The sequence below is a fragment of the Streptomyces sp. NPDC037301 genome (assembly GCF_055602785.1).
Window position 1 is genome coordinate 116,582 of the sequence record NZ_JBVJWD010000005.1, and the last position, 81,085, is coordinate 197,666.

Here is an 81,085-nt window from a genome sequence, read left to right on the forward strand (position 1 = left end):
GCGGGTCCGACGGGTGCGACGGGTGCGTCCGGTACCAATGGTGCTGATGGTGCGACTGGTCCTGCGGGTCCGACGGGTGCGACGGGTGCGTCCGGTACCAATGGTGCTGATGGTGCGACTGGTCCTGCGGGTCCGACGGGTGCGACGGGTGCGTCCGGCACCAACGGCACCAACGGTGCCACCGGTGCTACTGGCCCGACGGGTGCCACCGGCCCGACGGGGCCTGTTGGCCCGTCCGTGCAGGCCAACAGCAACGCCACGTCTGTGCCCGCTGGGGGCAGCACTCAGGACATCGTGGCCGTGTGCCCTGCCGGAACCGTGCTGACCGGGGGAGGTGCCGTGAGCCAGCTGCAGAACCCGGACATCATCTGGACCGCGAGCTACCCGGACACCGCCACCAACACCTGGCACGTCTCCGCATACAACAACGGCGCCACCGCGCAGACCGTCCAGTCGTACGCGGTCTGCATTCCTGGCAACGTTGGTCCGTGAAGTAACTAGTTCCAAGGGCAATGGACGGGAACCCGCTCAGGGTTCGGGACAGTCCCTGTGATCGCTGCCGCAGCAGATGAAGGGTCTTCTGCTGCGGCAGCTCCATGTCGTTTCCGTCGAGTTCGACAGCCCCCGGGTTCCCATCCGGTGCGACCGCACCGGCGCACGCCGGCCTCACTTCTCCGAAGCGGTCGGCTCGGGTTCTCGGGGGCTTTCGGGTCTACTGGGGCAGCTGAACTTCCGGCACTCTTGAGTCCGTTCAACCCGGATTGCTGTGCCCCCGTACCCCGGTACTCCACTCGGATTCGACTCGGAGGATGACCGCGCATGCGCTCGATACGCATCGCCCTGCTGGGCCTGGTGGCCCTCGTCGCAGGACTGCTGACCGCGACCCCCGCCGCCGCGGCACCGAACTTCAAGGCGCCATTCCCCTGCGGCCAGACCTGGACCTACAGTCATCACTCGGCGGAAGTAAGACAGGCCCTCGACTTCGTCCGCACCGACGGCGGCACCACGGCCGGCACCCCCGTCCTCGCCTCGTCCGGCGGGACGGCCCACCGCTACTCCCAGCCCAGCGGCGCGGGCAACTACATCGCCATCGACCACGGCGGCGGCTGGCAGACCTACTACTTCCACCTCGCCTCGTACTCAGTCGCCGACGGCGCCTTTGTCTCCCAGGGCCAGCAGATCGGCGTCACCGGCTCCACCGGGAGCAGCAGCGGCGCCCACATCCACTACGAGCAGTTGTACAACGGCGTCGGTCAGACCATCGCGATCAACGGCCAGTCACTCGCCCCGTACCCCGGCTCGTACTACAGCAAGTACCTGACCAGCGACAACGGCTGCGGAGGTGGCGGTGGAGGCAAGTACTGGGTCGACACCTTCGCCGACGCCACGGGCTACGCGGCGGCCGGCACGGGCGACGCGCAGGGCGTCCTCAACGCGGGCACGAACTACGTCTACTGCAAGGTGTGGGGCGCCCAGGCCGGCTCCGGCTCCAGCTACAACCACTGGTGGCTGAAGACGGACCTGGACACGGTGTACGCGGGCAAGAACGGGCGCGGCGCGTACGTCTCGGCGTACTACCTGTCGCGCTGGGGCAACGACGAGGCGAGGGACAACAACGGGACGGTGATCCCGGACTGCTGACCGGCACGCCTGGCCGATGCCGCTCCCGTCCGCCGGTCGAGGGCGGACGGGAGCGGCATCCGGCGTCGCGGCCACATGTGAGGGAGACGGCTGCTTCCTTCACATGCGTGCCGCAGTCCGATGCCGCGAGTCCCCCGTCGGAAGCGGCAGTGTCCGCTACGCCTTGCTGTTGTAGTGCGTGATGTCCCAGTGGCTGCCTTCCCGTGCGTAGACGTTGCCGGCGGGGGACTTGTACAGAGCGGCCCCGTCGCTACGCTTCCCCGCCTTGGCGAACTTGCGCGTGATGTAGTTGTTGACGCACGAGATCTTGGTGGAGATGTCTGTCTTGTACCCGTTGCGATGGCTGTAGGTGCCGGAGCTGTGGCCCTTCTCGGTGCCGCCGGTGACGATCACCTTGCAGCCGCTGGCCGTCTTGAAGGCGATCGTGCCTGCGATGGTCGCCTTGTTGATCTGGGTGAACGACGTACATGACTTCTCGTTCCAGTCGGAGCAGTTGCCGCTGGATGTCCAGGTGATGCCCGCCTTCTTCAACTGGGCGGCGGCATCCGCGTGCCGCGCGTACTTCGCCGGTGCGGCCTGCGCGGTACCGGCCACCAGTAGGACCGAAGCGGTAGCGGCGATCACCGTGCGGGCGGACAGAAGTCCCATGCGCTTCAAGACGTGCTCCTTGTCTGTCTTGCGAGTTCGAACGCTGCTTGGCTGTGCTGCTTCCAAGCGCGGAAAGCCTGCCCAGCGGCGGACGACCTGCGTATCCACCCTTCAGGTGAAAGGGACGCGTCGAAGTGGACGCCGTCCCGCCTCGACCGGGTCGAGACCTCCTGGGGCCCCGCCGACCTGGACGTCGTTCACTGCTCGACCGCACTGGCGCTCCTGCACGGTGTCCCGGCCGGGATGAGCTCTGCCGAGGAGTGCACGGGCGCGGGCGGGCGGTTGGCCGCGAGCGGTACGGACCACCTGTACTGGCGGCTGCTGGACGCGCCGGCCTACGCGCCGGACGCGGAGAAGGTCGTGGTCCCGTGGCGGGAACCGGGGCGGACCGATCTGACGCCCGAGGTGCTCACGGCGCGCCTGGAGGGCTATGTGGAGTGCCTGCTCGACAGGTACGCCTGATCGGCTGTCATCGCCGCAACGCCCCAACATGACGTCGCTGGCAGGCAGTCGGCGGTCCTTCCGGCGATGCGTCGGCGATCCGAAGGAAAACGACCCTCCGGTTTCGTACGCTGGGTCAAACGCGGCGTGTCCCGGGGTAAAGGGACGGTCATGCCTGTATAGATATACGCGTCTTCGCGAAGAGGGCAGTACTTCGCGTCCTGTGTGGCATGAGTGCCGTCGTCCCTACCGCAAGCGAGCGCTGTGCGTGGTGTTTCCGCATTCTCCGCATCGGTGAATTGCTGAATCACCGATCCCCATGCCTCCGATTCGTCCACCGGTGTCTCGGTGGCTCCCGGTCCCGGTTGGGCTGGATTCCCAATCGCCTGAGAAGGCGTCGCTCGACACCTTTTTCTCGCAATGGAATCGCCGAACCGGAAATTCGGCACATCGGCGATGCGCCGGATACCGATTCGCGAATCAACGACTCATTGGCAAGGAGACGCTGTGCGTTACGGAAGTGCGTTGAGGGAAGAAGTCGGATCTCCGGGAACGACTCCTCTCATCGGTATTTACGACATGTATTCGGCGTCCGTCGCGGCCCGGCATTACGACGGATTCTTCGTGTCCGGATTCGGCTTTGCCGCCTCCCACTACGGGCTCCCCGACATCGGCTTCATCGCCTGGCCGGACATGGTCGCCTTCGTGGAGCGGCTGCGGCCGGCCTTCCCCTCCCACCACCTGCTGGTCGACATCGATGACGGCTACGTCGATCCCGAGGTCGCCTGCCATGTGGTGCAGCGCCTGGAGAGGGCCGGAGCCTCCGGCGTCATCCTGGAGGACCAGAAGCGCCCCCGCAGGTGCGGTCACGAGGACGGCAAGCAGGTGCTGCCGCTGGAGGAGTATCTGGAGAAGCTCAACCTCGTGCTGGAGAGCAGGCAGGATCTGGTGGTCGTCGCCCGCACGGACGCCACGGAGGAGGACGACATCCTGCGCCGGGCCGAGGCGCTGGCCGAGACGGAAGCCGACGTCGTCCTGGTCGACGGGGTGCGCAGCGTCGAATGGATCCGGCGCATCCGGAAGGTGGTCGGTGACAAGCCGCTGCTCTTCAATCAGATCGCAGGCGGAAAGTCACCCAGGCTCTCGCTCTCCGAACTGACCGAGCTGGAATGCCAGGTGGCCATCTACAGCACTCCCTGCCTCTTTGCCGCACATGCCGCCATCGATGCCGCACTGACGGACCTCAAGCAGTCCGACGGACGGCTCCCCGAGCTCGCGCCCTCCGGCGGAATCGGAGTGCGACGTTCGACAGAACTGCTGGAGAGGAACATCGGCAGGCACCACCCCGTCCGTGAGCCCGTGTCCGTCTGACGCGAACGATGCGCCGGGAGCGGGCCGCCAGGCCGCCCGGTTCGCGCCCGCCTCTTGTCTGATGTGACGTCAGGCACGACGATGGCCCCCGCGCCCGTCATGTGACGATGCGTCAGATTCCCTCGGGAAGGAGGCCGTCCGGTGCCGATACTGCCCACCGGGCCGCTGTCGTACGGGATGCAGCTGCCGATCCAGTCGCAGAGCACCATCTATGCGGAGGGGTGGGAGGCCGCGGCCACCCCCGCGGACCTCGCCGAGATCGCCCGCACCGCCGACCGTACCGGCTTCGCCTACCTCGCGAGCTGCGACCATGTCGCGGTCCCGCGGCGGCTCGCCGGGGTCATGAGCACCGTCTGGTACGACCCGGTCGCCACTCTCGCCTTTCTCGCCGGGATCACCGAGCGGGTCCTGCTGATGAGCCATGTCGCCGTCGTCGGCCTGCGGCACCCGCTGGCCACCGCCAAGCAGTACGCCACCCTCGACCACCTCTGCGGCGGCCGGCTGATCCTCGGGGTCGGGGCCGGGCACGTACCGGAGGAGTTCCAGGCGCTCGGGGCGGATTTCGAGGGGCGGGGCGGGGTCCTCGACGAGACCATCGACGCACTGAAGGCGGCGCTCGGTCCCGAGGAGTACCCGGAGTTCGCGGGGGAACGGTTCTCCTTCGCCGGGCTCGGGCAGCTGCCGCGCCCGGCCCAGGAACGGGTGCCGGTCTGGGTGGGCGGCTCCTCGCCCGCCGCCGTGCGCCGGGCCGCGGTACGGGGGGACGGCTGGCTGCCGCAGGGCGATCCTCGGGAGAAACTGCCCGCACAGATCGCCAGGCTGAAGGAGCTGCGCGAGGCGGCCGGGATCGAGGCCCCGATCGTCATCGGCGCGATCACCGAGCCGCTGTACGTCGGTGATCCGGAGTGGTCTGTCGGGCGGCGCACCCTCACCGGAAAGCCGGAGGTCCTCGCCGATTCGCTGCGCGAGTACGGAGCCATGGGCGTCCACCAGATCCAGGTGCGGTTCCGCAGCCGGAGCCGCAGCGAACTGACCGACCAGATGGCGGCGTTCGCCGCCGAGGTCGCACCCCATCTCGACAGGTAGGAGTCAGGCCATGGGCAAGCTGGACGGGCGGGTCGTGCTGATCAGCGGCGCGGCGCGCGGACAGGGCGAGCAGGGGGCGCGGCTCTTCGCCGCGGAGGGTGCGCGGGTGGTGATCGCCGATGTGCTCGACGAGCAGGGCGAGGCGCTGGCCAAGGAGCTGGGGGAGGACGTCGCCCGGTTCGTCCATCTCGATGTGAGCCGGGAGGACGAGTGGCAGGCCGCCGTCGCCGCCGCGAAGGATGCCTTCGGAAGGATCGACGGACTCGTCAACAACGCGGGGATTCTCCGCTTCAACGAGCTGGTGACCACACCGCTGGAGGAGTTCCAGCAGGTGGTGCAGGTCAACCAGGTGGGCGCGTTTCTCGGGATCAAGAACGTCGCGCCCGAGATCGAGGCCGCGGGCGGCGGGACCATCGTCAACACCGCCTCGTACACGGGGCTCACGGGCATGGCGTTCGTGGGCGCGTACGCCGCCACCAAGCATGCGGTGCTCGGGCTGACCAAGGTGGCGGCGGTGGAGCTGGCGGCGAAGGGGATACGGGTCAACGCCGTCTGCCCCGGGGCCGTGGACACCGCGATGACCAACCCGGCGGCGCTGGACCCGACCGCGGACCCGGAGGAGTCCAGGGCGGCGGTGGCCGAGCTGTACCGGAAGCTCGTACCGCTGGGGCGGATCGGGCAGCCGGAGGAGGTGGCGGCGCTGGCGCTCTTCCTGACCTCGGACGACTCCTCGTACATCACGGGGCAGCCGTTCGTCATCGACGGCGGCTGGCTGGCGGGTGTCAGCCTGTTCTGAGCAGTTCTGACGATGCGTCAGGTATTGACGGGTGCGGGTGCCGGTGGAACAGTCGGACGCATCGCAATCTGACGGTGTGTCAGAAATAAATGAGGACGGTGAACCCCCTTGGAATTCGGGCTCTTTGTACAGGGGTACGTGCCAGCCGCACGGGCCAAGGCCGACCCCGGGGCAGAGCACAAGGCGCTGATCGAGGAGACCGAGTACGTCATCCAGGCGGACAAGTCCGGCTTCAAGTACGCCTGGGCCTCCGAGCACCACTTCCTGGAGGAGTACTCGCATCTCTCGGCCAACGATGTGTACCTGGGCTACCTCGCGCACGCCACCGACCGCATCCACCTCGGATCCGGCATCTTCAACCCGCTCGCCCCCGTCAACCACCCGGTGAAGGTGGCCGAGAAGGTCGCCATGCTCGACCACCTCTCCGAGGGCCGATTCGAATTCGGCTCCGGGCGTGGGGCCGGCAGTCACGAGATCCTGGGCTTCATGCCGGGCATCACCGACATGAACCACACCAAGGAACTCTGGGAAGAGACCATCGCCGAGTTCCCCAAGATGTGGCTCCAGGACGAGTACGCCGGCTTCCAGGGCAAGCACTGGTCGCTGCCACCGCGCAAGATCCTGCCCAAGCCGTACGGGAAGTCGCACCCTGCGATGTGGTACGCGGCCGGATCGCCGTCCTCGTACGCGATGGCGGGCAAGAAGGGGCTCGGCGTGCTGGGCTTCAGCGTGCAGAAGGTCTCCGACATGGAGTGGGTCGTCGAGTCCTACAAGACGGCCGTCAAGGAGGCCGAACCCGTCGGCGACTTCGTCAACGACAACGTCATGGTCACCTCCACCGCCATCTGCGCCGAGACGCACGCGAAGGCCGTCGAGATCGCGGTGGGCGGCGGGCTGAACTATCTGCAGTCGCTGCTGTTCCGCTACCACGACACGTTCCCCCGGCCCGAGGGCATCCCGGAGTGGCCCGAGCTGCTGCCGGAGTACTCCGAGGAGATCATCGAGCTGCTGATCGCCGAGGAGCTGATGATCTGCGGTGATCCGGACGAGGTGCTGCGGCAGTGCAAGCGGTGGGAGCAGGCGGGGGCGGATCAGCTGAGCTTCGGGCTGCCGATCGGGATGAGCCGAGAGGACACGCTGAATTCGATCAGGCTGATCGGTGAGCACGTGATCCCGAAGATCGACACGGACCCGGTGCACCGGACCTCGCGGTTCCGGGGGGCGGCGGGGGCGTAAGGGTGGGGCGGGGTGCGGGTGCGGGCTCGGTGCGCCTGCGGCGTTGTCCCCTACCCGCCCCTTCCCGATACCGGGGCTCCGCCCCGGACCCCGCGCCTCAAACGCCGGCGGGGCTGGGTTTCACCCCGGCCCCCGGACCCCGCGCCTGAAGCGTCGGCGGGGCCGAGAACAGCGGCGTCTTCCCGGACCGCCGCTCCGTGGAGCCGGGGTGCGTACCGCGGCCGTGCGCACCCCGGCTGCACACCCATGTACCCGCGGCGGGAAACACAGAAGGGAACCCCGTCATGCTCGACCACCTCATCCGCGGAGCGACCGTCGTGGACGGCACCGGCGGACCCTCGTACCCCGCCGACATCGGCATCCGCGACGGCCGGATAGCCGTCATCGCCGAACCGGGCACGCTCGTCGAGGAAGCCGTCACCACCGAGGACGCCACCGGCCTCGTCCTCGCCCCCGGCTTCGTCGACCCCCACACCCACTACGACGCCCAGCTCTTCTGGGACCCGTACGCCACACCCTCCATGAACCACGGCGTCACCACCGTCGCCGGAGGCAACTGCGGATTCACCCTCGCCCCGCTCCACCCCGAACGCCCCGAGGACGCCGACTACACCCGCCGCATGATGTCGCGGGTGGAGGGTATGGCCCTCAAGGCACTGGAGGAGGGCGTCGACTGGAGCTGGTCCAGCTTCCGCGAATACCTCGACGCCCTCGAAGGACGGATCGCCGTCAACGCCGGGTTCATGGTCGGCCACTGCGCCCTGCGCAGACACGTCATGGGCGCCGACGCGATCGGCGGGCAGCCCACCCCCGAACAGCTCGACGCCATGCTCGCGCTGTTCCACGACGCGATGGACGCCGGAGCCTGGGGGCTGTCCACCACCCAGTCCTCCACCCACTCCGACGGCGACGGACAGCCCGTCGCCTCCCGGCACGCGCTCCCCGAGGAGCTCCTCGCCCTCTCCCGCGCCGTCGGTGAACACGAAGGCACCCAGCTCGAAGCGATCGTCGCGGGCTGTCTCGACCAGTTCTCCGACGAGGAGATCGAGCTTCTCGTCGACATGACCGCCACCGCGGGCCGTCCGCTGAACTGGAACGTCCTCACCATCGACGCCGCCGTCCCCGAACGCGTACCCCGCCAGCTCGTCCCCAGCGAACGGGCCCGCCGGGCCGGCGGCCGGATCGTCGCACTCACCATGCCGATCCTCACCCCCATGAACATGTCGCTCGGCACCTTCTGCGCCCTCAACCTCATCCCCGGCTGGGGCGACATCCTCGCCCTCCCAGTCCCCGAACGCATCGAACGGCTCCGCGACGCCGGCACCCGCGCCGAAATGCTCCGCCGCGCCGACAGCAAGGAGGCCGGCGTCTTCCGCCGCCTCGCCGACTTCGGCCGGTACGTCATCGGGGACACGTACAGCGCGGCCAACGAAGGACTGAGCGGCCGCGTCGTGGGCGACATAGCCGCCGAACGCGGGCAGGACCCCTTCCACTGCCTCGTCGAGATCTGCGCCGACGACGGGCTGCGCACGGTGCTGTGGCCCATGCCCACCGACAACGATCCCGACTCCTGGGCGCTGCGACGGCAGACCTGGGAGCACGAGGACGTCATGCTCGGCGGCTCCGACGCGGGCGCGCACCTGGACCGGATGTGCGGCGCCCCGTACACCACCCGCTTCCTGGGCGACTGCCTGCGCCGACGCAAACTCCTCCCCCTCGAACAGGCCGTCAAGATGCTCACCGACGACCCCGCCCGGCTTTTCGGGCTCCGCGACCGCGGCCGCATCGAGGAGGGCTTCCACGCCGACCTCGTCCTCTTCGACCCCGAACGCATCGACGCCGGGCCCGCCACCCTCGTACACGATCTGCCCGGCGACAGCCCCCGCCTCGACTCCAAGGCCATCGGCATCGTGTCCGTCCGCGTCAACGGCGTGGAGACCCTGCGCGACGACAAGGTGACCGGCGCAGTCCCCGGTACGGTGCTCCGCTCCGGCCGCGACACCCGGACGGTGAGCACCGTATGAGCGACAGAAACCGGCGCCTGTTCATCGGCGGCGAGTGGACCGAACCCGACCACGGCCACTACGAGGTGATCAACCCGGCCACCGAGGAGGTCGTCGGCCTCGCCCCCGAGGCGAGCCGCGAGCAGGTGTACGCGGCGGCGGCCGCGGCCGGCGAGGCCTTCGCCGCCTGGTCCCGCACCCGCCCCGAGGAACGCGCCGCGATCCTCGACCGCGCCGCCGACCTGATGCAGCGCGACCTCACCGGCAACGCCGCACTCGCCCAGGCGGAGAGCGGCGCCACCACGCCAACGGCCAAGGTCATGCAGGCCGCCGTCGGCGCCGCCCGTTTCCGCCGGTACGCCAGGGGCGCCCTGGAACCGGTCGAGGAGCCGATCGCACCGCAGATCAACGAGGCCGGGCCGATGGGGCGGGCCGGTGTGTTCGGGGCGCTCGCCGTACGCCAGCCGGTCGGCGTCGTCACCTGTATCACCTCGTACAACAACCCCTGGGCCAACCCGGCCGGCAAGGTCGCCCCCGCACTCGCCATGGGCAACACGGTCGTCGTGAAACCCGCGCCGCAGGACCCGCTCTCCGTCTACCGGATGGCCGAGGCGCTCGAAGAGGCGGGCGTTCCGGCGGGTGTCGTCAATGTCGTCACCGGATCGGGCCCCGGGGCGGGCGAGGCCGCCGTCGACTCACCGGACATCGACATGGTCAGCTTCACCGGCTCCACGGCCGTCGGACAGCGCATCGCCGAGGTGTGCGGGCGTTCCATGAAGCGGCAGTTGATGGAGCTGGGCGGGAAGGGGGCCGCCGTCGTCCTCGACGACGCGGACCTCGACTCCGCGGCGGCGGGCATCGGCACCACGTTCTCCTTCTACAGCGGCCAGATCTGTACGGCCCCGACCCGCGTCCTCGTACAGCGCGCAGCCCACGACGCCCTGATCGAGAAACTCACCGCGTACGCGGGTCACCTGAAGGTGGGTGACCCGACGGACCGGGGCACGGTCGTCGGCCCGGTCATCTCCGCCGCCCACCGAGACCGCATCGAGTCGTACATCGAACTCGGCCGGAAGGAGGGGGCGAGGATCGTCACGGGCGGGGAACGCCCGGCCGGACTCGACCGGGGCTTCTACGTCGCCCCCACCCTCCTCGCCGACTGCACCAACGACATGCGCGTCGTCCGCGAGGAGATCTTCGGCCCCGTAGTCGTGGTCGTCCCCTTCGACGACGAGGACGAGGGCATCGCACTCGCCAACGACAGCGACTACGGACTGATCGACTACGTCTGGTCCTCGGACGTGGCACGCGCCTTCCGGGTGGCCCGGCAACTGCGCGCCGGCGGGGTCGGTGTGAACACCATCGGGCGGAACATGGAGGCCCCGTTCGGCGGGTTCAAGAAGAGCGGTGTCGGGCGCGATGTCGGCTCGTACGCCCTGCACGCATACAGCGAACTCCAGGCGATCGTCTGGCCGGGCTGAATCGGCACACCCCGTGAGTGTCCGCTGAGCGGGCACTCACGGGAAAATTTTGAACCCCCACAAAACGGACAGTGCTGCGATTCTCGTACGTCGCTGCGATCGAGCACCGGCCTCTCATTAGCAGGTCGCGATCATTGATTGCCTTCAATTAGTTTCCATGTGCCCGTTCTGTCACCCAAAATTCAAGGATGAGGTTCCGGAGTCTCAGCCTCCGAATGTGGATATCGCAGCGCATAACGTCCTCTCCATGACACAGCTGGACGCGCGGCCGCAGGCCGGAGACCCGGTACGGGGCGCAGCCCCGGCCGACGGCGGTGTACGCGGCAAGGGTCTGGGCGGGAACTCCGTCGGCCTGATGGGCAGCGCCGTGATCGGCATCTCCACCGTCGCCCCCGTCTACTGCCTCACCTCCACCCTCGGCTCCACCGCGGGTGAGGTCGGCGTGCAGATGCCCGCCGTCTTCCTGGCCGGCTTCCTGCCGATGCTGCTCGTCGCATTCGCGTACCGCGAACTCAACAAGGCCATGCCGGACTGCGGTACCTCCTTCACCTGGACGGTGAAGGCATTCGGCCCGCGCCTCGGCTGGATGTGCGGCTGGGGCCTGGTCATTGCGACGATCATCGTCCTGTCGAACCTGGCGGGCGTCGCCACCTCGTACTTCTGGCTCCTCGCGGGCGAGGTCACGGGCAGTGGTTCGATCGCCGCCCTGGACGACAGCAAGCCGGTCCACATCCTCACCTGTCTGCTCCTGATCGCGATCGCCACGGCGATCAGCTACCGGGGGATGACGGCCACCAAAGGCATCCAGTACGCCTTGGTGGGCCTTCAGCTCGTCGTCCTCGCGCTGTTCGTGGCGATGGCCGTACAGAAGGCGAACAGTGGGGAGTTCGCCTCGTCGGTGGACTTCTCCTGGTCCTGGCTGAACCCGTTCGCGGTGCAGTCGTTCGCGGCGTTCACGGCGGGTCTGTCGCTGTCGATCTTCATGTTCTGGGGATGGGACGCCTGCCTGACCGCCAACGAGGAGACCGTCGGCAGCGAGAAGACCCCCGGGCGTGCCGCCCTCATCGCGATGGTCGTGCTCGTCGGCTCCTACCTGGCGACCGGTGTCGCCGCCCAAATGGCCGTCGGCTCCGGCGACTCCGGTCCCGGCCTTGCCAACCCGGACACCTCCGACAACGTCTTCGCCGCACTCGCCGGCCCGGTCATGGGCCCGGGCCTCGGCGTCCTGCTCTTCATCGCCGTGCTCGCCTCCGCCGCCGCGAGCCTGCAGACCACCTTCATCCCGGTGGCCCGCACGGTCCTGGCGATGTCCACGTACGAGGCCCTGCCCGCCTCGTACGCCCGCGTCCACCCGCGCTTCAGGACCCCGGGGAAGGCCACCGTCACGGCGGGCGTGGCGACCGGCGCCTTCTACACGGTCATGACCCTGGTCAGCGAGCACGTCCTGGTCGACACGATCTACGCGCTCGGCCTGATGATCTGCTTCTACTACGCGCTGACGGCGTTCGCCTGCGCCTGGTACTTCCGCGCCGACCTGACCCGCTCCACCCGCGACCTGGTCTTCAAGGGCCTCTTCCCGGTCGTCGGCGGCATCCTGCTCACCGCGGTCTTCGGTAAGACCCTCTACGACATGTGGGATCCGGCGTACGGTTCCGGCTCGTCGGTCTTCGGGGTCGGCTCGGTGTTCGTGATCGGCGTCGGGCTGCTGCTGCTCGGTGTGGTGCTGATGCTGGTGATGCAGCGCCGCAGCCCGGCGTTCTTCCGCGGCGAGGTGCTGACGAAGGAGACTCCGGCGCTGGTCGTGGAGGACTGACGGCCGGGGCTTTTGGCTGAGACCCGGACAGCTGCGGACCTTGCGTACGGCTACCCGCCCACGCGGGCTGCCAGCCGGCTCAGGACCCGGCGGCCTGCGCGGGACACGCCGAGTGGGATCAGGGCCGCGCGGCCCGGGAGGCGTACGCCGCCCGTGAAGGCGACCAGGGTGTGGCCGGGGGCGGTGGGGGACGGGGTGGCCGCCATGCCGATCAGGACGAAGCGGCTCTGGAGCCAGAGCCAGCCGGGGCGGCGCACGCCGTGGAAGCGGGCGTGCATGCCGTAGCGGCTGCGGGCCACGGCCTCGACGCGGTCGCCGTCCGCGCGGGTGAGCTTCAGGCGGCGCATGTCGGGGACCAGTCGGGACAGTTCGCCGTCGATGTCGGCCAGCAGCGGGTGGACGGTGGCGTAGGGGGCGGGGATCTCGCGGGTGGTGACGCGGGCGCCGCGGACGCCCGCCGCGAGGGCGTGCAGGCGGCGGACCGGGTCGAGTTCCGGGGTGGTGGGCCACTGGGGGAGGGAGGTTTCGGTCATGACGTCCATGCCTTCCGGAAGGAGTCCCGGGCCCGGTGCAGCCGTGACTTGACGGTGCCCACACGCAGGCCGAGGAGTGCGGCGGCGGATTGTTCGTCGAGGCCCTCGACGTCGCGCAGGACGAGGACGGCCCGGTGTTCGGGGGAGAGGCGGGCGAGGACGTCGCCGATGTCGGAGGCCAGCTGCGGGTCGCCGCGCTGGGGGACGGTGGTGAGGTCCGCGGGGACGGAGCGTGCGGTGCGGCGGGCGACGCGGACCGCCTCCCGGCAGGCGATGGCGCGCACCCATCCGTACAGCGCCGCCGGTTCCTTGAGGGAACGCAGGCTGCGGAAGACGGCGACAAGGGTCTCCTGGACGGCGTCCGGCCCGTCTGCCAGGGCGATGGGGGTGCAGATGCGGCCCGCGTACGGGGTGAGGACGTCGAGGAGCTCGTTCATGGCGATCGTGTCGCCGCGCTGGGCCGCGCGCACCAGCCGGACGGTGCGCTCGTGATCCAGACCGTGGTCATCGGACACGGGTCGGGGCTTCCTCCCCGGCCGCCACCCGGAGTGCGGCGGCCGCGAGTACCAGGCAGACAGGGGTGTAGAGCGCCAGGTTGAGCCAGTGGAACGTGTCGCCCGCCCCGTCGTCCAGTCCGGTGCGCAGCCCGCACGCCCAGGCGATCCCGGCGAGGCCGCGCAGCGCGGTGCCGCAGGCGACGGCCACGGTGCCGGCCTGGAGCAGCCGGCCCAGACGGTGGGTGCGGCCCAGGCGGGCGCGGGCGGTGACCAGGGCCGCGCCGGTGAACAGCAGGGTGGCGAGCGGGAGGACGACGGGCGGGGTGAAGGGTGCGTCGATGCCGAGTACGGCGTACGAGAGGGATGCGGCGTCGTGTGCGGGCCAGGTGGTGCCGGTGGACCAGAGGACGTGCAGCAGTCCGTCGGCGGTGAGGACGGTGGCGACGGCCGCGGCCGCGGTGGTGGCGGTGGGTGTGAGCCGGGTGGGATGCATGGGTGCTCCTCTGCGGGGCGGATGGTGGTGACGGGTTGCGTCACCCCACAGAGGAGCCGGGTCGCCGATTCGTTCCGACGGGTTCTGGTTCGAGTCGGGATGTGCCTGGTGATTCAGTCCGTCGTCGGTGTCGGCAGCGGGAGCCGCCGAACTCGCCGCGATGTTCCCCGGGTCGTCCGGCGGCACAGCCCACTCACGAAGAGCCGGGCGGGTGGCGGTTCGGGCAGGGTGAAGCCGGTGCCCTGAAGGGTCGCCTCGATCGTGTCACCCGGCTCGGCCCTGCGGGCCCAGTCGCCCGCGGCGCCATTGTGCAGGGCGAACTCCAGGCTGAACGTCCCGGCCGCCGGGTCGGGGTCGACCAGCGTGTAGGCGCGCTGGTGCGGTTTGCCGCCCTGCTCGAACCAGATCCTGACCCACATCGTCGGGTGTGCCCCGCCGGTCGCGGCGAGCAGCCCGCCGTCGGTGAGGTGCACCCGGTGGAAGTTCTCGGTGACCTGCTCGGCCCCGGTCACGGTGAACGTGAAGTCGCGTCCCCGCATGAGCTCGAGGACAACGCCCTCCCAGCCGTGGCCCACAGCTGTCCCTCCCCGTCCCGAAGAACTGATTTAGGTTAGGCTAACCTAAATTTCGGGGGCTTGGGGAGTCGAACGATCTGGCAAGGGGCGGGATGCGGCATGCATGGAGACGTCTACAGGGACGACTGGGGCATACCCCATGTACGAGCGGGCGGCGCACTCGAACTCGCCCACGCCCAGGGCCGTAACGCCGCCCTGGACCGCGCCTGGCAGATCGAGATCGAACGCCACCGGGTCCAGGGCACCACCGCCGCGTTCCTCGGTGCGGATGCCGTCGACTGGGACCGGTTCGCCCGGCAGGCCCGGCTCGCCGACACCGCACAACGCTGCTTCGAACGCCTGGAGCTCGTCGCGCCGCGGACGGCCGCATGGGTCGTCTCGTACGTCGAAGGCGTCAACGAGGGGCTGGCCGAAGGGGCGCGCCTCGCCCCGGAGTTCAGGGCTGCCGGGGTCGCCCCGGGACGGTGGGAGCCCTGGACCCCGCTGGGCGTCTGGCTCTCCACCCACATCCTGTTCGCGGGCTTCCCCACCAAACTCTGGCGCGAGGAGGTGGCCCGCCGGCTCGGCGACGAAGCGATCGAGCTCTTCGCCACCGACGGCCCCGGCACCTCCGGCTCCAACGGCTGGCTGCTGACCGGCGACCGCACCGCCACCGGGGCGGCGATCGTCGCGGGCGACCCGCACCGCTTCATCGAGGACCCGGGCGTCTACCAGCAGATCCGGCTCGCCTGCCCCGAGTTCGACGTGGTGGGCCTCGCCGTCCCCGGTGTACCCGGCATCGCGCACTTCGGGCACACGGGCGGCGTCGCATGGGCGATCACCAACGCGATGGCCGACTACCAGGACCTGTACCGGGAGCGGTTGCGGCGTACGGCAACGGGCGGGGTCGAGGCACTGGGCCCCGGGGGCTGGGAGGCGGCCGCCTCCCACACCGAGACGATCGAGGTGGCGGGCGCCGACCCGGTCACGGCCGAGATCATCGAGACCGGGCGCGGGCCGGTGATCAACGGTGGGCCGGGTGGTGACGACGGCGCCGGCGCGGAGGACGGCGCGCACGGCGGCCCGGCAAGCGGCATCAGCCTCCGTTACCCGCCCCGTGTCACCCACGAGCTGGGCTTCGAGGCGCTGCCCGCCCTGCTCCGGGCCCGTACCGTCGCCGATCTCGATGCCGCCCTGGACCGCTGGGCGGAGCCGGTCAACGTCGTCCTCGCCGCCGACACCACGGGCGCCACCCTGCACCGGGTCGCCGGGTACGTCCCGCTGCGCCCGCGCGAGAACCGGCTGCGCGTCGTACCGGCCCACGACCCGGCGTACGCCTGGCGGGGCCGTCATGCGCCGATGCCGCGCACCGAGGTCGACGGTGCGGCGGTGATGGCCAACGCACGCGGCCTCGCCACCCCGCTCGGCGTCGAGTTCGCGCCCCCGCACCGGGCGGAACGCATCCGGGAACTGCTCGGCCGGTCCGGCCACTGGACTGCCAAGGGCATGACGGACATCCACACCGACACCCGTCTCGCCTCCGCCCGCCCGCTGCTGGAGCTGCTGGCCGGGGCGACCGGTCTCAGCCCCGGGGCCGCCCGACTGCGTGAGCGACTGCTGTGCTGGGACCGGCACATGGAGGCCGACAGCACGGACGCCACGCTCTACGCGGCCGTGCGCGCCGATGTCGTGCACCGGCTGGCCGCCCACCCCGCCCTGGCCGCCCTCACCGGCTCCGCAGACCCGGCCCGCTCGCCCGCGTACCCGGCGTTGTTCCGCCCCTGGCTGGCCGCCGTGCCGAGAATCGCGTACGCCCTGGAGACCCTGCTGACACACGGACCGCTGCCGCACACCGACCGGCTGGCGGCCGTCACCGCGGCGGCCGAGGCGGTGGCGGCCCGGTACGCGGAGGACACCTCGCCGCGGCCCTGGGGCGAGGTGCACCGACCGGCCCCCTGGCAGGCGTTGCCCGGTGCGCACCCCGACGCGGACTGGCCGGGCCTCGCCGGTGACCACGACTGCGTGCTGTCCACCTCCAGCGTTCCCGGCGTCACCGACCGGTTCGCCCGTGGCCCCGCCGCCCGCTACGTCTGGGACCTGGCACGGCGTGAGGACAGCCTGTGGGTGGTCCCGTTCGGGGCGTCCGGGGTCCGCGGCGACGCCCACCACCGTGACCAACTGCCGCTGTGGGCAGGGGGCGGGCTCGCGCCCGTGGTCATGGACTGGAACGAGCTGCACCGAACAGAGGAGAGAGCCGAGATGACCGCCGACCCCGCCGCGAGCGCGGTGCGCACCCCCGTCCACGAGCAGGAGGCCCCCGGCTTCGGAACCGTCCGCCTCGTCCCCGTGGACCCCGCCGCGGACCTCGACCTGATCCACGGCTGGGTCACCGAGGAGCGCGCCCGTTTCTGGGGCATGGGCGACGCGAGCCGTGAAGAGGTCCTGGAGACCTACGAGTTCCTGGACTCGCTCACCACGCACCACGCCTATCTGGCCCTGCGCGACGGTGTTCCGGTCGCCCTCTTCCAGACGTACGAACCGGCTGCCGACCCGCTGGCCGACTGCTACGACGTCGAGCCCGGCGACTTCGGCATCCACCTTCTGATCGGTCCGGGCGACACCGCCGAACGCGGCTTCACAGGCGCCCTGCTCCCGGTGCTCATCGACTACGTCTTCAGCGACCCGGCGCACCTGCGGATCGTCGTCGAGCCGGACGCCCGCAACGAGAAGGCCGTCGCGCGGCTGGTCCGGGCGGGCTTCGAACTCGGCCCGGAGATCGACAAGCCGGAGAAGCGGGCCCGGCTGGCGTTCCTGAGCCGGACGGCCGCCGCGGGGGTGTAGGGCGCAGCGGGCCGACGGGCCGGGGCGGTGGGCCGCTCCCTCAGGCCCGCGCTGCGACGTCGTCCACGACGTGCTTGTCCAGCGCGGCGCGCACCAGGGCCGCCGCGAGCACGGCGGGCCCGCGGTCGTCGGCCTTCTCGGCCTTCTCGGCTTGCTCGGCCTGCTCCGCCAGCCGTGCGAGCTTCGCCGGCGAGGCGGGAAGCCCCAGCTTCTCGGCGCCCTGGAGAGCCTTTCCGTCCAGGAAGGGTGCCGTCTCCGGCCACACGGCCTGCACCTCGCGTACGAAGATGTCCGCACCGGCCGGGCCCATGCCCGGGGTTCTGCGCAGCCCGGACCGCAGGATGTCCAGGTCGCCGTCGGCCTCCTTGCGCAGCCGCCGCAGATCGCCCCCGTACTCGACCAGCAGGAGCTCTGCCCCGTCGCCGAGCTGGGTGGCGGTCCGTTCGTCGTAGCGCCGGTAGCCGCCCTCGCCCAGCGCGTCGACACGCTGCTGCCATGTCGACCCGATCATCCGGTCCGGGGACCGCATGCCGTGGGCGAACAGCGCGCGTGCCGCCGCCACCGCCACGGACGCCCGAATGCGGGCGCTCAACAGATCGCTGAGCACGAGGAGTTGGTACAGGGGTTGTGGTGTGTTCCGCAGCCGGATGCCGGCCTCGGCGGCATAGGTGGTGCCGTAGCGGCTGAGAAGAACCTCCACGGTTCTGCGGGCGGTCACGAGGGCCCGCCCCCTTCCTCGGCGGCGACCTGCTGCAGGGTTCGCCCCGTACGGGCCGAACGTGCCCGGTACGGGTCCGGTGTGTCCGGCCCGTCATGGGTGGCGCGCCCGTCCTTGGCCTTGATCAGCAGCCATATCTCCTCGCCCGGGGCGTCGTCCGCACCGCCTCCTTTGAAGCGGGTGAGGGCGAACTCGCCGTGCAGCTTGGTGCCGTCGAGCCAGAAGGTCGCGTGCCCGTCCTCCAGGGACTGCTCGAACGGCACGGGCGCGCCCCAGCGGTCGTGGCTGAGCGGCCGGTAGGTGCCCTGGTCCCAGACGATCACCGTGCCGCCGCCGGACTCGCCCTTCGCGATGACTCCTTCGAACGTGCGGTACTCCAGCGGATGGTCCTCCGTGGGGACGGCCAGCCGCCTCTCGCGCGGGTTCTCCGAAGGTCCGCGCGGCACCGCCCATGACTTCAGCACGCCGCCGACCTCCAGCCGGAAGTCGAAGTGCATGCGCCGCGCCTGGTGGATCTGTACGACGAAACAGGGCGCCGCACCCGTCCGTCCGCCATCGCCGCGTGGCTCCGCGGTCGCGTCGAAGTGCCGTTCGCTGCGGTAGTCCCGGAGCCGGTCGTCGCTTTCGCCGGTCACATCCATCCGGACACCTCCTCCGGCAGGCCCGCCCGGTGTCCCCCTTCCACTGTGACGCTCCCGGCCGTGAAGCGCACAGGGACGGGGTGCGTCGGCACGGACGGAAGGTATGTCGACATCAAGTATCTTGACGTCAAGGCGATACTCTCCCGCGCCGGTCTCCTAGTGGCTGCCCCTACCCCTCCAGGAACACCGGATTGGTGAGCGCCGCCAGTGCCCCCGGCAGCCCCGGCACCGTCGCCGGGTGCCGGACCTCGGCCCGTACATAGGCGGCGTACACCGGCGTCGTGCGCCACTGGACCGTCCCCGTGCCCGACTCCGGCAACGTGGCCGTGAACAGCGTGCCCTGGTCGGTGACGAAGTGCGCGGTGCAGCCGGGTGCCCCGGTCACCTCCAGCCGTACGGTGACCGGGGTGTCGTCCCCGTCCACCCGCAGCCGTTCACCGATCCCCGCGTGCAGGCCGCGCCCGCCCGAGGCCCCGAAGGACAGGGTGACGGCGGACGACTCGGCGATGTAGGAGTGCCCGGCCCGGATTCCGGCCGTGATCGCTTCGCGCGACAGCTCGTCGGCGAGGACGACGGTCTGCGGCAGCCCCACCTTGTCCGGCTCCCGGTGCGCGTCGCTGTTGCCCATCGCCGCAACCCACGGCTTCGACGTACGGACGGCCGCCACAAGGGAGTTGTCCCACTCGGCGAGGGCGATCTCGTCCTCCGGGGTGTACGCCCCGTTCCACACCTCCACCGCGTCCGCCTCGCCGAAGCCGAACTTCCAGTGGCAGCCGATGCAGGTGGCGTGCGGATGAGCGGGCACGACCAGACCACCGGCCCGGCGCACGGCCTTCGCGTAGTGCCCGAACCGGTTGTCGCGGGCCCGGTAGCGCCAGTCGACGAACGTTCCCGGGTCGGTGGCGAGCGCGATCACATGCCCGTTGCGGGTGGTGACCTCCTCGCCCGTGAGGACGAGCAGATCGTCACCCCACAGCCCGTCCCACGCGCTGTGCGCGGAGTACGTGTTGTGCTCGCTGCTGTTGATGAAGTCGAGCCCGGCCGCGCGTGCGGCGGCGGCGATCTCGGCCGGGGTGCGCTTGCCGTCCGAGTGGACGGAGTGGAGATGGCAGTCCCCGCGGTACCAGGCGCGCCCGCGCCCCTTCGCCCGCTCCGGCGGGTAGACGGGCTTCGGCGTGGACCCGGTGGGCCCGAAGCGCAGGGTGATCGTCACCTCGTACGGGAGCCCTTGCGGGGCGACGGTGTACGGCCCGAGGGCGATGTTCCAGGTCCCGGCCCGTACCGGCCCCGCGATGTAGCCGGGCGTCGCCTCGTCCGCCCGGATGAAGAAGCTGCTGCGCGCCCCGCCGGACCACCCCCGGAACCCGCGCCCGCCCAGCTCCGTGCCGCGCTCGTCGAAGATGCCGATGTCGAGGGCGTTGCCCTGGGTCCCGGCCGGGACGGGCGTCTTCTCGTACGTGTACGAGACGGCGATCTCCCGTACCCCGCGCGGTACTTCGACCGGCAGATACACATAGTCGGGCGACCCGGTCGGCAGAGTGCCGCACACGGTCCTGGTCCGGTCCGGGGCGTCGTCCCCGGTCGCGGCGTCGGCGAAGCTCACAGTGCCCAACGTTAGAGCGGTGGCGGCCGTACCGACGAGAAGGCCGCGCCTGGCCATCGGGCGGCCGTGGGCGGATTGCGATGCGGACATACGAGTGCTCCCCGGGTGTCGTGACTGGCGAGGGGTGACGTACCCGACCCTGGCCGGGAGCCATGAACTCCGGGGAAACGGCGGGAGGCACGACCGGGGCCCGGAGTCCCGGACACTCGGCTTTCCGCACCGCACGGCATACGTTGGGGCCCTCAGCGGATCACGACGGAGGTTTCCTCATATGCGGATCGCCACAACAATCTTCCTCACCGATGAGACGATCACGCCGCTGCGGCTCGCCCGTGAGCTCGAACAGCGCGGGTTCGCCGGGCTCTACCTGCCCGAGCACACCCACATCCCGGTGAGCCGGGACACCCCCTACCCGGCGGGCGGCGAACTCCCGCCCGAGTACGGCCGCACCCTCGACCCCTTCGTCGCCCTCGCCCAGGCCGCCGCCGTCACCGAACGCCTCACCCTCGGCACCGGCATCACGCTCGTCGCCCAGCACGACCCGATCGGCCTGGCGAAGCAGATCGCCACCCTCGACCACCTCTCCGGCGGCCGGTTCACGCTGGGCCTCGGCTACGGCTGGAACATCGAGGAAGCCGCGGACCACGGCGTGAACTGGTCGACGCGCCGGGACCTCGTCCGCGACCGCATGGCCCTGATGCGCGCCCTGTGGTCGGACGAACCAACCGCGTACGACGGCGAGTTCGGCTCGGTGCGGGCCAGCCACGCGTACCCGAAGCCGGTCCAGGCGCCCCGCGGCCCGGTGAACGGCCCCCGCACCCTGATCGGCGGCGCGGCAGGCCCGAAGCTGTTCGCCCACATCGCCCAGTACGCCGACGGCTGGCTCCCGATCGGCGGCCGCGGCCTGACGGAGTCCGTACCGAAGCTGCGCGAGGCGTGGGAGTCGGCCGGCCGCGACCCGAAGCAGCTCCAGGTGGTCCCCTACGCGGTGCTCCCGAGCCCGGGGAAGCTGGCGCACTACGCGGAACTGGGCATCGAGGAGGTCGTCCTGCAACTGCCCCCGGCGGGAGAGGCGGAGGTGCTGCGGGTGCTGGACGCGTATGCGGAGTATCTGTAGGCGCAGCCTATGGTTCCGAGATTTCCTGTCCCTCTTGGATGAATTGCCGGATTTCAAAATACCTGCCGTCTGCATGTTGTTTCATTGTGATTTCGGAGATTTGTAGGGGGGGCAGCTTCCTGCATATGTAAGTTCCTGTGGGTTGGCTGCGCCTCCTCACGTAAAGCTTTTCCCATAGTTTCCATGGGTGATCTTCACGGGATCGCCATTGATGTGGAGACAGCTGGGGGGCTGCTGCGGTGTGGGGGAAGAACTCTCGGGTCGGGAAATTCATGGGCCACCGGGTGATGCCGGCCGGCATCACCCCGCGGGCGCGATTGGCCGGTGGGGTCGAGACGGTGAAGCTCCATGGATTCGGCCGACGGACAACACATCGCGGGACGGTGATCGGCCTGCTGACAGCGGTACTCGCAGCAGGAACGTTCGTGCTGCCAGGAGGGCAGGAACAGGCCACCGCCGCGGTCCCGGACGCTCTGATCGAGTCGGCCACGAAATCCGGTGAGGCGGCCACGGAGCAGGTTGCCCGGGCAGCGGCAATGGCGGCCGGAGAACCGGTTGAGGTGACGGGGCTCCGTCAGGAGCGCCGCGAGGTGTTCGCCAATCCGACCGGCACCTTCACCGCGCACGAATACACCCAGCCGGTACGCACTCGGCGCAGCGGCACATGGGTCGCCGTGGACGACACTTTGGAACGACGGCAAGACGGGTCCTGGTCGCCCAGGGCGGTAACCGTCGACGTGCGTTTCTCGGACGGGGGCGACGGTCCGTTCGCGCGCATGGGACGGGCCGGCCGTGAGTACGCGTTGACCTGGCCGGGCGATCCGCTCCCCGAGCCGAAGGTCGACGGGAACTCCGCACGCTACGAAGAAGTGCTCCCCGGCGTCGATCTGGCGGTCCGCGCCGAGACAGAGGGATTTGCGCACTACCTCGTCGTGAAGACCGCTGAGGCGGCGGCCAACCCGCGACTGAACAGCATCGAACTTGCGCTCTCCACCAAGGGACTGGAGATCGAGCAGACCGAGAGCGGCGGTATGCGGGCGGTCGACGCGGCGGTCGGCGGAACGGTTTTCGAGGCCGCGAAGGCCGTCATGTGGGACTCGGCACCGAGCGCTGGGGCGCCGTCCGCGACCACCGTCCTCCCGTCGACGCCGCGGGCTCGGCTCGACGCGGCCGAGGCGGGTCGAAAGGCACCGGTCGGCATGTCGGTCACGAACGACCGGATCACGCTCACCCCGGATCTGGACCTGTTGCGCGGCAAGGACACGGTGTATCCGGTCGTCGTCGACCCGATCCCGAAGACGACGAACCGCACGGCCTGGTCGGGGGTCATGTCCGGGATGCCGACGGAACAGGACTGGGCGTATTCCGGCAGTGCGGGCATGGGCAAGTGCCCCATGGACTACAGCCCCGCGAGCTGCGCGGGTATCGGCGTGCGCCGATTGCTGTTCACGTTCCCTATGAGCGCGTACAAGGGGAAGCAGATTCTCGGCGCCCAGTTCTCCGCCCGCGTGGAGCACGTGTACTGGGCCGACGCGCGGGCCGAACCTGTGGACCTCTACCGCATCGGCGGCAAGGACCGCACGATTACCTCGGGAAGCAACTGGTCGAACACCAAGAACGACTGGAGTTCCCTCCTTCTCACGCTGGACAAGAAGATCTCCCCGACCGCCTGCTCCAGTGGAGCCAACCTGAACTTCAGCGGCGGCAAACTCCTGACCGAGGTGCAAACGGCCGCTTCCGGCTCCTGGAAGAGCATGTCGCTCGGGCTGCGAGCGAAGGACGAGTCCGGCTACGGGGGCTGGAAGAGGATCTGCGGCAACAGCTATCTGAAGATCGAATACAACACGCCGCCCAGCCAGGTCGACTACACGCTCATGTCGTCCAATCCGGGCGGCAAGTGCGCCTGGGGAACCGGACGCCGCTACACGAACGTACTGCCGCTGCTACGGGCCGAAGCACGGGATCCGGACCACACGACGACGCAGACGGACCAGGTGAAGATGCAGTTCGAGGTGCGCTGGAAGGAAGGCACCGAAGACAAGTTCTTCACCTACGACACCGGCTACAAGTCACCCAACAAGGGAACGCTGTTCAGCTACCAGGTGACGCAACGGCCGGCCGGCCAGCCACAGATTCCACGGGACAAGGTCATCTACTGGGCCGCCAGGGCCTATGACGGCGATGCCTGGGGACCCTGGAGCTCTTCCGGTGACCCGGCACAGCGCTGCGAATTCATCTGGGACAGCACCGCGCCGGCTCCTCCTGTTGTCACCTCCGACGACTACCCGGCGGACGATCAGTGGCACCACGGGGTGGACACGCCGGGCAAGTTCACGTTCAAGGCTGCGGACAAGGACGTGAAGGAGTATCGCTACGCCTTCGACGACGACGCCATCAAGACGGTCGGCACCACGTCGGGCGCCGCGGTCACGCTGGAATGGACGCCCACCTGGGCGGGCCAGCACTCGGTGACGGTCGAGGCGTTCGACGGGGCCAACAACTCCAACATGGTCCCCGCCAGCTACGTGTTCCTCGTGACGGACGGCAAGCAGGCGACCGGACAATGGAATCTGGCCGATGAGGCCGGCAGTACCCAGGCGCACGACGAGACAGGACGCCATCCGGCTGTGCCCGGGACCGGAGTGACGTTCGAGGTACCGGGGCCGGGCGGAGCGGTGGACAGCGCGGCCCGCTTCGACGGCACCGCGAATGCCTACCTCGACACCGGGGCCGCCATCGCCGACACCGGGCAGAACTTCACCGCGAGTGCCTGGGTCAGGCTAGCCGCGCTGGACCGGAACACGGCAGTGCTCAGCCAGGACGGCACCGGCGTACCAGGCTTCGTCCTCGGTTACGACGCGGCCGACAAGGCATGGGTGTTCTCCACCCCGGACATGGACGGGGCGTCCACGAGCCAGTGGCGTGCCGTGGCCCAGGGCGTAGAGGTGAAGAAGGACGAATGGGTGCTGCTCACGGGCGTCTTCGACGCCCAGGCATCCACCGGTCCTGAACTGCGTATCTACGTCAACAAGCAACTGGCCGGCACGGCTCACCGAAACACCACCTGGTCGTCGCGGGGCAGTCTCCAGATCGGTCGCGCTCTGGCCGGGAGCGGATACCGGGATCACTTCCAGGGCGACCTCGCGGAGGTCAGGATGTTCGATCGGGTGCTGCCCGCTGAGGAGATCGCCAAGATGATGACGGTCAAACCGCAGCGCAAGGCGTACTGGCCATTGGAGAGCGCGGCGAGTGGCAACTCGGCCAACGTGCAGGCGGATGGGCAACCGCTCACGCTGTACGGCAACGCGGCCATCTACAACCCCGAGTCGGCGGAGGACGACGCCGCTCTCACCGACAACGGAGATCTGACGCTCGACGGTACCGGCGACTGGGCGGCAACGGGCGGCCCCGTGGTGACGGCGGCGGACAGCTACACCGTGGCGGTGCGGGCCAGGCTCACCACGCTCGACGCACAGAAGACCCAGACCCTGCTGTCCCTTCCGGGACAGAACGCCGATCGACTGGCCGTGCGCTATCAAGCCGCCACGGGGCGGTGGGAGTTGGCCGTCACCGACACCGACACCAAGACCGCGAAGGTCACGACTGTCACTGATGAAGAGGTTCTGCCCAGCACCGAAGCCGGAGGCCAGCACCTGGCCGTGGTCTTCGACGCCTCCACCCACGAGGTACGCCTCTTCGTGGACGGCCGGATGACGTCGACGGCGAAGGGCTTCGACTACACGACGTGGCCGTCAAGCGCCGGGCTCCAAGTGGGGCGCTCGGCCCAGTCGGGCGGCAGGGACTACTTCGCGGGAGCGATCGACGAGGTTCGCGTCTACGCCGGGGCAGCAGATCCGATTTCCATCGGCCGGATGAGCGAGCCGACCGGCGACCCGGCCATGTAGCACCGAGGGTGCCGGCGCGGCCGGGTCAGGGACTGCTGATCCGGCCGCCGGTACCGCACCACGTCTCACCCGACCTCTGAACTAATCAAGTCTGCCCTTGCGGAGCTATGTGATGTCTATGCGCGGTCGTCTCCTCGCCCCCCGTATGCCCCGGCACACCCTGGGCGCGCTCATGCTCGGCCTGGCCCTCGCGCTGACCGCGGGCAGCGCCCAGGCTCTGCCGCCCAAATCGGAGAGCATCGGACTTCCAGGCCTTCCGGAGGACCCCGATCCGGCCAGGAGCAAGGACGCCAGGGCGGCATCGCGGCCCGCCGACCCGGCGAAGAAGGCTGCTGCCACACGACTGGACCCGGTTGTCTGGCCGAAGGCCGGAAGCGCGGAGGTCGTTGTATCCGCGACACCCTCACTCCTCACCGCCCGCGCGGGGGCCGCTCCTGCCGTCAGGACCCGGCCCGGCGGTATCCCGGTCACCGTCTCCCCGGTCAAGGGCAGGACCAGGGCCGCTACGGAAGCGGCACCGTCGAAGATCAAGGTCTCCTCCCTCGGTCACGAGACCGCGCAGAAGTGGGGAAGCGCCGCGCTGCTCACCGTGCAGCGCGCGGACGGCGGCACAAAGGCCGCCGACGTCGAACTCACGCTGAACTACGAGGCATTCGCCGACGGCGCCGGCGGCGCCTACGGGTCGCGGCTCCAGCTGGTGCAGCTGCCCGCGTGCGCGATGACCGCTTCCCCGTCCGACTCCTCCTGCACGGCTGAGCCCAAGCCGATCCGCTTCGAGAACGACTCCGCGAGACAGACCCTGACGGCACGAGTGGCCGCAAGCCCGCCCGTGGCCGGGAACACCGGGGCGGTATACGCGGTCGCCGCAGGTGATTCGTCCGCCAAGGGCGACTACAAGGCGACCAGCCTCGCCCCGTCCGCGAGCTGGTCCGTCTCCGCGTCCTCGGGAGGCTTCTCCTGGGACTATCCGATCCGCACGATTCCCACTCCGGGTGGTCTCACCCCCACGGTGGGGTTCGGCTATTCCTCCCAGTCGGCGGACGGCCGCACCGCGGCCACCAACAACCAGGGGTCGTGGATCGGTGAGGGCTTCAGTTACGAGCCCGGATACATCGAGCGCTCGTACAAGCCGTGCTCCGAGGACGGACAGAAGACCTCGGCGGAACAGTGCTGGGCCTTCGACAACGCCACGATCATGCTCAACGGCATGTCCGGTGAATTGGTCCAGGACGACACGTCGAAGGAATGGCACCTCTCCTCGGACAACGGCGCCAAGATCGAAAAGATCGACGCGACCACTGCCAAGTACCCCGTGGACAACGGTGACAACGACGGAGAGCACTGGAAGCTCACCACCACGGACGGCACCGAGTACTCCTTCGGGCGCAACAAACTGCCGGGCTGGGCCGCGGGCAAGGAAGAGACCTCCTCCACGTGGACGGTGCCCGTATTCGGCAACGACCCGAAGGACCCCTGCTACAACGCCACGTTCACCAAGGCGTTCTGCAAGCAGGCATGGCGGTGGAACCTCGACTACGTCAAGGACGTCCACGGCAACGTCATGTCGTACTACTACGGGGCGGAGAAGAACCGCTACGCCCTGAACGCCAAGACCGACGTCAACGGCACCGAGTACGACCGTGGCGGCTATCTCAAGCGCATCGACTACGGCCAGCGCGACGGTTCGGTCTACACGGCGAAGGCTCCCGCCCGCATCGTCTTCGACGTCAAGGAACGCTGCATAGAGGACGCGAACTTCGACTGTGCCGAGTCGAAATTCACCACCGCCAACGCCGCCCACTGGCCCGACACTCCCGTCGACCGGTACTGCAAGGCCGACACCAAATGCGCCATCGCGCAGTCCAGTCAGACGTTCTTCACGACCAAGCGACTGGTCGGCGTCACCACCCGGATGAGCACAGGCACGGGCGTGGCCGATTACGCGGACGTGGATGCCTGGACCTTCACGCACTTCTTCACCGACAACGGCGACCAGACCAAGACGCTCTGGCTGTCCAAGATCGACCACGAAGGCAGGGTCAACTACCTGGGACAGGGCGGCACTGCAGCCAAACTGCCGTCCGTCCTGCTCCAGGGCATCCATTTGAAGAACCGGGTCGACAGCACCACGGACAACACGGACGCCATCCACCGCTACCGCCTCGCCACAGTGATGAGCGAGACGGGCGCGCAACTGGACATCACGTACGCCGAACCCGACTGCACGCCCAGTGCCCTGCCCGCGCCGGGCAAGTCCGTCAAGCGTTGCTATCCGGTTGTGTGGGCGCCGCCCGGAACCATTGAGCCCCGAACGGACTGGTTCCACAAATACGTGGTCAAGGAGGTCGTGGAGACCGACCGCACCGGCGGCGCCGACGACCGGACCACCCGGTACACCTACCAGGACGATGCGGGCTGGCGTCACGCCGACCCGGACGGCATGACCGACGCCAAGTTCCTGACCTGGGGCCAGTGGCAGGGATACGGCAAGGTCTCCGTCACCAGTGGCAGCTCCCAGGCCATGAAGTCACGGATCGACTACACCTACTTGCAGGGTCTGGACGGTGACCAGGTCCCCGGTAGCGGTCCCCGGTCGGAGAAGGTCAAGGACTCGACCGGTGTCGAGTACACCGGCCACCAGGAGTTCACCGGCTTCGAGATCGAGGCGGCGACCTACGACAAGGGCAAAATCGTCTCCAAGGTCCTCAGCGAACCATGGAAGTACGACACGGCCACCCAGACGCGGACCTGGCTGACCAGTCACGCGACAGCCGTCAAGACGAAGTCCACCAGGGGCTACACGGCCATGCCGGGCGGCACCTGGCGCACCACCAGGTCGGTCTCGAACTACGACACGGGCAGCCCCAACGTCCGGCTGGACCGGACCGAGGACTTCGGCGACCTCGCCACCGACGAGGACGACACCTGTACGCGGCTCTGGTACGCGGACAACGAGAGCCTGAACCTGTACGAGCTGCCCTCACGCAGCGAGGCCGTCACCGTCGACTGCTCGGCGACCCCGAACCGCAAGACCGACGTCCTAGCCGACGAACGCACGCTCTACGACGACAAGGCATTCGGCGCGGCACCGGTCCGTGGCCTTCCCACGTCGACGGAGCGCCTCACATCCCACAACGGCACCACCGCCACCTATCAGGTGACCGGTAGCACGGCCTACGACGCGTTCGGACGCCCCACTTCTCAGCAGGATGCCAAGAAGTGGGGGACGACGACCAAGTACATAGATGTCAACGGCCTGATCTCGAAGACCACGGTCACCAATGTGGAAGAACAGGTCACCACCACGGACTTCGCGCCCGCGTGGGGAGCGTCGACCGGTCAGACCGACCCCAACGGCAAGCGGACCGACCTCGCCTATGACGCGCTGGGACGTCTCACTTCCGTATGGCTGGCGGATCGACCGAAGGCGAAGAGCCCGAGCATCAAGTACTCGTACTTCATCCGCCAGGACGACGCGGTCGCGGTCAAGACGGAGAAGATCGACAACAGCGGGGGCTACGGGGCCGAGTACCAGTTCTACGACTCCCTGCTGAGGCCGCGGCAGCTGCAGACCGAGGGGCACGACGGCACCCGAATGATCGGTGACGTCTTCTACGACGGATCCGGCAACGTCAAGAAGACGAACGCCACGTACAACGCGGCCGGTGTGCCGACCGACAAGTTGCAGACCGTCGCCGACGGAGAGGTAGGGGGCCAGTCGCTCTACGAGTACGACGGCCTGGGGCGCGCCACGGCCCAGATATTCCAGGTCGCCGGCTACGAGCAGTGGCGTACCACCACGGTGTACGAGGGTGACCGCACCCACGTCGACCCGCCTGTAGGCCAGACCCCGGCCACATCGATCACCGATGCGTCGGGCCGGGTCACCGAGCTGCGGAAGTACCACGGACCGTCGCCGGTGCCGTCCGGGCCGGGTGACCAGTACGACTCGACGAAGTACACGTACACCAAGGGCGGACTCCTGGAGACCGTCACCGACCCGAAGAGCAACACCTGGCGGTACGAGTACAACCAGCTCGGACTGCGGACGAAGAGCGTCGATCCGGACGCGGGCATCACGGAGACGGCATACGACGAGCTCGACCGCCCGATCACGACCACCGTCAACTCCGTCAACAAGACGTCCACGGTCTACGACAAGCTCAGCCGTCCCGTCACCACATGGACCGGAGAACCGGAGTCCGGCACCAAGCTGACCGAGACCAAGTACGACAAGCCCGGCTGGGTGGGGTACGCCTGGGCCTCGTACCGGTACGTCAACGGCAACGAGTCCTACGGCTCGGTCATCCAGGACATGGACTCGCTGTACCGCCCGGAGAAGACGGCCTACACCGTCCCGGCATCCGAAGGCGCGCTCGCCGGCATCTACACCTTCACCACCACGTACAACCCCGACGGCACGGTCAAGGGGCAGGGAATGCCGGCGGCGGGCGCACTCACGGGTGAGGCCATCGCCTACACATACGACAAGATGCAGCGCCCGGTCTCGATGACGGGCAAGACCTCCTACGTCACCAACACCCTGTACGGGCCGACCAGTCTGCTCAAGGCCCTCCACCTGTCCACCGGGCAGGGCAAGGCGATCCAGGAGTCGTTCGAGTACGAGCGCGGTACCGACCGCATGACCAACTCCACGCTGCGCGTCGTCGATTCGGCCGGCCCGGCCCAGTCGTCCAACTACAGCTATGACCAAGCCGGTAACGTCCTGGCGATCACCGACACGGCCGGTGCCGTGCCCGACGTCCAGTGCTTCGCCTATGACGGTGGACAACGGCTCACCGACGCCTGGACCCCGGCGGCGACCGCGGCCGAGGCGGCCGGTTCCGGTACGAAGGACAGCGACCTCACCAAGGGCACTCCGACCGCGTGCGCGGCCGACCCCGGCACGAAGAGCCTCGGTGGCCCGGCGCCGTACCGCAAGTCGTACGAGACCGACTCCATCGGCAACCGTACGAAGGACGTCACCTACGACGTGGGCGGTGATGCGTCGAAGAACGTCACACGCCACTTCACCTACGGAGAGAACGGCGCCGGTCCGCACGCGGTGACCACGGTCGTGGAGAACACCCCGACCGGCGACAAGAAATCCACCTACGGCTACGACGACGCCGGAAACACCACCACGCGCACCATCGGCGGCGACGCGCAGAGGCTGGACTGGGACGCGAGCGGCGACCTCACCAGGACGACGGAGGCCAACGGGGACGAGACCACCTACGTCTACGGTGCCGACGGCGGCCGGGTCCTGAGACGGGACGCCGAGGCGACCACGGTCTATCTCCCCGGCATGGAACTGCGCCTCGCAAAGGGCGCGACGGCGGTCGAGGCCACCCGCTACTACAGCTACGCGGGCCAGACCGTCGCGGTCCGGCAGAACGACAACAAGCTGACGTTCCTCGCCGCCGACCATCACGGAACCGCCGAACTGGCCATCGACGGGACCACGCAGGCGGTGACCCAGCGGCGCTTCGACCCTTACGGGGTGGCACGTGCCGAGCCGACCGGCCAGTGGCCCGGCGAGAAGGGCTTCGTCGGCGGCACGATCGACGAGCAGAGCGGGCTGACTCATCTGGGGGCGCGCGAATACGACCCCGGACTGGGCAAGTTCATCTCGGTCGATCCCGTCATCGATTACACCGACCCGCAGCAGATGAACGCATACGCCTATGCGAACAACAGCCCCGTCACCCTCTCCGACCCGAGCGGGCTGCTGCCCTGCGCGCCAGGGGTGTCCGAACACGGCAACAGCTGTGGCGGCGGTGGTTGCACCCTCTTCTGCTCCGGCGATGTGGCCGATACGGAAGCGCAGGTGACGAAGGCCACGGGTGACAGGAATGCCGCTCAGGCCCAGCAGGGTCAGGCGAAGCAGCGCATCAAACAGACCGCCAAGGCGCTCGTCAAGATCGTCAGGGACCTCATTGGAGTCGATGCCGCACTGGACTGCTTCTCCAGCGGCGACCTGGGGGCCTGCGGAGAGACGCTGCTGAACGTCGCGGGCAGCTTCGCGGGCGGCCTGGCTGGCAAGATCATGGCCAAGTACGGCCTCCCCTGGAAGTGGGCCAAGGGCGTCAAGCTCGCCAAGCGGGTGGTCGGCCTGGTCAGCGACCTCATCGGCGGGGTCAAGGACCTTGTGAAGTCGTCCAAGGCGTTGGGCAAGGCGCAGGATGCACTGGCTGTGGCCCGAGCCAAGGCCAAAGCGGCGCTGAGCAAGCTGAAAAAGAGCGACCCGACGAGTTGTCACAGTTTCTTGCCAGGAACAAAGGTGCTCCTGGCCGACGGCTCGACCAAACCGATTGAAAAGGTCAAGCTCGGCGACAAAGTCGTTGTCACGGACCCGGCGACGGGCAAGACGAAGATCCGTGAGGCCGTCGGAACCATCGTCACCGAGGACGACAAGCGCTTCGTCGACCTGAAGATCGCACCGAAGAAGGGTGCCCAGGCGGCGCTCGTCTCCACCACGACGCACCCGTTCTGGGTTGTGTCCGAGAACGCCTGGATCGAAGCCGGCGACCTGCAGCCAGGAATGGAACTCCGGACGGCGGAAGGTGACATTGCCACGGTCGAGGGCGTCCGGTACTTCGAGGAACGCCAGCGTACCCACGACCTCACTATCAGCGACGTCCACACGTACTATGTGCTGGCGGGCGCTACGCCGGTACTCGTTCACAACTGCGGTGGCGCGAATGGTGGGAAATACGGAGACCTGCAACCTGCGGGGGCGGGGAACGAGATCAATCACATTCCTGCCAATTCGTCCAGCCCTCTCAGTAAGTACAGCGGGCCGTCGATTCGGATGGATTATGCCGACCATCGTGCCGTTTACAGCACCGGATCCTCTCTTGAGTCGAAGGCGTGGCGCATGAGGCAGAAGGAGCTGATAGATGGCGGCGACTTCCGGGGCGCTATGCAGATGGACGTGGATGATATCCGCTCCCGGTTCGGCAATAAATACGACGAGGCGATCACGGAAATGTGGATGACCCTCAGTCAGAACAAGGCCCTTCGGAAGTGGGCGTCGGGGCAAAACCCCTAGCTAGGAATTCGCACGGAACGAAATGGGACTCGCGTGTCGTCAGACTGGAAAGTAGAGATTGTGGAGTGCGGTGACCTCGTGCAAGACGATGACGAGGTCACCCCGCCCGGCGAGGCTGAGCGCCGCTGGAATCGGTACGTCGAGTTGGCCGATTCCGTGACTGGAAGTGAAGGGCCCTCTGGTGTCGCTGCGATCGTTTCTTCCCTGAAGGCTGAGGAGGATTACGGGGCTTACCAGGCGGCGCATGCGGCTTTGGGTCGCTTCCCTCATTCGGACCTCGGTCAGGGAGTGGCCGATGCATCCAGGGAACTTCTTTCCATCCCCCAGGATCAGAGTGGGAACGTCCTGCTAATCCTGACCCATGCTGGTCCTGCGGCAGTGAATGCCTTCAATGAAGCTATTCAGGCTGCCGATCCGGACGTTCGGGTCTCGGTTCGTGAACTTGTGGAGTTCCACGAATCCGAGGAGTGGCTCTCAGAAGGCAGCGCCCAGAACGTTCTTCTGATTCCACGGGCATAGCATAGAAGTGTGAATTCAAAAGCCCCACCGGCAATGGCGCCAGTGGGGCTTTTGGGTGTCTTGACGGCAACGGTGACGGCAACGTCAGCGGACTACGACTGCGGCGGGTGGGTCGTCAGGGTCATCGTCCCCGGCGCCGAGAGCATCCCCCAGGGTGTCGATGGCTTGGCGCTGGAGACGGAGCCGGACGTGGGCGTAGACGCCTGCGGTGACGCCGATATGGGCGTGGCCGAGGAGTTCCTTGATGACGACGAGGTCTATGCCCTGCTCCAGAAGCAGAGTTGCGGTCGAGTGGCGTAGGTCGTGGAACCGGATGCGGCGGAGCCCGGCATGGCGGAGGAGTCGGCCGAAGCGGCGGGTGAGGTTGGCGGGGTCGAGAGGGCCGCCGGTCGGGGTGGTGAAGACGAGCCCGCTGTCCGACCAGCGCGTCCCTACGGCTCGACGTTCCTCCTGCTGGCGTTCCCAGTGATTCTTGAGGGAGTGGACGCATTCGGTGGGGAGGGCGATGCGGCGTTCGGATGCGCGGGTCTTGGTGTGCAGGGTGGTCAGGCCGCCGGTGCGGGTGCGCTGGAGGGAGCGGTGGATGCTGGCGGTACCGGCATCGAGGTCGAGGTCTTCCCAGTGGAGGCCGAGGAGTTCGCCTTTGCGGAGTCCGGTGCGCAGGGCGAGTTCGTACAGGGCGTGCAGCCGGTCGCCGCTGGCCGTCTGGAGGAGCTGCCTGGCCTCGGCCGCGGTGAGGGGTCGGAAGCGTCTGGGGCGAGGCGTCGCGGTCTTGACGTTCCGGGCGACGTTGCGCGGCAGTTCGTCCTCGCGCACGGCATGCTCCAGGGCGGACTTGAGGACTGAGTGAACGTACGTCACGGTCAGCGGTGACAGCGTCTTGCCGCAACACTGGCCGATGGCGCAGCATCGCCGCCGGCCAGTGTCCCGTTCCTGGGCACAGCACTGGCAGGTGGTACGGAGCCGGTCGAGGAAGGTACGCACGTCCCGGGCCGTGAGCCGGGCGATCTTCTTGGTACCCAGGCTGGGGATGAGGTGGAGGCGAATGCAGGCGGCGTAGCGGGTGTGGGTGTTCTCGCGGAGGTGATGGACGGCGACGGTGCCCAGCCAGTACGTCACGTAGTCGCCGACGGTGCTGTCGGCTGCGGCGGTGGGCAGGCCGCGGTTGCTGGTGGCGATCTTCTCGGTGAGCTTGGTCATCGCGTCTTTGCGGGTGGTGCCGTAGACGCGGATGCGCTTGCGGGTGTTGCCGGGGGCGAGGACGTATCCGGCGGCTTCCCAACGGCCGTCCTTGCGCTGGTAGACGGTTCCGTCGCCGTTCGCGCGAGCACGGGAGCGGCGGGACGATGCGGGGCGGGGTGTGGTCATCAGGCAGCTTCCTGTTCCAAGCGGGTGCGGATGAAGTCGGTGAGGGCGTGGGTGGGGATGCGGCGGGCGCGACCGAGGGTGATCGAGGCGAGCTGGCCGGTGCGGAGCAGGTCGTAGACGGCGGAGCGGCCGAGCTGGAGGCGGGCCATGACCTGGGGCACCGTGAGCAGCTCCAGCGCCGGGGCCACCTCTGTGCGAAGGACGGCGAGCGGGGGCGAGGTCATCAGCAACCCCCTTCGGCCGTGAACTGCCGTTCCAGTTCCCTGCGATGCCAGACGCCGACGGCGAGGAGTGCCGCGCCGGGGCTGTAGCCCGAGCCGAGGTAGTCCCAGTGGCCGACGACGAGCGTGGTCGTCGGGTCGGACTCGGGCAGGCCGACGTGGGCCTGTTCGGTGCGCCAGGTGCGGCGGGCGTCTCGCAGCGCGCCGAGGGTGGTGGAGTAGTGGCGGGACTTGGTGGAGAAGTGGCCTCGGAAGCCGAGCATGTGCGCCCACTTCCAGAGCTTGAGGCCGGTGAATTCCGGCAGCCTGCCCAGGTCCCAGCAGGTGCGGATCATCTGCCGGACGTGGCGGGCGACGGCGAGGCGGGGCAGCGGGCGGGCCTGTCCGGTGCCGTCGCAGGTGGTGCAGGGGAGCGGGGTTCCGTGGGGCAGGAGGGTGGCGCCGCGTCCCTGGCAGGGGCGGCAGAACAGGGCATGGTCGAGGGTGCCGGAGGCGTCGGCGGACTTGGTGGCGTACTTGGCCACGTAGGCGGCCACGGCCTGGTCGGTGAGTTCGGCGTCGGTGCCGAAGGCGGCGATCTCGCGCACGTCGAGCTGTTCGCCCCAGGTGAGTTCGCGCTCCCCGATCGCGTCCGACACGACGGCCACTCGGACCCGGAGGGCTGCGGCCCGGATGGCGTCGGTGAGCACGGTGACGGTGACAGACGGGGGCGGAGGCGTGGCGTTGCCGTCGGGCCCGTCGAGCCGGATGACGGCGTGGAAGTGGACCAGGCCGCGCTTCTGGTACTCGGCGACCTTGGCGAAGGAGATCCGCAGCACGGCGAGGGCGGCTTTCTGGGTGAGGCCGAGCCGGGCGGCGAGCTCGCGGCGCAGGTAGGTGGTGAAGCGGGCCCACAAGGCTCCGGCGTGGGCGTTGAAGAGGACCGCACCCGCGTAGTCGTACGTCGCCGGGTTCAGCGGCGTGCCCAGCAGGGCGTCCGTGGGTCCGTGGAGCTGACCGCAGCGGCAGGGCCTGATGTCGCCGCCGGGGGTGGTGGGGCGGTTGTGGACGGGGCCGAAGGAGGGTGCGGTGAGGGTGGCGAAGACGCGGGGGTGGGTGCGGACGGTGTCGGGGACGGTCTTGCCGCCGGAGAGGCCGGCGCGGATGAGGTGGTAGGTGTCGGCGGCATAGAGGCGGGAGCAGGCCGGGCAGCGGGAGGAGCGGCGGTTGCCGCACGTGGTGAGCAGGCTGCCCCTCGGTTCGGCGGAAGAGGTGTAGGAGCGCAGCACTTCGCCGGTCGTGGTGTCGACGGTGGTGCTGTGGCCGGTCAGGCGGACGGGTTCGGTGCAGCCGCCGAGGCGTTCGATCTGCTGCTGTGCGTGGTCGAAGTCGGGGTGATTGACGAGGTGGAGCAGGTCCCGTACGGCGGGGCTTGCCACGTGGCGCAGGTCCAGGGTGACCATTCGGGGCGTGTCCCATCTGTTCGGGTGGGTGGCCCCGAGCAGCAACCAGCCGAACTGGAAGGCGAGTTGGCGCTGCTCGGGGCATGACGAACCAGGCCCAGGAGCGGGCGTGGGTTTCAGTGAGGGGGATGCGGCCGGCGGGGGGCCGGGGCTCAGAGCTGGGCGAGTGCGGTGGTGGCCACTGGCAGGGCGATGCCCATGCGTGTGCCCAGGTGGGCGGCGGTGATCGGTGTTCCGTGCTCGGCGCGGTGGGTGTCCGCGATGCGCCGGGCCGCGTCCAGCAGGGCGGCCGGAAGGGCAGGGCCGGAAGCGGTTCGGCCCGTCGTGGTGACAGCGGCTGGCGGAGCAGCGGCCGGAGCGGGCTCCAGCTCCTCGACCAGGGAAGCGGCGATGTCCGGTGCGGGCGTCGGGGGTGCCGATTCGGGTGATGGTGCGACGTCGGGCATCGGCTCGGTGGCAAGGGTGGCGGCGGTGGCCTCCAGGCGCGGGGTGGGGCGGGTGAGGGCGTAGAACTGGGCGAGGAAGGCAGGGCCGACGTGGCCCCAGCCGAGCAGCAGGAGCGGAGCGACGGTGTCCAGGCAGGCGCGTCCGTAGCGTCCGGTCAGCAGCGGTTCGGCGGTGTTCAGCGCGAGCGTGAGCAGGCCGCACAGGTGCAGCAGCCGGGTGCCGGCCTTCAGCTCCGCCTTGGGGACGCCGCGCAGAGCGAGGAAGCGCAGCGCGACCAGGAGCCCGACGACGGACAGGTCCACCATGGGCGCGATCAGTGGCGCGATCGGATGCGGAACACCGAGTCGCAGGGCGAGGGCCCAGACGTTACCGAAGGAGAAGACGAAGGCCAGGGCCGCGATGACCGCCATGACCACGGTCACGGTGCGCCGGGTGAACCGTTCCTCCGCCATATCCTCAACCTCCTTTCCGGTGTGGGCTTTCGGGGCTACTTGGTGAGCGAGGGCAGGGGTGCCGTGGTCCGGCCGGTCGAGGCGAGAAGGGCGTCCAGGCAGAGGTCCGGATCGGCGGTCAGGTGCGAGGTGGCTTCGGCGACGCGGGCGGCGTCGGCGTCGGAGACGTAGGGGGTGCGGATGCGGGTGTAGCCAGGGCGGCCCTGCATCGCCATCACCGCGACGCCGACGTAGGCGGGGTCCTGCAAGGTGACCGGGCTGGCGTCGGGCCAGTTGCGGATGTCGTCACCGAGTGCGGCCACTGCGGCACTCCTGCTGCGCCAGGGCCGCCTGGACGAGGCCGAACAACTCGCCTCCGCCACGGCCGACGTGATCGAACCCCGACTCTCGCGCGCCACACCCGACGAGTGCGCGGCGTGGGGGTGGCTCGCCCTGCGCGCCGCCGCAGCCGCAGGCCGCAACAACCGTCCCCAGGAAGCCCGCCAGTACCACCGGGTGGCCACCACCGCCGCAGCCGCCGTGGGCCGGGAACACACCGGATCGTTCTTCCGCCACTGGACCACCTTCGGACCGCTCACCGTCGGCATGAAAGGCGTCGAGGACGCCATGGTCCTGGGCGACGCCCGCACCGTCGTCCGCAAGTCCAGCGAGGACGCCATGTCCCCCAAGGCGTGGAAACACACCGGCAGGCCGAGCGACGACAACTGGAACCGCCACCGCCTCGACGTGGCCCGCGCCCACGCCCGCACCGGCGACTTGACCGGCGCGATGGACGAGCTGGCAGGCGTCCGCCACGCCTCCCCGGAATGGCTGCGGCACCAGCGGATGGCCGCCGAGACCATGCAGGAGATCCTCAAGAAGCGCAAGCGCACCCTCACCGCCGACATGCGCGAGATGGCCGACCACCTGGGCGTCGTCGGCTAACTGCCACGCAGCGCAACACTTTCCGCACTATGCGTCACCAACTGCCTTGATGCATGCATGGAGTGACAGCGCATCAGTATCTACGGTCTTCGTGTCCTAACCAGCGACCAGGCCCGGGGGTACACGATGAGCCAGCCCAGGAGCGACGCGGACCGCATGCGTCGCAGGGATCTCCACGACGCGGCAGCAGGACTCACAGGGCCGCGCCTGCTGCCGTGGACCACGCCCGAGGGGAAGCCCTGCTACCTCAGCACCGACGGCCGCGGCTACCTTGCCAACCTCGCCGACAACATCGAGTCGGTGCAGATCGGCATGGGAAAGGAACTGCTGGAGTACGCCCGAGACTCCACGGCCCCCGGTGCGAAGACCTTGTCGGCCACCGAATACCGCTGGCTGGCCTGCCGGTTGACCGAAGCCCTGGCCGACGCACTCAGGGTCGCCGACTCGCGGGGACAACGCCTCCCGGATCCGGAGGGCGAAGCAGAGGAGGAGGGAGAGGTAGGAGGTGACGGCGATGCCTGACGCCACGAACGCAGACGCACCGGCGCGCGGCATTACCCGAGGCCGCTACCGATTCCGCGACTACCACGTGATCACCGTCCCCGACCCCCTGGCTCTGCCGGCCTTCGCGGCGCTCTGCGTCACCGGCGCCGAACACAACTGCGGTGCCACATCCGGCACCCTGCACACCCCGGACGAACTGACCCGCTGGATCGCAGGACACTGCGCCGCCAGCGGCCACCAGCACTACGAGCAGACCGTCCGCGCCGTACTCCGTGCCGAGCCCGGAGCCTGGCAGTAAAGTCCCCCTGCGTCGACACCGCGCCAGCGGCAGCACCACCGTGCGCCCTGCGCTCCTGACGGCAGTAGCGACGGCAACACCCACGGATTCCCCCGCACAACCACGGACACCAGCGGAACCCGAAACCGCCGCTGATCTGCGAATACGCAGATAGAGAGGGGCCGCGTAGCACACGTACTATGTGCTGGCGGGCGCCACCCCGGTCCTTGTTCACAACACAAGCTGTCCCCGAGTTTTCGCAGTTGATTCCGCAGGTGAAGTGACTTCTCTTCCTGTGCATGAGATCGACTCCGCAGCCCATTTCCCCCAGGCGGCAAACTTCGACAAAGCGATCGCTGGCGGAGCCCCTGGAATCCTTACGAGGAGGGCGGGTGGTGAGGCGGCTGCCAGGACCGCAAGGCGGCAAGCCCAAGCGCATGCACCGAGGCCACGTCGATTTGCGTCCAACGCAACGTGGGAGGAGTATCCTTTTGCCTCCAGTGTTGAAGGTGGTTCAGGGGCAACTCTCACCCTCTCGCCCGGCAGTATAAACTCTAGTCACGGCTGGGCCCTCAAGGAATTCTATAAGAACGCAGGAATAAATCCCGGCGATCAATATGCCGTAAGGGTGCGCTAGAAGGGGAGTATGCTGTGCTCGAGGAGCGAATTCGGGATCTTTGGATGGCTGCTGAGCATCTGGGGCGCCCAGTTGTCACACACCGCAACCCAGGTGTTCCCATTGAGCTCCTCGAGCGCGCGTTCACCTCACCCGTCCCCTCTGATGTTGCGGCGTGGTTTGCGTGGTCAAATGGGGTTGCCTATCACCCTGATCAAACACAGGATGACGCTGCACTGATTCCAGGGTATGAGCCGCTTTCAGTTGACGAGGCGATGGCTGTCAGGGCAGATTTTCCTGGTTGTGCGGTACTGGGGTCACATTGGATTCCCCTGCTTGCTAGTGGTGGTGGAGATTTCTACGCAGCCGTGTATATTCCCGGTGAAATATCTTCGCGGGTTGCAAGTGTGATGATTGGTGAAGATTCCAGGATGGCTTTCAAGAGTATTGACCAAATGGTATCTACTTTTGTTGCGTGCTATCGGGAAGGTATCTTCTTTGTGGATAATTTCGACATTCTCCAGGCGGATGATGCCCGGTGGATCGAGCTTGAAGAAGTCGCTATTCGTGATGCGTGAATCGAGGCTTTTCCAAACCTCACGTTGAGGTGTGGTGAAGGGCGACAACGGCCGCGATGGCTCCCGGGAGCGAGATGGTCGCTCTCTAGTGTCTCGTGATCCTGATCGTGTCAGTTTGAGTTGTTATTGACGAGTTTCTTCATGTTGGTCTGGACGAAGCGGACCTTCGCGAGGATCTCCTCGGCGGATGTGGTCCAGGTGAACGGACTCGCGTGCTCATTCCAGGAGTTGATGTAGTCACGGATCTGCTTGACCAGGACGTTGACGCTGGAGAACGTGCCGCGGCGAATGGACTGCCGAGTAAGGATCCCGAACCAGATTTCGATCTGGTTCAACCACGAGGAACCGATGGGAGTGAAATGGAAGTGGATGTGCGGGTTCTCCTCCAGCCACGCCTTCACCTCCGGCGTGGTGTGGGTGGACAGGTTGTCCAGGACAACGTGGATCTCTTTGCCGGCGTGCGGCTTGGTCGCCTTCTTCAAGAAGGCGAGGAAGTTCGCCCCGTTCCGACTCGGCTTGCACTCGCCGGTCACCTCACCGGTATGGACATTGAGGGCGGCGAACAGATTGGTGGTGCCGTGCCGCACGTAGTCGTGGGTGCGCTTCTCACTCGCGCCGAAGGCGACCGGCAGCACCGGCTGGGTCCGGTCCAGCGCCTGTATCTGCGTCTTCTCGTCGATGGACAGCACCACCGCGCCGCCGGGCGGGGCCAGGTAGAGGCCGACGACATCGGCGACCTTGTCCGCGAACTCGGGGTCCTTCGAAATCTTGAAGGTGCCGTTCCGGTGCGGCTTGAGATTCTCCTCCCGCCAGACACGGGCAACGTAGTGCCAGGACACCGAGATGCCCTCGCGTCGTTTCATGTGATCGGCCAGCGTCCGGGTGGACCAGTGCGACAGCCCCGAATCCGCCGGCGGGGTCATCTTCGTCAGCGCAATTACGCGGCCCCGCGTCTGCGGCGGCACTTGATCGCGCCCGCCCCCGCGGCGTCTCTCCTCCAAACCGGCCAACCCCTGGGCGGCATAACGGGCCTTGCACCGGTCCACCGTCACCGGCGACACCCCGGCCAACTCGGCAATTTCCTTACGCCGCCGTCCCTCGCCGGACCACAGCACGATCCGCGCACGCAGTGCCAGATCAGCCGTCACGTGACGAGAGTTCGCCAACTCCCGCAGATCAGCCATCTGTTCAGAGGAGAGATCCATACCGGGCTCAACGAGTAGAACGACCACAGGTTCCACCAACAGGATCACGAGACACTAGTACTACAGCCGGAGATCTTGAGGGTCGTTGATTGGTGGGATCGGCTGGTACTTGGCCCAGGCGCGTAGGTGGCGCGGGAGGGGATCGCCTCGGCGGCGGTAGTGGCTGACCAGGGCGCGGGTTTGGTGGAGTCGGCGCCAGAATTGGCAGGTCGGGGTGGTTTCGACGGGGTGGTGGGGGTTGAGGTGGCCGACGGTCTTGGTGACCCGGATGTCGCCCCGCCCCTCCGCGTGAGCGGCCGGAGCCACCGCGATCCCGGTGGCCACTACCGCCACCACGGAAGCCGCAGCCATTCTTCTGCGCATGTCCCACCCCTGTGTTCCCCGCCTCGTGGCAGGGGGAGAACAGGGTAGCGACCACCCCGACCCGCCTTACGCGTAACGGACCCGAGGCGGCCGGCCGTCAGATCTCCGACAAGAGCGTCGGCAGTTTGCGCATGTCGTCGAAGACCACCGTGTCCGGGCCCTCCAGCCAGTGCGCCGGGGTCAGCCCGCCCGCGTAGCCGAGGGACCGCATTCCGGCCGAACGGGCGGCCTGTACCCCGTACTTGCTGTCCTCGACGACAACACAGGCCGAGGGATCCACGCCCATCTGCCGGGCCGCGTGGAGGAAGAGATCGGGGGCCGGCTTGCCGTTCGCGACCTCGCTCGCACTGAAGATGCGGCCCTCGAAGTGGGAGTGAAGTCCGGTGTGGCCGAGGGTGTGGCGCATCTTCTCGTGGCTGCCGCTCGATGCCACACAGGTGGGGAACGCGAGGGCGGCCAGCGCCTCGTGGATGCCGTCGACCGCGACGAGTTCGGAGTCCACGGCGGCGCGGTGCAGGTCCTCGAAGCGCCGCTGCCAGAGGGCGGACTTGCCGGGCAGATGGGCCTCGACCAACGCACCGATGGACTTGTTCGACCGGCCCACGAACTTCTCGATGACCTCTTCCGCCGTCAGCGGCCACCCCAGTTCGGCGCCCACTTCGACCTGGATGCGCACGGCGATGCGTTCGCTGTCGACGAGTACACCGTCGCAGTCGAATATGACGAGTTCAGGAGGAGTGGTCATCCGGCCAGGATAAAGAAACCCGCACTTCAACGGAGGCGGGATGAGACCGGCGGCGCGGACCTGGTGATCAGCAGAACAGGCGGCGAGCCGGGCCGGCGCGGACCCTAGCGGGGGACGAAGCGGTCGACCAGGAGCGTCAGGCGGTCGGGGACCCGGTCGGCGGGCAGGCGTCCGGCGCGGGTGAGGGTGACCAGTCCGTGCAGCGCGGCCCAGAACGTCTCGACGAACAAGCCCGGTTCATCGGGGTGTGCGTGGTCGACGAGCGGGTCCAGCAGGGCCTGGAACGCCTCGCGCAGTGGAGCGGGCGTGGCGTCGTCGGCGAAGGGGAGGCCGTTGTCGAGGCTGAACATCGCGTCGTACAGGGCGGGATTGCGCGCGGCGAAGTCGGTGTAGGCGCGGGCCAGTGCGGCCACCGCCTCCCGGCTGGCGGGCCCCTCCGGCACCGCGGCGCGCAGCGCGGTCGTCAGCTCGGCGAACCCCTCCAGTGCGACCGCTGCCACGATCTCGTTCTTGCCCCGGAAGTGGCTGTAGAGCACGGGCTGGCTGTACTCGATCCGCTCGGCGAGCCGGCGCGTGGTGACGGCGTCCCAGCCGTGGGCCTCGGCGAGTTCGCGGGCCGTGGAGACGATCAGCCTGTGGCGGTTGGCCCGCTCACGTTCCTTGCGTTCGTGTACTGACATGACTCGATGCTAGCACCGCTAGACAATGGAGCGATGGCATGTCTAGCATTGCGTCAGAACCTAGCGCCGCTAGGTCAGCCTTTTGGAGGGGTCATGCAGGACGTACTGGCCGTCGTCACGGTCGTTGTGGTCGGGCTGATGGTGGGCGTGGAGTTCGCGGTGGCGGTGTTCGTGAACCCGATCCTCGACCGGCTTCCGAACGACGGCGGGGTCGAAGCCCGCAGCGACGGGGCGCGCGTCCTGGGCCGGGTGATGCCGTTCTGGTACATCGGCTCGGTCGTCCTCGGCGCGGTGTGGTCCACGCTGACGTGGGGCGACGCGGGCGCGTCGCTCGTCGCCGCGGGCGCAGCGCTGCTCGTGGTGAGCGTGGTGATGTCGATCCTGCTGCTCGTGCCGATCAACTCACGCGTCGCGACCTGGTCACAGGAAGGCGTACCCGCGGACTGGAAGCAGCAGGTGGGGCGTTGGGACCGGTTCCACTACGTCCGCGTGGGCGTCATCGTGCTCGCCTTCACGCTGTTCGCGGTGGCCCTCGTCTAGGGCCTGTCCGGCGGACCTTGCCGGACAGGCCCCTGGTCCCGAGGAGGGCTCAGCGCTTGAGCGTGAAGGTGAAGTCGCCGGAGAGCTTGCCGCTCAGCCGGACTGCCGAAACGAGCTTCCCTTCCGTGATCAGTCTCTCGACCTCGGCCCGCGAAAGACCGCAACCTTCAGCGATCAGCCGCACCGGCCGGACAGGGATCCGCGCCGCCAAGCGGACCGAGACGTCGATCACCTCGCGGTCCGGGTGATCCGATCCGCCGGTGTCGAGGCGCCAGGCGTTGTCCCAGTCGAGGGCGATGGATTGCGGCGCCGCACGACCGGATCCTGGAGCAGTTCAGCTGTCAGGCCAGGGTCGTTGTCATGCAGCCGGTCCAGCAGCTCAGGTCGTAGGGAGCGCACATTCATTCGCTCCAGGACCGTGAGCTTTGCAGTTTCCCCGCAAGCGGTACAGAGCGCGAGGAGCCAGGCGTCGATGAGCTTGTGGTTTGCGTTGACGCGAAATTTACCGCTTGCCCGGAAGTGCTCGGACGCGGGCGGAGAACGAGCGGCAGGCAGGCGGAGCGGTCCGCGCTACCGTCGCCGATGCCCGCGCTCGTCACATCTCCGAAGATGTAGGCCGGTGGCGGGGTGGTGCGGCGAGGTGTGTACGTGGCTGCCTGCTGGCGATCGAGCGTGGTTCAGGTGGTGGTGTCGGGGGTTGTTCCGGGTTTCGTGTGGAGGATGTCGCGGGCCTGTTCTGCGGCGCGGGCGATGCTTTCGGAGACGTAGTCGAGGAAGCGGGCGATGTTCTCGAGGCGGGCGCCGGCTGGGGTGTCGGGGCCGAGGACGCTGATGCCCTGCCGTGAGGTTTCGACGAGTTGGGCGGTGGAGCGGGCGCTGGCCATCATCGCCTCGTACCAGACGTCGTCGTCGACGATGTAGCGCTCGCGGCGGCGTTCGTGGCGTTCTCTGCGGACCATTCCCTGGCTCTCGAGGAACGTGATTGCTTTGGAGACGGACGCCGGGCTGACCTGGAGGCGCTGGGCAAGTTCGGCTGCGGTGAGGCTGCCGGTGTCGGTGAGGGTGAGGCAGGCCATCACCCGGGACATCATCAGGGGTGCGCCCGACGCCATGATGACGGTGGTGAACACTTCCTCGTACTCGCGCACGGCTTCGGCGTCGCGTCCGTAGGGCTGCGGCGGTGACTGCGCCTCGCGGGGTGCGGCCTTCCTGCGGCGGTGGGCGCGGTGTTCGGTGGCGCGGTGGGCCACTTCGGCGCGGTAGGCGGTGGGGCCGCCGTTGCGCATCACCTCACGCGTGATCGTCGAGGTGGGGCGGTTCAGACGTCGGGCGATCTCGGCGTAGGCGAGGCCGTCGGCCAGTCCCAGTGCGATCTGCTGGCGTTCTTGCTGGGTGAGCCTGCCTCCCGGCATCGCGGTCTCCTTCGTGGCCTGGGGTGGCCCTGTGGTGGCTGGTGTGCCGACTATAGCGTTCACTCTCAATTCATTGCAACGTACTGCACGTTGAGACGTTGCGTTATGCGCGAGGTCATTGCATCAACTTTTCCGCATCTACCTGCACTGATGGGAGTTTGACGCAACGAATCTGTTGTCAGATTCATGAATGCAACGTAGCTTTTCCTTCATCGGAAAGAGCGGGCCGAAGGGGCGCGCGATACCGGAGAAGGAGAGCATGATGCAGAAGTTCGACACCCCCGCCGCCGTCCAGGCCGTCCTCGACATCCCCGCGGGACGCATCCAGTTCATCGCCGCCGACCGCACCGACACCACCGTCGAGGTCCTGCCCGCCAACGCCGCCAAGAGCCGCGACGTCAAGGCCGCCGAACAGACCGAAGTCACCTACGCCGACGGCGTCCTGCGGATCCAGGCCCCGCAGGCGAAGAACCGGATCCTTGGCAACTCCGGATCCGTCGAGGTCACCGTCCAGCTGCCCGCCGGCTCCTGTGTCGAGGCGAAGGCGGCCGCCGCCGAGTTCCGCGGCGTGGGACGGCTCGGCGACGTCGCCTTCGACGGCGGCTACGGCTCGGTCAAGCTGGATGAGGCCGCCGGCGCCCGCCTCACCGGACTCGACGCCGACATCACGGTCGGCCGCCTGAGCGGTCCCGGCGAGATCAGCACCCAGCGGGGCAACGTGAACATCACCGAGGCCGTGCGCGGGCAGCTCACGCTGAGCACCCAGCAGGGCGACATCACCGTCGGCGCGGCTCGCGGCGTCTCCGCCTCCCTGGACGCCGGCACCGGCCACGGCCGGATCGACAACGCGCTGAAGAACAGCGACGGCACGCCCGGCCTGACCATCAAGGCGACCACCTCCCAGGGCGACATCACCGCCCGCAGCCTCTGAACCTCGCAGTCTTTGAAGGAGCTCTCCTCATGACCAACTTGGCTATCGCGGCGCACGGGTTGCGCAAGTCCTACGGTGACAAGACCGTCCTCGACGGGATCGACCTGACCGTCCCGGAAGGCACGGTCTTCTCTCTGCTCGGCCCGAACGGCGCCGGCAAGACCACCGCCGTGAAGATCCTGTCCACCCTCGTCTCCGCCGACGCCGGCGACCTGCACGTCGGCGGTCACGACTTGGCCGCCGAACCGCAGGCCGTACGTGCCGCGATCGGTGTCACGGGGCAGTTCTCCGCCGTCGACGGCCTGATCACCGGCGAGGAGAACATGCTCCTCATGGCCGACCTGCACCACCTCTCCCGCAGCGAGGGCCGCCGAGTGGCCGCCGAGTTGCTGGAGCGCTTCGACCTGGTCGAGGCGGCGAAGAAGCCGGCCTCCACCTACTCCGGCGGCATGAAACGCCGCCTCGACATCGCCATGACCCTCGTCGGCAACCCCCGGATCATCTTCCTGGACGAGCCGACCACCGGCCTCGACCCGCGCTCGCGGCACAACATGTGGGGCATCATCCGCGAACTGGTCACCGATGGCGTCACCGTCTTCCTCACCACCCAGTACCTGGAAGAGGCCGACGAACTCGCGGACCGGATCGCTGTGTTGAACGACGGGAAGATCGCCGCGGAGGGCACGGCCGAGGAGCTGAAGCGGCTCATCCCCGGCGGACACGTCCGCCTGCGCTTCACCGACCCCGCCGCCTACCAGAACGCAGCCGGCACCCTCGACGAGGCGACCCGCAACGACGAGGCGCTGTCGCTGCAGATCCCCGGCGACGGCAGCCAGCGCGAACTGCGCTCCATCCTCGACCGGCTGGACTCGGCCGGCATCGAGGCCGACGAGCTGACCGTGCACACCCCCGACCTCGACGACGTCTTCTTCGCCCTCACCGCCACCACCGTGCCCACCCAGCCCAAGGAGACTGTCCGATGAGCTCCCTCTCCCTCGCCGTGCGCGACTCGTCCACGATGCTGCGCCGCAACCTCCTGCACGCCCGCCGCTACCCCTCCCTCACCCTGAACCTGCTGCTGACCCCGGTCATGCTGCTCCTGCTGTTCGTCTACATCTTCGGCGACACCATGAGCGGGGGCACGGGCCGCTCCGCCTACATCGCCTACATCGTCCCGGGCATCCTTCTGATGACCATCGGCTCCACCACCATCGGCACCGCCGTGTCGGTCTCCACCGACATGAACGAAGGCATCATCGCCCGCTTCCGCACCATGGCCATCCACCGCAGCTCCATCCTCTTCGGCCACGTCGTCGGCAGCGTCCTGCAGACCATCATCAGCGTGATCCTCGTCGGCGCCATCGGTGTGGCCATGGGCTTCCGCTCCACCGATGCCACCGTCCTGGAATGGCTGGCAGCCTTCGGCCTGCTCGCCTTCTTCGCCCTGGCCTTCACCTGGATCGCGGTCGGCATGGGCTTGGGCAGCCCCAACGCGGAGGCGGCCAGCAACAACGCCATGCCGCTGATCCTGCTGCCCCTCATCTCCAGTGCCTTCGTCCCCCTGAACAGCATGCCGGGCTGGTTCCAGCCGATCGCCGAGTACCAGCCCTTCACCCCCGCCATCGAGACCCTGCGCGGACTTCTCCTCGGGACCGAGATCGGCAACAACTGGTGGATCGCCCTCGCCTGGTGCCTGGCCCTGACCATCCTCGGCTACCGCTGGTCCAAGGCACAGTTCAACCGCGACCCCAAGTAACCGCCATGACAGCGCGGGCCACCCCCGCCACCCGAACCGCTCCAGGGCGGCGTACACCGACACCGCGTCGGTCGTGCGCCGCCCCTTTCGCGTCCACGAACGACGTGGATGCGCCCCTGGCCATTGACGCCTACCTGCTCACTCGCCGAAGCGGCCCCGGGTCGGATCCTTTTTGATCTGGGCGTTCAGAACAGCTTTGCCTGTGAGCAGTCGCTCAGCTTGCCGCTGGACGACGGCCGACGAGTCCGAGCAGCCGCTCCAGGGCGGGAGAGCTCGCGGAGATCTCGACCGCCGGGGCGAACGCAGCCCTTGGCCGGTCGCCGGACGGTGCTCCGGTCGGGATCAGCGCCGCGACCTTGAGTGAGTAGCGGACGAGGTCGGCGCCCGGATCGAAGGCAACACCGATGGTCTGAGCGACGTCCCAGCCGTGGACTACGCAGTCGAGCACATGCATACCGAGCGCGACCCGGCCGGGAAAGAACCCGAACTCCCTGATCTGGAGCGAATGGTCCAGGACATCCTCGGCGAACGCCTTAGTCATGGTGTCTGCCGAGTCGAGGTAGGCCTGGTAAGGATCCCCACCCAGGTTGCCCTGGTCCCAGACCAGGATGTCACCGGTGACGCCTGCTGCGGCGGCTGCGAAGCCGAGGTTCTCGCTCACTTGGTGGCGGAGCAGGCCGTGCAGGGTCCAGTCGGCACACGGCGTTGGAAGACGAAGATGATCCGGGCCGATCTGCGCGATAACCGCTCCCAAGGTGGCGAGGGCGCGGCGGTCCAGTTCTCTGATATCCACGGCCGCGACGCTAGCCGTGCCTCCCTTTCTTTGCCACACATTTCTGAGGCGCCTCAGCCTCTCCCGATGCCTGTCGGGGGCGACCTTTGCCTGAAGCGCACCAGGTTTTGGCCAGTCGAGCACGAACCGCTCATGTATCCCGACCAGAGCGTCCGGCCAACGAGCCGTATCCGCTACGGGGCGCCGAGGGAGGCCACCGGCTGCCCCTCCAAGGGGCGCGGGTGCCACCGGGGCATCCCATCACCGCGTTCCAGGGAGTAGTCGTTCTCGCAGGTCAAACCCCGTATCGGTGTCCCGGCGTCCCCGATCCCCCGCTCCCGCTTGTCCCCGCGTCCCTGGAACGGATTGTCTGTTGCCGAGCCGGACGGAGAACGCCGACCGGCCGCGAATCGCCACCACGTACACCACGGGGGAACCCATGAAGCTCACTCACACCAGCTCGACGTTCCTCGCCGGCCTCACGCTCGTCAGCGCCCTCGCCCTGACCGCCTGCAACGGCGACGACGGCAGCACGGACGCGGCGCCTGCCGGCTCCTCCTCCAGCGCCTCGACGGGCGGGAACGGCGGCTCCGGCAGCGGCGACCCGGACCAGGGCTCCAGCAGCAGCAAGGGAAGCGGCACCGGAAACAGCAGCGACGGCAAGGCAAGCGGCAACGGAGGCGGCGAAGGCACGCTCGCCGGCACCGGTTCCAACGGGCAGTCGGTCGGCATCTGCCGCAGCGACGAGCTGGAGGTCAGCGCTGCCGACAACACGACCGACAAGGAGGAGGGCGTCGTCACCGTCCAGTTCAAGAACGAGGGCGGCCGCGACTGCACCATCAGCGGCTTCGCCGGCGTCGACCTGAAGACGGCATCGGGCGACACCATGTCCGTGAAGCGCAACGACGACAAGCCCCGCGCCGACGTCCTCAAGGACGGCGAGTCCGCCGCCTTCAACATCACGTTCCCGGTCAACAACACCGGCGGCTCCGGCGTGCGCGTGTCCAAGATCCTGGTGACTCCGCCGAACGAGACGAAGACCGTCACCATCGCCTGGCCCGCGGGCTCCCTCCCGGCCGAGAACCCCGACTCCCAGAGCGCCAACCGGCCGATCCGGATCAGCCCGCTCGGCAAGGTCAGCGACTCCCCCGCCGGCTGACACATGCGAGTGCCCCCTGCGGCCGGGGAAACGCCCTGGCCGGGGGCACCGGGAGCTCACCGCGCTGCGCAGAGTGCTGGACTGCCCGGCCATGGCAATACAGCAGGGGGGCCGGCGGTCATGCGATGGGGAGGTGCCGCGGTCCTCGGCTGCGGTCGGGCGTGCGCGGATGCGGCCGCCCGGACGGAGAAAACCTGCAATTCAGCGAAGGCGCGAGGAAGACAGGACCGAGGCCACCAGCAATGAACACCACAGGGTAGAGACCCCACTTGTTCAGGCCGACAGGAGGTGCGGTTCGTCGGCTGTGCAGTCGTGGCAGTTGCCTGGGGTGGGGGAGCGGAAGGCGCGGTCGCAGCGGTCGCAGTTCTGGAGCGGGGTGGGCTGGTCGACGGGGGTGGTCGGGGGTGGGAGGAGGGCGATGAGGCGGTGCCTCAAGAATTTGGCCGGGAATCTGAGGGGCTGGGGGAGGTCGCTGGTGAGGGCCTGGCGGATGGCGGTGGGCGTGGTGCCGCGTTCGAACCAGGTGGCGACGGCGGGGGCGAGGTGGTGGATGTCGCGTTCGGTGAGGGTGATTTGGGGTGTGCGGCGGTGGAGGTCGGTGAGGAGCGCGATGGCGGCGTGGAGGAGTTGGGGGAGGGGCTTGGTGGGTTGGGGGAGTGGCGGGGGCGGGGGCTTGGGCGCGGTGGGGGCGGGGACGTAGGGGGATGCGGGACGCGGTGGGGGTGTGGAGGGTACGGCTGTGGGGGTCGGTGGTGCGGGTGCCTCGGGTGACGGTGGTGTGGGAGTGGCGACCGGGGCCAGGGCAGCGACCGGGGCTGGGTGGCTGGGCTTGGGGCGTCGCCTGGGGGCCGGGGCGGGGTGGGCGTCGGTGGTGCCCGGTTGGTTGTACGAGCAGGTGCGGGTGACGACGCGGCCGTTGGGGAGGCGTTCGCGGGTGCGTTTCAGGTAGCCGTGGGCTTCCAGTTCGCGTAGTGCGGCGGCGATGCGGGCTTCGCTGTCCGGGAAGCGTTCGGTGAGGGGTTTGATCCCGATCTTCGTCCCGGCGGGGAGCGACTGGATGTGGGTGGCGAGGCCGATCGCGAGGAGGGAGAGCTCGCGGTGCTGGGCGAGGTGGTTGCCGACGACCGTGAAGTGGCTGGTGTGGCGGGAGTTGATGTGTACGACACCGGATGACGGCGTGGCGTCCCCGCGAACGGGAGACGGGGCGCGTGAGGGCGCGCTAACCTGCTGGGTATCCATCGGGAAGCGTTCTCTTCCTCGGTGGTCAGGCCCTCGATCGGGATTGCGAGTCCCGGCCGGGGGCCGACGCATGTTTGCGGTTGTCGCGGCGAGCATATGCCAGCCAACCGCTGTGAAATCCAGCTCAGTTGGCAAACCTCACCCGTGTGAGTGACGGGCCTCTGGTTGAGGCCGGGGGAGGGGTTTGGTTGGGAAGTTCCTTCTTCCCAAAGCCTTTAAAGCCTTTACGTCGGGGGCCGCCGCGTCGCGGTCGGCCGGGTCGCGGCGCACCGGGTCGCGGCTGTCGCGATCCGGTGCGGGACCAGGTGTGCCAGGCGGATCGGGCCGTGCTCAGCCCTGGCGCGCGTACGAGACGAAGGCGGACCAGGCGGCGGGGGCGACGTCGAGGTGGGGGCCCTGGACGTTCTTCGAGTCGCGGATGTGGATGGTGGTGGGGCAGGTGGCGATTTCGATGCAATTGCCGCCTTCGCCGGTGCTGTAACTGGACTTGTGCCAGTCGTAGGCGACCTCGATGCAGGCGCCGCCTTCGCCGTCGCTGTAGCTGCTCTTGAACCAGCGCAGTCGCTCGGTGTTCATCGCTCTCCCAGCATCTTCTCGATCAGCGTCAGGGACTCCCGATTGGTGAGAGCCTGCGATCGGATATTCCCATATCGCTCGCTGAAGACCCGGACTTCGTCGGGGTCCGTGATCAGGCGGGGATACCCGTACGTCTCCGTATACGCCACCTCTTGACGCCCCTTGGGGGTGAGCATGATGAAGGAGCTTCCCAGGCTGGGATGCTCCTCGGTGTCTGTCGGCATGATCTGGAGTGACACGGTGCGCATGCGCCCGACTTGCAACAGGCGCTCCAGCTGCCGTCTGTGTGCGGGTCGTCCGCCGAGGGGGCGCTGCAAAACGACCTCCTCCAGCACGTACGTCATCGTCGGAGCGGGCCAGCGCTCGAAAATCCTTTGGCGGTCCAGTCGGTCGGCCACCCGCTTCTCGATCGTCTCCTCGTCAAGCAGGGGACGACGTTGAGTGAAAAGTGCGCGCGCGTACTCCTCGGTCTGGAGCAGTCCCGGAACCGCTTGGTTGCTGTAGTCGTGCAGCGCAAGCGCATCCGCCTCCACCCGCGCATAGTCCCGGAACCAGTCCGGGTGCCGCGTCCGTGACCGCGACAACGCCTCCCGTACCTCGTCGACCGCCGTCCTCAGGACCCCGCCCGCGTCCAGCACCCGATCCGCGCGCCCCAGGAAGTCCGGCTGAGGTGTTCGTACACCGCGTTCCATCGCGGAGATCAGATCCTCGCCGCAGTGAGTTGCCGTGCCCAGGTCCTTCTGGCTCAGGCCGGCGCGCTCGCGCAGCACCTTGATCTGCTTGCCCAGCGCCCTGAACAGGTGCGCCGTCCCGTCCGACTCGGCCGGCCGCTCCGGTCGTTCTTCGCGTTCCGCGTTCGCCATCTGCCCCGCACCGCTCTCTGTCCGCCCGGTCACGGCCGACGCCCCGTACAGCCGACCGGGCGTGCCCGTACAGCTACTCGGCGTCGTGGTGTCACTCCTGGTCAGCGTACGAGGGACCGGACACGCTGAGTCACATGAACGCCGAAATCACCCATGTGAGCGCCGAGTTCGTCCAACGGTTCAGCGCCACCCGCCGCGGGGTACGGCTCGCCCGCCGGCTCGCTGTGCATCAACTCGACGAGTGGGGCGTGCCGTACGGGAGCGAGCTCTCCGACGATGCCGCCCTGGTCGTGGCCGAACTGGCGGCGAACGCGGTGCTGCACGGGCACGTGAAGGGGCGGGACTTCGAGCTGAGGCTTCTCGACCTGGCGGACACGCTCCGTATCGAGGTGTCGGACGCGCGGGGTGAGCAAGGGCCGGAGCAGCGCCGCCTCCGAGCCGGCGCGGAGTCCGGGTACGGCCTGCATCTGGTCGAGGCGCTGGCCACGTCCTGGGGAGTCACCGACCGGGACGTGGGCAAGACAGTCTGGGCCGAGTTGCTTGCCTGCCATCATTGAGACGGATACGCGGCAGCGCCGACGCCCACCACCCGGGGCCCTCCCGGTGGCAGGTCCGGCCGCTGCTGGTCAGCATGGACCCGTACCTGTCGACCAGGGAGACCTCATGTCCATCGCGGTACTCGGAGCGACCGGCGGCCAGGGCGGCGCGGTGGCCGCCGCCCTGCTGGAGGCGGGGCGTGCCGTGCGCGCCGTGGTGCGTGATCCCGGCAGCGGGCGGGCCAGGGCGCTGGCGGCGGCCGGAGCGGAGGTCGTCCCCGGCAATCTGTTCGACGCGGGCTCGCTCGCCGAGGCGTTCCTGGGCACGACGGCCGCGTTCGCCGTGACCACGCCGTTCCAGGACGGCCTGGACGCGGAGGTGGCCCAGGGCGCGGCGATCGTACGGGCCGCCGAGGACGTCGCACTGCCGCATCTGGTGCTGGCCTCCGTCGCCAGTGCGGACCGTGGCACCGGCATCCCGCACTTCGAGACCAAGGCCAGGACCGAGGAACTGCTCGCCGGCTCCGGACTTCCGGCAACGGTGGTGGCACCGACCTACTTCTACGACAACGCGCTGGGTGCGCTGGACGAGGTCGCCGCCGGCCTCCTCACCATGCCGCTTCCCGGTGACACCCCCCTTCAGCAGGTGGCACGGCAGGACCTGGGCCGTGTCGTGGCCGCGGTCGTGGCCGATCCGGACCGATGGATCGGGCAGCGGATCGAGGTGGCGGGCGACGATCCCACGCCGGTCCGGATGGCCGAGGAGATCGGACGGGCCGCGGGCGGCACGGTCGCGTTCCGGCAGACCCCGCTGGCGGACCTGCGTACCACCAACCCCGACATGTTCGCCATGTACAGCTTTCTGGCGGACACCGGTTACCAGGTGGACCTGGAGGCGTTGCGGACGCAGTTCCCCACCGTCCCCTGGACTCCGTACGGCGCATGGGCAGACGCCCAGAAGTGGCCGACGCCCCGCATCAGGACAGCGTGACACCTGGGCCTGTGATGGCACGTCGTACGTCGACCCCCGCCCGAACCGGGCTGTCCGCTTGAAACAGCCGGCCGCGGTCCGCGTGACATCCGTTGTCCAGTCGTCGTACGACGGGGTGCGCCGGGTCACTGATGTTCCGTAACCGGTTTGCCGATCGGACCGGGAGTGTGGCCGGTCGGCCGATGCGGTGTCGCGGGGGTGCGCCTAGCGTCGTGTTGACCAAGCCACCGCGCTTCGAGGGGAACGTCCGATGGACCAGCGAGGGACGACCGGAGTACACGCCGACGCCACGGCCGTGGTCGGAGCGACCACGGAGTTCGAGCCGGACGTCATGGACCTGCTCGTGGAGGCACTGCGCCGTGCGGTCAGGAGCGAGATGTCGGCCGTGGGGACGGACACCCTGCTGGGGGAGCTCGTGATGGGGGACACGGACGCCGGTGAGGCGATCGCTCCGGGGATGCGGAAGGCCGGTTCGCTCAGCGGCATGATCTCCGGTCGGGCGGGCCTCGGTTGGGTGAGCGACGACGAGGTGCACAGTGCGCCGGTCGGAGCCGGCGCCGATGAGGAAGCCCATCAGGAAGCCGATGAGGCAGAGGTCGATGCCGCCTGGCGTGAGGCACGGTGGCGCTTCGGCCTTGGTTCGCGCGGATCGGCCGCAAAGAGCGGCCGGGCGCTGCCCGGGATGACCGGGGCGGTGCGCGCGTGCCTGCTGCTCGCGCTCAGGTCGGCCCGCGCCGAGGGGACGATCTCGGTGCGCTGCCGGCACGTGGCCCGTGCCCTGTTGGACCTGCCGGACACCAGGGCACGGGAAGCCCTGCTGCTGCAGAGGCTGGATACGGCCGCCTCGGGAACCACGCTCGGCGGACTGGACGCGAGCGCCCCAGCGGAGACCGAGGGACCGGAATCCCGCGGCGTCACCCTTCTTCGTCGGGCCGGAACGCTGGGTAGGAGCGGTAACCGCCTGACACGCGCGCTGACTTCGTGGACCTCCGGGGCCTCCCAGAACGGCTCACCGGTTCTGTTCGCGGTGACCGTCGAGGCCGTGCGGCAAGCGGTACGGTGCGGGCGTGCCGCGGCGGAGCCGGTGGATCTCCTGCTGGGGATACTGGCCCTGGACCGGGCATTGTCCGTTGCCGGGCGCTCGCTTCCCGGGAGTCTGGCAGACGCCAACGCTGCTCCGGCCCTGATGCGCCGACACGGCGTACGGCAGATATCCCTGGTCTCTTCGGCTTCGGCAACCGAGTCCGTTCCGGTTCCCGACGGCTCCGAGGTGTGGCTGTCCGCCGCCGCCGACCGGACCATGGCGGTCGCGCGGCTGTCCGCCGCCGAGCACGGTTCGCCCACGGTCGGTACGGTCCACCTGCTGTCCGCGCTGCTCGACGAGTCGGCGACGGATACGGACGCCGGGGCCGGTGGCGCGGTCGTACGGCTGCTGGCTGCCGGCCGGGTGGACGTCGCCGCGTTGCGGGCAGAGCTGAGCCTCCGGCCGGGCGCATGACCCCCGGGGCCCGCCGTGCGGCGACCGCCACCGCCGCAGCTACCGTTCCTCCCGGGAGATCCACGGTGGCGGGGCAGGGGTGATCATGAGCCAGGTGCCCAAGGACACACGGCCGTTGCGCCTGTCCGTACGGCTGGGGCGCGCGCTGACCGGTGTGTCTCGGTGGGTGCGCCGCGAGGTGGCCGAGAGCTGGGCCGAGGCGCGTGCCGCCGTGCGCCGTACGGTCGGCGTCGAGGCGCTGGTCTGTGCCCTGGCGGCAGCCTTCTGCCTGATGCCGCTGCTGCTGGCGCCCCCGGAACGGCTGGCGGCGGCGGTGCTGGAGGGGGTGTGGGCGGTGCTGCTCGTCCCCGCTCGGCGCGGTCGGCCGGTCGCCGCCGTCCTGGGCGCCTCTTTGCTGCTCGTGGGCACCAACGTGTGGACGCTGGCGGTGGTGCCGCTGATCGTGCTGTCCGCTACCCGTCGTATCGCACCGCCGAGGCGTGCGTGGCAGGTAGCCGGGGTGGCCTGCGCCGCCGTCGGTGTCCTGACCGTCGCCTGTGCCCTCATCCGGTCCGATGACTTGCCGTCGGAACTGGCCGGCAACGCGGTCTCCGCGGTGCTGCTTCTGCTGCTTCCCACTCTGGCTGGGAGCCTGCTGGGGCGGCGGCGGCCCCTGGTCAGCCTGCTGCGGGAGCGCAACGCCTATCTGGAACAGGCCCGCACGCTGACCACTGCGGCGGCCCGGACGGAGGAACGGACCCGGATCGCGGGAGAGATGCACGATCTCCTGGGCCACCGGCTGAGCCTGATCTCCGTGTATGCCGGGGCGCTTGAACTCGCTGCCGCGCGGCAGGCACCTGCCCTCGTCGGACAGGCCGATCTGCTGCGCACGACGGCCGGTACGGCCATGGAGGAACTGCGCGAGATCCTCGGTGTCCTGCGGCACGTTGACATGACAGACCTGCCGGACCGGACCGGGGAGGAGAGGGGAACGCGTGAGGACATCACCGCTCTGGTGACGGAGTCCCGGCAGACAGGCAGCACCGTCGAGTTGGACTGGTCCGTTCCCGACACGGCCGAGGTGGGCCTTCGTGCGCGTCAGGCGATCCACCGGGTGGTTCGCGAAGGGCTGACGAACGTGCTGAAACACGCGTCCGGTGCGCCCACCAGGGTGGAGGTCAGGGGCACGGACAGGGGGATCGAGGTGTCCGTCACCAACGACGCACCGCGCGCGGCGGGTCACTCCCGCGGGGGAAGTCGCAGTGGGCTGGCCGGCTGTCAGGAGCGGATCTCGTTGCTCGGCGGCACGTTCGAGGCGGGCGCCTTGATGAACGGCGGTTTCCGCATGGCGGCTTGGCTGCCCACCCACGGGAACAGCCCCCTGGAATTCGCCGCGCTCCCAGGGGCTCTTGCCGAAATCCCTCCGGACACGGCCCGCCTTCCGTCCGGCAGCATCGGGCAGTCCGGCGGCATCGGACGGGCAGGAGCACGTGCCCCGCTGCCGGACGAGATCCTGACCTGGCCGCGAGTCCTGGGATCCGGCTGCGTGGCGCTGCTCGTGGTCCTGCCGACGGTGGGCTTCCTCGTCGTACTGCTGACGGCGGCAGCCCTAAGATGAGCTGATGATCCGAGTCCTGGTCGCCGACGACGAGGCGCTGATGCGTGCGGGAATCCGGCTGATCCTGGAGAACGCCGAGGACATCGAGGTGGTCGCCGAGGCGGGCGACGGTCGGGAAGCCGCCGCGGCATGCCGCGCCCAGGGCATCGATGTCGCCCTCCTCGACATTCAGATGCCGACCAGGGACGGAATCGCGGCCGCCGAGGACATTGCCCGTCTTTCGCCCCGCACCTGTGTCGTGATGCTGACGGCGTTCGGCGAGGAAGCGAGCGTGACGCGCGCCCTGCGGGCCGGCGCGAGCGGTTTCCTCCTCAAGGACACCGGTCCCGCCGAGCTGATCCGCGCCGTGCAACTCGCCGCGAGGGGGGAACCGGTACTGGCACCCCGGATCACCCGCCAGCTGCTGGAACGGCACGTACGGTCCGGCCGGGACACCGAGGTCGCTCTGCGCAGGACCGAAGAGCTGACCCCGGCCGAACGGGATGTCCTGCGGTTGCTCGGCACGGGCCTGTCCAACGCGGAGATCGCCGATCAGCTGTATCTGAGTGCCGGCACGGTCAAGGCGCACATCAGCCGGATCCTCACACGCACCGGTTGCGCCAACCGTGTACAGGCCGCCGTTCTCGCACACGACGCCGGGCTGCTCACCGATCGTTGAGCCGGCCGTCCGCAGTCCCGCAAAGCTCGTCGAGCAGGAGCAGCTCGGGCCGGGACGCCAACGTGGCGGTCGGCGCGAGACGTGAGCGTTCGCCGCCCGACAGCGTGCCGAGCGCCCTGCCGGCGCGCACGTCATCTGTCGGCCTCGCGCCATGCGGCCGGGCAGCCCCGCCTCCTTCCCGCGTCATGGTGACGCGTACGGGCCGGGCGCCCCCAGGGGCGCGCCTTCGGTCCCGCCGGTCCCACGGAGGCCCTGGTCCGGGGCGCGTGCCGCGCTCGTATGCTCGCTCCATGACCGATCCTCAGCGCGGACGTCCGACCACCAATTCCATGCGGCGTGCCCTCAAGCGGGCCCGCGACGGTGTCGCTCTCGATGTGACCGAGGCCGCCGTTCTGCTCCAGGCGCGAGGTGACGATCTGACGGATCTCGCAGCCTCGGCCGCCCGGGTGCGTGACGCCGGCCTCGAAGCCGCCGGCCGGCCCGGTGTCATCACGTACTCCCGCAAGGTCTTCATCCCGCTGACCCGGCTCTGCCGCGACAAGTGCCACTACTGCACCTTCGTCACCGTGCCCGGCAAGCTCCGGCGCGAGGGCCACGGGATGTTCCTGTCGCCCGACGAGGTGCTGGACATCGCCCGTAAGGGCGCGGCCATGGGCTGCAAGGAAGCGCTGTTCACGCTCGGCGACCGGCCCGAGGACCGCTGGCCCGAGGCGCGGGAGTGGCTGGAGGCCGAGGGGTACGACGACACCCTCGCGTACGTACGCGCCATGGCGATCCGCGTCCTGGAGGAGACCGGCCTCCTCCCGCACCTCAACCCGGGCGTGCTGACATGGACCGACCTCCAGCGGCTCAAGCCCGTCGCCCCCTCCATGGGCATGATGCTGGAGACGACGGCCACCCGCCTGTGGTCCGAACCGGGCGGCCCGCACCACGGCTCCCCGGACAAGGAACCGGCCGTACGCCTCCGCGTGCTCGAAGACGCGGGCCGCTCCAACGTCCCGTTCACGACCGGCATCCTGATCGGGATCGGCGAATCGTACGAGGAGCGCGCCGACTCCCTCTTCGAGCTGCGCAAGACCGCCCGCGCCTACCACGGCATCCAGGAAGTCATCGTCCAGAACTTCCGCGCCAAGCCGGACACCGCGATGCGCGGCATGCCGGACGCCGAGCTGGAGGAACTGGCCGCGGCCATCGCCGTCGCCCGGCACATCCTCGGCCCGTCCGCCCGCATCCAGGCCCCGCCGAACCTCGTCGACGCCGAGTACGCGCTGCTCATCGGCGCGGGCATCGACGACTGGGGCGGCGTCTCCCCGCTCACCCCCGACCATGTGAACCCCGAACGCCCCTGGCCCCACATCGACGAACTGGCTGCGAAGACCGCCGAGTCCGGCTTCGCGCTCCGCGAGCGACTCACCATCTACCCGGAGTTCATCCAGCGCGGCGAGCCCTGGCTCGACCCCCGCCTCCTCCCGCACGTCCGCGCCCTCGCCGACCCGGAGACGGGCCTCGCGAAGGAGGGTGCGATCCCCGTCGGCCTGCCCTGGCAGGAGCCCGACGAGGAGTTCGGCGCCACCGGCCGCACCGATCTGCACCGCACCATCGACACGGAGGGCCGCACCGGCGACCGTCGCGAGGACTTCGACGAGGTGTACGGGGACTGGGAGGCGCTGCGCGAGGCGGCGGCCCCCGGCATGATCCCGTCCCGCATCGACGCCGACGTACGCCAGGCGCTCGGCCAGGCCGCCGACGATCCGACGAAACTCACCGACGACCAGGCGCTCGCCCTGCTCCACGCGGACGGCCCGGCGCTCGACGAACTGTGCCGGATCGCGGACACCCTGCGCCGTGACGTGGTCGGTGACGACGTCACGTACATCGTCACCAGGAACATCAACTTCACCAACGTCTGCTACACCGGCTGCCGCTTCTGCGCCTTCGCCCAGCGGCGCACCGACGCCGACGCGTACACCCTCTCCCTGGACCAGGTCGCCGACCGGGCCGCGCAGGCGTGGGACGTCGGCGCGGTCGAGGTCTGCATGCAGGGCGGCATCCACCCGGACCTGCCGGGCACGGCGTACTTCGACATCGCGCGGGCGGTGAAGGAACGCGTACCCGGCATGCATGTGCACGCCTTCTCGCCCATGGAGGTCGTCAACGGGGCGACCCGTACCGGCATGTCCATCCGTGACTGGCTGATCGCCGCGAAGGAGTCCGGGCTCGGTTCGATCCCCGGTACGGCGGCCGAGATCCTGGACGACGAGGTCCGCTGGGTCCTCACCAAGGGCAAGCTGCCCACGGCGACCTGGCTGGAGGTCATCAGGACCGCCCACGAGGTGGGCCTGCGCTCGTCGTCGACGATGATGTACGGCCACGTCGACCAGCCCCGCCACTGGCTCGGCCACCTGAGGACCCTGGCAGACCTTCAGCAGGAGACCGGCGGCTTCACGGAGTTCGTCACCCTCCCCTTCATCCACACCAACGCCCCGGTCTACCTGGCAGGCATCGCCCGCCCCGGCCCGACCGACCGCGACAACCGGGCCGTCACCGCCATGGCCCGGCTCCTGCTCCACCCGCACATCACCAACATCCAGACCAGCTGGGTGAAGCTCGGCACACAGGGCGCGGCCGAGATGCTGCGCTCGGGCGCCAACGACCTGGGCGGCACGCTGATGGAGGAGACCATCTCCCGGATGGCGGGCTCCGGTTACGGCTCCTACCGGTCGATCCAGGACCTCGTCGCGATCGCGGAACTCGCGGGCCGCCCGGCGAAGCCGCGTACGACGCTGTACGGAGAGGTGCCGCAGGAGCGGGTCGCGACGGCCGCCGCGTCCGACGGACACCTTCCGGAGCTGCTTCCCGTGCTGCCTTAGCAGGGCGGGGGGCTCGTCAGCCGAACCGCTCGTGATCGGCCGGCACGGCGTCGATCACGAGCGGTTCGGGGGCGGCCCGCTTCCGGTCCGCGCCGACGCGGCCCTCCGGCGCGGACCGTCCGGCGCGGCCGTCCAGCGCCGGATTTCCTCGTCGTCATGGGCGGGCGACGCCCCCCGGCACCAGCTGTGCTCCCCGATGAGCGGACCCGCGGACCCGCGGACCCGCGGACCCACCGCACAGGTCAGGGATCAAGTCAGTCCAGGCGGCGCGGGGTTCCGAGGAGCCCGGCCTCGACGTCAGTCGGTTGCAGTTTGACCAACTTCCGGTGCTGAGTCGTACACCACAGCACCATGTCGTCGCCGAGTACGGGCAGCGCCTCCGCCTGTACCTGGGGCAGCCGCAGAATCCGGGCGAGGACCGCGGCCTCCTCCGGGGAGACCCGCTGGATCCCGACCAGTCCCGCGTTGCCGAGCAGCCTCGGCGCCGTCGGGCCCAGGAACGGCAGCAGCGTCAGCACGGACTGCCACGGTCCGGTCGCCAGCCGGCTGCGCGGCGGGCGCATACCGCAGTCCCTCACGACCAGGACGGGGCTGGTGACCGTCGCGCCCTGCGGTCCCACCTGCTTGACGTCGTGCACCGTCATGCATTGCTGCCCGCCGCCCGCGGCCTGCGCGAGTCCCGTCCACGCCTGCGGCCTGGCCGTCTCGACGGCGACGCGCGCACCGGTGCCGGCTGTGCGCAGCGCCAGTACCTGCGCCGTCCACAGACTGCCGATGACCACGACATCGAGCTGAGAGGGGCGGAAGAAGCCGAGTACCGCGGGCTTCCCCTTCGCGTCGACGCCCGCTACGACTCCGTCGTCACCGAGCGGCAGCGACAGCGCGGCGAGCTGTTCCACGGGCAGTACGTGCCGGCCGCGGCGTGGGCCGAGCAGTCCGAACCCGGCCCTGCCCCGTCCGGCCGCCGGTGGGGCGGGAGCAGCCGGACCGGTAGTGCCGGGGGGCGTCATACGGGGGGCGGTCAACGGGTACCTCCGAGGGGCAAGGTGGCCAGCACACCGGGCAGTTGTTCGCGGTCCAGCCGTACGAGGCCGACCTTCACTCCTCGTGCGGCGCGCTCCAACTGCCGTCGCACCGAGACCAGTTCATCACTCCCGCGGGCGGTGAGGCGGACGTATCCGCTGACGGCCGGTGTGTCACCGGTCCCGCGCGACACCGTCAGGCTGAATGTGCTGGCCAGCGCCGGCATCGACGTCAGGAGTGCCACCAGTTGTGCCGATGACGCAGCACCCGCGCCCAGGTGCGGCCAGCGGCCGACCCAGTAGGTCGTGTGCCAACGGTCGTCGCAGCGCCAGGCGCGGGTGGACTCCGTGGTGCGCCGCAGCGGCGCATCCGTCCGCACCGCCAGCGCGCTGGCCTGCGGATTCACCCCGGCCGAGGTCGCGAGGGCGGACGTCACCTGCGCCTCGGTCAGGACCGAAGCGTCGAACCCCGCCCCTGCCAGTCGGCTTGCCAGCTGATCCGTGGCCCGCAACAGCGCGCGCTGCGCTCCGTCGATGCCGCCGCCGCGCGCCCGCACCGCCTCCGGACACAGCTCCGGGTCGAGTTTCAGCGCGATCCATGTCAGCCGGATCGCGGGGGTACCGCCCTGGGCCTGGAGCGGCGCGTACGACCGTGCCGCCGCGGCCTGTTCAGGCAGGTGCGGTCCGGGCGCGGGCTGCGTGTGCTGCACGACCTGTACCGACTCCAGCCGGATGTCGTCCACCTCCAGGGCGTCGTGCAGCAACCCGAGTTCCAGCGGACGCGCGTCCCGGGCCATCCGCAGCGGTTCGTCCCGTGGCTGCACGAGCAGCAGGGCTGTCAGGAACGTTCCGTCACCCACCATCCCGATCGTGCGCTCGCGCTGCCGGTCGGTGTAGGTGTACGTCCGCAGCGCCGCCTCGCACTCGACGACCGGCGCCAGCGCGGGGTCCACCCCTTCCGCGGACCACGGCCGTCGCGCGGCCCTCAGCCGCCCGCGCAGGGCCATGACGGCGGTGAGCCACTCCATCACCGGCCGCCCCCGCCGCCGCAGAACCGCCAGCAGCACCAGCGCCGCCGCAACCAGGCCCATCGGCACCAACAGGATCCTGTTCGTCACCCACGCGATAAGCATCAGCGCGCCGGCGACCTCCATCAACACCACCTGGTGCAGCCGCACTCCACCGATCCGCCCCGGCTGCGGGTGCACACTCATCACTGCGGTCGTCGCGCTGCTCATCCCCCGGTATGTCCCTCCGTGTCACGGCACTAAGGCGTGTGCGAGTCGGACCGACGCGTTTCGCACACCGGCCCGCGACCGCCCACTGTCCCACGTCCGGCGATGAGGGGTTCGAAGGGGGGTTCTCGGCCCGCCCCGTCGGGCAGGGGCGTCGGCCGGCTCCTTGAAGCATGTACCCGCACGGCGGTGAACGAGCGGCGGCGGGCATAGTGGGGGCGGTTCGCGAGGCATCTACAACCACGGGGAGAAATAGGGCAGATGGCATCACGGCGGGACGAACTCAATGCCTACACCTTCGCGAAGAAGCGGCTGGTCGCCGCCTTTCTGCAACCGTCCGCAGCCGGTTCGGACGAGGGAGCGCCGCGCCCGCTGCGGGCCCTGCTGCCAGGAGTGGTGGTGGGCGCCCTGCTGGTGGCGGGCTTCGGGGCCTGGGGCATCTTCAAGCCCAAGGTTCCCGACGGCTGGGACGACCCCGGTGCCCACGTCATCGTCGGCAGTGAATCGACAACCCGATACGTCGTCCTGGAGACCAAAGGCGTCAAGCGCCTGCACCCGGTGCTGAACTTCTCCTCCGCGAAACTGCTCCTGGACCCGGACAAGTCCTCGGTGCTCCAGGTGGCGGAGTCCGAACTGGACAACGGAAAGCTGCAGCGCGGTCCGATGCTCGGCATACCGTACGCACCCGACCGGCTGCCCAGTGCGGACGAGGCGGGCCGGAACAAGCTCTGGGCGGTCTGCGAGCAGCCGGGCGCCGGCGCCGGTGACACCGTGCAGAAGGCGGTCTTCCTGCTCGCCGACCGAGAGGCGGACAAGGTGGGCGGCAAGCAGCAGCTCCACGGCGGCCAGGCCCTCTACGTCGAGGTGGACGGCGGGGGTGGCACGCGCTACCTGGTGGATGCGGACGGCACGCAGCACGTCATCGGGACCACCGGAGGCGACAAGCCCTCGGCCCGGGACGAGGTGCTGCGCCGCTCACTGTTCAGCGAGGGCGCACAGCCCCAGAAGGTCACCAAGGACTGGCTCGGCACCCTGCATGCCGGCAAGCCCATCGACTTCCCGCGGTTGCCCGGCAAGGTCGGTGACCCGGCCGGCGTCAGCGGCCTGGACCCCCGCCTGGACAAGGTGGGCACGGTGCTCAAAGCCGTGGCCGGTACCGGCATGCAGCAGTACGTCGTCCTGCCGGGGGCGGTTGCGCCCGTGTCCGACCTCGTCGCCAGGCTGCTCCTGACGAGCCCGGAGGCGGAGGTGCTGGGCCAGAAGGCGCAGGCCACCGAAGTCGGACCGCAGTCCTTCACCTCTTCCCCGGACGAGTTCTACGCGAAGTACGGCTGGCCGAAAAACGTCCCGACACAGGCCAACGACACGTCGGCCCGGACCGGAACCGTCTGCAACGTGCTGCACGGCGTCACCTCGGCGGGCGTGCCGAAGCTGACCACCTGGGCCGGCCCCGGGTATCCGGTCCGCTTCCAGGACGGGGCCACCAGCGCGTACGTCACGCCGGGCAGCGGTGTGCTGTACCGGCAGTTCAACGGAGCTTCCCCCACCACCGGTTCGCTCTTTCTGGTGACGGATACCGGGCTGCGCTACGCCGTGCAGACGAACAACGACAGCAGCGCGGATCCCTCCAAGATCGGGGCCGACGCGAAGCCCCCGACGGCGGAGGAGCAGGCTGCCGAGGTCAACCAGGCCCAGATCAAGCTCGGCTACAAGGATGTACGGCCGGTGCCGGTGCCGGACAACTGGTCGGCCCTCCTGCCCAAGGGGCCCCGGCTCGACGCCAACAGTGCCAAACAGCCACAGAGTTCCTGAGGACGGAGAGGAGGAAGCGCGTGATGATCACACGCAACGGATTCCGTTCTTCGGCCGTCGTGCTGCTCCTGATGTGCGCGGCGGGCGCCGGCCTGCCGGGGTTCGCGCAGGCTCCCGCGGCAGCACTGGACTCCGACCCGCAGACGGGTTCCGAGGGCAGCGGTGAGTGCACCTTTCCGATGGCGAAGCAGATTCAGGGCCGTCCCTGGGCACTCCAGCGGCTGGTCTTCGACCAGCTCTGGCAGGACACCAAGGGAAAGGGGGTCCGGGTCGCGGTGATCGACACCGGCGTCGACGACACCAATCTGCAGCTGAAGTCCGCTGTCGACCGGGCATCCGGGACCGATCTGCTTCCGCCGTCGAAGGACGGGGCTCAGGACCCGGCGGCATCCGGCGGTGAGGACGGCACAACCGATCTCGTCGGCCACGGCACCAAGGTCGCCGGCATCATCGCGGCCCGCCCGCGTCCGGGCACGGGGTTCGTCGGTCTCGCCCCGGAAGCGACGATCATCCCCATCCGGCAGAACGACGACAAGGGCACCGGCACTGCCGCGACGATGGCCGCGGCCATCCGCCACGCCATCGCGAAGGACGCCCGCGTCATCAACATCTCCCAGGACACCGTCAAGCCCCTGCGAGCCGACTCCGACCTGGCGCTTGCTGTGCGCGAGGCTCTGAGCAGGGACATCGTCGTGGTCGCGTCCGCGGGTAACGACGGTCTCGCCGGCAAGGTCAAGGCGACGTACCCGGCGGCCTATCCGGGCGTCCTGGCGGTGGCCGCGTCGGACCGCAACGACGAGCGGGCGCCGTTCTCCCAGACCGGAGCCTTCGTAGGGGTTGCGGCGCCGGGCGTCGACATGGTGTCCACCGTTCCGAAGGGCGGCCAGTGTGTCGACAACGGCACAAGCTTCTCGGCCCCCTACGTCGCCGGAGTCGCTGCCCTCCTGCGGGCGAAACACCCGCGCTGGACGCAGTCCCAGGTGGTCGCCCAGATCGAGCAGACCGCCGAACGCGCGGTCAAGGGACGGGATGACTTCATCGGGTGGGGAGTGGTCGATCCGGTGCGCGCTCTCAACGACGACGAACACCCGCCGAGCGCACCTACCCCGGATCGTGCGGTGTCGGACGGTCCCGTCGGACCGGAACCGATCGCCCTCCAGTTGGGGGAGACCCGGCAGGAGCGGATCACCCGGATCTCGATCTATGTGCTGGCCGCCACGGGCCTTCTCATCGCAGTGATCGCGGGCACCGCGATCGTGCTGCGGGACCGTCGTCGCCGGTAATTAGGTGAATGTCCAACAACTCAACTCAGGGCTAAGGCTGTTGGAATGAGTGACGGCCGCAGCTAAACTGATTTTTGATAACTTTGGTCCGATGTACGCGTGGTACCCGACAATCGGGCAGCCGCGACATCCGATTCATGGGGGAAGGTGCGTTATGGGAGACAAGCTCAAGCTTTCAGCCGATCAGATCGACAAGCTCATCGGCGAACTCGGCAATATGCATGACACGCTCGAAGGCAGGATCACCCACCTCAACGGGGTCATCGACGCCGTGGAAGGCCACTGGAAGGGTGTTGCGGCCAACGCGTACAACGGCCTCCAGACGCAGGTCAACCTCGACGTGCGCAACCTGAAGGAGCTCCTGGCCTTCACCAAGGACGCCGTTCAGATGAGCCGTGACGGCTTCGACGCGGAGGAAGTGGAGCAGCTCAACAGCTTCAAGGGCGTCGACGGCGTCGACGGCGGCAACCTGGGCAGCAACGGCGTCCTGGACCGGTTCCAGGTCTCTTCGTAACCCGTCCTCATCCCGCCTCGCATCAGGAGACCGCTCAATGGAGATTACGTACTCCGGCGTCGTCGAAGCCTCGAATCAGGTCAAGTCGACCGCCGACACCATCAAGACCCAGCTCGACGAGCTGAACACCAAGGTCAAGGCTGTCGTCGCCACGTGGGACGGTGAGACGCAGCAGGCGTTCTACGACCGGCACAGTGGCTGGGACCTCAAGGTGAACCACATGCACGAGACCTTGACGACCATTTCGAGGAAGCTCATGGAAGCCACCGAGGGCTACCGGGCGAACGACCTCGCCCAGGCCCGGCGCTTCTCGGGCTGACCCAGGCACAGATGAATCACGACGGAACCGGCACGCTGTGGGTGTGGGATGCGGTCAGCGCATCCCACACCCGTGCCTGCGGTTCCGTGGCACTTTAGGGGAGGTGCTTCCATGAGACCTGAACTTCCGGGCGATGGGTCGCGCACGCCGGATCTGGCGACGCCCAGCGAGTCTCTGCAGAACTTCAAGATCCGCGTGGACAATCTGCTCACGAAGCTCGACGCGTCACCGGCCGCGCACGGCCGCATCACTGAACAGAAGGTCACCACCGCCGCGTACGGCACCGGCTTCCCGGAGGCCATAGGGCTGTCCAGCGCCTACGACATGGTGCATGCGCGCTTGGCGCTGCTCTCCAAGACGCTCGGTGATCAGCTGGAAGCGATGGGCATCACCGTCGATCTGGCCGACCGCGGCTACGAGAACGTCGACCAGGAACACTCCGAGCGTCTGCACGCTATCCAGCAGCGCACCGAGATCTACTACAAGAAGCCGGGATCCGACAAGGACCCGGGAGCGCCTGCAGAGGGCAAGGACAAGACCGGCGGGGGTTCGTCCAGCGGATCAGACGGCTTGTAACACGTGAAGTGAACGGGGGACAGGAATAACCATGGCCGAGAAGCTGCCACCACTCAACGCCTGCTACAACACCAGCAATTTCGAGCACGCGTCGTACCAGGACATGCTCAACATGGTCAGTGGCGTCAACGCCACGGAGATCATGAGCCGCGGCACCGCTCTCGTCGACGCGCAGACCGAGATCGAGAAGATCGGCACCGAGCTCAAGGAGCACGTCGGCCGTACCACCGGCTGGAAGGGCGCGGGCGGTGATGCCTTCCGCGAGTGGGGCAACGACTTCGCCAAGGAGACCCTGAAGCTGGCCGACTACGCCGGCACCGCGGGCACCTCGCTGCAGACGGCCGGCCAGGCCCTCAGCGAGGTGGCCAAGGTGATTCAGGGCCACCCTGACGCCGTGCAGATGTGCTTCGCGGACGAGAAGAAGGAAAAGGCCCGGATCGCGGCCGTCGAGACGGCGCGGAACGAAGCCATTCCGCAGATGAACAAGCTCGCCTCGTACTACCTGATGGCCCAGCAGTCGATCTCCTCGCAGGAGGAGCCGAACTTCAGGCCGCTGCCGAGCGCGGCACTGCCGGAGAGTTCGTACGATAGCTGGAAGACGGGCTACGGCTCTCCTGGAAGTAACCCCGGCAGCACGGACTCGGTGACAGGTCCGCAGAGCAGTAACGTGTCGACGGGCGGCCACCACTACACCACCGTGAACCCCGGTGACGTCAGCCCGTCCTCCCCGGACGGCACACCTGTCGTCCACACGCCGCAGCACGTCACCGCGGTGCCCGGGGCCCCGGACAACACGGGGACGAACATCGACACGGTGACGATGCCGCAGACCCCGACGCCCACCACGGTCCCGCCCATCGGTGGGCTCCCGCCGCAGGGCCCGAGTGGCGGCGGGCACCAGACGCCTCTTCCGCCCGTGGTGATGCCCCCGCGTACGGGTCCATTCGGTCCCGGAGGCGGCCCAGGGCGTACTTCTCCCACCGGGCCGGGTGGCAAGAGTGACATCGGACGCGTCAGGCCTCCGACGATCAACCCCGACAGGGGCGGCGTGGAAAGCGTCCGGCCTCCGACGGGCACCCCCGGCAGGGGTGGCGTCGACCCTGTCCGGCCCCCCATGGGCACTCCCGGCCGGGGTGGCGTCGAAGGTGTCCGGCCTCCCATGACCACCCGGACCGACACCGGCATCCATGGCGGTACGCCGGCTCAGGGCGGCCGGGGCGGGGTCGGCCCGGCCCGGGGCACCTCGCGCGGGACGGTCATCGGTGGCGAGAAGCCGTCGACCGGCCGCGGAATGATGCAGGGCCACGCCGGTGGCGCCCCCGGGATCGCCGGGGGGCGGGCCGGGGCCACAGGCCCCGGTGGCAGCTCGCAGCGCCTGGTCAACGAGCCGGGTGGCACCGTGCGGGCGCCACGCGGAACGCAGTCGGGGGCGGGACGGGAATTCACCCCGGGCGGCACCGGGCTCGTCCGCGAATCGCCGCGATCAGGCGGAGCGATGGGCCCGATGGGTGGTGCAATGGGCGGGTCCCAGGGCACACGGCGACGTTCACAGCGACGTGACGGCGAGAGCCCGGATTATCTTGCCGAGGACGAAGAGACCTGGGGCACGGGGGACGACGGCGTGGTTCCCCCCGTGATCGACTAGAGCCGGTTCCGGAACAGCGACGCCGGACGGCGGACAGAGAACGAGTGGGTGGCATGAGGTCAACGGTCAGGCGTCACCGCAGGCGAGCGTCGGCGGTGGTGTCAGCGCTGGGTTCCCTGGTCCTCCTCGGTGGTGCCATCGCCCCGGCCGCGTCCGCGGACACCATGCGCGACCGCGAGTGGTACCTGGACCGGATGCAGGCCGCTGAGATGTGGAAAGTCAGCACCGGTAAAGGGATCACTGTCGCTGTTCTCGATACCGGTGTGATCCCCTCTGTCCCTGAACTGACGGGGAAAGTGCTCACCGGAAAGAACTTCGTCGAGCCGAAGCGGGGTGCGCACAAGGACAAGGGCGGGCATGGCACCGCCATGGCAATGCTCATCGCGGGGAACGGGGTGAACGGTTCGGGCGTGAAGGGTCTTGCGCCGAACGCGCACATCCTCCCGTTGACCGTTTTCGGCTCCTCCAAGGAATCGGGCACCAATAGCGTCCCGGCTCTGATCGCCGCCATCCGATATGCCGCCGACAGCGAAGCCAAAATCATCAACATGTCCTTGGGCTTCGAGGACTTCATGCTCGCCGGGGGTGAGAAGGCTCAGATCCAAGAGGCCGTGGATTACGCCGTGGGGCGTGGGAAGCTGCTTCTGGCGGCGACCGGCAACAGGGGCGACAAGGACAACAACGTCTCGTACCCGGCGGGAAGCCTTGGCGTCGCGGGCATCGGGGCCGTCGACAAGACGTCCTCAGTCACGAAGTACTCGGTGTCAGGACCTCAAGTGGCGCTCGCCGCACCGGGTGAGGAAATCCCGATCCTCTGTGGCGGCGGTCAGGCAGGCTACTGCAACAGCGGCGGCACCAGCCAGGCGACCGCCATCGCCTCCGCCTCCGCCGCCCTCATCTGGTCCAAGCATCCGTCCTGGACCGGCAACCAGGTCCTCCGTGTCCTGATGAACACCGCGGGCAAACCGACCAAGGGCGCGATCCCCAGCCGCTACATCGGCTACGGCACGGTCCGCCCCCGCGTGGCCGTCCTCGGCGACCCCGGAGACCCGGGCCCGGCCGACGTGAACCCTCTGGTTGCCGCCCGGTCCCCGAAGAAGTCCGCGTCGCCGTCCGCCCCAAGCGGATCCGGCAGCCCCTCGAACGCCTCGAAGCCGCCGGCCTCACCCGCTGCCTCGGCTCAGGCCGATGACGGCAAGGGCGTCGGCGCGATCGTCTGGATCGCCGTCGGAGTCGGCGTGGTCGTCGTGGTCGGCGCGGTGCTCCTGCTACGCCGGCGAGCTGCCGGTGTCCGGCGTTGAACGCGGGTCATCACGCACCGCCCCATTCGAAATCATCTGTACGCCATAGGTCAGGAGGAGGCATCGTGGACGACGAATTCATACGCGGCCTGCAGCAGTTCCAGCAGCACGCACTGAACCTGCAGAGCATGATGACCGACATGCAGAACCGGATGGTGCCCCAGGGTGCCGAAGGAACGGACACCCAGGGTGCCGTGACCGTACGACTGGCGGCGGACGGGCTCCCAGAGTTCATCAGGGCCGCATCGGACTGGCAGCGCAGGCAGCCGCCCGAGGCCATCGGGGCAGCCGTCAGCGAAGCTTACGGAGCGGCCGTGAGCGAGCAGATGACGGCATGGGGCCAGGCCCTCGAGGACGGCGACTGGCAGAGCAAGGCAGACCAACTGGACAGTCAGTTCGGTCAACCGGCCGCTTCTGCAGCGCAGCCCGACATTCCTGAGCGGGATCTGCGTTACGTCGTCTCTCGCCCCCTCGACGAGCTGGCCGAGGATGTTCTTTCGGCCTTCGACGCGTTGGAACGGATGGACGAGACGGCGTCAGGACCGGACGAGGTCAACGGAACGTCCGCGGGCCGCCATGTGACCCTCGTCGTGTCCAAGGGGGCTCTGCGCTCTTGCGAGGTAGATCGGCAATGGGTGGCCGGTCAGTCGTACATCGGGCTGAACCAGGCCTTCGAAGAGGCCCTCGGTGATGCCAGGGACAAGCTGAGCAGCATTGAGGCTGCAGCCGCGGACGGCCTTGCAGGCCTGCAGGTGGACAGTTTGGTGGACGAGGCTCTGGCCATACTCCGCGATCCGCAGCGTTTCATTGACTGAGTTTCGAAGGGCAGGTCGACATGGCAGATCTCAAGCACATCACCGATGCGCTGCGGACCGAAGCGGGAATGTGGGACGAACAGAGCGTTTCCTTGGGGGAGGTGGCCCGCACGACTGACGGGATGAGGCTGACAGGCCTCGAAGGCGGCATCTTCTTCCTGGTTGTCCCCCGCTACAACGAGGCCATCGATCACGTCTCGGCCCGATGCTTCGAGGGAGAAAGCCGCATGGCGGAGGTCGCGGATGCATTGATCAAGAACGCGAACGCCTACGACAATCACGAGGCGGAAACCACCAAATCCGTCGAAGACGCCTACTGATAAGAGGAATTCGCAATGGCATTCAATGTGGCTCAAACACAGGCGACAATAGAGAAGTTGAACTCCGGCGTCACGAAGATGTCGGCCAAGCTGGATCTCATCGGCCCGGCCGTCGAAAAGGCGGTGAACCATTGGTACGTTCCGGATTTCATCGCCAAGCCGTTGATCTGGGCTGCAAACAAGTTGATAGAGATCGGAAGCTGGATCCTGAACAAGGTCATCGAATGCCTCAAGGGCGCTGCCGCGCCAGTGCTGTTCTATTTGGATGCGCAGGAATGGCAAGGTCCGTCGATCCGGGGGAAGGTGTCGGGCGTTGCCGGAAACGTTGCGGGGGAAGCGCTCAAGGCGCCCCTCAGCTGGACGGGCGAAGGCGCCACAGCGTACGGCTTGGCCGTGAAGGGTCAGCCCATCGCAGCCACTCAGATCGAGACGACTTCCGATAAGCTTGCCACGGCATTGACGATTTGCGCGGCGGCCGGAGCGGCATTCTATTTGGCGCTGCTGGCCGTTCTGGTCAAGGCCATCCTTGTTATGATCGCGGCAGCCGCTGCCGCGGCCACCGGCGTAGGGGCGCCGGTGGGCTTTCTGGCTGCTGTAGGCGAAGCGCTGCAGGATTCTGGCATCATCATGGGACTTGTGGTAACGCTGGTGGGGGTGCTCACAGCGCAGGCTACTCAAATAGCCGTTGCCAAGGGTGAAGCAAACGACAACAGTGCCTTTCCCAAGGGAGGCAAGTGGCCGTCCGCAGTTGTTTGATGCAGGTGCGGCGCTGCCGAATTGATTCTGCTGGCTCGGCAGTGCTTGATGACGCCGGGAAGGCAGGACCTTCTGAATGACGGGTGATGGTTTCGCATGTACTGGATTCGACTACCGCTTTGGTGTGCCACGCCGGCCAGTTTTTACGTGATGTTCTTCACCCCCCATCTTCTTATGAAGTCCCCGTTGGTGATGCTCCTTTGTGTCGTGGGCATTCTCCTCCCGGGCTGGGGTGAGAGTTACTTGCTGTGGCGGCGCCGGAGAGACTGGTACGCACAGTTTGCGTCCATCGACGAACTGCGGTTGCTAGTGACGGACGAGGCGGAGCTCCGGCGGATTCGTGACGAAAAAGGGTTGCTGGTGGCTGCCCGCCGATTCAGGCGTCAGTTTCCTCGGTGCCCCTTGAGTGAAGCCCTGAAGATGATCCAGTCGCTGTGACCGCTCCACTCGCTCACCGCGGTCGTCAAGGTTGGAACAAGCGCGGATAAGGCCGTCATGGGCCCGGCGCTACGTGGCGCTGTCGGGGCGCGTTCTACGTCACGCCGGGCGTCATCCCGGCTGAGTACGTCGTGACCCTGAGCGGCGCGATCGCGGCGCCGGGTGCCGTTGCCTCCTCCTGGGCACCGTCCGACGCCCGACTTTCGCCCAGTGCATGACCGGGCGCGCGGAATTCTCGGATCAACAGGCAGGGTGGACTTCTTGTACGGATTGTGGGTCGCTCTCTGGGCCATCGGCCTGGTGGCCTTGGGGTGTTCGTTCTTCTTGATGAGATCGGATCTCCCCGAGGCGGTCCTGATGCTCTCCGTAGTCTTGTCCCTGGCCTGCCCGTTGGTGGCCGAGGGCCAGGTGGCACGACGGAAACAGAAAGCGCACCAAGCGGAGCAACGGGATTGGTACGCCCAGAGCTTCGGCTCGATCGACGTGCTGCGGAAGGCCGTTGACGAGCCGGGCCTGCGTCGCATCCGCGACGAGAAGGCGCCTGCCAACGCGGTACGGGAGGTCAAGCGTCAGCTCTATCCGCTTCCGTTGGACGTGGCAGTAACCCTGGTCACGGCATTGTGAGCCCGCGTGCCACAGACGGGTCCGGATCAGGGAGAGTGCGCTGCGATGCGGCGTGCCCTCCCTGAGTTCGTGTTGGTGCCAGGGAAGGCGGCATCCACGAAAACCAATCGCTGTGAGCGCTGTACCCGCTCACCACGGCAGTCAAGGCTAGGCGCTGTGCGGTGCTCTGGATGCCGATCGGCTTGGCCGCGGGGAGTTGTGAGACGTGCGCTCGCCGCATGAGGCTCAACGGAGGAAACATCATGTCCACACCCCCCAGTTCCACCGAAGGGCTATGGCTCCCTGCTGAGCGGGCGCGCCGCGGCGGGTTCTACCTCGGTTTGGTTCTCGCTGCGATGCTCTGCATGGTGCTTTTGGGAGCACTCGTGGTGTTTGTTACCTGCGTGCTGATCTTGGGTGAAGGTATTGAGTTTATGGGCAGTGTGGGCGTCGTCGGCCTGTGTACGGGACTACCGGTGATGGGAGGAGTAGTGAGTCTGCTGCTGCTGATCTACCTTGTGCCGCGATATTCGGCCCTGCGCATCGATTCAATGGGCATCAGCAAGGTGTGGCGTGGCCGCACGGAGACCGTGCGCTGGGCTGATATCGACAAGGTCCGGTTCAACAGCAGGCGAAGCTACCTGCTGCTGGTGCTGAAGGCAGGCGCACTCCCGGAGCTGCCGAACGCCGTTGAAGGGCCGAGAGCGGTTCTGATGCACTCGCTCGGAAACTCCCTCTGGCGCCGACGGAGGCCGACTCACGCTGACTTGATCATTGACGCGGTCGAGCGGTTTGGCCCGGGAAGGTACACCGTCGAGCCCTTGAGCCTGGGCAAGGGCGGCGCGACAGGGGCGGGCGCCTCGGCGTAGTCGGAGTATGCGCAGTTCGGGGATCGGCGTCCCGTCTCACCGAAGATTGAGTACCGGAGCGCCGTGCACAGACTCGCGTGCGCCGCGTGGACATGTACCCCGCCTACGCCGAGCCGCGCGGCCGGCCTCGCCTTTTGAGTCCACCTGAGGCGATGCGCAGGCCCGGGGCCATCAGGGCTGATGCCCCGGCCCGTCGGGCGACTGGAAACCGGGGGAGAGTCCGTGGCAGCTCACGTGTTGACATTGCGCCACCAGCCTGGACAGTTCATATGTGATGTTCAATCACGCTTCGCCAGCGGAGAGTTGTGCGACTTGCACTCGCCGCCTGAGACTCAATGAAGGAAACATCATGTCCACACCCTCTGGTGCCGCCGTCGAAGGGCTGTTGCTCCCTGCTGAGCGGGCGCGCCGCGGCGGGGCCTACCTCGGCATGGCCCTCGCAGTGATGCTCTGCCTGGCGATCCTCGAAGGCGTATCGGTATTTGTGGGCGGCGTGCTGATCGCGGGTGATGACATGGGAACTATGGGCTCGCCGGGCGTCGGCGGATATGTGGGACTGCCGGTGATCGCAGCAGTAGTGAGCCTGCCGCTGTTCGCGCTTGCGTGGCGACAACCGGCCCTGCGCATCGATCCAACGGGCATCAGCAAGGTGCGGCGTCGCGGAACGGAGACCGTGCCGTGGGCTGATATCGAGAAGGTTCAGTTCACGACGAAGCGGAGCGTCCTGGTGCTGGTGATGAAGGCAGGCTCCCGCCCGGGGAAGCCGAACGCCGTTGGCGGGCCGACGGTGGCTGTGCCCTACTACTCGCTCGGAAACTCCCTCTGGCGCCGACGGAGGCCGGCTCACCATGACTTGATCGTTAACGCGGTCGAGCGGTTTGCCCCGGGAAGGTACACCGTCGAGCCCTGGAACCTGGGCAAGGGCGGCGTGACAGGGGCGGGCGCCTCGGCGTAGTCGAAGTATGCGCAGTTCGGGCATCGGCGTCCCGTCTCACCGAAGATTGAGTACCGGAGCGCCGTGCACGGACTCGCGTGCGCCGCGTGGACATGTACCCCGCCGACGCCGAGCCGCGCGGCCAGCTGGACAAGTCCCCCCGCCGCCGGGAACGGTCGGACTGCATTGACATCCCTGCGGACGGCACGAGCGCGCTCCAGCACGAGCCGGATGGCTCGGGGCTGGACGGCGAGACCTTCGAGGGCGCCTGACCCGCTCAGGACGCACGCCTCCTTCGTGACGTACCACTGAGAGCGTAAGAGGGGGTCAGCCCGTGACCGGGCCGACCCCCTCCTCCGTTGTGCGGTGACCCGCTCAGTCCGCCTCCGTCGGCAGCCAGCCCGTCTGGATCAGGGAAGGCGCGCTGCGGCGGGAGACGAACAGGCCGCGGCCGGGAGGCAGCGGGCGGGCCTTCACGTCGCCGAGGAGCTCGCCCTCGCCGGGGTGACCGGACAGGACGACGCCCTGGGCGCCCAGCTCCTTGAAGCGCTGGATGAAGGGCTCGTACGAGGAGCGGCCGGCCCCCGCACTGCTGCGGGCGATGATGAAGTTCACCCCGGCGTCGCGGGCGTACGGCAGATTGTCGACCAGCATGGCCATGGGGTTGTTGGAGGACGTGGCGACCAGGTCGTAGTCGTCGACGATGATGAACGCCCGGGGCCCCCGCCACCAGCTGCGCGTGCGCAGCTGCTGCGGGGTCACATCCGGTCCGGGGATGCGGCTGCTGATGAGGGTGTTCATGTCGTTGAGGTACGTCTCGAACGCGTTGTGCGTCGTCGCGTATCCGACCAGGTACGGCTCGGGCACGCACTCCAGCAGGCTGCGCCGGTAGTCACCGACACAGATCAACGCCTCCTGCGGGGTGTACCGCTCGGTGATCTGCTTGATGAGCAGTCGCAGCAGTGCGGTCTTCCCGGACTCCGACTCACCGAAGACCGCGAACAGCGGGTCGGTGTCGAAGTCGACCAGGACCGGTGCGAGGTTCATCTCGTCGATGCCGATCGCGACGCCACCGTGCGACCGGTCGGGGCCGCTCGGCAGCTCGCGCGCGGACAGCTTCCTGGGCAGCATGCGGACCTGCGGGGCGTGCGGGCCGGGCCAGTTGTCGGACGAGGCCCGGACGAAGGCGCTGGTGGCCTCGGACAGGTCGTCGCCGGAGCCCGCGGAGTCGTCGATGCGCGGCAGGGCGCCCATGAAGTGGAGCTTCTCCGCCGTCAGGCCTCGGCCCGGTGTGCCGACGGGGACGTTCACCGCTACCTTGCGGTCCAGTTCGGAGTCGGTCGGGTCGCCGAGGCGCAGCTCCAGCCGGTTGAGCAACTGGTCCTTGAGCGCTGCCCGCATCTCCATGTACCGGGCAACGGTGGCGATCAGGTGTACGCCCAGTCCCAGGCCCCGGGCAGCGATGTCGGCGACGACGGGCTCCAGGAACTCGTAGTCCGTCTTGAAGGACTGCCAGCCGTCGATGACCAGGAAGACGTCGCCCCACGGCTCGCCCGGCAGCCGGCCGGCGGCGCGGAGCTGGCGGTATGTGGTGATCGAGTCGATGTTGTTGTCCCGGAAGAACTCCTCGCGCCGATTGAGGATTCCGGAGACCTCGGCGACCGTGCGGCGGATCTTCTCCGGGTCGAGCCGGGAGGCCACCCCACCGACGTGGGGCAGGCCTTCGACGGCGATCATGCCGCCGCCGCCGAAGTCCATTCCGTAGAACTGCACTTCGTGCGGCGTGTGCGTGAGGGCGAAGGAGCCGATGAGGGCACGCAACAGGGTGGACTTGCCGGAGCGGGGGCCGCCGACGATCAGCATGTGACCGGCGGCGCCGGAGAAGTCCCGCACCAGAGGGTCGCGCCGCTGCTCGAAGGGCTTGTCCACCAGACCGAACGGAACGACCAGGGCGCCGTTCTGCCCGTACTGCGGGGCGTGGAGTCCGCGCTCGGGCGTCACCGCCAGCGGGGGCAGCATCTGATCGAGGGAAGGTGCTTCGGTAAGCGGCGGCAGCCACACCTGATGGGCGAGGGGCCCCTGACCCTCCAAGCGGCGTGCGATGACATCGAGAACGGTGTCCGCCAGCGCATCGTCAGTTCTCTGTCCGGGCGCGAAGGAGACGTCCGGATCGGGCTCGGGGTAGTGGACCGCCACCGGAGTCGCGGTGAACAGCACGGGGCGGCGGTCGATGGGGAGTTCCCCGCCGCCGGTGACCGGGGCGACGCCCGGCCGGTAGGTACCCGACACGTAGGCGGCCTTGAAGCGGGTCATCCCCTCCGTGCCGAACTTCAGGAACCCGGAACCGGGGACCGAGGGCAGGTGGTACGCGTCGGGCACACCCAGGGCGGTACGGGACTCGGCGGCGGAGAACGTACGCAGGCCGATCCGGTAGGACAGGTAGGTGTCCAGGCCGCGCAGGCGGCCCTCCTCCAGGCGCTGCGAGGCCAGCAGCAGGTGCACGCCCAGGGACCGCCCGATGCGGCCGATCTGGATGAACATGTCGATGAAGTCGGGCTTCGCGGTGAGGAGCTCACTGAACTCGTCGATCACCAGGACCAGGGAAGCCAGGGGCTCCAGCGGGGCGCCCGCGGCGCGCGCCTTCTCGTAGTCGGTGAGGTTCGCGTAATTGCCCGACGCCCGAAGGAGCTCCTGACGGCGCTGCAGCTCACCCGTGATGGAGTCCCGCATACGGTCGACCAGGGTGAGGTCGTCCGACAGGTTGGTGATGACGGCGGCGACATGCGGAAGCTCGGACATCCCGGCGAACGTCGCGCCACCCTTGAAGTCGGCCAGGACGAAGTTCAGCGTCTCGGAGGAGTGGGTGACCGCCAGGCCCAGCACCAGGGTGCGCAGCAGCTCGGACTTGCCGGAACCGGTCGCTCCCACACACAGTCCGTGCGGGCCCATACCCTCCTGTGCGGCCTCCTTGAGGTCGAGCATGACGGGCGAGCCGTCCTCGCCGATGCCGATCGGTACGCGCAGCCGGTCGGCCGTCGAGCGGGGCCGCCAGACAGTATTGGTGTCGACCGCGGCCGGATCGCCGATTCCCAGCAGATCCGTGAAATCCAGGTTGGCGAGCAGAGGTTCGTCGTCCTCCGCGCCGCTTCCCATCCGCAACGGGGCGAGCTGACGGCCCAGGGCCTCCGCGGTTTCGACCGGCAGGAAGTCGGGCGTGCCGTGATAGGTGACCGCGGCCGACTCCAGCCGCAGCCGGCCCGGCCGTACGGCGATGTTCAGTCCGCCGCGGGGTTCGTCCAGCTCTTCCGGAACGATCTCCACGACGGTCACGCCCTGGAGCCCCTCCGGAGAGGCGAGCAGCGACTCCGCCGGCACGAAACTGCCGTCCAGCACGATGACGACGTGCGGCTGGTCGAGGAGCGGTGACCCCTCGCGATTGAACCTCGACCGGCCCGCCAGGGTGTTCTCGAGAAGTGCCTCGACTTCCATCAGGTTGTCGCCGAACAGCCGCTTCGTGCCGGCCCCGTCGGAAGACCCCGGAACCTGGGTGTGCGGAAGCCACTTCGTCCAGTCCCACTGGTCCGTGACATCCCGGGACGCCACGACCGCGACCATGAGGTCGTCGGGTGAGTGCAGCGCGACCAGTCCGGCCACCATCGCGCGGGCGGAATCGCGTACCGAACCCGGCTCGCCCGACACCACGACGTGGTAGAAGGCGCGAAGAGATACCGCCATGGGAAGCCGGTCGAGCGAACCATGAGTGGCCAGGAATTGGTGCATGGCACCGGCCGACAGCGGCTCCAGCTCATCCAGCGGCGCGGTGCTCGGAGCCACCAGCGGTGTCCACAACTGCTGCGGTCCCAGACCGATGCGGACCTGTCCGAAGTCCTTGTCGCCGATCCGCCGCTCCCAGAGCCGGCCGCCCTCGGCGACCAGCGACCACAGCTGGTCCGGATCCGGATGCAGATAGAACTGCGCGTCCCGCTGGGCCCGCGCGGTACGGCGCACCTTGCGCCGGGTCTGCGCCAGGTACTTCAGGTAGTCCCGGCGGCCCTCCGAGGCCTCGCCCTGGCTTCCCTTGCGGTGCCGCATCACCTGCGCGATCGCCATGGCCGCTGTCGACAGCAGCATCATGACGCCCATGATCTTCATGAAGGGCTGCGAGCCCGGCATGAAGAAGAACACCACCGATGAGCCCATGCCGAGCATCGGCAGCAACTGCATCGCCATGCCCTCCTGCTGCCCACGCGGCAGTTCAGGAGGCGACTCGAGTCGCACCTCCGCCGCGGATGTCTCAGGTGGCATGGCTCGGGGCAGGCGCTTGACGACGATCTGGGTCACCGGCGAATCAATCCCTCAGTGCGGCCCGGAGAGTTGCGGGCCGGCACCCCCGTGGCAGCGACCTACCTCCGCGCGCCAATAATCCTACGTGTAGGCCATGGGAGGGACCCCGATAGGGTGGCGCCCTTGGCCAGGAGCGCGGGTTACAGCGAACGAGGGGATCCATCAGGTGAGTTCGACCCTGACAACCGGTTTTTGCCGAGTAACGGTCGTGGCGCCGGACGGCCGTGTCGATGTCGCCCTCCCGGACGATGTCGCTGTCGCCGATCTCCTGCCGGAGATCCTGCGGCTGACCGGCCAGGCCACACCACCGGGGGTACCTCCCGGCTATCACCTGGCCCGCCGCGACGGCACCCTCCTGGACGCCACCCACCCGCTGGCCGTCCAGCGGGTCCTGGACGGTGACGTCCTGCGGCTTAGGCCCTTCGCGGAATCGCTCCCCCCGGCCGTCTTCGACGATGTCGCCGACGCGGTCGCGTCCGCCGTCCGCCGCGACCGCGCACTGTGGAGCGACCAGCTGTTGGGCGTCTCCGGTCGCTTCGGTGGCGCGCTCCTTCTCGTGCTCATGGGCTTTGTGCTCTGGTTCGCCGACCCGGTCCGGCATGACATGCATGGACTGCCGGGCATCGTTGCCGCCGCCGTCGGTACGCTGCTCGTCACGCTCGCCGGCGTCAGGGCGCGGAGCTACGGCGACCGGGCCTCCGCGATCGCGCTCGGCCTCGCGGCTCTGCCGCACCTGATGATCGCCGGGTCCGGCCTCCTCGCGCTCGACCCGGGCACCGGCATCGGGCGTCTCCAGTTCATGCTCGGCTGCGCCACGGTGCTCGTCGTCTCCGCCGGGCTCGTCGCCGCGATGCCGTCCGGCGACGCCCCCTTCGTCGCCGTTGTCTTCGCCTCGGCGGTCGGCACCCTCGCGACGTTCTGCTCGATCCTCACCGAAGCCCGCCCCAGCGAGACCGCCGCTGTCTGCGCGGTCGTCGCGATCGGCGCCATCGCCTTCCTCCCCGGGCTCTCCGCGCGGGTGGCCCACCTGCCGATCGGCTACGCCGCCCCCCGCCCCACGACGGACGCCGACCTCGACAACGAGCCGGGCGTCGGCGAGCCCGATCCTGTCGACGCCGAACGCATCGCGGCCCAGGCCCGGCGCGGGCACGAGCTGCTGCTGGGCCTTGTCGGAGGCTGCTGCGTCGTGGTGGTCGCGGCCGCCGCCGTCCTGGGCTTCTCCAGTGACGTCTGGGGCCAGACCCTCGCGCTGGTCGCGGGCCTGGCCATGCTGTTGCGAGCACGGCTCTTCCGTTACACCGCCCAAGTCGCCGCCGTTCTGGGCGCGGGCCTCGCCGCCCTGGGCCTGCTGGTGCTGGGGCTGTCGCTCAATCCGCCTACCGGCGCTGTCATCAAGCTCCTGACGGAACAGGACCGAGGGCCGCTCGACATCCGTACCCTGTGGCTCGCCACGGCCGTCACGGCCGGTGCCGCCCTGCTGATCGGCATCGCTCTGATCATTCCGAAGAGGGGACTGTCCCCCTTCTGGGGCCGACTCTCCGACCTGGCCGAGGTGGTTCTCCTCCTCGCGCTCGTCCCCCTCTGCCTGGCCGTCCTCGACGTGTACTCCTCGGCACGCAGCATGACCAGCGGTTAGATTCCGAGCTCGGAACACGTTCGGCGCGATGCGCTGAACCGCGATGCGCTGAACCCGGTGCCCGCTTTCATCCTTCGCGACCGGGCCGGCCCCCCCAACACGCACATCGAAGCGGTGAGGGCCAACGCGCGTTCGGCGACGACGTCCCGATGGCCCGTCAGACCGGTCAAAACGACCCTCATGACGTTTGTTCTCATTCAACTGAGGCTCGCAGCGAGCCTGCGCGCCGGCCACGACAAGCCGTGACCGGCGAGGGCACGCGCACCAGTGGGTTGGGGCCGCCCGGCCCGCCGATGTCAGCCGAGCCGGTCGTGATCGGTCAGCACGGCGTCGATCACGCCCAGTTCGCCGGGGGGGCCGCTCGCGGGCCGCCCGGCGAAGCCGCGCACCACACTGTCCAGCGATGTGCCGCAAGAGCGGGGTGCGGCGGACGCCGCGTCCGACGGACAACC

68 protein-coding genes and 3 pseudogenes are annotated in these 81,085 nt (G+C 68.7%); 46 read left to right on the forward strand and 25 right to left on the reverse strand.

The annotated features are described in order from the left end of the window. Positions 1-339 precede the first annotated feature (339 nt). Positions 340-492, forward strand: a complete 153-nt coding sequence (locus tag ACZ7IB_RS11155; RefSeq protein WP_470911422.1) for a hypothetical protein — start codon at positions 340-342, stop codon at positions 490-492. A 327-nt stretch (positions 493-819) separates the two neighbouring features. Next, on the forward strand, positions 820-1,641 hold the full coding sequence (locus ACZ7IB_RS11160; protein WP_470911424.1) for a M23 family metallopeptidase: 822 nt from the start codon (positions 820-822) through the stop codon (positions 1,639-1,641). Between the two features lie 156 nt (positions 1,642-1,797). Here ACZ7IB_RS11160 and ACZ7IB_RS11165 read toward each other — a convergent pair whose 3' ends face one another. Next, a complete protein-coding gene (locus ACZ7IB_RS11165; RefSeq protein WP_470911853.1) occupies positions 1,798-2,289 on the reverse strand; it encodes a hypothetical protein in 492 nt (163 codons plus the stop codon). Between the two features lie 150 nt (positions 2,290-2,439). On the opposite strand from ACZ7IB_RS11165, the pseudogene ACZ7IB_RS11170 reads away from it, so the two are divergent. The 8 genes and pseudogenes from ACZ7IB_RS11170 to ACZ7IB_RS11205 all read left to right on the forward strand — a co-directional run. After that, positions 2,440-2,751 (forward strand): annotated as a pseudogene (locus ACZ7IB_RS11170) (aminoglycoside phosphotransferase family protein); the annotation flags it as partial. A gap of 486 nt (positions 2,752-3,237) precedes the next feature. Next, positions 3,238-4,101 carry an isocitrate lyase/PEP mutase family protein gene (locus tag ACZ7IB_RS11175; RefSeq protein ID WP_470911426.1) on the forward strand — a complete coding sequence of 288 codons (864 nt, stop codon included), beginning with the start codon at positions 3,238-3,240 and terminating at the stop codon, positions 4,099-4,101. A gap of 141 nt (positions 4,102-4,242) precedes the next feature. Continuing rightward, positions 4,243-5,187, forward strand: coding sequence for a TIGR03619 family F420-dependent LLM class oxidoreductase (locus ACZ7IB_RS11180; protein WP_470911429.1), 945 nt, complete (start codon positions 4,243-4,245; stop codon positions 5,185-5,187). A gap of 10 nt (positions 5,188-5,197) precedes the next feature. Further along, entirely contained in the window at positions 5,198-5,983 is a 786-nt protein-coding gene (locus ACZ7IB_RS11185) for an SDR family NAD(P)-dependent oxidoreductase (RefSeq protein WP_470911431.1), read from the forward strand. Between the two features lie 108 nt (positions 5,984-6,091). Then, positions 6,092-7,219 (forward strand): LLM class flavin-dependent oxidoreductase, encoded by a 1,128-nt coding sequence (locus tag ACZ7IB_RS11190; protein ID WP_383960443.1) that lies wholly within the window; start codon positions 6,092-6,094, stop codon positions 7,217-7,219. Between the two features lie 284 nt (positions 7,220-7,503). Continuing rightward, positions 7,504-9,243: an N-acyl-D-amino-acid deacylase family protein gene (locus ACZ7IB_RS11195; RefSeq protein WP_470911434.1), complete on the forward strand. Its 1,740-nt coding sequence runs from the start codon at positions 7,504-7,506 to the stop codon at positions 9,241-9,243. Continuing rightward, a complete protein-coding gene (locus tag ACZ7IB_RS11200; protein ID WP_470911436.1) occupies positions 9,240-10,703 on the forward strand; it encodes an aldehyde dehydrogenase family protein in 1,464 nt (487 codons plus the stop codon). The genes ACZ7IB_RS11195 and ACZ7IB_RS11200 overlap by 4 nt, the downstream gene beginning before the upstream one ends. A 247-nt stretch (positions 10,704-10,950) precedes the next feature. Next, positions 10,951-12,516 carry an APC family permease gene (locus ACZ7IB_RS11205; protein WP_470911439.1) on the forward strand — a complete coding sequence of 522 codons (1,566 nt, stop codon included), beginning with the start codon at positions 10,951-10,953 and terminating at the stop codon, positions 12,514-12,516. A 50-nt stretch (positions 12,517-12,566) separates the two neighbouring features. Here the strand turns inward: ACZ7IB_RS11205 and ACZ7IB_RS11210 are convergent, their stop codons facing one another. The 3 genes and pseudogenes from ACZ7IB_RS11210 to ACZ7IB_RS11220 all read right to left on the reverse strand — a co-directional run. Next, entirely contained in the window at positions 12,567-13,049 is a 483-nt protein-coding gene (locus ACZ7IB_RS11210; RefSeq protein WP_470911440.1) for a hypothetical protein, read from the reverse strand. After that, on the reverse strand, positions 13,046-13,486 hold the full coding sequence (locus ACZ7IB_RS11215; protein ID WP_266365505.1) for an RNA polymerase sigma factor: 441 nt from the start codon (positions 13,484-13,486) through the stop codon (positions 13,046-13,048). The genes ACZ7IB_RS11210 and ACZ7IB_RS11215 overlap by 4 nt, the downstream gene beginning before the upstream one ends. Before the next feature lie 175 nt (positions 13,487-13,661). Beyond that, a pseudogene (locus tag ACZ7IB_RS11220) lies at positions 13,662-14,614 on the reverse strand (siderophore-interacting protein); the annotation flags it as partial. 99 nt (positions 14,615-14,713) lie between these two features. Between ACZ7IB_RS11220 and ACZ7IB_RS11225 the strand changes: the two are divergent. Beyond that, a complete protein-coding gene (locus ACZ7IB_RS11225; RefSeq protein WP_470911442.1) occupies positions 14,714-17,434 on the forward strand; it encodes a GNAT family N-acetyltransferase in 2,721 nt (906 codons plus the stop codon). A 40-nt stretch (positions 17,435-17,474) separates the two neighbouring features. Here ACZ7IB_RS11225 and ACZ7IB_RS11230 read toward each other — a convergent pair whose 3' ends face one another. The 3 genes from ACZ7IB_RS11230 to ACZ7IB_RS11240 all read right to left on the reverse strand — a co-directional run bounded on the left by ACZ7IB_RS11230 (position 17,475) and on the right by ACZ7IB_RS11240 (position 20,486). After that, entirely contained in the window at positions 17,475-18,152 is a 678-nt protein-coding gene (locus tag ACZ7IB_RS11230; RefSeq protein ID WP_470911444.1) for an endonuclease, read from the reverse strand. After that, the gene (locus tag ACZ7IB_RS11235; RefSeq protein WP_470911448.1) at positions 18,149-18,793 is read right to left on the reverse strand and encodes a DNA polymerase ligase N-terminal domain-containing protein; all 645 of its coding nucleotides are present in this window, start codon (positions 18,791-18,793) and stop codon (positions 18,149-18,151) included. Before ACZ7IB_RS11235 ends, ACZ7IB_RS11230 begins: the two co-directional genes overlap by 4 nt. Before the next feature lie 169 nt (positions 18,794-18,962). Next, positions 18,963-20,486 (reverse strand): CehA/McbA family metallohydrolase, encoded by a 1,524-nt coding sequence (locus tag ACZ7IB_RS11240; protein ID WP_470911452.1) that lies wholly within the window; start codon positions 20,484-20,486, stop codon positions 18,963-18,965. Positions 20,487-20,667: 181 nt separating this feature from the next. Here ACZ7IB_RS11240 and ACZ7IB_RS11245 point away from each other — a divergent pair, with 181 nt between their 5' ends. The 4 genes from ACZ7IB_RS11245 to ACZ7IB_RS11260 all read left to right on the forward strand — a co-directional run bounded on the left by ACZ7IB_RS11245 (position 20,668) and on the right by ACZ7IB_RS11260 (position 32,991). Further along, on the forward strand, positions 20,668-21,513 hold the full coding sequence (locus tag ACZ7IB_RS11245; protein ID WP_470911455.1) for an LLM class F420-dependent oxidoreductase: 846 nt from the start codon (positions 20,668-20,670) through the stop codon (positions 21,511-21,513). A 272-nt stretch (positions 21,514-21,785) separates the two neighbouring features. Then, positions 21,786-25,418 (forward strand): LamG domain-containing protein, encoded by a 3,633-nt coding sequence (locus ACZ7IB_RS11250; RefSeq protein ID WP_470911459.1) that lies wholly within the window; start codon positions 21,786-21,788, stop codon positions 25,416-25,418. A gap of 112 nt (positions 25,419-25,530) precedes the next feature. Further along, positions 25,531-32,472, forward strand: a complete 6,942-nt coding sequence (locus ACZ7IB_RS11255; protein WP_470911462.1) for a polymorphic toxin-type HINT domain-containing protein — start codon at positions 25,531-25,533, stop codon at positions 32,470-32,472. A gap of 78 nt (positions 32,473-32,550) precedes the next feature. Next, positions 32,551-32,991, forward strand: a complete 441-nt coding sequence (locus tag ACZ7IB_RS11260; RefSeq protein WP_466408519.1) for a hypothetical protein — start codon at positions 32,551-32,553, stop codon at positions 32,989-32,991. Positions 32,992-33,075: 84 nt separating this feature from the next. Here the strand turns inward: ACZ7IB_RS11260 and ACZ7IB_RS11265 are convergent, their stop codons facing one another. From ACZ7IB_RS11265 to ACZ7IB_RS11285, 5 genes are all read right to left on the reverse strand, one after another. Beyond that, positions 33,076-34,359: a tyrosine-type recombinase/integrase gene (locus ACZ7IB_RS11265; protein ID WP_470911466.1), complete on the reverse strand. Its 1,284-nt coding sequence runs from the start codon at positions 34,357-34,359 to the stop codon at positions 33,076-33,078. Continuing rightward, positions 34,359-34,583, reverse strand: a complete 225-nt coding sequence (locus tag ACZ7IB_RS11270) for a helix-turn-helix domain-containing protein (RefSeq protein WP_470911468.1) — start codon at positions 34,581-34,583, stop codon at positions 34,359-34,361. Before ACZ7IB_RS11270 ends, ACZ7IB_RS11265 begins: the two co-directional genes overlap by 1 nt. After that, positions 34,583-36,022, reverse strand: a complete 1,440-nt coding sequence (locus ACZ7IB_RS11275) for a replication initiator (protein WP_470911470.1) — start codon at positions 36,020-36,022, stop codon at positions 34,583-34,585. The genes ACZ7IB_RS11270 and ACZ7IB_RS11275 overlap by 1 nt, the downstream gene beginning before the upstream one ends. Before the next feature lie 152 nt (positions 36,023-36,174). Next, positions 36,175-36,921 carry a DUF2637 domain-containing protein gene (locus ACZ7IB_RS11280; protein ID WP_470911472.1) on the reverse strand — a complete coding sequence of 249 codons (747 nt, stop codon included), beginning with the start codon at positions 36,919-36,921 and terminating at the stop codon, positions 36,175-36,177. 35 nt (positions 36,922-36,956) lie between these two features. Further along, positions 36,957-37,223: a hypothetical protein gene (locus ACZ7IB_RS11285; RefSeq protein ID WP_470911475.1), complete on the reverse strand. Its 267-nt coding sequence runs from the start codon at positions 37,221-37,223 to the stop codon at positions 36,957-36,959. Between ACZ7IB_RS11285 and ACZ7IB_RS11290 the strand changes: the two genes are divergently transcribed. The 5 genes from ACZ7IB_RS11290 to ACZ7IB_RS11310 all read left to right on the forward strand — a co-directional run bounded on the left by ACZ7IB_RS11290 (position 37,201) and on the right by ACZ7IB_RS11310 (position 39,820). Beyond that, positions 37,201-37,845, forward strand: coding sequence for a hypothetical protein (locus ACZ7IB_RS11290; RefSeq protein WP_470911478.1), 645 nt, complete (start codon positions 37,201-37,203; stop codon positions 37,843-37,845). The genes ACZ7IB_RS11285 and ACZ7IB_RS11290 overlap by 23 nt on opposite strands. Before the next feature lie 126 nt (positions 37,846-37,971). Further along, entirely contained in the window at positions 37,972-38,367 is a 396-nt protein-coding gene (locus tag ACZ7IB_RS11295) for a hypothetical protein (protein WP_470911481.1), read from the forward strand. Further along, positions 38,360-38,647 (forward strand): DUF7848 domain-containing protein, encoded by a 288-nt coding sequence (locus ACZ7IB_RS11300; RefSeq protein ID WP_470911484.1) that lies wholly within the window; start codon positions 38,360-38,362, stop codon positions 38,645-38,647. The genes ACZ7IB_RS11295 and ACZ7IB_RS11300 overlap by 8 nt, the downstream gene beginning before the upstream one ends. A 274-nt stretch (positions 38,648-38,921) precedes the next feature. After that, the gene (locus ACZ7IB_RS11305; protein WP_470911486.1) at positions 38,922-39,263 is read left to right on the forward strand and encodes a NucA/NucB deoxyribonuclease domain-containing protein; all 342 of its coding nucleotides are present in this window, start codon (positions 38,922-38,924) and stop codon (positions 39,261-39,263) included. Positions 39,264-39,277: 14 nt separating this feature from the next. Beyond that, positions 39,278-39,820: an SMI1/KNR4 family protein gene (locus ACZ7IB_RS11310; RefSeq protein ID WP_470911488.1), complete on the forward strand. Its 543-nt coding sequence runs from the start codon at positions 39,278-39,280 to the stop codon at positions 39,818-39,820. A gap of 110 nt (positions 39,821-39,930) precedes the next feature. Here the strand turns inward: ACZ7IB_RS11310 and ACZ7IB_RS11315 are convergent, their stop codons facing one another. The 4 genes from ACZ7IB_RS11315 to ACZ7IB_RS11330 all read right to left on the reverse strand — a co-directional run bounded on the left by ACZ7IB_RS11315 (position 39,931) and on the right by ACZ7IB_RS11330 (position 42,813). After that, complete coding sequence (locus ACZ7IB_RS11315; protein ID WP_470911490.1) at positions 39,931-40,968, reverse strand: IS630 family transposase; 1,038 nt, start codon at positions 40,966-40,968, stop codon at positions 39,931-39,933. Between the two features lie 117 nt (positions 40,969-41,085). Next, complete coding sequence (locus tag ACZ7IB_RS11320) at positions 41,086-41,388, reverse strand: hypothetical protein (RefSeq protein WP_470911492.1); 303 nt, start codon at positions 41,386-41,388, stop codon at positions 41,086-41,088. A 97-nt stretch (positions 41,389-41,485) separates the two neighbouring features. Next, positions 41,486-42,133, reverse strand: a complete 648-nt coding sequence (locus ACZ7IB_RS11325) for an HAD family hydrolase (protein ID WP_470911494.1) — start codon at positions 42,131-42,133, stop codon at positions 41,486-41,488. A gap of 104 nt (positions 42,134-42,237) precedes the next feature. Further along, positions 42,238-42,813 (reverse strand): TetR/AcrR family transcriptional regulator, encoded by a 576-nt coding sequence (locus tag ACZ7IB_RS11330; protein WP_470911496.1) that lies wholly within the window; start codon positions 42,811-42,813, stop codon positions 42,238-42,240. 93 nt (positions 42,814-42,906) lie between these two features. Here ACZ7IB_RS11330 and ACZ7IB_RS11335 point away from each other — a divergent pair, with 93 nt between their 5' ends. Next, positions 42,907-43,353 carry an anthrone oxygenase family protein gene (locus tag ACZ7IB_RS11335; RefSeq protein ID WP_093894193.1) on the forward strand — a complete coding sequence of 149 codons (447 nt, stop codon included), beginning with the start codon at positions 42,907-42,909 and terminating at the stop codon, positions 43,351-43,353. 49 nt (positions 43,354-43,402) lie between these two features. Here ACZ7IB_RS11335 and ACZ7IB_RS11340 read toward each other — a convergent pair. Continuing rightward, positions 43,403-43,937: pseudogene (locus tag ACZ7IB_RS11340) on the reverse strand (DUF1062 domain-containing protein). Positions 43,938-44,030: 93 nt separating this feature from the next. Further along, entirely contained in the window at positions 44,031-44,765 is a 735-nt protein-coding gene (locus tag ACZ7IB_RS11345) for a GbsR/MarR family transcriptional regulator (protein ID WP_470911498.1), read from the reverse strand. A 262-nt stretch (positions 44,766-45,027) separates the two neighbouring features. Between ACZ7IB_RS11345 and ACZ7IB_RS11350 the strand changes: the two genes are divergently transcribed. Genes ACZ7IB_RS11350 through ACZ7IB_RS11360 form a run of 3 tightly spaced genes read left to right on the forward strand, consistent with a single transcriptional unit; the run spans position 45,028 to position 47,452 of the window. Then, positions 45,028-45,696: a DUF4097 family beta strand repeat-containing protein gene (locus tag ACZ7IB_RS11350; RefSeq protein WP_470911855.1), complete on the forward strand. Its 669-nt coding sequence runs from the start codon at positions 45,028-45,030 to the stop codon at positions 45,694-45,696. 29 nt (positions 45,697-45,725) lie between these two features. Continuing rightward, positions 45,726-46,679, forward strand: a complete 954-nt coding sequence (locus ACZ7IB_RS11355; RefSeq protein ID WP_470911500.1) for an ATP-binding cassette domain-containing protein — start codon at positions 45,726-45,728, stop codon at positions 46,677-46,679. Then, positions 46,676-47,452, forward strand: coding sequence for an ABC transporter permease (locus ACZ7IB_RS11360; protein ID WP_093894197.1), 777 nt, complete (start codon positions 46,676-46,678; stop codon positions 47,450-47,452). Before ACZ7IB_RS11355 ends, ACZ7IB_RS11360 begins: the two co-directional genes overlap by 4 nt. 214 nt (positions 47,453-47,666) lie before the next feature. Here ACZ7IB_RS11360 and ACZ7IB_RS11365 read toward each other — a convergent pair whose 3' ends face one another. After that, positions 47,667-48,245 (reverse strand): TIGR03086 family metal-binding protein, encoded by a 579-nt coding sequence (locus ACZ7IB_RS11365; RefSeq protein ID WP_470911503.1) that lies wholly within the window; start codon positions 48,243-48,245, stop codon positions 47,667-47,669. 352 nt (positions 48,246-48,597) lie between these two features. Between ACZ7IB_RS11365 and ACZ7IB_RS11370 the strand changes: the two genes are divergently transcribed. Next, on the forward strand, positions 48,598-49,383 hold the full coding sequence (locus ACZ7IB_RS11370; protein ID WP_470911505.1) for a DUF4232 domain-containing protein: 786 nt from the start codon (positions 48,598-48,600) through the stop codon (positions 49,381-49,383). A gap of 273 nt (positions 49,384-49,656) precedes the next feature. On the opposite strand, the gene ACZ7IB_RS11375 is transcribed toward ACZ7IB_RS11370, so the two are convergent. The 3 genes from ACZ7IB_RS11375 to ACZ7IB_RS11385 form a co-directional block, all read right to left on the reverse strand. Beyond that, the gene (locus tag ACZ7IB_RS11375; RefSeq protein WP_470911507.1) at positions 49,657-50,622 is read right to left on the reverse strand and encodes a helix-turn-helix domain-containing protein; all 966 of its coding nucleotides are present in this window, start codon (positions 50,620-50,622) and stop codon (positions 49,657-49,659) included. A gap of 330 nt (positions 50,623-50,952) precedes the next feature. Further along, positions 50,953-51,198, reverse strand: coding sequence for a DUF397 domain-containing protein (locus ACZ7IB_RS11380; RefSeq protein WP_470911509.1), 246 nt, complete (start codon positions 51,196-51,198; stop codon positions 50,953-50,955). After that, on the reverse strand, positions 51,195-52,061 hold the full coding sequence (locus ACZ7IB_RS11385) for a helix-turn-helix domain-containing protein (RefSeq protein WP_470911857.1): 867 nt from the start codon (positions 52,059-52,061) through the stop codon (positions 51,195-51,197). Before ACZ7IB_RS11385 ends, ACZ7IB_RS11380 begins: the two co-directional genes overlap by 4 nt. A gap of 134 nt (positions 52,062-52,195) precedes the next feature. Between ACZ7IB_RS11385 and ACZ7IB_RS11390 the strand changes: the two genes are divergently transcribed. The 6 genes from ACZ7IB_RS11390 (at position 52,196) to ACZ7IB_RS11415 (ending at position 60,211) form a co-directional block, all read left to right on the forward strand. Continuing rightward, positions 52,196-52,618 carry an ATP-binding protein gene (locus ACZ7IB_RS11390; RefSeq protein ID WP_470911511.1) on the forward strand — a complete coding sequence of 141 codons (423 nt, stop codon included), beginning with the start codon at positions 52,196-52,198 and terminating at the stop codon, positions 52,616-52,618. A 106-nt stretch (positions 52,619-52,724) separates the two neighbouring features. After that, positions 52,725-53,588, forward strand: a complete 864-nt coding sequence (locus ACZ7IB_RS11395; RefSeq protein WP_470911513.1) for an NmrA family NAD(P)-binding protein — start codon at positions 52,725-52,727, stop codon at positions 53,586-53,588. 250 nt (positions 53,589-53,838) lie between these two features. After that, positions 53,839-55,086, forward strand: coding sequence for a hypothetical protein (locus ACZ7IB_RS11400; RefSeq protein WP_470911516.1), 1,248 nt, complete (start codon positions 53,839-53,841; stop codon positions 55,084-55,086). Between the two features lie 85 nt (positions 55,087-55,171). Continuing rightward, on the forward strand, positions 55,172-56,683 hold the full coding sequence (locus tag ACZ7IB_RS11405; RefSeq protein WP_470911518.1) for a sensor histidine kinase: 1,512 nt from the start codon (positions 55,172-55,174) through the stop codon (positions 56,681-56,683). A gap of 4 nt (positions 56,684-56,687) precedes the next feature. Then, positions 56,688-57,341: a response regulator gene (locus ACZ7IB_RS11410; RefSeq protein WP_470911520.1), complete on the forward strand. Its 654-nt coding sequence runs from the start codon at positions 56,688-56,690 to the stop codon at positions 57,339-57,341. Positions 57,342-57,631: 290 nt separating this feature from the next. Further along, on the forward strand, positions 57,632-60,211 hold the full coding sequence (locus ACZ7IB_RS11415; RefSeq protein ID WP_470911524.1) for a bifunctional FO biosynthesis protein CofGH: 2,580 nt from the start codon (positions 57,632-57,634) through the stop codon (positions 60,209-60,211). A gap of 254 nt (positions 60,212-60,465) precedes the next feature. On the opposite strand, the gene ACZ7IB_RS11420 is transcribed toward ACZ7IB_RS11415, so the two are convergent. Beyond that, positions 60,466-61,221, reverse strand: coding sequence for a hypothetical protein (locus tag ACZ7IB_RS11420; RefSeq protein ID WP_470911527.1), 756 nt, complete (start codon positions 61,219-61,221; stop codon positions 60,466-60,468). A gap of 11 nt (positions 61,222-61,232) precedes the next feature. Then, complete coding sequence (gene eccE, locus ACZ7IB_RS11425; RefSeq protein ID WP_470911859.1) at positions 61,233-62,411, reverse strand: type VII secretion protein EccE; 1,179 nt, start codon at positions 62,409-62,411, stop codon at positions 61,233-61,235. 318 nt (positions 62,412-62,729) lie between these two features. Between eccE and eccB the strand changes: the two genes are divergently transcribed. The 14 genes from eccB (at position 62,730) to ACZ7IB_RS11495 (ending at position 74,925) form a co-directional block, all read left to right on the forward strand. Beyond that, the gene (eccB, locus tag ACZ7IB_RS11430; protein WP_470911530.1) at positions 62,730-64,280 is read left to right on the forward strand and encodes a type VII secretion protein EccB; all 1,551 of its coding nucleotides are present in this window, start codon (positions 62,730-62,732) and stop codon (positions 64,278-64,280) included. A 179-nt stretch (positions 64,281-64,459) separates the two neighbouring features. Beyond that, positions 64,460-65,563, forward strand: a complete 1,104-nt coding sequence (gene mycP / locus ACZ7IB_RS11435) for a type VII secretion-associated serine protease mycosin (RefSeq protein ID WP_470911861.1) — start codon at positions 64,460-64,462, stop codon at positions 65,561-65,563. A gap of 154 nt (positions 65,564-65,717) precedes the next feature. Further along, positions 65,718-66,077 (forward strand): WXG100 family type VII secretion target, encoded by a 360-nt coding sequence (locus tag ACZ7IB_RS11440; RefSeq protein WP_470911533.1) that lies wholly within the window; start codon positions 65,718-65,720, stop codon positions 66,075-66,077. Between the two features lie 37 nt (positions 66,078-66,114). Beyond that, on the forward strand, positions 66,115-66,396 hold the full coding sequence (locus ACZ7IB_RS11445) for a WXG100 family type VII secretion target (RefSeq protein WP_470911534.1): 282 nt from the start codon (positions 66,115-66,117) through the stop codon (positions 66,394-66,396). 111 nt (positions 66,397-66,507) lie between these two features. Continuing rightward, complete coding sequence (locus ACZ7IB_RS11450; RefSeq protein ID WP_470911538.1) at positions 66,508-66,972, forward strand: hypothetical protein; 465 nt, start codon at positions 66,508-66,510, stop codon at positions 66,970-66,972. A 31-nt stretch (positions 66,973-67,003) separates the two neighbouring features. Further along, positions 67,004-68,617 carry a WXG100 family type VII secretion target gene (locus tag ACZ7IB_RS11455; RefSeq protein WP_470911540.1) on the forward strand — a complete coding sequence of 538 codons (1,614 nt, stop codon included), beginning with the start codon at positions 67,004-67,006 and terminating at the stop codon, positions 68,615-68,617. A gap of 98 nt (positions 68,618-68,715) precedes the next feature. Then, positions 68,716-69,918 carry a S8 family serine peptidase gene (locus tag ACZ7IB_RS11460; protein WP_470911543.1) on the forward strand — a complete coding sequence of 401 codons (1,203 nt, stop codon included), beginning with the start codon at positions 68,716-68,718 and terminating at the stop codon, positions 69,916-69,918. A 65-nt stretch (positions 69,919-69,983) separates the two neighbouring features. Continuing rightward, the gene (locus ACZ7IB_RS11465) at positions 69,984-70,733 is read left to right on the forward strand and encodes a hypothetical protein (RefSeq protein ID WP_470911545.1); all 750 of its coding nucleotides are present in this window, start codon (positions 69,984-69,986) and stop codon (positions 70,731-70,733) included. A gap of 20 nt (positions 70,734-70,753) precedes the next feature. Continuing rightward, positions 70,754-71,053 (forward strand): hypothetical protein, encoded by a 300-nt coding sequence (locus ACZ7IB_RS11470; RefSeq protein WP_470911547.1) that lies wholly within the window; start codon positions 70,754-70,756, stop codon positions 71,051-71,053. A 15-nt stretch (positions 71,054-71,068) separates the two neighbouring features. After that, positions 71,069-71,809, forward strand: coding sequence for a hypothetical protein (locus ACZ7IB_RS11475; RefSeq protein WP_470911550.1), 741 nt, complete (start codon positions 71,069-71,071; stop codon positions 71,807-71,809). Between the two features lie 690 nt (positions 71,810-72,499). Then, complete coding sequence (locus tag ACZ7IB_RS11480) at positions 72,500-72,871, forward strand: hypothetical protein (protein ID WP_393699567.1); 372 nt, start codon at positions 72,500-72,502, stop codon at positions 72,869-72,871. A 242-nt stretch (positions 72,872-73,113) separates the two neighbouring features. Further along, the gene (locus ACZ7IB_RS11485) at positions 73,114-73,719 is read left to right on the forward strand and encodes a hypothetical protein (protein WP_470911553.1); all 606 of its coding nucleotides are present in this window, start codon (positions 73,114-73,116) and stop codon (positions 73,717-73,719) included. A gap of 349 nt (positions 73,720-74,068) precedes the next feature. After that, the gene (locus ACZ7IB_RS11490) at positions 74,069-74,674 is read left to right on the forward strand and encodes a PH domain-containing protein (RefSeq protein ID WP_470911555.1); all 606 of its coding nucleotides are present in this window, start codon (positions 74,069-74,071) and stop codon (positions 74,672-74,674) included. A gap of 86 nt (positions 74,675-74,760) precedes the next feature. After that, entirely contained in the window at positions 74,761-74,925 is a 165-nt protein-coding gene (locus ACZ7IB_RS11495; RefSeq protein WP_351252980.1) for a hypothetical protein, read from the forward strand. A gap of 103 nt (positions 74,926-75,028) precedes the next feature. On the opposite strand, the gene eccCa is transcribed toward ACZ7IB_RS11495, so the two are convergent. Continuing rightward, positions 75,029-78,994 carry a type VII secretion protein EccCa gene (gene eccCa / locus ACZ7IB_RS11500; protein ID WP_470911559.1) on the reverse strand — a complete coding sequence of 1,322 codons (3,966 nt, stop codon included), beginning with the start codon at positions 78,992-78,994 and terminating at the stop codon, positions 75,029-75,031. Positions 78,995-79,163: 169 nt separating this feature from the next. Here eccCa and eccD point away from each other — a divergent pair, with 169 nt between their 5' ends. Then, positions 79,164-80,633: a type VII secretion integral membrane protein EccD gene (gene eccD / locus ACZ7IB_RS11505; protein WP_470911562.1), complete on the forward strand. Its 1,470-nt coding sequence runs from the start codon at positions 79,164-79,166 to the stop codon at positions 80,631-80,633. Positions 80,634-81,085: the final 452 nt, after the last annotated feature.

What these genes read in the sequence shown, in the direction of transcription:
- ACZ7IB_RS11160 (WP_470911424.1), top strand. Translation starts at nt 820, where the DNA reads ATGCGCTCGATACGCATCGCCCTGCTGGGCCTGGTGGCCCTCGTCGCA.
- ACZ7IB_RS11165 (WP_470911853.1), bottom strand. Translation starts at nt 2,289, where the DNA reads ATGGGACTTCTGTCCGCCCGCACGGTGATCGCCGCTACCGCTTCGGTC.
- ACZ7IB_RS11185 (WP_470911431.1), top strand. Translation starts at nt 5,198, where the DNA reads ATGGGCAAGCTGGACGGGCGGGTCGTGCTGATCAGCGGCGCGGCGCGC.
- ACZ7IB_RS11195 (WP_470911434.1), top strand. Translation starts at nt 7,504, where the DNA reads ATGCTCGACCACCTCATCCGCGGAGCGACCGTCGTGGACGGCACCGGC.
- ACZ7IB_RS11200 (WP_470911436.1), top strand. Translation starts at nt 9,240, where the DNA reads ATGAGCGACAGAAACCGGCGCCTGTTCATCGGCGGCGAGTGGACCGAA.
- ACZ7IB_RS11205 (WP_470911439.1), top strand. Translation starts at nt 10,951, where the DNA reads ATGACACAGCTGGACGCGCGGCCGCAGGCCGGAGACCCGGTACGGGGC.
- ACZ7IB_RS11210 (WP_470911440.1), bottom strand. Translation starts at nt 13,049, where the DNA reads ATGACCGAAACCTCCCTCCCCCAGTGGCCCACCACCCCGGAACTCGAC.
- ACZ7IB_RS11215 (WP_266365505.1), bottom strand. Translation starts at nt 13,486, where the DNA reads ATGAACGAGCTCCTCGACGTCCTCACCCCGTACGCGGGCCGCATCTGC.
- ACZ7IB_RS11225 (WP_470911442.1), top strand. Translation starts at nt 14,714, where the DNA reads ATGCATGGAGACGTCTACAGGGACGACTGGGGCATACCCCATGTACGA.
- ACZ7IB_RS11235 (WP_470911448.1), bottom strand. Translation starts at nt 18,793, where the DNA reads ATGGATGTGACCGGCGAAAGCGACGACCGGCTCCGGGACTACCGCAGC.
- ACZ7IB_RS11240 (WP_470911452.1), bottom strand. Translation starts at nt 20,486, where the DNA reads ATGTCCGCATCGCAATCCGCCCACGGCCGCCCGATGGCCAGGCGCGGC.
- ACZ7IB_RS11245 (WP_470911455.1), top strand. Translation starts at nt 20,668, where the DNA reads ATGCGGATCGCCACAACAATCTTCCTCACCGATGAGACGATCACGCCG.
- ACZ7IB_RS11250 (WP_470911459.1), top strand. Translation starts at nt 21,786, where the DNA reads ATGGGCCACCGGGTGATGCCGGCCGGCATCACCCCGCGGGCGCGATTG.
- ACZ7IB_RS11255 (WP_470911462.1), top strand. Translation starts at nt 25,531, where the DNA reads ATGTCTATGCGCGGTCGTCTCCTCGCCCCCCGTATGCCCCGGCACACC.
- ACZ7IB_RS11265 (WP_470911466.1), bottom strand. Translation starts at nt 34,359, where the DNA reads ATGACCACACCCCGCCCCGCATCGTCCCGCCGCTCCCGTGCTCGCGCG.
- ACZ7IB_RS11270 (WP_470911468.1), bottom strand. Translation starts at nt 34,583, where the DNA reads ATGACCTCGCCCCCGCTCGCCGTCCTTCGCACAGAGGTGGCCCCGGCG.
- ACZ7IB_RS11275 (WP_470911470.1), bottom strand. Translation starts at nt 36,022, where the DNA reads ATGGTCACCCTGGACCTGCGCCACGTGGCAAGCCCCGCCGTACGGGAC.
- ACZ7IB_RS11280 (WP_470911472.1), bottom strand. Translation starts at nt 36,921, where the DNA reads ATGGCGGAGGAACGGTTCACCCGGCGCACCGTGACCGTGGTCATGGCG.
- ACZ7IB_RS11290 (WP_470911478.1), top strand. Translation starts at nt 37,201, where the DNA reads ATGTCGTCACCGAGTGCGGCCACTGCGGCACTCCTGCTGCGCCAGGGC.
- ACZ7IB_RS11295 (WP_470911481.1), top strand. Translation starts at nt 37,972, where the DNA reads ATGAGCCAGCCCAGGAGCGACGCGGACCGCATGCGTCGCAGGGATCTC.
- ACZ7IB_RS11300 (WP_470911484.1), top strand. Translation starts at nt 38,360, where the DNA reads ATGCCTGACGCCACGAACGCAGACGCACCGGCGCGCGGCATTACCCGA.
- ACZ7IB_RS11320 (WP_470911492.1), bottom strand. Translation starts at nt 41,388, where the DNA reads ATGCGCAGAAGAATGGCTGCGGCTTCCGTGGTGGCGGTAGTGGCCACC.
- ACZ7IB_RS11325 (WP_470911494.1), bottom strand. Translation starts at nt 42,133, where the DNA reads ATGACCACTCCTCCTGAACTCGTCATATTCGACTGCGACGGTGTACTC.
- ACZ7IB_RS11330 (WP_470911496.1), bottom strand. Translation starts at nt 42,813, where the DNA reads ATGTCAGTACACGAACGCAAGGAACGTGAGCGGGCCAACCGCCACAGG.
- ACZ7IB_RS11335 (WP_093894193.1), top strand. Translation starts at nt 42,907, where the DNA reads ATGCAGGACGTACTGGCCGTCGTCACGGTCGTTGTGGTCGGGCTGATG.
- ACZ7IB_RS11345 (WP_470911498.1), bottom strand. Translation starts at nt 44,765, where the DNA reads ATGCCGGGAGGCAGGCTCACCCAGCAAGAACGCCAGCAGATCGCACTG.
- ACZ7IB_RS11350 (WP_470911855.1), top strand. Translation starts at nt 45,028, where the DNA reads ATGCAGAAGTTCGACACCCCCGCCGCCGTCCAGGCCGTCCTCGACATC.
- ACZ7IB_RS11355 (WP_470911500.1), top strand. Translation starts at nt 45,726, where the DNA reads ATGACCAACTTGGCTATCGCGGCGCACGGGTTGCGCAAGTCCTACGGT.
- ACZ7IB_RS11360 (WP_093894197.1), top strand. Translation starts at nt 46,676, where the DNA reads ATGAGCTCCCTCTCCCTCGCCGTGCGCGACTCGTCCACGATGCTGCGC.
- ACZ7IB_RS11375 (WP_470911507.1), bottom strand. Translation starts at nt 50,622, where the DNA reads ATGGATACCCAGCAGGTTAGCGCGCCCTCACGCGCCCCGTCTCCCGTT.
- ACZ7IB_RS11380 (WP_470911509.1), bottom strand. Translation starts at nt 51,198, where the DNA reads ATGAACACCGAGCGACTGCGCTGGTTCAAGAGCAGCTACAGCGACGGC.
- ACZ7IB_RS11385 (WP_470911857.1), bottom strand. Translation starts at nt 52,061, where the DNA reads ATGGCGAACGCGGAACGCGAAGAACGACCGGAGCGGCCGGCCGAGTCG.
- ACZ7IB_RS11390 (WP_470911511.1), top strand. Translation starts at nt 52,196, where the DNA reads ATGAACGCCGAAATCACCCATGTGAGCGCCGAGTTCGTCCAACGGTTC.
- ACZ7IB_RS11395 (WP_470911513.1), top strand. Translation starts at nt 52,725, where the DNA reads ATGTCCATCGCGGTACTCGGAGCGACCGGCGGCCAGGGCGGCGCGGTG.
- ACZ7IB_RS11400 (WP_470911516.1), top strand. Translation starts at nt 53,839, where the DNA reads ATGGACCAGCGAGGGACGACCGGAGTACACGCCGACGCCACGGCCGTG.
- ACZ7IB_RS11405 (WP_470911518.1), top strand. Translation starts at nt 55,172, where the DNA reads ATGAGCCAGGTGCCCAAGGACACACGGCCGTTGCGCCTGTCCGTACGG.
- ACZ7IB_RS11410 (WP_470911520.1), top strand. Translation starts at nt 56,688, where the DNA reads ATGATCCGAGTCCTGGTCGCCGACGACGAGGCGCTGATGCGTGCGGGA.
- ACZ7IB_RS11415 (WP_470911524.1), top strand. Translation starts at nt 57,632, where the DNA reads ATGACCGATCCTCAGCGCGGACGTCCGACCACCAATTCCATGCGGCGT.
- ACZ7IB_RS11420 (WP_470911527.1), bottom strand. Translation starts at nt 61,221, where the DNA reads ATGACGCCCCCCGGCACTACCGGTCCGGCTGCTCCCGCCCCACCGGCG.
- eccB (WP_470911530.1), top strand. Translation starts at nt 62,730, where the DNA reads ATGGCATCACGGCGGGACGAACTCAATGCCTACACCTTCGCGAAGAAG.
- mycP (WP_470911861.1), top strand. Translation starts at nt 64,460, where the DNA reads ATGGCGAAGCAGATTCAGGGCCGTCCCTGGGCACTCCAGCGGCTGGTC.
- ACZ7IB_RS11440 (WP_470911533.1), top strand. Translation starts at nt 65,718, where the DNA reads ATGGGAGACAAGCTCAAGCTTTCAGCCGATCAGATCGACAAGCTCATC.
- ACZ7IB_RS11445 (WP_470911534.1), top strand. Translation starts at nt 66,115, where the DNA reads ATGGAGATTACGTACTCCGGCGTCGTCGAAGCCTCGAATCAGGTCAAG.
- ACZ7IB_RS11450 (WP_470911538.1), top strand. Translation starts at nt 66,508, where the DNA reads ATGAGACCTGAACTTCCGGGCGATGGGTCGCGCACGCCGGATCTGGCG.
- ACZ7IB_RS11455 (WP_470911540.1), top strand. Translation starts at nt 67,004, where the DNA reads ATGGCCGAGAAGCTGCCACCACTCAACGCCTGCTACAACACCAGCAAT.
- ACZ7IB_RS11470 (WP_470911547.1), top strand. Translation starts at nt 70,754, where the DNA reads ATGGCAGATCTCAAGCACATCACCGATGCGCTGCGGACCGAAGCGGGA.
- ACZ7IB_RS11475 (WP_470911550.1), top strand. Translation starts at nt 71,069, where the DNA reads ATGGCATTCAATGTGGCTCAAACACAGGCGACAATAGAGAAGTTGAAC.
- ACZ7IB_RS11485 (WP_470911553.1), top strand. Translation starts at nt 73,114, where the DNA reads ATGTCCACACCCCCCAGTTCCACCGAAGGGCTATGGCTCCCTGCTGAG.
- ACZ7IB_RS11490 (WP_470911555.1), top strand. Translation starts at nt 74,069, where the DNA reads ATGTCCACACCCTCTGGTGCCGCCGTCGAAGGGCTGTTGCTCCCTGCT.